The sequence below is a fragment of the Enterobacter cloacae complex sp. SHL009 genome, assembly GCF_049237205.1.
In the GTDB taxonomy this organism is placed as follows: Bacteria; Pseudomonadota; Gammaproteobacteria; order Enterobacterales; family Enterobacteriaceae; genus Enterobacter; species Enterobacter cloacae_M.
Genome location: NZ_JBMKIW010000001.1, coordinates 902,947 through 1,014,327, shown reverse-complemented (window position 1 = coordinate 1,014,327; position 111,381 = coordinate 902,947). Strand labels below are relative to the sequence as shown.

Genomic DNA, 111,381 nt, shown 5'->3' with positions numbered 1-111,381 from the left:
ACGACGACGGTTTCCCGGAAGACGAGCTGGCCGAAACCCTGTTCGGCGTACCGCACACGCCAGAAGAGGAGTACCTCAAGACGCTGCTGTGGGAAGAGCTTGGGCAGGCGCTGTCTGAACTGCCGCCGCCGCAGCGGGAGGCGTTTGAAAAGACAGAACTCCACGGCTACAGCATTAAAATGCTGGCAGAGGAGACGGGCGCCAGCGAGCAGGCGCTGTTATCCCGCAAGCACAAGGCGGTGCTGTTTCTGCGCACGCGGCTGCGGGACGTCTATGACGCGCTGACGGGCGAATAGCGGCGACAGACAAAACCTTACACTTCCGGCACTTGTAGATTCATCACTATCGTTTATGATCGGGGCGTCTTGTCACTCTGGAACGTTATGCGCAACCGTCAGCTCCTCGGAAAATGGCTTTTGATTATCACCTGTCTCGCGATGGCGCTTTGCCTCGTGCAGCGTGCGGTGATGCTCAACCATTTTTTACAGGGACTGGATCCGCAGATTTCCCTGAGTGCTGATGCCCCAACGCAAACCAGCACCGAGCAGTCCGGGCCATCGCCCTGTCAGCTAGGCGCTCACTCGCTTCTCTGCGCCCAGCCGCTGTTCTTCGACGGCGCGCTACCGGCCATTATTATCTTCTTCGCGCTGCTGCAGCTGTTTACGCAAGGGCGGGCATTGGCTCCCGCAGAACAGCCCGTTCAGGCACCGCCTCCCCGAATACACCTGAAAAACTGCGTTTTCCGTGAATGAAAATCATCGTCCTCACACGATAATTTTCACTGTTCACGGAGTAAAACATGGTTAACCTCTTCAGGGGATTCGTCTTCCTGTGGCTGTCCTGCATCGGCATTGTCCATGCGGCAGACACCGGCTGGCAGGTTTCCCCACAAAACGATCACGCCCGCATCCGCTTTCAGGCGGAGAGGGAGCAAACGCACGTTAAAGGCCTGCTCACCGTTGAGCTAAAGCCCGGCTGGAAAACCTACTGGCGATCGCCGGGTGAGGGCGGCGTCGCGCCAAAAATCAGCTGGCCGGAAGGCGTAACGGATAGCTGGTCCTGGCCGGTCCCGTCGCGCTTCGATATCTCTGGCATGACCACGCAGGGCTATCACGATAAGGTCGCTATCCCGATTACACTCGACGGGGTGAAGGGCGACACGCTCGACGGGACGCTCACGCTCTCGACGTGCAGTAACGTCTGCCTGCTGACGGACTACCCGCTGCATCTCGATTTTACCCAGCCGGTGGACGAGGGCTTCCGCAGCGAGTTCGAGCAGGCGATGCGTGCCGTGCCCGGTACGTCAGGCGTATCCGCGGATCTCTCCGCCTGGCTCGCTGGCGACAAGCTGGTGATTACCGGTACGACGGACGGGAAGTGGGATAACCCGGGGATCTACTTTGACCCGCTGGAGGATGACATTCTTCCCGGCGAGCCGGTCATCAAACACGACGGCAATACGCTTCGGGTGACGGTACCCGTGACCGACGAATGGGGAGACAAGCCCGCCTCGCTGGAGGGCAAGAGGCTGTCGTTTGTGCTGACCAGTGGCGGTCACGCGCAGCAAACCACCATGAGCGTTGGCGCGACGCCCGTAGCGCCCTCTGCGCCTGAAGGGACGGGCAAAATGGTGCTCTTTGCGCTGCTGGGCGGGCTGATCCTCAACCTGATGCCCTGCGTGCTGCCGGTCATGGGGATGAAGCTTAACAGCATCCTGCAGGCGGGATCGGACAGGCGCGCCATCAGGTTGCGCTTTCTGGCCACCAGCGCCGGGATCCTCACCTCCTTTATGCTGCTGGCGGGAATGGTGACCGCGCTGAAGCTGGCCGGGGCGTCGCTGGGGTGGGGCATTCAGTTCCAGAACCCGTGGTTTATCGGCCTGATGATCGCCGTCACCTTCCTGTTTGCGCTGAACCTGTTTGGCGTGTTTGAGATGCTGCTGCCTTCCGCCGCTACGGGACGGTTGGCTACGGCAGGTGGCGCGGGGATTGGCGGCAGCTTCTGCGAAGGGATGTTCGCCACGCTGCTGGCGACACCGTGCTCCGCGCCGTTCCTCGGTACGGCGGTCGCCTTTGCCCTTGGCGCACCGCTGCACTCCCTGTGGCTGATCTTCCTGATGCTCGGCGTGGGCATGAGCCTGCCGTGGCTGTTTGTCGCTCTGGTGCCGAAAACGGCCATGCTGCTGCCGAAACCCGGCCGCTGGATGAATACGCTAAAAGTCGTTCTGGGCCTGATGATGCTCGCCTCCAGCCTGTGGCTGGCGACATTGTTAAGCGTGCATCTGGGCGAGGCGGTCAGCCAGATTGTGATGCTGGTGCTCATCGCCGTCGCGCTCGCGCTGTTAGCCCTGAAGGGGCAAAAATCCTCACCGCTGTTCTGGCTCGTGATTATCGCGCTGTCGGCGCTCGGCGGGTATCAGGCGCGCGGGCTGCTTAACGCGCCGCCTGACGCTCCGGCGCAGAATACCGCTCAGTCCATCCCGTGGCAGCCGCTCAGCGAGGAGGCCATCCAGCAGGCGCTGGCGCAGGGGAAGCGGGTGTTTGTGGATATCTCGGCGGACTGGTGCGTGACCTGCAAAGTTAACGAGCATCGGGTGCTGAATCAGCCGGACGTCATTGCCGCGCTGCGCCAGCCGGACGTGGTGGCCCTGCGCGGAGACTGGAGCCAGCCGTCCGCGTTTATCGCGGATTTTCTGGCGAAACGAAACCGTTACGCTATTCCGTTTAACGCGGTATATGGCCCCGGCCTGTCTGACGGCGAAATCCTCTCGCCGCTGCTGGACAAGCGCACCCTCATCACCACCCTGAACAACGCAAAAGGCTAACTGTGTTATGAAAAAAATCCTTATTACGCTTCTGCTCCTGCTGGCCCCGGTTCAGGTGTTCGCTGCCCAGCCGCTGACGCCGGACCAGGAGCAGCGCGCGCAGAAGATGATCGCTGATTTCCTGTTTAACGATCCAAACTCCCCGCGCATCGGCGCGAAAAACCCAAAGCTCACCCTGGTGGTGTTTACCGACTACAACTGCCCGTACTGTAAAAAATTCGATCCGTACCTGGAGAAGATTGTCGAAAAACACCCGGACGTGGCGGTGGTCTTTAAGTTTTTACCTTTCCGCTCGGAAAGTTCGCTGACCGCCGCACGAGACGCGTTAACCCTCTGGCGTGCGCATCCTGAGCAGTTTATGAAGCTGAACCACACTCTGATGGCGAAAAAGGGGTACCACGATGACGCCAGCATTCAGGAGGCGCAAAAGCGGGCGGGCGTGAGCGTGACGACGCCAGACGAGGAGAGTTTTCTGACGATCAGGCGCAGCCTCATTGTGGCGGAAAAAATGGGGATCCAGGGCACGCCCGCCACGCTTATCGGCGAGGGGCTGCTTCCCGGCTGGGTGCCGTTTGAACAGTTCGACGAAATGGTCAGTGACGCACTGAAAAACCGCTAACCTGAAGGGGGCGGAATGCCCCCGACAAACCGGAGAGGGAAATGAAAAAATTACTGTTACTTTCGGCGCTGGCGACGTCAGGGCTGGTACAGGCGGCTGAAGCCATACCGGATGTGGTGAAGCACTTCAGCGAGCAGCAGAACATCAAAATCATCAAGAAGCTGGATGCGCCGGGCGGGGCGCCAGCCTGGCTGGGGCAGTATCAGGATATGGGCGTGACGCTCTTTCTTACGCCGGACGGCAAGCACGTGATCTCAGGTTATCTTTATGATGAAAAAGGGAAGAACCTCAGCGAGGGCTATTTCCAGAAAGAGATCTACGCCCCGATGGGCCGCGAAATGTGGAAGAACCTCAACGCGGCGCATCCCCTGAAGGAAGGGGCGGATAACGCCCCGCGTAAAGTCTTTGTTTTCGCCGATCCGTTCTGTCCGTACTGCAAGCAGTTCTGGGCCGAAGCGCAGCCGTGGGTGAAGGCGGGCGAGGTGCAGCTCAACACGCTGCTGGTGGCGTTTCTCAACCCCAACAGCGGGCGTAACGCCTCGGCGATTCTGAATGCGAAAGATCCGGTTTCGGCGTGGCGCGAATACGAGCTTTCCGGTGGGAAAAAATTACCGAAGCCAGAGGGCGAGGCTTCCCGTGAGACGGTTGAGATCCTGCAGAAGCACCAGACGCTGATGGACAGCCTGGGCGCTAACGCCACGCCGGCCATTTACTATCTGAATGCGGAAAATGAGCTGCAGCAGGTGGTCGGTATGCCGGATGCGCAGCAGCTTGAGGCGATGTTCGGGCCGAAGCCGTAAAAAAAACAGGCAGAAACGGGATGTTTCTGCCTGGTCATCAATCAGCTACCCCAGCGTCCTCGGAGGTAGTTTACGGCCTGCTGGGTCTGCGGCTGGTTCAGGTAATCTTCCCGGAACAGGATGGTGCCGTTCACGTTGGGCAGCGAATCGTTGAGATCGAGCTGCTTTTTCAGCTCCGGCACGCCGCCCTGAACCGTCCAGTCCGGTTCGTTTCTCGACGGCTCGCCCACCTTGTAGAACGCAATGCCGATATACAGGCGAGTGTGGGTCGGCTTAACGACGTCGGCCCACCATTTGGTCAGCACGTCGTAGCGCGCGGCGTCCCGGGAGAAGGGCCAGTAAATCTGCGGAGCGATGTAGTCGAGCAGGCCCTGCTGAACCCACTGACGCGTATCGGCGTAGGATTCATCGTAGGCCGCGGCGCCGCGGGTGTCCGAGCCTGCCGGGTCAAAGGAGCGGTTACGCCACACGCCCGCCGGGCTGACGCCAAACTCAACGTCGGGCTTAGTCTGTTTAATCGCGCGGGAAACCTGGACGATCAGCTGCTGCGTGTTGTGTCTTCGCCAGTCGGCCTTTGAGGCAAATCCCTGACCGTACTGCCGCCAGGTCTGCGAATCATTGAGCGCGGACCCTGGCGATTCTGCGTAAAAGTAATCATCGAACTGCACGCCGTCTACCGCGTAATTCGCCACCACTTCGGTCACCACTTTGGTTATCCAGTCGCGCACTTCCGGAATGCCGGGGTCGAGCACAAAGCGGTCACCCGAGATGCGCACCCACTCAGGGTGCTGGACATAGACGCTGGACGGGGTCTGATAGGAAGTCCGGTTCAGGGCGGCGATGGTTGACGGTTTGGTGTTGGTCGACACGCGGTACGGGTTGAACCATGCATGGACCTTCATGCCGCGCTTGTGCGCTTCATCCAGCATAAACTGCAGCGGATCGTATCCCGGATATTCGCCGATGTTGCCCGTCAGCATATCCGACCACGGCAAAATTTTTGATGACCAGAGGGCCGTGCTGTCCGGCTTCACCTGGAAAAACACCGTGTTAATACCGAGGTGCTTAAGATTGTCGAGCTTGCCGATCAGCGCCTGCTTCTGCATCGCGATGCGCTGATCGGCGCTGCGGCCGTTCACCGAGGCTACTGGCGGCCAGTCGAGACGAGAGACGGTTGCCAGCCAGATCCCGCGCATCGGCTCGTTTGCCTGCTGCGTCGGTTTACTGACGTTGGGGAGAGGGGTAACCAGTGATTTGGGTGGTTTGGAGGAGCAGCTCACAAGTAAAAGCGCGCAGGCAGCCAGCGCACCAATCCGTTTTACGTGTCGCGTCATTTGCGTATTAGCTCTTGATAATCCGACTGTTGGCCCAGGGATTAAAGGCGGGCTCCGCCTGTTCTGTGCTTACCTCATCGTTGAGGGAGTCCAGATACAGGGCTTCCACTTCCGCGCGCGCCCACGGGGTGCGGCGCAGAAATTTCAGGCTCGATTTAACGCTGGGATCTTTTCTGAAACAGTTAATTTTGATTCGGTCGCCCAGTTCGCTCCAGCCATATTTTGCCACCAGGGCATTGACCATCATCTCCAGCGTTACGCCATGCAAAGGATCTTTGGAAATATGTGCAGTCATAGGTGTCCGGATGTCTCAATGTTAGTGGGGGCAGGGTTTCCGGTGAAAGGGTACAAGAAAGCAGGGGAAGCGGCAATGCAATCCAGACTGGATATGCAATGGGGATGAGTGCAAGTGGAGTAAACCCACCTTATTTAAGCGTTAAGTGTGTTAGAGGTAAAAGTATAATATCGTCAGACGCCTGACATTGTCTGCATTGATGAAATCGTTGGTCACTTAATATCTAACCCTTCGTGAGAAATACTATGAGCAGCAGCGGAAATAAATTTACTTACCTGGTGGTTTCACCTCCACACGTCCGTCGCAGGAACGATGAAATAGAAAAAATTGAGTTAAAAAAGTATCTCAATCGGCAGGACGGAATTAAAAAACAGATCAATCATCCTTCCTACGGCGATGTTTGCGTAGCTTATAAGCCTCCTAAAACCATGTTATTACCTGCAGACACACTTGTTGCCAGAACCAAATTTTATGCGATCCCAGGTGCGCTGGAGTGTGGCTATTCACAAAGTATCAACTGGACTGCAGAAGGGATGTTAAATGCAGAAATACACAGAAAGATTAGTATATACGTACTCGCCAGATTAAAGCTGGCCGGCGCCTGTATTGGTATTAGCCATAGCCGATCTTTTAAGGTGAAGAATTTTTACCAGTGCATTGAAGCCTCAGAGAAAGCGACTATTTCCTTTATTATAGACGGTTTCTTTTGCTACCAGTCTGCAACCAACTGGTTAAACTCCAGACATGAACAAATCAAGCTATTTATTCATGCCGGGCTCGCGGATAAAGCATCCTTAAGCCTTAAGCGAAAAAAGGGTAAGAAGACTACCCCCGATTATCTGATTGAGACGACCCAGGGGAAGTGGCACGTATTTGAGAGCAAAGGCGGCGAAAGTAGCAGTCGATGGCAGAGAATCGAAGAGGGCATTGCGCAGTTAGAAAGCGTCACCAGAGTTGGCTGGAAAGGGCAAAAAAACCAGCCTATAAGCACCTTCGTCTGTACACACACGTCCATAGATTCAGGAAAAGAGATTGCGGTGAACGTTGTTGATCCTCTCCCTGGTCACTCGCGATCTATTATTCTCAATCGCGCTGTCTCTGTTCTTCTCACAAAAGCGTCATTAATCGACCTTTTTGACGTGCTGGCAGAAGATGAATCGAATGCCGTGTTTAGCATCCCGGGTATGCAGGGATGGAAATTTATCAACGCCCCACTGTATGATCACGTTCAGTTAGGTATCCCGGAAAAATACTCTGCCTTAAAAGATGTATTAAGAATAGGGGTTGGGCAGTATCTAGCGCTTAAAGAAATAATTGATGACGCGCTTATGGAAGACGATGAAATGCCCACGCCGGAAGCCGTTGAAAAACGATTATCAGACCTATCTATAAAGCCCGATGATGTGCGCAACGCCATGACGCTAATAGCCCCCTTGCTGCATAAAAAACGTGCTTATGAAGATATACTGCATCTATTCTCTGAAAAACTTAAACTGCCAGAGCTGGCGGATAAATTTTGTCAGGAAGATGAACGGTTAGAAAAAGCATTATCCGAATCAGTAAGAAAGCATCGATCTCCATGGGGCGGCCTGGTGCGTGAAGCGCCAGCACCCGGTCATGATGACCCTTGGGAGAAAAAACAAAGACAGAATAAAATGAAGCCCTGACCTGAACAGCAGTAATGGGACAGAAAGGCCGCGCTGATGCGCGGCCTTAAGCTATCAAGCGGTTATTTTGTCTGGGTAAAAAGCTCCGGCGCCCACGGACGCGGATCCACTTCCATAAACGGCGCGCGCTCGAAGCGGTCCTTCAGCGCCCACGGCACCGTGCAGTCAAAGATGGTTTTGCAGGAAATGCCGTTTCCGCGAATCGAAGTGCTGTAATCCGGCGACTGGGACGGATCCAGCTGGTGGCCGCGGATCCCCGGAATATTGGTGATGCTGACATCGCCCTGCATGCGGGTGGTCATCGCCCACAGGATGTCGTCGCTGTCGAAAATATCCACGTCTTCGTCGACAAGAATGATGTTCTTCAGCTCCGAATAGGTGGCTAAGGCAATCAGCGCCGCCTGGCCCTGACGTCCTTCGTCTGACGGCTGGCGCTTTTTCACCTGCAGGATCCCGAGGAATTTACCGCCGCCCGCGGTATGCGCATAGACGTTTTGCAGGAAGCCCGGAATCGCCTCTTCAACGGCATTGCGGATGCTGGCTTCCGTCGGTAAACCGGCCAGGGTGGTATGCTCTTCTCCCGGTCCCACCAGCGTTTGCAGGATCGCGTGGTTTCGCATGGTCACCGCTTTCACTTTGATCACGGGCAGGGACGGGTTCGCCTCGCCGCAGTAGCCCGGGAACTCCGGCATCGCGTGGCCGGTATTGGTGTGCTGATCTTCTCTTACGCGCACGCCCGGAAGCAGTTCGCCCTCGATGATGATTTCCGCCCGCGCGATCGCTTTCTCTTTTACCGCCACGCCCTGCACCAGTTCGACTGGCTGCTGGCGCAGCGCCCCGGCGACGCCCAGCTCGTTGTAGCCAAACGGCGTGGTGGGCGCCTCAAAGCACGCGCCGATATAGATGGCGGGATCGAGACCCATATTGATCGTCACCGGCAGCGGTTTTCCGGCCTCTTCCGCCTTTTTGCGGAAGACTTCGATGTGGCGACCGGCGGCAAGGAACATGGAAAGCTCGTCGCGCTCCTGGACGCAGAGGCGGTGAATGGTGACATCCGTCAGCGAGCTGTCTTCCGGATCGCTTGCCAGCACCAGCCCCAGACAGAAGAACGGGCCGGCATCAATCGGCGTGTTTGTCGGTGCCGGAAGCAGCTTGCGCAGGTCGAAGTCAGGATCGTCTGCGTAGAAAACCTGTTCCTGGCAGGGCGCCTGCGAGGCTGGAACGACAACCGGCGCAACCGGCTTTTTCACCGCCTGGCCGACGTGTTTTGCCAGCTCAGAGGGCTTGCAGCCCAGAAGGAGCGCCGCGCGCTCGCGGCTGGCGTGCATGCCCACCAGGATGCGGGAGCCCGGATAGCCCTTCACGCTGTTGAACATCATGGCCGGTCCCGTACGGGTGGGACGTTTTACCGTGCCGCCCGCGCCGATATGGCGGTAGACTCCCGCCAGCTCCGCGTTGGGATCGACCGGATAATCAGTTTCAAGATACTGCCCTTCGTGGCATTGCAGCAGGGCGATGGCGCTGCGGAGATCGTTGATCGGGTTTTCCATATTTTCCTCCCTCGGTTGAATACCTCCATTTTTATGGCAATGACCAATAGCATCAATTGCATCATTACTGCTAAATTGATAAGTAAATCCATATCAAAAAAGGAAGCGTTCCGTGCAGTTTCGTCAGATGCGCCATTTCATCGTGGTGGCCGAAGAGCTCCACATGCACCGGGCCGCTGAGCGTCTGAACATGGCGCAACCGGCCCTGAGCCAGCAGATTAAGGCGCTGGAAGAACGTTTAGGCGTAACGCTTTTTAGCCGGGCGAACCGCCGCTTAGCCCTGACGCCCGCGGGTGAAGCGTTTCTGGTGAAAGCCAGGCTCGCCATTTCCCTCACCGAGCAGGCGGTTCTGGACGCCAGGCAAACGGCAAGGGGCGAGCAGGGGATATTAAACCTGGGGTGCGTGTCGAGCGCGATGTTTGACGGCAGGCTGCACGCCGCGCTGCGCCATATGCACACGCGCTGGCCGGCCATTACCATGTCGCTGGTGACGGGAAACGTGCAGACGCTCTACGCGGCCGTGCAGAGCAACCAGCTCGATGTGGCTATTATCCGGGCGCCGCTGCCGTCGCTGCCTGACGATCTGCAAAGCCGCCCGTTCACGTCAGAGAAAACGGTGCTGGCGCTGTATCGTCAGCATCCGCTGGCGGGATCTTCCGCGCTGACTCTTTCGTCGGTGAAGGACGAAAAGTGGATCTCCCTGCGCGACCCGGAGGGAATGGGGCTGGAACAATACTTTTATGACGCCTGCAGCGGGGCGGGCTTTCAGCCGGACGTGGTACAAAACGCGACCGACGTGCCCACGGTGATAAGCCTGGTCTCGGCGGGGTTTGGGCTGGCGCTGCTGCCCGCGTCGGCAAAGGCGGTGAGCGTAGAGAACGTGGTTTACGTGGACATCCTCGACCGGCTCCGGGAAAGCGAGCTGACGCTGGTTTGCCACCGGATTATTCGCTCAGAAGTGCTTAAAAAATTCCTGATTACCCTCGATCAGACCTGACGCCCGGCGGCCTGCAGCAGCTGCTCGCGCAGCCAGGCATTCGCCGGATCCTGGCTGTTTTTCGGGTGCCAGTACATGTAGATGATAATCGGCTGGAGCGGCAGCGGCGGCGCAAAGAGATCCAGCGTGCTGGCAAACTGTTTCAGCATCCGTTCCGGCAGGGTGCACACCAGGTCGGTACCGGCGACAAGCGCAGGCGCCACGGCGTAGCTCTGCGTGGACATCGCGACGTGCCGCTGGTAGCCCAGCCCGGCCAGGGTTTGATCGACAAAGCCGGTAAATGGATCTCCCGCCGATGACACCACCAGATGAGAAAGCGCGCAGTAGCTTTCCAGATCTAACGCTCCGGTCCCGCGCGGATGGCCTTTGCGCTGGGCGGTGGCAAACGTATCGTCGAGCAGTTTGCGTCTCACCCAGCCGTCATGGGCGCCCGCGCTTACGCCGATGTAGATATCCACATCTCCGTTTTCCAGCTGCTGCGCCAGTTCGGACATCTGTGGCAGGGCGAAGCGCAGGCGAATATCGGGAGCAGCGGTACCCACCTGGTTAAGCAGCCCGGTGCCCAGCATCAGCGCCGGGTTTTCGTGCAGGGCGATAACAAAGGTCCGGGTACTGGTCTGGGCATCAAACGTAGTGGGGGCAAACAGCGCGCTGATGCCGCGCAGCACGCTCTCTATCTGCGGCTTAAGCGCTTCCGCTCGCGGCGTGGGCAGCACCCCACGTCCATGTGGGGAAGGAATAAACAGCGGTTCGCCAAACAGCGTTCGCAGACGCGCGAGACGAGCGGACAGCGCGGGCTGGCTGATGCCCAGCCGCGCGGCCGCATGGGTGATATTCCTGTCCTGAAGCAGGGCGTCCAGGGTCAGGATCAGGTCTATGTCCATGTCAGGGCTGGTCGTCATCTTATTTCGCGCTGCCGGCGTCCCGGTTGGTATAGGTCACAGGGACCCAGGCATAGCCGCCGTTTTCGCCTTTGGTGACATACCCGATACCCGGAAAAGGCAGATGGGGCGCAGCAACCAGATCTTTATTTTTCACAAAGTCAGCAAACGCATGTTCGCGCACGCTTGCGGCTTTGTTCTGATCTTCATCGTAGGTAATGGTCACGTCAGGCTGCGGGAACTGTACCGCCGCGGCATGAATGATGTCGCCGACAAAGGTGATCTTCTCGCCTTTGCTCGTCAGCGTGTAGAAGGCTGAACCCGGCGTATGGCCGGGATGAACCGTGCCGGTCAGCCCCGGGAGAATCTCCGATGTGCCGCTAAAAGGCACCACTTTACCGGCGTCAAGATAGGGTTTTAAGGTCTTCTGCGCGACGTCAAAGTAGTTCCTGCCGTAGCCGGTTTTTTTCTGATTCTCGTCGTTAAAGAAAAAGTCGACGTCCGGTTTACCAACGAAAACGCGCGCGTTACTGAACACCACCTTGCCGTCTTTCACCAGGCCGCCCGCGTGATCGGAGTGGGCGTGGGTCAGCAGGACTTCAGTAATGTCCTCGGGTTTAACCCCCTGGGTGGCGAGGCTCTCAATCAGACGTCCGCCGTTGCCGGGGCCAAAGAGCTGGCCTGAGCCCGTATCCACCAGAATTTTATGTCCGGGCATCGCAATCAGGAACGCGTTAATGGATACCTCAGGCGGGTTGGTCTGGAAATTTTCCGCGAGCAGCGCATCGATTTTTTGCGGCGTTGTCCGGCGCAGCAGCTTGTGCAGATCCTGCGCGACGGTCCCGTCCGTAAACGAGGTGACCAGAACGTCGCCGACCTGAACGCTGTATCCGCCCGCCGGTTGTTTAACGACGTGCTGGGGCGTCTCTGCCGCCGCCTGCAGCGCAGGGTAGAAAAGCAATGAACTGGAAATCAGCGTAGAAAGAGCAAGTTTTTTCACGGTAAGCATACGAGTCTCCTTTGAAAGCGCTCATCTTACTTCTTCGTAAAATTATAAGAACCTGCCCAGAAATGATAGGACCTATAAACGCAGTGGATAGCACAGCGCAGAAGCCGGGTGGCGATGCTGCCTTTCCCGGCTCGTAACACGTTATTTTTTCAGAGGTGCGTTCCAGCTGTCCGGCGTGGCTTTGGACCAGGAGCCATAAGCTGCATTTGGCAGCACAATCCAGTCGTTACCGAAGTGTTCCGCGCTGGCCTCAACCAGCTCACGCTGCTGCTCGCTCGGCTTTTTATTTTTAAACTGCACGGCGAAATCCGGCAGGCTGTCGCCAAACAGCATCACGATCTGCTGCTTTTTGAGGATGCTCTGGCGACGCTCTTCCTTGCTGACCGTGTCCAGAAGCACGCTTTCATCGGACACCTGTGGAAGTCCCAGAGCTTTTAACGTCCTGAGCGTATCGGCTTTGTTTTCCTGCATGCGGTCCGAGACATAATAGATACGGACCTTGCTCTGATTCACGTGGTCAAGAAACGCTTTCGCACCGGGAATTAAGCCGGGTTTTCCCTGTTTCTCCCAGTCGCTCCAGGTGTCCCATTTTGTATAGTCGTGACACTGCTCGGTGTCGCGCACCAGCAGAGGGGTGTTATCCAGCACAGTTTCATCGAGATCCATCACCACGGCGTATTTTTCTGGCGCTTCCAGATCTTTTAACTTTTCGTTAAAACGCTCGGTGGCAAACCGATACGTCTGCAGCTGAAGGGCCACGATCTCTGCCGATTTCTGCTGATAGCGCAGCGCCATTTCGTACGCTTTGGGTTCACACAGATCGCCCCCGGCGGCCGTCGCCGCTGCCGTTGCACTCAAAACAGGTAATGCCAGCAGTAATGCCTTAGCCATTGAATTCACGCTTTTTTCCTCAACACCCTGGTTAAAATCCCGAAAGCGTAATGAAATTCAATGACAGAAATATGAAGGCCGCGCCGTTAGACCAGCATGTAATACCAGAACAGGGCGATCTCGTCCTTTTCCGGTAAGGCGTTGTAGAGATAACGATCGTATCCGCCCAGGGTAAACCCGTAGTGACGATAAAACAGACAGGCAGAAACGTTCACATTTTGTGTTTCAAGCCGTAATCCCGGCGCGTTTACGCTGCGGGCCCAGACGTGGGCGGCGGCCATTAATTTTTGCGCGGCGCCGGTTCTGCGTTTCGTGCGATCCACGGCAATGTAATCCACCGAGATAAACTTATTCCAGCCGATCGACGCGGTAATAAATCCCGCAATTTCCCCGTCTTCCGTTTCGGCAATAAGAAATATGGCGTCCGGATTAACGCAGTGGTTTTCAAGGGTTTGGATATCGAGCTCGTAGGTTTTAATCCAGGGCACGGCGACGGCTTCGATATGCAAATCGCAGTGGATAAAGGGCTCTCGCGCAATGTGGCTAATGGTGAAAGAAAAGTCACAGCATTCAAGGCGCGTGAGGTCGGTACTGAGTCCTTTTCGAATCTGCATAGTATTCCCGATAGTGAGTTATTTCATAAAGAATAGACGAAGCGGTTAAATTCGCTGGCCTAACACACTTTTAATCCTGAACTAAGCTTGTACTTCGTTCCGCGTAAAATGTGGGTCATTCGAGGACAATGAATGGAATTCAGGACATTTCAAAAGCAGTGGGGTGCTGAGTTTATTTCCGATGACGTTGTACGTTTTCGCGTCTGGGCAGAAGGACAGAAAGAACTTACGCTACGTCTGGCCGCCGCCGACGTGCCGATGACGGCAGCTGGCGACGGCTGGTTTCAGACAGACGTACCCGGCGTCACGCACGGTGCAGAATACCAATTTGTTCTGCAGGACGGCATGACGGTGCCCGATCCCGCCTCGCGCGCGCAAAAGGGCGACGTTAACGGCCCCTCCATCGTTATCGATCCCCAACGCTATCAGCCGGTCAACCGGGACTGGGCAGGGCGGCCGTGGGAAGACACGGTTATCTACGAGCTGCACATCGGCACGTTTACCCCGGAGGGCACCTTCCGGGCCGCCATCGACAAGCTGCCGTATCTGGCAGAGCTCGGTATTACCCAGCTTGAAGTGATGCCCGTCTCTCAGTTTGGCGGTACCCGCGGCTGGGGGTATGACGGCGTGCTGCTGTACGCCCCGCACTCAGCCTACGGTACGCCGCAGGATTTCCACGCGTTTATCGACGCCGCGCACGGGCTGGGGCTTTCCGTGGTGCTGGATATCGTGCTTAACCACTTCGGCCCCGAGGGGAACTATCTGCCTCTGCTGTCGCCCGCGTTCTTTGATGCAGATCGGATGACGCCGTGGGGCAACGGCATCGCTTACGAACGCGAGCCGGTGAGGCAGTACATCACCGATGCGCCGCTCTACTGGCTGACGGAGTATCGTCTGGACGGCCTGCGCTTTGACGCCATCGACCAGATTAAAGACAGCGCTGAGACGCACATTCTGGAGGAGATTGCCGCAAAAATCCGCGAGGCGATCCCGCACCGCCACGTTCACCTGACCACGGAAGACAGCCGCAACGTGATTTTCCTGCACCCGCGCGATGAACAGGGCAACACGCCGTTGTTTACCGCCGAGTGGAATGATGACTTCCACAACGCTGTCCACGTGTTTGCCACCGGCGAGACCCACGCGTATTACCAGGATTTTGCCTTTGAGCCCGAGAAAAAGTTCGCCCGGGCGCTGGCGGAAGGCTTTGTCTACCAGGGCGAGGTGTCGCTGCAAACCGGCGAATCCCGCGGAGTGGAGTGCCAGACGCAGCCGCCTCAGTTCTTCGTCGATTTTATTCAGAACCACGATCAGACCGGGAACCGCGCCCAGGGCGAGCGGCTGATCGCCCTGGCCGGTGCCGACAAGACGCGGGTGCTGCTTGCCGCGCTGCTGCTTTCTCCCCATATCCCGCTGCTGTTTATGGGCGAGGAGTTTGGGGAAACGCATCCGTTCCTGTTCTTCACCGATTTTCACGGCGATCTGGCAAAGGCGGTGCGGGAAGGGCGCGCGAAAGAGTTTACCGGCCATGCCGGGCACGATGAAACCGTCCCGGATCCGAATGACGTGAACACCTTCATCCGTTCAAAACTCGACTGGAATAAGATTGCCACCGACGAAGGCAAAACGTGGCTTCGCTTCACGCGCCACCTGCTGACGCTGCGCCATCGCCATATCGTTCCGCTTCTGCGTCATGGCGGCGCCGTTGAGGGCAAGGTAATCAAGACCGCGCCCGGCATGGTGGCGGTGAGCTGGCATTTCCCGTCGGGGACGCTCTCTCTGGCGCTAAATATCGGTAATAAGCCCGCCGCGCTGCCCGATCTTGCGGGTGAGACGCCCTTTGCCTGGCCGGAAGTCACTGACGTTTTACCGCCGAACGGTATTGTCGTTCGCTTTGCTGATGGAGAAGCATCGTTATGATCCCTTCCGCCACGTACCGTATTCAGTTCCGTAATGGCATGACCTTCGACCGCGTTGCGGCGCTGGTGCCTTACCTGAAAGATCTCGGCATCAGCCATCTCTACGCGTCGCCCGTATTTACCGCCACAGCGGGTTCCAACCACGGCTATGACGTGACCAACCCGAATGAAATTGACCCGGCGATCGGCGGACGAGACGGTTTCGACCGCATGGCGGCAGCGCTTAAGCAGGCCGGCATGGGGCTGATTCTGGATATTGTCCCGAACCATATGTCCACCTCGCTGGAAAACGCCTGGTGGCGGGACGTGATTGAATACGGCCAGCAGAGCCGCTATTTCCGCTATTTCGATATCGACGGGTCGCGCCCGCTAACGCTGCCGTTCCTCGGCGACACCTTTGAGGCCGAGCTGGAGAAGGGCGCGATCGCCCTAAAACGTGACCCTGTCACGAACAAGGCCGCGTTGGGTTACTATGACGCCGAATATCCGCTCAACCCCGGCACGTACAGCGAGGATAAGAGCATCGCTGAACTGCATGAAGCGCAAAGCTGGCGGCTGATGTCCTGGCGGGAGGCGCCGAAGCAGCTCTCGTGGCGGCGCTTCTTCGAGATCACCGGCCTGGTCGGCGTTCGGGTTGAAGACGACGCGGTCTTCGACGATACGCACCGGCTGATCCTGGAGCTGGTTCACGCTGGCGTGGTGGACGGCCTGCGAATCGACCACGTCGACGGCCTGGCCGATCCGCTGGGCTATCTGCAGCGCCTGCGGGAGAAAACCGGGCCCGACTGCTACATCACGGTTGAAAAAATCCTCGCGAAGGGGGAACAGCTCCCCGCCGACTGGCCGGTATCCGGCACCACCGGCTACGAGTTTATCGCCTCGCTGGCGGAAGTGCTGGTTGACGACGATAACCTGTCGCGCCTGGAGACCATCCACGACGAGACGCTGGGGATAACGGTCGATCGCCAAGCGGAACTGCGCGATGCCAAAGGCCTGATGACCGATCGCAATTTTGAGGGTGAATTCACCACGCTGCTAAACCTTGCTGACGATCTGGCCCGCCGCAATGAGGTTGCGCTACCGCGCGAGGAGATCCGCCACCCGCTGCGCGAGCTGCTTATTGCCTTTCCGGTCTACCGCACCTATGGCACCCGGGAGGGATTAACCCCGCCGGACGTGGCGCTGCTTAACCGCGTGGTCGCCAGCGTGGAGACGTCTGAAGCGGCGCTGAGTCTGATTGTACACATTCTTACCGGCGACCTGCCGGAAGATTGCCGCGAGAGCGCCGCGCTTTTCAGGACCCGCTTCCAGCAGCTGACCGGGCCGCTGATGGCGAAGTCCGTTGAAGACACGCTCTTCTTTCGCCACAACCTCGAGCTTGCGCTCAACGAAGTGGGCGCCGACCCGACGCCGCGCGCGTTTTCATTATCCCGCTTCCACCAGGAGATGCGCATTCGTCTGGCCCGTCAGCCCGACGCGCTGCTGGGCACCTCCACGCACGATACCAAGCGCGGGGAGGATGCCCGCGCGCGCCTTTACACCCTGACGGAAGCCCCGGAGCGGTGGGGCGACAACCTTGCCCGCTGGCGGCAGATGAACCAGACCCAGGTGCGTTTTCTCAATGACGGTACCGCGCCGAACGCCGCCGATACGTGGATGATCTACCAGGCCCTGGCGGGCGTCTGGCCCGCCACGCTGTCTCCGGACGACGCTGAAGGGCTTGCATCACTGGAAGCGCGTTTTAACGGCTTCCTCGAGAAAGCGCTGCGCGAGGCAAAACAGCGCACCGACTGGATCGACAGCAACGAGAGCTATGAGAGCGTGGTGCTGAGCTACGCGCGGCACCTGCTTTCGCCGGACAACGCGCTGTTCCTGCATGATTTTAGCGAGGCGATGCAGCCCTTTATCCGGGCCGGGCTGATGAACAGCCTCAGCCAGACGGTGATCAAGCTGACGGCTCCCGGCGTGCCGGATATCTATCAGGGCAGCGAGGCGCTTAACTTTAGCCTTGTCGACCCGGATAACCGGCGGGAGCCGGATTTTCCGACCCTGGTGCAAAATCTCAGCGCGGCGGATGCCAGCGTGTTTGACAACCCGGCCTGCTGGCGAGACGGGCGCGTTAAGCAATTCGTTACCGCCACGCTGCTGCGGCTTCGACCACACTACGACGCGCTATTCCGCTACGGCGACTGGCTGCCGCTTAAGGTCTCCGGCGAGCGCGAGGAGAATCTGATTGTCTATGCGCGCGTTAAGGACGAGGAGGCGCTGATTGTTGCCGTGCCGCGTCTGGCTTTTGGTATCACCGATAACCATCAGCTGTGGGTCAATACCGCGGTAGCGATACCCGACGAACTGGTCGGGAAGCGCTATCGGGACCTGTTCAGCGGTGAGAGCCGCATTCTGCAAGAGACGCTGGATTTAACGTCAGTAAAGGGATGTGTACTGGTTCTGCTTACCTGCGAATAATCGTGGAGAACGAAAATGGCAAAGGATACTACGTTTGAAATTCGGGCCGGTCATGGTCAGCAGTTGGGAGCGAATTATGACGGGAAAGGGGTTAACTTCGCGCTGTTCTCCGCTCACGCCGAGCGTGTGGAGCTCTGTCTGTTTGACCCGTCCGGAAAAACGGAAATCGCCCGGCTCGAATTGCCGGAATATACTCATGAGGTTTGGCACGGCTATGTGCCGGACCTGAAGCCCGGCGCGCTGTACGGCTATCGCGTCTACGGCCCCTACGATCCGGAAAACGGTCACCGCTTTAACCCGCATAAGCTGCTTATCGATCCGTATGCCCGTGAACTGGTGGGCGATATCGACTGGAACGACGCCCATTTCGGCTATGAGCTGGGGCATGACAAGTTAGATTTGAGCTTTGATACGCGTGACAGCGCGCCGTTCACGCCGAAATGCAAGGTCATCGACCCGAACGCTTTCGACTGGCAGGACAACAACCGGCCAAACGTGCCCTGGCCGCATACCGTCGTCTATGAGAGCCACGTGAAGGGCTTTACCCAGATGAACCCGGCCATCCCGCAGGAGTTGCGCGGCACGTTTGAGGGGATGGGACACAAAGCCTCGGTCGACTACATCAAGAGTCTTGGCATCACCTCGGTGGAGCTTCTGCCGGTTCACTGGTTCCCCGACGACCAGCACCTGCTTGACCGCGGCCTGAAGAACTTCTGGGGCTATAACACGCTCGGCTTTTTTGCTCCGGCGTCGCGCTACTACGGCCCGGCGGGGATCCAGGGCTTTCGCGATATGGTACGCGCTTATCATGACGCGGGCATCGAGGTCATTCTGGACGTGGTGTACAACCACACGGCAGAAGGGAACGAGCTTGGCCCCACGCTCTCGTTTAAGGGGATTGATAACTACAGCTATTACCGCACCCTGCCGGACCAGCACCGGTACTACATCAACGACACCGGGACGGGAAATACGGTCAATACCTCGCACCCGCGCGTGCTGCAGATGGTGATGGATTCGCTGCGCTACTGGGCGGAATCGATGCATATTGACGGTTTTCGTTTCGACCTGGGGACGATACTGGGCCGCGAGCCGGAAGGGTTTGACCCGCGCGGCGGTTTCTTCGACGCCATATCGCAGGATCCGGTGTTATCGAGACTCAAGCTGATTGGTGAACCCTGGGATATCGGTCCCGGCGGGTATCAGGTCGGCGGTTTCCCGCCGGGCTGGGGTGAGTGGAACGATAAATACCGCGATACCGTACGCGAGTACTGGAAGGGCGATAACGTCTCCACCGACTTTGCAGCACGCCTGCTGGGCTCCGGGGATCTGTACGATCTGCGCGGGCGTCGTCCGTGGGCCAGCGTTAACTTCATCACCGCTCACGACGGCTTTACGCTGAATGACCTGGTGTCGTACAACGAGAAGCACAACGCCGACAACGGTGAGGACAATAACGACGGGCATAATGACAATCGCTCGTACAACTACGGCGAGGAAGGGCCAACCGAGAATCCGGATATCATCGCCACCCGGGAGCGGCAGAAGCGTAATTTCCTGACCACGCTGCTGTTTTCCCACGGCACGCCTATGCTGCTGGCGGGGGACGAGTTTGGCCGCACGCAGAAGGGCAACAACAACGGCTACTGTCAGGACAGCGAAATTTCGTGGATCGACTGGAACGGAATAACCGAAAACGACGCCGCGCTGCGCGAGTTTACCCGGCGGTTGATTGCCCTGCGCGCTCAGCAGCCGCTGCTGCGCCGTGAAAGCTGGCGCGACGGGCTGGAGATCCGCTGGTTCAATGCCGGAGGCGGCCCTCAGCAGGCCGAGCAGTGGGACGAAGGCTCAACGCTCGGCGTCTCCATCAGCAGGCCTGATCTGCGGCAGGAGGACGGTATCTGGCACGACGTGCTGATGCTGTTCAACCCGTTTGAAGGCACCGTGCCGTTCCAGATCCCGCAGTTTGGCGAAGGGGGATGGGTGCTGGAGCTGTCTACGGCAGATGGCGCTGCCGCCGGGACAGCGTTCACCGACACCGTAGAGTACGAACTGGCCGGACGCAGTATTACGCTGTTCAGACGTCCTTAGCCCTAGAGTGATGCCGCCGCGCGGGCGGCGGTGTCATACAGGGAGGAGATCGTGCGTAACAGCTGCGCGGTTTCGCCAATCGACTTCCCGGCTATGCCGCTCTCCGCGTGGATTGCGATCAGACACGCCTCCCGCACGTCCCGGTACTTCATGCACAGCGCTTTTCCTTCCTCGGTAGTCGAGAAAAAGAGCTCTTTGCCCGCTTTCTCGCTCGTCACGTACCCCGCTTTGACCAGCTTTTTCAGGGCATAGGTCACCACGTGGGTATCTTCCACGTTGAGGACGAAGCAGATATCGGCCAGCTTTTTCTTGCGGTCGCGGTGGTTCACATGATGCAGCAGCGAGACGTCAAATGCGCCCATATCGGGTTCGCCGGCTGCCGTCATGCAGCGCACCATCCATTTATTGAACGCGTTGCTGGTCATGATCAGCGCGTACTCCAGCTCTGACAGCTCCGCGCAGCGCTCGGACACCAGATGGCGGGAAGAGACGATCCGGCCATCGTTGATATCGTCGCGATCGGGTGAAGCACTTTTTTTCGAGGTCATAACGTTCCTTAGCCAGAAATGTAAACTCATCGATAAAATAAGAACATTTTATTGATAATTTGTTTACATGTTTTTGAGGTTCAGATATAGCTTTTTAGCGCAGGTTTTGCGAAGCCTGCCAACAAAACACAACATCGCTCGCCGCAAATTAAAAAAATAGCCGTCGGCGCGCAACGCTCACTTTCGATAGGGTAAACGTTATGGACGGTACTACGCTGTTGCCGCTGATCGGGATACCGATCGTGGTTATTGGTTTTGCACTGCGCTTCAACCCGCTGCTTGTGGTTGTGGTGGCGGGGCTGGCGACGGGTCTGCTGGTCGGTATGGATTTCGGGATGCTGCTGGAGACCTTTGGCGAAAAGTTCGTGAATAGCCGATCGCTGGCGACCTTCATTCTGATCCTGCCCGTGATTGGTCTGCTGGAATATTACGGTCTCAAGGAGCGCGCCCAGGCCTGGGTGGCGAAGATCGCCAGCGCCACCTCGGCGCGTATTCTGATGCTCTATTTTGTCGCCCGTGAAGGCACCGCCGCGCTGGGGCTGATGTCGCTGGGCGGCCACGCCCAGACGGTACGCCCCCTGCTGGCGCCGATGGCCGAAGGGGCGGCGCTGAACGAATACGGCGAGCTGCCGCAGCACATCCGTGACAAAATCAAAGCCCATGCCGCCGCGTGCGACAACATCGCGGTCTTCTTTGGGGAAGATATCTTTATTGCCTTTGGCGCGGTGCTGCTGATCGACGCGTTCCTGAAAGAAAACGGTATTCCGGGCATCGAACCGCTGCATATCGGCCTGTGGGCTATCCCAACCGCCATTGCGGCACTGGTTATTCATATGACGCGCCTGCTGCGCCTCGATGCCAGCATCCGTCGCGACGTGATGGCCTGGCGTGCTGAGCAGGACACGCAGGAGGCCGCGCAATGATGACGCTTATTACCATTAACCGCGTGTACTACCTGATCGGCTTCGTCGTGATGCTGCTGGTTGTGATGACCCTGCGCGATCGCGCCAATCCGAAGCGTTTTACTACTGCGCTGTTCTGGTTCTTGTTTGGCGGGATCTTCCTGTTTGGCGATCTGATGGTTCAGGAGCTGGGGAAATCGCTGGCGTACCGAATAATCGGCGGGGGCGTTATCGCTATCGCGCTGCTGGCGGGTTTTGGTCTTGTCGGGAAAGGGCACTATCAAATGTCGACCGAAGACGAACGTCTCGCATCGTCAAATCGGCTTAAAAACTGGCTATTCCTGCCGGCGCTGATGATCCCGGTGGTGACGGTTATCGGGACGCTGTTCCTGAAGGGCGTGTCGATTGGCGGCGTGTTCCTGCTCGATCAGAAACAGCTCACCCTCGCGGCGCTGTGCGTGGCCTGCGTGGCGGCGATCCTCACCGGCTGGTGGCTGACCAAAGGCACGCCGCTGCACGCCATTCGCCAGTCTCGTCGTCTTGTCGATACCATCGGCTGGGCGGTGATCCTGCCGCAAATGCTCGCCATGCTCGGCGGCGTGTTCGTGGCGGCCAACACCGGTGATTCGGTGCAGAAGGTGGTGAGCCTGTTTGTGAACCCGGATAACCGCTTTATGCTGGTGGTGATTTACTGCGTAGGGATGGCGCTGTTTACCATGATCATGGGAAATGCGTTTGCGGCCTTCCCGGTGCTGAGCGCCGGCATCGCCTTGCCGTTCCTGATTAACGTGCATCACGGCAACCCGGCGCCGCTGCTGGCGATTGGCATGTACGCGGGCTACTGCGGCACGCTGATGACGCCGATGGCCGCGAACTTCAATATCGTTCCCGCCGCGCTGCTGGAGCTGAAAGACAAATATCAGGTGATCAAGATCCAGATCCCGACCGCGTTAACCCTGCTGGTGGTGAACGTGTTCCTCATGTATTTCCTCGTGTTTCGCTAAGGAGCTGTTATGGAATTAACGCAACATCAGGCCGACGCGTTTGCCCGCATGCCTTTAACCTATTTGCGACAGGAATATCCGAACCACATCATGCACCTGCTGAATGATGATGGCGACGTACTGCCGCCGCGCGAGCTGCACCCGGTTTTCTACGGCTGTTTCGACTGGCACTCGGCGGTACACGGCTACTGGCTGCTGCTGCGCTGCCTGCGCCTCTACCCGGCGCTGCCGTGCCGGGACGCGATCGTCGCGCTTGTCGACGAGCATCTGACCGAAGAGAACGTGGCGAAGGAGCTGGCCTATTTCACCGCGCCGTTCCGCGCCTCGTTTGAGCGCCCGTATGGCTACGGCTGGCTGCTGGCGCTGGCCCAGGAGCTAAAGCAGTCGTCGCTGCCGCAGGCCGCGGTCTGGTATCAAACGCTGGAGCCTTTAACCCAGGATATTCGCGACAGGCTGGTGGATTATCTCGGCAAGCTCACCTATCCGATCCGCGTCGGGACGCACTACAACACGGCGTTTGCCCTGGCGCTGGCGCTGGATTACGCCCGCGCCGTGGAAGATAGCGCGCTCGAACAGGCGATTGTGACGGCGGCGGAGCGGTTTTATCTCGCCGACACGCGTTATCCGGCCCACTACGAGCCCGGCGGTGATGAGTATATTTCCGGGGCGCTGACGGAGGCGCTGCTGATGAGCAAGGTATCTGAAGACTTCCCGGCCTGGTTTGACGCGTTTCTGCCGGAGGTGGGCGCCGTTACGGCGCTGATGAACCCGGCGGAAGTCAGCGATCGTACCGACCCGAAAATTGCCCATCTGGACGGATTAAACCTCAGCCGCGCCTGGTGCATGAAGCATATTGCCAGAGCGCTTCCCGCTAACCATCCGGCGCAGCAGGCGCTGCGCGAGGCGGTAGCGAAACACCTGACGGCTAGCGTTGAGCATGTTGTCGGCAGCCACTACAGCGGCGGGCACTGGCTGGCGAGCTTTGCGCTGCTGGCGCTGGAGTAAACGAACGCGCCGTCTTTCTTGCCGGGTGGCGCTGCGCTTACCCGGCCTACATTGTGCAAAGCTTCCTTGTAGGCCCGTGCAAGCGTAGCGCCGTCGGGCGAATCAGGCTGATGCCCGAACCACAGGGCGCAGCCTAAATTTCTTTGATTTTTAATGCGATCAATACCTTAATCGGTTATTTTTCCGTCATTTGTCTTGAAACAGATATCTTTTTTACTATCGCAAAAGTGTACGATACGCGGCCATATATCCATGTGAAAAGAATGGTTAATATGGCTGTTATACCTTTGTTACCAAAAGAAGGAATCGCGCTCGCATTAGCAAACATGAGGATTGCAAGAGCGCATGGTATGAGTAGAAATATGGCTATCCCTACAACCTATCTTTGGTTTTATCAAAAAGTAAGAAATAAGGGGCCGTGGGATTACAAGCAAGGACACCCTGAGTTAGCAAACTTTGGGAACTTCAATTATGGTTCGGCTGGCTATGCTGCCGGGATACCATCAGAAACGTTATTGATGGGGGCAGGATGGGCGCAGGAAAGAGCTAAAACCTCCAAAAAGAAATGGAGGCACTGGTATCAAAAACCGCCATATGGGGATGATCCTCACGATCAGTTTTGGATAAGTCAAGGGATTGAATATGCAAAGAAACACGGTTATTAAACGGCTTCATTGTTTACTCACAACGATTTTATTGATCGTTGTTTGCGGGTTTCTGACATATCAATACTATTTTAATGCACCTCCTCGCGATAGCTTTGCCAGCAAACAGAAACTATCTGATACCGTCACACTGTACATAACAAAGTATGATGACGGAGGAGCTACGGTGTCGGATATTTACCGCTTCTATTTAGATAAAGACAAAAGCGGGAACATTATGAAGGCCCTTAAAGATCGATCGCCGTTCCTTGAAGCCAATACAAGCAATGTTACAGCTTCTGCTTATGGGAACACGGTAAATATAAAAATCACAGGTAAGGTTTATTCATTCACTAATTCGGATCTGTTCTATGCAGATGGTGTAGCGATCATGCCTGTAATTAACCTCATAGCAAATGGAATAAGAGATTAATTAGCATAAGGAGTTTTAGAAATGGCTGTACCAGTACACCTCTTTTTGAAAGACGATGGTGGAGCAATGATCCGTGGCGGTTCTGATGTTGCAGACCGTGAAGGAAGCATAGAGCTTAGAGATCTTATCCATAACCTGAGCATTCCAACAGATGAGGCAACAGGTAAACTTACAGGTACAAGGCAACACTCAGCTTTCAGTTTAACAAAAGCAATTGATTCATCTTCACCCTATCTATACAAAGCAGTGGCTACAGGTCAAACGCTTCAAAGTGCTGAATTAAAGTTCTATCACATCAATGATGCTGGTCAGGAAGTGGAATACTTCAATATTCTTATGGAAGGTGTGAAAGTCATTTCAATAACTCCAGTTATACATGATACAAGAGATTGTCCCGGTACTGGTCACCTGGAAAATGTATCTTTGCGATACGCAAAAATCACATGGAAAATCCTGGACGGAAATATTCAATACACTGATGCGTGGAATGAACGCCTTACAGCGTAGGCGTTATAAACGAGCAGCGCCGGAAGGCGCTGCAACAGTTTACGCTGATGCCCGAACTGCAGGGCGCAGCCGACTCACGCTAAATAACACCGATCCCGTTGAGGCTATCACGGCTATCCACAGCGCAAAATGCACGGCCCGGTCATGGTCTGATTCGGTCGTCGCCAGCAGTACGCCCACCGCGGCGGCACCGAGACACTGGCCGAATGTCCTCACAATCGACAACACGCCGGAGGCGTAGCTGGCATATTCCCGCGCCACGTTAGAGAGCATCTCCCGGTTATTGGGGCTCTGGAAGCAGCCAAACCCAATCCCGCAAACCAGGCTGCGCAGGCAGATGTTCCACGCGGAAGGATTGTCCGGCAGGGTGGCCAGCAGGACCAGCCCACCGACAAAAATCATCAGCCCGATTGTCGAGATTAGCGGCGCGGAAATCGTATCTGCCCAGCGTCCCGCATGCGGCGCGATCAGCACGATGCCAATTGGCCACGGGGTGAACAGCAGCGCGGAGACCACAGGGCTGTAGCCATACACGCTCTGAAACAGGAACGGCAGCGCGACAAAGGTGATGCCCTGACTGACAAACGAGGCCAGCGAGGTCAGCGCGGCGAGGGTGAAGCGCCCGTTGCTGAATATCACCGGGGGCAGTAACGGATGTTGCACGCGCCGGATACGCCAGGTAAAGGCGAAGGCGCTGACCAGCGCGAGAACGCCCCAGAAGACGGCCTGCCGGTTAATGTGTTGCGTCACGTGCTGAAGGCTGTCGGCCATCATGATCGCCGAACCTAACAGGACGGCGGAGAGCACGGCGCCCGGAGCGTCAAAGGAAGTGCGGTCAACGGCCGATTCCCGCGGCAAGGCCCGCCATGCCAGCAGCAGGGCGATGCTGCCCGGAATAAGGTTAATGGCGAACAGCCATTGCCAGCTCAGGGCGTCCAGTATGGTTCCGCCCAGCACGGGGGCAACTGCCGTGCTGGAGGCGATAAGCAGGGCGTGCAGCCCCATAATGCGGCCAAGCAGCCGTCCCGGAAAAACGGATCGCAGGATCGCCGGGGCGATACTCAGTGTGGCCGCGCCGCCGATGCCCTGCAGAATTCGCATCCCGGTTAACATTTCCGGCGTTGTTGCCAGCGCGCAGCCCAGCGAGGTGAGCGTAAAGGTGGCAAGCCCGGCAAGGAATACCCGGCGATAGCCCACGCGCGCCGCCAGCGCGGCGAAAATGGCCAGCGTCATCGCCGCTGACAGCAGATAACCGTTCGCGAACCAGACCGCCACGTTCGCGGGAACCTGCATCGCTCTTGCCATGGAGGGCAGCGCGATGTTGATCATGGTGCCGTCAAAGACGCCCATCAGCGTGGTGGTCATAACGGCGGCCAGGACCCGGGCGCGTTCATGCCCGGGTAAGCCTTCATCGCCGGGCAGGTTTGAAAATAGCGTCATCGTCGTTACTCCGCATAAGAATAGTGATGACGAAACTATAATCATGCGGTATACAGGGCGGAAGACGCAGCATTTGCACTTAATCATTGCATGTAACGCCATATCTGAGGAGCCACCGTGTCCGATCCTGATTTTAACCTTCTGGTTGCGCTCGACGTTTTGCTGGCCGAAGCCAGCGTGGCGGGCGCGGCGCGACGTTTGAACCTCAGTACCTCCGCCATGAGCCGCACCCTGAGCCGGTTACGGGAGGTGACCGGCGATCCGATCCTGGTACGGGCCGGTCGTCACATGGTGCTGACGCCCTGGGCCGAAGCCACGCGGGACCGTGCCAGAAGCGCCGTGCATGAGGCGAGGGCTGTGCTGCAGCCCTCCACCGACGCGCTGAAGGTGGAAAGTCTCGAGCGGCTGTTCACCATCAGAGCCAACGACGGTTTTGTGGTGGCGTTTGGGCCACTGCTGATTGCGGCGGTGGCGAGCGTTGCGCCCGGGGTGTGCATCCGCTTCTCGCCGAAACCTGAAAAAACCTCGCGCTATTTGCGTGAGGGGCTGGTCGACCTGGAGATCGGCGTGCAGAGCAATATGGGGCCGGAAATACGGCTGCAACGGCTCTTTCAGGATCGGTTTGTTGGCGCGGTGCGCAAGGGACATCCGCTGTCATTACAGCCTGACGTCAGCCTTGACGATTATGTCGCGTGGGGCCACGTGGTGGCCTCACCGGACGGATCGCTGCACGGGTTTGTCGATGAGGCGCTGGCGGAGCGCGGGATGAAGCGCAAGATCGCCAGCGTGGTGCCAGGGTTTCCGACGGCGTTATCCGTGGCGCTGGCCTCCGATCTGATTGCCATGGTGCCGGCGCTGTACCTGCTCAATCAGCCGATGAACGAGCGCGTACACGTCTTTGAACTGCCGTTTAAAACCCGGAGCATTACGGTGTCACAAATGTGGCATCCGCGCATGGAAAGGGATCCGGGGCATCGCTGGCTCAGGGAAAAGGTGCTGGAAGTGTGTCGGGCTGTGCGCTGACGCCTCAGGCCACTTTTCCCGGCACGGAGAGGATGAAGCGCGTCGATACCGCATCCGATTCCACGCAGACTTTTCCGTGGTGCGCGGTGACGATGGACTTCACGATGGCAAGCCCGATCCCGCTGCCTTCACCTTTGCGCTGCCTTGACGGATCGACGCGATAGAAACGGTCAAACAGCTTTGCCAGATGTTCCTGAGGGATCGGCGTCCCGGGATTTTCTATTATCAGTTCAACGTCATTCTCCTTTTTTCTGATGGAGACCGTCACCGCTTTTCCCGCTGGCGTATAGTGCAGGGCATTGGAGAGCAGATTATTTACTGCTCTTCTGAACATCTGCGGATCGCCCTCTATCAGGCAGGGCATCCCGTTAAATTTCAGCGTAACGTTGCGTTCTTCCGCCCAGGCTTCGAAGAAATCAAAGACTTTCATGACCTCTGCACTTAAATCAAACATCACCCGGTCAGGGACGAGCTGGTTATTATCCGCCTGCGCCAGGAAAAGCATGTCGCTGACCATCCGGGTCATCCGGTTGTACTCTTCAAGGCTGGAGTACAGAACATCTTCCAGCTCTTTCTGCGAGCGGTTCTGACTCAGTGCGATTTCAGTCTGCGTCACCAGATTGGTGATAGGCGTTCTGATCTCGTGCGCGATATCGGCAGAGAAATTGGCCTGGCGGGTAAAGACATCTTCAATCTTTTCGATCATATGGTTGAAGGAGATGACCAGCTGTTCCAGCTCAATCGGAACGCGTGTCGGCTCCAGTCGTGCATCCAGATTTTCGGAGGTGATGTTTTTAATGGCGTTGCTGACGTTACGCAGGGGCAAATGTCCCTGACGAACCGCAATGCGGATGACAAGAATAATCAGCAGGCTGATAACGGCGGCAATCGCCAGAAGGTTTTTTTTCAGCGCCTCAAGGTAGTGGAGATGAAAATTAATGGAGAGCCCGATCAGCATAATGTAGTTCTGGGGTTTGCCCTGAAGCGTCGCCGTGCCTGAGGAGGCGATAATCCGGTACGTTTCCATTTTCATGTCGGACCCGGCGTGCATGTTTTCGGCAGGGTCTTCAACCGTCCAGAGAAACACATCCTGTGCGCGACGGTGTTCGCTAAAGTTCGCCGTGTTCATTGCCGGGCGCAAAGCCGCCCCTTGCGCCGAGCTGAACAGGGTATTGCCCTGCGGATCCAGGAGCAGAACGGCCACGTTGCGGTAGCTGGCCATCGATTCTTTGATCTTGCTGATTTTCTTTTGATCGGGATCGGCCGGAGATTGCAGTATGCGGTGCATCGCGGTGCTGATTTGCTGCAGATCGCTGACATCCTGCTCGGCGAAATGCTTTTCAACGGAATGCAGCATAAACCAGGTAAAGGCGAAAAAGGCCAGTATCGTGGAGAGGCTGATGAAGAAGGTCAGCCGCAGGGCAAGTGAAAAAGGGCGCCTGGCAAGCTTAACGCGCATCCGGTACCTCCAGCATATAGCCCACGCCGCGCACCGTCTGGATCAGCTTCGGTTCAAAATCGTTATCGACTTTCGCGCGCAGCCGCTTTACCGCCACATCAATCGCGTTAGTGTCGCTGTCAAAATTCATGTCCCACACCTGGGAGGCAATCAGGGAGCGGGGAAGCACCTCACCCTGATGACGCATGAAAAACTCCAGCAGGCTGAACTCTTTGCTGGTTAACAGGATGCGGCTCCCGGCCCGGCTGACTTTTCTCGACACGAGGTCAACCGTCAGGTCAGCCACCTGAAGCTGGCTTTCCGCAATAACCGTATTTCCGCGCCTCAACAGCGTCCTTACCCGGGCAAGCAGCTCCGCAAAGGCGAAAGGCTTAATCAGATAATCATCCGCGCCCAGCTCAAGTCCTTTAACCCGGTGTTCAATCGTGCCGAGAGCCGTGAGTAACAGGATGGGCATCCCTTTACCGGCCGAGCGGAGCATACGGACAATATCCCAGCCGTTCACATCGGGCAGCATGATATCCAGAATCAGCAGATCGTATTCCGCGGTCATAGCGAGATGATAGCCGTTCAGGCCGTTATCCGCGTGGTCCACAACAAACCCCGCTTCAGTCAGCCCCTTACTCAGGTACTCACCGGTTTTCATTTCGTCTTCGACGATCAGTATTTTCATCGTGCTCCCCTGACTGGCTGCTGATGACATTCTAGTGAGCGTACCGCCGTTAACAATGACTTACGCTAAAAATGACAACATTGTCATTATCCTGTCACCCGTCAAACAGGATGCGTTCCGTAGAGTAGCCCTAAAACTACTCTGGACTTTATTTGAACCGTTATGTTCCTGTTAAAACGACTAAGCATCAGTACGGTATTTATTCTGGCAGGCTGCGTCTCGCTGGCTCCGGAGTACCAGCGGCCGGAAGCACCTGTCCCCCGGCAGTTTTCGCTCTCCCGTAACGGCCTGACGCCCGCGGCGGCTGGGTATCAGGACACCGGCTGGCGCAACTTTTTCGTCGATCCTCAGGTTGCGGGGCTGATTACGGAGGCCCTGAAGAACAATCGCGATCTAAAAATGGCCGCCCTGAAGGTCGAAGAGGCCCGGGTGCAGTTCAACGTGACGGATGCGGATCGCTACCCTCAGCTGAATGCCTCCTCGGGCATCACGTACAGCGGCGGGCTGAAAAGTGACAAACCCACCGCGCAGCAGTACGACGCGGGCCTTGCGCTTAGCTATGAACTCGATTTCTTCGGCAAGCTGAAGAACATGAGCGATGCCGACCGACAAAACTTTTTCGCCAGCGAAGAGGCCCGTCGCGCGGTGCATATCCTGCTCGTCTCTAACGTGTCGCAGAGCTATTTCAACCAGCAGCTGGCGTATAAACAGCTGCGCATCGCGCAGGATACGCTGACAAATTACCAGCAGTCTTATGCTTTCGTTGAGCAGCAGCTGGTGACGGGCAGTACGAGCGTCCTGGCGCTGGAACAGGCCCGGGGACAGATCGAAAGCACGCAGGCAGAGATTGCCAAAAGAGAGGGGGAGCTGGCGCAGGCCAATAATGCCCTGCAGCTGATCCTCGGCACGTATCGCGCGCTCCCGGGCGACGGAGGCATGAACGCCAGCGATGTCGCCCCGGTAAAACTGCCTCCTCATCTTTCCTCCGCGATACTGCTGCAGCGCCCGGATATTATGGAAGCGGAGTATCAGCTTAAAGCGGCTGATGCGAATATCGGCGCGGCGCGCGCCGCCTTTTTCCCGTCCATATCTCTCACCAGCGGGCTATCAACCGGAAGCACGGAGTTGTCCAGCCTGTTCACGTCAGGGAGCGGGATGTGGAATTTTATTCCTAAAATCGAAATTCCCATTTTTAATGCGGGCAGAAATAAGGCCAACCTGAAGCTGGCCGAAATTCGCCAGCAGCAGTCGGTAGTTAATTACGAACAAAAAATTCAGTCCGCCTTTAAACAGGTTGCCGACGCGCTCGCGCTGCGGGACAGCATTAACCAGCAGCTTGCTGCACAACAGCGGTATCTGGATTCGCTCCGCATCACGCTTCAACGTGCCAGAGGGTTATATTCCAGCGGCGCGGTCAGCTATATCGAAGTGCTTGACGCGGAGCGTTCTCTTTTCTCTACCCAGCAAAATATTCTCGACCTTATTTATGCCCGGCAGGTTAATGAAATTAATCTCTTCACCGCGCTCGGCGGCGGTTGGGTCGAATAACGTAATTTAATTAAACAGGAAAATAACCATGCGCAATTCACTTAAGGCCGTTGTATTTGGTGCGATCTCCATTGTGTTTTCTGCCAGCCTCCAGGCTGAGGTTCATCAGCACGAGATGATGAGTGCTGCCAGCGAAGGGACCTCAGAGCAGGTCATCACGGGAACCGGCATCGTGAAGGACATTGATCTCACGAATAAAAAAGTCACGATCTCCCATAAAGCGATCCCGGAAATTGGCTGGCCCGCGATGACCATGCGTTTTACCTTTATTCAGGCTGACGAGAGTATTAATGCCTTAAAAGTCGGCAGCCACGTGAATTTCTCGTTTGTTCAGCAGGGCAATCTCTCTTTACTCAAGAGCATTAAATAGCGAGACGCGGCATGGCCTCATTAAAAATAAAATATGCTGCCGTGATAGTCAGCAGCCTTATTGCGGGAGGGCTGATATCAGTGTCGGCATGGCAGGTTTTTCATTCATCTGTAAAAACGGAAAATAGCGCACCAGAAAGAAAGGTACTTTTCTGGTATGACCCCATGAAGCCAGACGTAAAATTCGATAAGCCCGGTAAATCGCCGTTTATGGATATGGATCTGGTACCGAAATATGCGGATGAAAACGACAATAAAAGCAGTGCCGGTATCCGTATTGATCCGACACAGGTTCAGAACCTGGGATTAAAAACGCAAAAGGTGACGCGCGGAACGCTGAACTATGCCCAGACCATCCCGGCCAACGTCAGCTACAACGACTATCAGTTTGTCATTGTGCAGGCGCGCGCGGAAGGCTTTGTGGAGAAAGTGTACCCGCTGACGACGGGCGATAAGGTGAAGAAAGGCACGCCGCTCGTTGATATAACCATTCCTGACTGGGTAGAGGCGCAGAGCGAGTTTCTGCTGTTATCCGGTACCGGCGGAACGCCGACGCAAATCAAAGGGGTTCTCGAACGGCTTCGGCTGGCGGGTATGCCGGATGAGGATATTCAGAGGCTGCGTGCGACCCGCACTATCCAGACCCGGTTTACCATCAGGGCGCCGATCGACGGAGCGATCACGGCCTTTGACCTGCGTACCGGCATGAATATTTCCAAAGATAAGGTGGTAGCGCAAATTCAGGGGATGGATCCGGTCTGGATCGGCGCGGCAGTGCCTGAGTCTATTGCTTATCTGCTGAAAGAGACCTCGCAGTTTGCGGTTTCGATACCGGCTTATCCGGATAAATCCTTCCCGGTTGAAAAATGGAGTCTTCTGCCGAGCGTGGATCCAACCACCCGTACGCTGCAGGTGCGCCTGCAGGTCGATAACAAGGATGAGCTGCTTAAACCGGGCATGAATGCCTACCTGAAGCTGAATACCCAAAGCCAGGAAATGCTGCTGATCCCCACCCAGGCCGTTATCGATACCGGCAAAGAACAGCGCGTTATTACGGTTGATGCGGACGGGAATTTTGTCCCGAAAAGGATCCACGTTCTGCATGAATCTCAGCAGCAGTCCGGCATTGGTAGCGGACTGGAAGAGGGGGAGTCGGTAGTGGTCAGCGGTCTGTTCCTGATTGACTCGGAGGCCAATATTACCGGCGCGCTGGAGCGCATGCGTCACGCTGATGCCGCTGACGACGCGCACTCTGGCCATTAAGGAGACGATGATGATTGAATGGATTATCCGGCGGTCGGTCGCCAACCGTTTCCTGGTAATGATGGGGGCACTGTTCCTCAGCGTCTGGGGCGCCTGGACGATTATTAACACGCCAGTCGATGCCTTGCCCGATCTCTCTGACGTTCAGGTGATTATCAAAACCAGCTATCCCGGCCAGGCCCCGCAGATTGTTGAAAACCAGGTCACCTATCCACTCACGACCACCATGCTGTCGGTTCCCGGCGCAAAGACCGTGCGCGGTTTTTCGCAGTTTGGCGATTCGTACGTGTACGTCATTTTTGAAGACGGCACCGATTTGTACTGGGCCCGTTCGCGCGTGCTGGAATATCTGAACCAGGTTCAGGGCAAGCTGCCTGCCGGCGTGAGCTCTGAAATTGGTCCAGATGCCACGGGCGTGGGCTGGATATTTGAGTATGCGCTGGTGGATCGCAGCGGAAAACACGATCTCGCTGAGTTGCGCTCATTGCAGGACTGGTTCCTGAAATTTGAATTGAAAACTATCCCGAACGTGGCCGAAGTGGCCTCCGTCGGCGGCGTGGTGAAGCAGTATCAGATCCAGGTTAATCCGTTAAAACTGGCTCAGTACGGCATTAGCCTGCCGGAGGTTAAGCAGGCCCTTGAGTCGTCTAACCAGGAGGCGGGGGGATCGTCAGTTGAAATGGCGGAAGCGGAGTATATGGTCCGCGCCAGCGGCTATCTGCAGACGATGGACGATTTCAATAACATCGTTCTGAAAACCGGCGAGAACGGGGTACCGATTTACCTTCGGAATGTCGCCCGCGTACAAACGGGTCCGGAAATGCGCCGCGGTATTGCCGAGCTAAACGGGCAGGGGGAAGTTGCGGGTGGCGTGGTCATCCTGCGTTCGGGAAAAAATGCGCGCGAAGTCATCACGGCGGTGAGAGATAAGCTTGAGACGCTGAAGGCCAGCCTGCCGGAAGGGGTTGAGATTGTGACCACCTACGATCGCAGCCAGCTCATCGATCGGGCAATCGACAACCTGAGTTCCAAACTGCTTGAAGAGTTTATCGTGGTGGCCATCGTCTGCGCCCTGTTCCTGTGGCACGTTCGATCTGCGCTTGTCGCGATTATCTCTCTGCCGCTTGGCCTGTGTATTGCCTTTATCGTCATGCATTTCCAGGGATTGAACGCCAACATTATGTCGCTGGGAGGCATTGCCATTGCCGTCGGCGCGATGGTGGATGCCGCCATCGTCATGATTGAAAACGCGCACAAACGGCTCGAAGAGTGGGATCACCAGCATCCGGAAGAGCAGATTGATAACGCCACCCGCTGGAAGGTGATCACCAATGCCTCTGTCGAGGTTGGCCCGGCGCTGTTTATCAGCCTGCTGATCATCACCTTATCCTTCATTCCCATCTTTACTCTTGAGGGGCAGGAAGGGCGGCTGTTTGGTCCGCTGGCTTTCACCAAAACGTACTCCATGGCGGGTGCGGCTGCGCTGGCCATCATCGTTATCCCCATCCTGATGGGGTTCTGGATCCGGGGTAAGATTCCCGCAGAGACCAGTAACCCGTTGAACAGGCTACTGATTAAAGCCTACCATCCGCTACTGATTAAGGTGCTCCGCTGGCCAAAAACAACCCTGCTGGTTGCGGCTTTGTCCATCTTCACGGTGATCTGGCCTCTCAGCCAGGTGGGCGGCGAATTCCTGCCGAAGATTAATGAAGGCGATCTGCTGTATATGCCGTCAACGTTGCCGGGCGTTTCTCCGGCAGAAGCGGCCGCGCTGTTACAGACCACGGACAAACTCATCAAAACCGTACCTGAAGTGGCCTCGGTGTTTGGCAAAACCGGCAAGGCCGAAACGGCAACGGATTCCGCGCCGCTCGAAATGGTGGAGACCACGATTCAGCTCAAGCCTGAGGATCAGTGGCGGCCCGGCATGACGATTGACAAGATTATTGACGAGCTCGATAAGACCGTTCGATTGCCCGGCCTGGCGAACCTCTGGGTTCCGCCCATTCGTAACCGCATCGATATGCTTTCGACCGGGATCAAAAGCCCGATTGGTATCAAGGTGTCGGGTACCGTTTTGTCGGATATCGACGCCACGGCGCAGAGTATCGAGACGGTAGCCAAAACGGTGCCGGGCGTGGTGTCTGCCCTGGCTGAACGTCTGGAGGGCGGGCGCTACATTGACGTCGATATCAACCGGGAAAAAGCCTCGCGCTATGGGATGACGGTGGGCGATGTGCAGCTCTTTGTCTCCTCGGCCATCGGCGGCGCGACGGTAGGGGAAACGGTGGAAGGCGTCGCCCGGTACCCGATTAATATCCGCTATCCTCAGGACTACCGGAACAGCCCGAGCACGTTAAAGCAGATGCCGATCCTGACGCCGATGAAACAGCAGATCACGCTGGGCGATGTGGCGGATATCAACGTGGTTTCCGGCCCCACGATGCTGAAAACGGAGAATGCCCGGCCTGCAAGCTGGATTTATATCGATGCCCGCGGCAGGGATATGGTTTCGGTGGTGAACGACATTAAGACGGCTATTAGTCAGAACGTAAAGCTGAGGCCGGGCACCAGCGTCTCATTCTCCGGGCAGTTTGAGCTGCTCGAACACGCCAACAAGAAACTGAAGCTGATGGTGCCGATGACGGTGATGATCATCTTTATTCTGCTGTATCTGGCGTTCCGTCGCGTGGATGAAGCGCTGCTGATCCTGATGACTCTGCCGTTCGCCCTGGTCGGGGGAATTTGGTTCCTTTACTGGCAGGGCTTCCATATGTCTGTGGCAACCGGCACCGGTTTTATCGCTCTGGCCGGGGTGGCAGCTGAATTTGGGGTGGTCATGCTGATGTATTTGCGTCATGCCGTTGAGGCTCAGCCAGCGTTGTCCCATCGGGACACGTTCACAGAACAGGCGCTGGATGACGCCCTTTACCATGGCGCCGTGCTGCGCGTGCGGCCAAAGGCAATGACCGTCGCGGTGATCATTGCCGGTCTGCTGCCCATTCTTTGGGGGACGGGCGCAGGGTCAGAAGTCATGAGTCGGATAGCGGCACCTATGATTGGCGGGATGATCACGGCGCCGCTGTTATCGCTATTTATTATTCCGGCGGCGTACAAGTTAATTTGGTTGCGCAGGCATAAAAAGCCATAAAAAAACCCGCCGGTAGCGGCGGGTTTTTTACGAGATGAACGCTTAGCGCGCTGTTTTAGCACGCGTCTGGCTGAGAAGCTTGCGCCAGGCACGATTATGTAGAGTAAACAGCAGCATCTTATAGAAGGGGGTGGAAAGAATACAGCTGCCGTTAATACCAGGCTTATCACCGCCAGCGTAAGGTGTAACCGCACGGCGCGCATGCTGCCTTTGCCAATCATAAACATCGTCACGCCGTTAAGGCCAGCGAACAGAAGGGCGATCAGGACAACCCAGACGAATACGTGTTCCGCTGGCTGGTCGAGTCCGGCGAGTACGCCATACCCCAGCCACAGCTGAGGAATAGCGAAACTGACAATTACCCCGAGGGTACTGATCGCCGCTGGAATACCCATGGTGTGTAGACCTACAGGTTTGCCCATTTCGTCAGCCAACACAGTTTTTAGCTGTTGCAGCTGTGTCGGGGAGGCATTGCTTATGCTGGTAGCCACCTCGTTACAGCGTTGCAGGCGGCGGGAAAAAAATTTAACCATTTGAATACTCAGCGTTTAGTTAGGCGAGAATGACTGCAACAGACCGACTACATAGCGCCCGGACTGGACGGTGTTTTGAGGATTGCGGATCGTCCTTAGACAGCAAGGTAATTAATAAAAAGAATTTATGATTCGAAGATTAAGACTCAGATAATAGCAGCGTTAACCATATTAAATTTAACATAATATACATTATGCGCACCAATATGGGTTCAGAAGAAATCTGGCATTTTATGGGCATCGTTGGGCGTTGGCCTGAATGCTAATGACCTCTGAGTGTGTCTTCTCACGTGCTGCTATCGTCACGCTGATCGTCTCAGACAGAACCAGTTCAACGGTTATTTGCGGATATGCATCCTTTATCTGTGCAATCACGGAAGGCAGAACCTCCGTGCCGATGATTTCACTGGCGGCGACGCGCACAACGCCCCGCAACCCGGTTGCGCCGGAGCTGAAACTGGCAGCCGACCGCTCAATCATCATGGCCGTAAGCACAAATCAGGTACTGATACTGGGCGCAACGGGTGGGATCGGTGGCGAAATTACCCGTAAATTGATCCGTGACGAATGGGATGTTCGGGCATTGCGCCGCAGCAGCACGTCGCGGAGCATGCCGATATTAAGGCGAAGGTGAAGTCATTTCCATGGTGGCTGGTTTCTGCAATGAGTCCGTTTAACACCACGCTGCGTGAAATGCGGGAGATGCGCTATCTCTGGGAGCAGACAATAGAGATGGATAATTCAAAACTGATCGCCTTTTTAGGTCATGAACCGCAGACCCCCCTTACCGAGGCCGTGCGTTCTACATTAGCAGGCCTGGGGTGTATTTAACATAACCTGCATTTAGAAAAGGTTGAAAGACATCTGATATACTTCAGCTTTTGAAAAACGCTGCCGTAAGCAAATGGAAATTGAATTAAATAAGAGTGTTAAAGAGAGAGTTTTCCATGCTGTCATTTTTGAAGTGACGGCCAACGTTATCATCGCGCTGTCTCTCGCCAGGCTGATGAACGTGTCGGTACTCCAGTCAGGCTCGTTGTCCGTGATATCCGCCCTTACCGCCACGGTCTGGAATTTTATTTTTAATAAGATCTTTGACTCCCTGCAGAAAAAACATCAGTTTCAGCGCACATTTCTCGTTCGCGCAATCCATGCGGTTGGTTTTGAAACGGGACTTATCATCTCCTTAATCCCTGTGGCAATGGTTATGCTGAACCTGACCGTGGCTGAGGCATTTTTTGTTGAGATTGGTCTGGTGCTGTTTTTCCTGCCCTATACGATGCTGTTTAACTGGCTTTACGACTACCTGCGCTGGACGTTCGTTGGACGAAAGCGTTCGGCGTTATAGCTAAGTGAATCAATGTAAAAAATGAAGAGGAAGAAAAATGCGAAATCTCCTGACTAAAGGAATTTGTCTTGCGTTAGCGTTGTCCGCCGCCGGGACGGCGCTGGCCGCTCAGAAAGAGAGCCATGACGACAAGCTCAACGGGATAACCATTTTCGCTCAAAAAGAGTCTCAGGGAAGCCAATGGGACAGTACAACGGGCGAAGCAAAATATATGGTCAGCTATAAAGTTACGCTTGATAACGCGTCGGGTAAAAGTATTGAGCCGGGCAAAGATAATAAAATGTGTTTCTTCCTGTTTGATAAAAACGGAAAAACATTTATGAGCACCGGCATTGAGCTTGAGATGTTGAAAAAATACAACCCGCGGGACAACAGAACAGGATTGGTCTATTTTTCCAGCTCAAACCCTGACGTTTTAAATATGCCATTTGTCCGCTTCGGCATCGGAAAAGACTGCATAAATTGATGACTGTCACATTGACACGTTCTTTCGTATGTTCGCCCCACTCTCCTTCTATACTGGTTATCTCTCCATCTCATAAAGGAAGAAACCATGTTCGATCATGTGAAATTCGGCGTCAGTGATTATGAAAAAAGTAAAACCTTCTTCCTCCATGCGCTTAAGCCGCTTGGTGTAGAACTCATTGATGAAGGCACGCCAGACTACGGTGTCGAAATGAGTTCAGGCGACGTTTCGCTTTGTCTTTTTCAGACAAATGATAAACCTGCTCCTCTGCATCTGGCGTTTGTGGCCGACACGCGCCAGCAGGTCGATGCATTTTACCATGCCGCCCTGCGCGCCGGCGGACGTGATAACGGCGGGCCGGGGTTGAGGTCATACGGTGAAAATTACTATGCCGCGTTTGTCATTTCGCCTGATGGCCATAATATCGAGGCGGTGTGCCATGCGCCGGAAAGTCTGTAGCTCAGCCCTTCTCTCAGAAGCGATTAAATGATCTGTTATGCATCTTTTTGCACGATAATGCACGAAAGAGTTTCATAACGCGGCCACAATTCCGTATGGTATCGGTAGTAAACGTGCAACTTCATGCAATAACTCTGACAGAGGTACCTATGACACAACAGCTAATTTTAATTGCCGGCCCCTATCGCAGCGGAACCGAAGGCGTTCAGGCACGTATTGATGAGAATCTGGCGCGTCTCGAAAGCGCAGCACTAGCCGTTTACCAGCGGGGTCACATCCCGGTCATTGGCGAATGGCTGGCTTTGCCGTTGGCAAAAGCCGCAGGATCGAAAGCGGTTGGTGATGAAATCAGTGAAGCGATGCTGTACCCCGTTGCTCACCGGCTAATAGCTAAATGTGATGCCATTTATCGTATTGCCGGTCCGTCTAAAGGTGCCGATATGGACATTGAGGTTGCCCGCAAATATGGCCTGAAGGTTTATACAGCACTTGAGAACATTCCTGAGGCTTAAGGCAGTCCGCCAGCCAGCCTGTGCTCACAGGCTGGCTATCAGAGAGTGACACTCTCTGAGGTCAACACGACGGATACTCCCTTTTCCGATACCGCGCGGATCCAGTCCTTATCGGTATTGTCTTCCACGACGATGGTATTCACCGATGACACATCGCCAATCACAAACGAAGACGCTGTGTTGATCTTTTCAGGAGAAGCCAGCACAACCGTCTCCGCGGCTCTGCCGGAAAATGCACGTTTGATGCACGCTTCTTCGAAATCGCCGGTTGTCAGCCCCGCCTCAGGATGGATCCCGGTCACGCCCATAAAGAACAGATCTGCATGAATATTTTCGATGCCTTCGATGGCCGCAGCGCCGACCGCAACAATGGAGTGCTTATACAAGCGACCGCCGATCAGAATCACCTCGATGGACGGATGATCCACAAGCCCCAGGGCGATGCTCGGACTGTGCGTAACCACCGTGATGCGCAGATCTGGAGGGAAAAAAGTAATCAGCTCCGAAGTAGTCGTGCCACCGTCAACGATCACCACCTGGCCTGATGAAATCAGCTGCGCGCCTTTGCGGGCGACCCGTTTTTTCGCATCCATTTTCACGGATTGCCGTTCGGCAAAGGGAGCAATAGCAGAAGATGACGGCAGCGCGCCGCCGTGAACGCGCTGCAAACGCCCTTCTGCCGCCAGCTCGCGCAAATCACGCCTGATGGTGTCTTCAGAGACATCAAAGAACATGCTGAGCGCTTTTGACTGGACCTGGCCTTCGGTGCCGAGCTTTTCGAGGATCAATTGTTTTCGCTGACTGGTGAGCATCATGAATTCCTGATATTGCATGCTTTATCTTGAAGATGCACGATAATGCTGTTTATGATAATTACTCTACGTAAGGAGAAACAAACGTGCAATCAAAACGTGCAGATGTGCGCATCATTGACAGTGAAACCCTGTCAGATAACTGGTACAACCTTAAAAAGTACACCTTCGACCTGCAGCGCCGTGACGGCGAATGGCAACGACAGCAACGAGAGGTCTACGACCGTGGCAACGGCGCGACTATTCTTCTCTACAACCGTGAGAAAAAGACGGTGATCCTGACGCGCCAGTTCCGCTTCCCTGTCTTTATCAACGGCCATGAGGACAATCTAATCGAAGCCGCTGCGGGGTTGCTGGACAACATGGATCCCGAGAGCCGCATCAAAGCAGAAGCGGAAGAAGAGACAGGATTTCAGGTTTCGAGCGTGCAGAAAATCTTTGAAGCCTATATGAGTCCAGGCTCCGTCACGGAAAAACTCTATTTTTATCTTGCCGAGTATCAGCCAAAAGACAGAACCGGCGCAGGCGGCGGGATCAAGGCTGAGGGAGAAGATATCAACGTGCTGGAAATGACGCTTGAAGAGGCATTATGCGGCATTGAAACAGGCAAGATTGTCGACGGTAAAACCATCATGCTGCTTTATCATATTGCTCTGAAAGGCATTATGTAGCCTGCGGGTTAAAATCCTGATTTGAATCTGGGTCGGTACGCTTGTGCAATACTCAAATGCAAAGCGGAAAACCTCCTAAATTTTGCAGCCTACTATATTTAGTTAACGATTTCGGGATTTGACAAAATCTTCAAAAATTCACTGAGTCATCTGCATTTTCCATTAGAAATGCCACACGTTCGCCAGGCTACCACTTGAGGTAGCCTGTCTTATCTGTTGGCTGGATTAAAATGCGACTCGCTACAGATAACGAAGCATATTATACTTGCTCCTCCACTCGAACAGGAGGCAAGCAACTCACGTGAAGGATACATATTACAACGACATAGCGATCAATACGCTAATTCAGAGTGAGCTGGACGCGTTTTTTGAGGATTTCAAAGGGATCGTCTTCGCCTACGCCATTATGAACAAGAAAGATCCTTCACAGATGCGGATAATCAATAACAGCCCCGAGTGGTTTGATATCTACCTCGACAGAAAATACCAGTTCATTGACCCTGTTATCATTCGGGCTTTGCGCTGTGTTGAAGATTTTTTCTGGGAAAGTGATGTCATCCTGTCTGATGGTTATAACCTGACGCGCATTTTCGACGAAAGCGTCCAGTATGATATCTACCAGGGGCAGACGTTCCCTCTGCATGACTATCTGAATAATCTTGTCGTCTTATCCGTCATCAGTCCTAAGCATTCTGGTATTGATATAGAAAAATATCGGCCAAAATTTCTAAGCTTCCTTGTTCAACTGCATCAGAAGACACTCAATCTCTATAGCCAGCACCAACAGAAAAAGAATGTTTTTCTGTCGCCACGTGAGAGACAAATCCTTAAATGGGTCAGCGCCGGGAAAACCTACGCAGAAATTTCTGTTATTTTGTCTATTGCTGAACGCACCGTTAAATTCCATATGGGGAATGTAATGAAAAAACTCGGTGTGAATAATGCCAGACACGCAATTAAACTTGGAACAGAACTACGATTACTGGACGACTGAGCCTCAGCCACTGGTTATAAGTGGCGTAAATGCTCCAGCATTTCGCGAAGCCAGTGACTGGATTTATCTTTTCTAATAATGTCTTCAATAATGTTGATACTGGCAGGCATAAATATATAGTAAATAACCTCTCCTTTTTCAGACAAGCCGCGTTGAATAACTTCAACTTTCCAGTTTGCATGGCGAAAAATGGCATACATACCACGACTGACTACTGCATACATTCCATGATATTTATTCTTAATGCAATAAATATTCATCGCAAGAAACAATGCCTTACTGGCGGGCACGCCCTGCAGACTTGAGGAGTCTCGTCTTTCTTTATCTAAAAATAAACGGCTAATTTCACAGCAGGGAACATCTGTCGGTAAAATAATGGTTTCGGCAAAATAATTGTGAAAAATTTCACTTATCATTGTCGGATGCGTCGAATTAATGAATCGCGCGCCGCATAACAACTCTCCCTCATACATACCCAACAAGTATGTCGTGTTTGGGTTGTCAAATTGATCCTTTTCCATATCTTCAACGCATTCAACTTTCCAGTCGAGTCGGTCCCGAAAGGTTTTTCTCCTGAGTCGGAAGAGTTCGCGGGCTAATGCTGACGGTAAATCATCGTAATCATGCAAAAAAAACTCAATAACAGAATTCATTGCTCTTATTCCTGATAATAACACCTGAAACTATTATCCCCTGTCTTTTAGGACAGCTTTCATTGTGCATGGTATTCCTTATACTTGAAAAGTACCCGGCCACTAAGTCCTCGTGAAACTCAGTGGCCAGGAGGTCAAAGACCTACGAAACACCAGGGATATATCCATTCATGATTATCTAATATTTATAGTTTCGGGTACAGAGCGTAAGAAGCACTTAGCCGATAAAATATTAAAAAACGATAATTATAAAATAATTACAATTAAAGTATTACCCCTTAAGAATTTAAGGGGTAATATTTCCTTTTTCTTATTTTTTCCCTATTATCTCTGTTCTTACTGCTGTGCTACTCTTGCAGAAGCATGCTAAACGGAGAACCAAAATGGCCGACTGGAATCCTTCTCTTTACCTGCAATACGGCGCGGAAAGAACGCGTCCTGCCGCAGAACTGCTCGCCAGAATTCCTCTGGATGAGGTCTCCACCATCGCTGATTTAGGCTGCGGGCCGGGAAACAGCACCGCGCTGTTGAAGCATCGCTGGCCTTCGGCGCACATTACCGGGGTCGACAAATCCCCTGCAATGCTCGAGGAAGCTAGAGCCGCATTGCCTGGCTGCCATTTTGTTGAGGCCGATATCCGCCAGTACAAGCCTGGCCAGCCGCTGAGCCTGATTTATGCCAACGCTTCGCTGCAGTGGGTTCCTGACCACTACGATCTCCTTCCTCATCTCGTTTCTTTGCTCACGCTTAACGGCGTATTAGCGATCCAGATGCCTGACAACTGGCTTGAACCCACTCACGTAGCGATGCGTGAAGTGGCGCTGGAGCAAGACTACCCTGACCGCGGCCGTGAACCTCTCCCGGGTGTGCATGCCTATTACGACATCTTGTCGGAGGCGGGCTGTGACGTGGATATCTGGCGGACAACCTATTTCCATAAAATGAGCTCGCACCAGGCCATTATTGACTGGGTAAGTGCCACCGGCTTGCGTCCGTGGCTGCAGGAACTGAACGAGAGCGAGCAGAAACGTTTCCTGAAACGCTACCATGAACTGCTGGAAGAGCAGTATCCGCTCCAGGAAAATGGGCAGATACTGCTCGCTTTTCCGCGGCTATTTCTCGTAGCGCAACGCCAGCCCTGACGGGTTATGACCTGGCTTCTTTCAGCAGCTGCTGAATGATCTTTTCCTGCTGCGCATAATCTCCTTCGCCAAAGGCGGTATAGCGTAGCTGGCCTTTGGCATCGAAATAGTAATGCGCTGGCCAGTACTGGTTCCCGAAAGCGTTCCAGATTTGATAGTTGTTATCCGTCACCACCCGATACGGCAGCTGCCATTTCTCCACCGCGGTTTTTACCGACGAAAGCGGCTTTTCCCAGGGATATTCCGGCGTGTGAACCCCAATCACGACCAGCCCCTGAGACTGATACTTCGTGGCCCAGTCTTTCACATGGGGAAGCGTATGCTGGCAGTTAATGCAATCCCACGTCCAGAAATCAATTAATACCACCTTCCCTCGCAGAGATTCAGACGTGACAGGGTCACCGTTTATCCACCCTGTTCCCCCGCTTAACGAAGGCAGCTGGCTGCTGGGCTCTGTCATCACGACCGGCCGGAGCTTCACCGGCGCGGCAGTGGGTTTCGCCAGCGTCAAAAGTGTTGTCTCCAGACGATCCGCAACGCCGTTTGCTCCTTTCAGAAGCGAAGTCATTCCTGTCGCGTTAAATACGACTGCCGCCAGCATCGCCACGCCAGCCCCCTGCCGCAGCCTTTCCATCAGCGCCGATTTTGCTCTTAACGGCGCAATCAGCGTGCGGCCGCCGAAAACGAGCAGGCTCAGCATCAGCGCGCATCCGCTGCCGTAGGCCGCCAGCAGCGCGCCCGTCGTAATGGCCGAATGGCCCGCGATATTAATGCTGAAAATGGCGCCCAGTATGGGACCGGCGCAGGGAGACCAGAGCAGCCCCACCGCGAGCCCGGCCAGAAAAGCCGATGCCATACCGCGCGTTTGCCCGCTTCGGGTGTTCAGGACATTTCCCGCGCTGACGGCCGGACCCGCAATACGCTGGGCGAATGACGGAAAAATTAAGGCCAGCGCGGCCGTGGCCAGAATGACTAGAGCGATCCAGCGCCCGACGATGGTTGCCTCTGCGATCCACTCGCTGGCGACGGTGACGGCCATCGCCACCAGGGTGAACATCACGATCATCCCCGCGAGCAGGGCCAGAATATGTCGTCGCTGTCCCTGAAAACCGGCGAACAGGAGCGGAATAACCGGGAGAGTACATGGGCTGAGCAGGCTTATCACCCCGCCCAGAAAAGCGATTACCAGAAACATAGACACCTCACAATACAAGTCCTGCGACGCTGCAGTGAGGCTATTTCATCGTGCGGATGTGTTCAGGATATGTGTAAAAAAGCAGGTTTTGTCTGACTCTGTATCACCCAGGCCGGGAGATACAAAGCCGTACAATTAACGGCGCGGTAGCGTAATGGAGACATCCAGTCCGCCTCCGGCCCGGTTCGTCAGGTTGAGCTTTCCTTCAAGCTGAGCGGTGAGCTGCGCGGCAATCGCCAGTCCGAGTCCTGTTCCGCCGGTATCGCGGTTGCGCGATGTTTCCACCCGGTAGAACGGCTGTAAAACCGCCTCAAGCTCGGCTTCAGGGATCCCCGGCCCGTCGTCCGTGATGTGGATAACCACCTCCCGGTCAGACGAATCATCGATGGCTATTACAGCGCGTTCGCCGAATTTGAGCGCGTTATCCAGCAGGTTAGTCATCACCCGGCGGAGCGCCTGGGGACGCGTAACGATTGGCAGCCGGGCATCGCTTGCCTGAAACTGCACGTTTTTACCGATGTCCTGATAATCGCAGGCGATGCTGTTGACCCAGGCGTTTAGCTCCAGCTTCAGCGGGGTCTCTTCCAGCGATTCTGATGACCGGGCATACGCAATCCCCTCCCGCACCAGACGCGTCATGTTATCAAGGTCGTTCAGAAACTTGTCGCGAAGTTCTGGTTCCCCTGCCATCTCGACACGGAGCTTCATGCGGGTAATCGGGGTCTGGAGATCGTGAGAAATGGAGGCCAGGATCTGCGCGCGCTCCCTGAGATAAGACTGAATGCGTGCCTGCATTGCGTTGAAGGCATGCGCTGCCCGCTGCACCTCAAGCGGACCTTTCTCCGTCATTGGCGTGCTGGCCGCCGGATCCAGCGAATCCACCGCGCGGGTAAATTGTGAAAAAGGCCGCACCACCTGCCGCACGGCAATCCAGGCGCACGCAGCCAGCAGCAGCAGCTGCAGAATCAGCACAACGGGCAACCAGCTGGCGACCGGCGGCATGCGCGGGATCAGGTCAATGGTCAGCGGCGCGCCGTCGCGCAGCGTCAGATGCGCCTGGATGTGTGAAACGGCACCAGGGACGGCGGTGAAGCTGAGCGGGTACTGTGTCGCGAGCGTCGCTTTTAAGGTTCGGATGGCGTCCTGCGAACGCCTATCCGTCGGCGCGTTGCCGGGCTCTCCCGGCCCCAGAATATAGCGATAGTTACCCCGTTCGAGGCGCGGAAGCCAGGCCGCGCGTTCGCTGGCCGGTAAGCGGTCTAAAATGGCGACGCTGGTTGCGACGTCGTTTTCCAGATTACCGAGCATCACCGTTCTGGCGCTGTGCATTCGTTCAATCATGACCAGCGTCAGGCTCAGGGCGTTGGCCAGCAGCATGCCGGACAGCACGACCAGCAGCAAACGGGCCAGCAGAGAGCGTGGCCAGAGCCTCATTCGTTAACCTCTTTGATGGTCACCGGCATCGTAAAGACGTAGCCTTCACTGCGCACGGTTTTGATATAGGCGGGCATGCGGGCATCTTCGTTGAGACGCTGGCGAACCCGGCTAACCAGCAGGTCGATTGAGCGTTCAAACAGCTCGGCGTCTCGCCCCTGCGTCAGGTTGAGCAGCTGATCGCGGGTCAGCACCCGCTGAGGATGGTCAAGGAAAACGCGCAGCAGGCGATACTCCGCCCCGCTGAGCGCGACGATCACCCCTTCCGGATCGATTAAGTGACGTGCAACGGTATCGAGCTGCCATTCACCGAACATCACCAGCCGCCCGGCTTCTGTCACCTGCAGATTGGGCGGCATCGTGCGAAAACGTCGTAAAATCGCTTTGATACGCGCCAGCAGTTCACGGGCGACAAACGGCTTCACCACGTAGTCATCCGCGCCCATCTCCAGACCCAGGATCCTGTCCGTCTCCTCATCGCGGGCCGTCAGCATCAGGATGGGCAGATCTTTATATTTCCCGACGCGTAGCTCTCGACACAGCGTAAGGCCGTCGTCGCCGGGCATCATGACATCCAGCACAACCAGGTCGATATGCTGTTTATCCAGCACGACGCGCATCTCTTTACCGTTGGCCGCGCCCGTCGCGCGATAGCCAGACTTACCGAGATAATCGACAATCAGTTCACGAATATCCCTGTCGTCATCGACGACAAGGATATGATCAATATGCTCCACCGAAATCTCCAGACCGAAGGTTAACGTACTGAAAATAGCACATTTCAGAGCTTGTCCGCGTCAACGACGGCCTTGACGAAATCCTGCGGATCTTCCTGAGGCGGATTGTGCCCCACGTTTGCCCCGAAGGTGCGGTGCTCATATTTACCGGTAAATTTACCCGCGTAGGCCTGCGGTGCCGGATGCGGCGCACCGTTGTTTCCGCCTTCGATGGTAATCGTTGGAACGGTTATATTCGGCAGCGTAGCGAGTTTTTGCTCGTAGCTGTCGTATTTGCGCTCGCCTTTTTCCAGCTCTAAACGCCAGCGATAGTTGCTGAGCGTCACGGCGACGTGATCCGGGTTATCGAGGGATTTGGCGCTGGCGTTAAAAACAGCATCGCTAAATTTCCAGTCAGGCGAGGCCTGAGACCAGATTAAGCGCGCGAAGTCATGCGTGTTTTTGGCATAGCCCTCAGCACCGCGCGCGGTGGCGAAATAGAACTGATACCACCACTGCTGCTCCGCTTTTGGCGGCAGCGGCTGTTTGCCAATCTGCTGGCTGCTGATGAGATACCCGCTCACCGACACCAGTGACTTAACGCGCTCTGGCCACAGCGCCGCAACGATATCCGCCGTACGAGCGCCCCAGTCATATCCTGCAAATACCGCCTGCTTAATATTCAGGGCATCCATCAGGTTCACAATATCTTTCGCCATGGCTGAAGGCTGGCCGTTGCGCGGCGTTTTGGCTGACAGGAAGCGCGTGGTGCCGTAGCCGCGCAGAGAAGGCACAATCACCCGATAGCCTTTTGCCGCCAGCGCGGGCGCAACGTCGGCGTAGCTGCGAATATCGTACGGCCAGCCGTGCAGTAAAATAACCGGCTGGCCGTTTTTCGGGCCGATGTCGACATAACCGACATTCAGATCGCCGGCGTTAATTTGCTGTGGATGATCAAAGGCTGCCGAGAAAGTTGTGCCGGTGACTTCAGCCTGACAGGACATCACGGTGCCAAGAGAAACGGTCAGTGCGAGAGTTGAGTATGCGAATTTGCTAAACATGTTGGTATCTCCGGTTGAGTACAATTCACGGGGATATAACAACACGGCAATGTATAGCGGATATGTGCGAAAGCGGGTTTATTGCAAGCCTGTGTATGTATCCGGGACGCAGATACAGTGTGATACAAACACAGGCGTTGTCGCCTTAAAGGGAGAGGCGATAGCGGACGTAATCGTCAGCTTGACCGTATTTGTCATAGAGTTTACGCGCCGGGTTATTCTCACGGGTGACCCAGTACAGTTTTGACCAACCTTCGCACTTGCCTTCCTCAATCAGAGCATCAATGAGCGCCTTACCGGCTCCCGCCCCGCGTTCGTCGGCATCAACAAACAGATCTTCCAGGTAGCAGACGGGGGCCGTTGACCAGGTTCCTTCATGCAGAATGCACATCGCGAAACCGATGACCTTTTGGTCCTTCTCGACCACCCGGCAGAACATCCGGGAATGCGCTGAGAGCGCCCTTTCCCATGTCGATGCGGTGACGGATTCCTCGAGGTAGCAATCATAAAAATGGGTATAGCCATCCCAAAGCGGTCGCCATTGGGAGTAATCGTCTTCGCATAGAGGTCTTACCGTGACAGCCATGTGTTCCTCACATTACAAATCGATCGCCATTTCGAAACAGCGTAAATCAGCCCCCGCCATACGCGAGTGATGATAGGTTTCGCTCAGCGTCACAAACCCCAGTTTCTGATAAAACGACTGGGCGTTAGGTGTTGCATCCAGCCTCAGGCGGGCTATCCCCCGGCTGCGGGCCTCATTTTTTAGCGCCTCGATAATCCGGGTCGCCATGCCTTTACCGGATGCAGCGGGCAAGGTGAATATCGCCTCCAGACAGTGGGTATCCAGATCCAGATAGCCGGTTGCCGCAATATCACCCTTTTCATCTTCCACCACGTAAAAAGGGTATTCAATGACCATCTGCCGATAGCGTTCTGGCATAAGATCCGGTGTCCAGCGCGCAATGACGTCGGCGCCGTAGCTGGTTTTACAGCCGTGACGAATCGCCTGATTGCGAATATTCCAGAGTATTTCGGCTTCCTGCGGGTTAGCTTTTCGTAAAGTCATACCCCCCCTTTAACGGCTTTTTAGTCGCATTTCCCGTGCCAGTCTGGCAAGACGCTGAGTACGACAATAGAGCGTAAACAGCACAAAGCCTCTGCTGTTCATAACCATCCGACAAAGTAACAGCGCGGATGATGCGATGACCAGTGGCCAAAGACCTCCGTCATGAGAAAACAGGAGATATAGCCCCTGAATAAGGGTCGCTATCAATAGAATGATGAACAATGCCATAAAGCTCAACAATCCAGACGTCTTACCTCGAGCCAGGAGTACGCTTATCACAATGAGTGCGCCTGTCATCGTCAATGATGGTACGAAAAAGCTCAATGCATGATGTAAAGGTGACAACCCCTGCAATGCGCTGAGAAAAGGCAGAAGGTTTAACGCAAACGCCACTAAAAAAAGAGGTAACAGCACCGCTACCGGATAAGGATTTTGACGCGGAAGCTCGCTGAGAGGACGCGAAAAATACCGTTCCAGCTCTGGCGTGGAATGATTAAAGAGACGGGTATCACGATGAGCAATAGCCTCCTCTATCTCTTTGCCATGCTGCAGGAGATCCTGGAAAACCCGTCCGGTTAAAAGAGACACAAAACTCATCAATATTTCGCCATTAAAGAAATGATGTCCATTTCTGGTAGGTAATAAACCCAGCGCGCCTCAACTGAATGTGATAGAGATGAAAATACCAGAACACAAACAAAAGCATAACGCTTAAATATGGAGATCCGCGGATGACCATACCGACGCTCACGACAGAACGCTTACTGCGATACATGCGCGAAGCCAGCATTGCCGCGACGGATTTCTGGTTTAATACCCTAAACAAACCCGTATTGCGCGCCCCGAAAGCCGCCGCCAACAGCCGCTCCCGGCGTATTTCAGACAGTAGCGGCATGCGGCTTATCAGAACGGAACAAAAAGCCTACGTCAGCGGCATGCTGGATTCTGAACTTTGGGAAATCACCCGCGACGAGTGGAACGCCCGTCAGGTCAGCTGATAATGCTTATCCGGCATTAGCCTTTCCGGAATGTTCTCTTCATCGTTCATCTGCAGCAGATCGCGTTCCATCATGTTGCAGATGGCGTCCAGGGGCAGATCGTTATCTTCTGTGCCGAACGGGTCTTCCAGCTCTTCCGCCAGGGTGTCCAGCGAGATAAAGGTGTAGGAAATCAGGGCCGAGACAAAGGGCGTCATGTAGTGCAGATCTACAACCAGCGCGAACGGCAGCATGATGCAGAACAGATACACCGTGCGGTGCAGAATCAGCGTGTAGGCAAACGGTACCGGCGTGGTCGCAATGCGCTCGCATCCGGAAAGGACGATGGACATATCGTTCAGACGGTTGTTCAGGCTGTGGAACAGGATGTCTGAAAGCTGGCCGTTTCGCCGCCGCACGGCCAGCCACTCCCCCATGATCAGTAAAATACGGTTCGCCGGCGAGTTGGCGCTCATCACGTGGCGTAAATCATCCGGAGCAAGATAGCGAGAGAGCTTTTCGGCGTTCAGGTCCCGGCGCAGGGTCATACGCAGGCAGTTGGCAAAAGCTATCTGCAGGCGGACAAATTCGCCAAGGTGCTTATCGTCAGGCAAGGTGTTTTTTACCTCGCGAAACAGCGAGCGTGCCGCTATCATCAGCTGCCCCCACAGCAGGCGAGCCTCAACGTAGCGTGAATAACAGGCGTTGTTTCTGAAACCGAGAAAGATAGCGATCGCCACGCCGAGAATGCTAAATGGCGCCACGGTAAATTTGATGCCCAGCGAGGTATACCACGGCAGCATCAGGATAACGGCGATAGAAAGCAGGAAGTTGAGCAGCAATCGGGTATAGATCTTAGGCAGTACCGAACCGTGCCAGACAAAAATCAGTTGTAGCCAGTGCTGTTTAGGACGAACAATCATAGTGAGTTTCAAGCAGGAAAAGAGCGTGACTATTAAACGTGATCCCCCTCACGGTTGCAAGCATGTTAACGGAACATTGAATTTTATGACCTGTTTAGCGATAACCGCACGGTGCTGCATGTGGTTTTAAAAAAAGAGCAAATAGTATGTTGTAACTAAATTAAGATGTAATTAAACCCGGCCGAAGCCGGGTGACGTCATTAGCACAGGGGTTTCACCGCTGTACGCATTCCCTTCAGGAGAATGGCGTCAAGATCCAGGGTGACCTGGTCGACAAGTCCGGAGACCTGCGTGAGATCCTGTTCCCAGTGCTCGCTCACGCTCAGCACAGATTGCACCAGCTCACGGGTGCTCAACTGCCGATCGCGGTACTGTGCCCACAGCTGCTGATAACGTTCCAGCCAGAATGCATCATCCTGTACCGGGTAGTTTTCCCCGTTACGCTCCCCGCGATAAAACGCTATCAATGCAGCCAGCGCAAACGTCAGACGCGCGGGCAGTTGTCCGCTTGCCTTCTGACCTGCCAGCAGCTGCGGCAGGATGCGGGTGCGGTATTTGGTCATGCCGTTGAGCGCGATGGAGAGCAGCTGGTGTCTGATGTAAGGGTTGCGAAAACGCCCAGTTACCGCGCTGGCGAAAGATTCCAGCTCGTCACGCGGCAGATCGAGGACAGGAATAATCTCCTGATAAATCGCTTTTTCGACGAACGCGCAGATCTCTGCATCATTCATCGCCTCGCCCACCGTATCCAGCCCGGCCTGGAATGCCACCGGCACCAGCGCGGTGTGTGCGCCGTTCAGGATAGCGACTTTGCGCTCTTTGTAGGGCCTGATGTCGTCGACAATCAGCACGTTTAACGGATACTTATCCAGACGGAGTTCCTGTGCAAGGGATGCCGGTCCCTGGATAACGAACAGATAGAAATGTTCAGCCGTATTCAGGAACCCATCGTGATAGCCCAGCTCAGCTTCCAGCGTGGCCGCTTCGTCGCGCGGGTAACCGGTCACGATACGGTCGACCAGCGTAGAGCAGAAGCTGTTGGCGTCATTTAGCCACTGAATAAAGGCCGCAGGCAGGGCCCACTCCCGCGCATTGCGCAGGACAAGTTCATGCAGCGCAGCGCCGTTGTAGTCAATCAACTCGCACGGAATGATGATCCAGCCTTTATCCGCTGCACCGTTGAAGTGGCTAAAGCGCTCAAACAGCAGCCGCGTCAGCTTCGCCGGGTAGCTTACCGCAGGGGCATCGTCGAATCTGTCCCCCGCGTGGTAGCTGATACCCGCTTCGGTGGTGTTTGAGAAAACAAAACGCATATCCGGATTGTGCGCCAGTTTCAGGAACGCATCATACTGGCCGTAGACGTCGATCTCCCGGTTAACCGAGCGGATAAGACGGCTCTCACTCACCGCTTCACCCTGCCCGTTCAGGCCGCGAATGATAGTGGTATAGAGACCATCCTGAGTGTTCAGCGACGGCGGGAAGTCGCTCTGAATAGGACGAACGATAACCACACCGGCGTTAAGATCGGTATGTTCATTTAGCAGGTCAATTTGCCAGTCGACAAACGCACGCAGGAAGTTGCCTTCACCAAACTGAATAATGCGTTCCGGGTATTGAGCACCGGGAAAATCACGACGGTTGAGCGTGTTCACAAGAGGGTTCCTTTTATGATTAGTCATACAGCCTGATAAGATTGGTACGATAACTTATCAAAACTTAACGACCAGAAACCCTGTTTTGATCAATCCACGGTGTAGTTGTACAAAATAATCATAAGAACTTATAGAACACGGAGGTGGCCGTCATGGCGCCATCCGGCATCAGGGCATAGCGCGGGATCTCCCCCACCTTTTGCCAGCCGGCGCGCTGGTAGAACGTCTCGGCGCCGCTGCCGGTGGAGGTATCGAGCACCAGAACCGAAATATCTCTGGCCCGCGCCTCCGCTTCAAGCGCTTCCATCAAGGCCATCGCGGCACCTTTCCGGCGCGCTTTCTCGTGAACCAGCAGCTTCGCCACATCGGCGCGATGCGGCTGGTTTTCCGGCTGGTCGACGATCAGCTGCACCGTTCCGATGACGCCGTCCTGCGGGTCGATACTGGCCAGCACGAGGCGCTCGTTGCGCCCTACGCTTTCAGCGATGCCGCGCCAGAACGAACGAGCCTTATCCAGACTAAAGGGAAGTATAAAGCTGACGGATGCCCCGCCGCTCACACAGTTTTCGAGGATCGCGGCCAGCGCATCAAGATGGGTGAGAATGTCGTCTCGGGTGAGGTTTTTAATTTGCAGTGAGGTATTCATTGTTTTTCCTTACGTTGAATACCGTCACTGTGCATTTAACATCTTCTTAACGCAAACGGATCGGACATACGCTTTTGTTATGTTACCGGGCGCGCTGGCGCTGCTGTTTCATGGCATACATCTTTTCATCGGCATCTTTTAACCACTGCTGCAGGTCGTTGCCGTTATGATCGAATTCACTGAGCCCCCACGAGAAATGGAGAGACCAGGGATGTAGCTTGCGGGCGTTATAGTTTTCTACCTGCTCGGCAAGATACTGCATGGCAATCCAGGCACCCTGCTCATCCGTATCCGCGAACAGCACGGCGAACTCGTCCCCGCCAAAACGCACCAGCAGATCCGCCTCACGGAAAGAGGCGCGCATCAGCTGCGCCATCGCTTTCAGCGCCTTATCCCCCTCTTCATGCCCGAAGCGATCGTTAATTTCCTTAAAGCGATCCAAATCCAGCCAGCCGAGCGTGAGCGGCTCAGCGCGACGTCGGGCAACGGAAAGCGTGAACCGCACGAGCTGATTAAAGCCCCGACGGTTGAATAACCCGGTTAATTCATCCGTGGTCGCCGCGCTGATGGCAGCAAATTCATCCTCTGCCAGCGCGCCAAGGTCCCCCAGCACGGCGAGGTCGGCGGCAGAAAACTCGCGGGGAGCGTAATCAATCAGGCACAGCGAGCCAACGCTTGCGCCGTCGCGCAGGCGCAGCGGGAAGCCCGCGTAAAACCGCACGCGAGGCTCACCGGCCACCAGCGGGTTATCCGCAAAGCGATCGTCCTGAAGCATATCCCCCACCACCAGCGGCGCTTCGGTGAGGATCGTATGCCCGCAAAATGAGATATTACGCGGAACGCTTCCGGGTGCCTGACCGTCGGCCGACTTAACGATCAGCGAATGCTCATCAATGAGATTGACCATCGCCAGCGGCACCTGGAAGAAGCGTTTTGCCAGACGCGTTAAGCGGTCAAACGCCGGGGAGCTGTCAATCTCAAGCAGACCTGATTCTCGTAGCGAGTTGAGTCTGTCTGTTTCATTTTCAGGGGTTGCAGGTGCTTTCATAATGTCTCCTGACGTAAAGCGTTACTAAAAGCGTAGCTTAAACAGAGACATTGTCAGTGTTCTGACGTCCTGTTAAGCCGCTTACTATTCACGTCAATGCCTTATGACGATTAACGCAGCTATGTTTCACTCCCGGAGGGCGCGGCAATTTGCTCGTCCGCCACCCGGGCGCTGGTACGGTTTCGACCCGCTTTTTTGGAACGATAGAGATGATCGTCCGCTTCGGCCATGAGCTTGTTGAAGACCTCGGTCAGCTGCCAGGACTCAGCCTTTCCGCTGCCGAGGCCAATGCTGACCGTCAGATAGAGCGTCTGGTGACGCCATGTAAAAGGATGACTGGCAACGGTGGATCGGATACGTTCAGCCAGTTCAAAACCATGCTGCGCGTCGCCTGAATTGACCACCACGGCGAACTCTTCCCCGCCCATGCGCGCCACCATGCCGTCTTCACCGACGACCTGCTGAACCTGTCGGGCAAACGACGCCAGCACGCGATCTCCGCACTCGTGGCCGTAGTTATCATTAATGCTCTTGAAATAATCAATATCCAGCAGCATGACGGTCAGAAAACGCGTATGCCGGTGCGTCTCTTCATGCTTTAACGCCTCATAAAGCCCGGAACGCGAGTAGACGTGCGTTAAAAAGTCATAATCCGCCCTCAGTGAAACCTGGCGGATCAGGGAATTAATCGCCGCCATGCTGACGGAAACCATCACCGGACAGATCGCCATCGTGGCGATCCCCAGCCGGGCTGAGAACATCATTGGCGTCATAAACGGCGTCGCCACGGCAATATTAATAATCGAGTTGGCGACCAGAATAATTTCAGTGGCGCCCGTGATAAACGTCAGCAGACAGGTCGCAGGCAACGAGTAACGAACCGCACACCAGATAAGCGCAGGCAGAGGAAACGAGAGGCTCCCCGCTCCGCCAATCACCACCGACGCGATCACCGAGACGATCAGCGCAATCACCGGCAGCAGCTGCTCCAGACGTAGCCTGAGCTCACGCCCGGGCATGCGTAACGTGAGCATACAGGGCACAACAAGCACGCCGGTTGAGAACTGCTCGCTAAACCAGTCGGCAAACAGCGGCCAGAAGGTATGACTGTCAATCCCGACCGACCCTACCGCCCCGAGCAAGGCGCAAAGCAGCGCGGCAATCAGACAGTAGTTAAACAGGCGTAATGCGTTAAGCGGATCGGGGGTTTTCTTCATCAGCCGCTTGTCGCGCTGAACCAGCACGGCGACGACGACGATAAAGATCATGTTTGACAGGTTGATCACCACGGAGGCCATACCCCAGTTGGTCGTCACCGCGTCGTACAACAGCATCGCGACATAACATACCGCATAGTAATGCAGGCGATTCAGGTAAACATAGCGGGCGAAAATCCCTGCCATGACGCCGTTCAGCGGCCAGAACAGCGACAGGGCCTCAACGAGCCGTAATTCCGCGCCCACAAAATAGAATAAGGTTGTAAGGATGAAGATCGTCGCTGCATTTCGCAGCGGCGTGTCAACCTGGAACGGCCTGAAAGCGGTAAGAGCAGAACGCATTAAATATCATTCCATATGAAAGCTTATGGCAATTATTGCGGTCGTCAGCATGATCGGGACTAACTTGGGATGCATCTATAACACAAATACCACGGGAGTATAACTCGTCAAATTTAGGCGTTCATCTGCAGCACCAGCCAGTGGTGGATGACGCTGACGATATAATTTTGTTGCTGCGCCGTGAGCGTTACGCCCTGTGGAATGTTATGCCATTTTGCCAGACAGCCCCGGCAACAGGTTGCGGTGGCATGCTGGGCGATAAATACCGGGTGACCGCGCATGGGCGTCTGTTTACCGTCGTTGGCGGGGTGCGCGGGCGCAAGGCGCTTTTCGACAAAATCCCCGGCGTGCCGATCAATGGTTTCGGGGCCTTTGTCCCAGCAGTACTGTCTTTCCTTATCGCCTAAGCGAAAGCGCGAGCGAAATGTCGATCGCGCCAGGCGGGAAAAGAGAGGATCCAGATCGGACATCAGTATACGGAACGTCCCAGACGCTGGGTCAGTTTCTCCAGAACCGCCACGCCGGCAAGGGAATTTCCCGTTTCATCCAGTTCCGGGCTCCAGACGGCTATCGCCATTTCATGCGGCACAATCGCCACGACCCCGCCGCCGACGCCCGATTTAGCAGGAAGCCCAACGCGCCAGGCAAACTCACCGGCGTTTTGATACATCCCGCTGGTGGCCATCAGCGCGTTAACCTGCCGGGCCTGAAGCGGAGAAACCACCTCCTGATCGAGATGCGGCGCGTGCCCCTGGTGCGCAAGGAACAGGAACGTCTGGGCCAGCTCAACGCAGCTCATTTTCAGGGCGCAGTAATGGAAGTAGTTTTGCAGCACGGTCGCCACGTCGTTGTGGAAATTACCGAAGGATTTCATCAGCCACGCGATAGCCGCGTTACGGGCGGAGTGTTCAAACTCCGAGCGTGCCACCACCGCATCATAGGCAATATCGTCAACGCCAGAGAGCTGGCGAACAATCTCCAGCATTCGCTGACGCGGTGCGCTGAGGCGGCTTTGCAGCATATCGCAGACCACCAGCGCCCCGGCATTGATAAAGGGATTTCGCGGTTTACCCTGTTCAATCTCGAGCTGAAGCAGCGAGTTAAAAGGCTGGCCGGAAGGATCTTTACCGACACGCTGCCAGATCTCTTCTTCTTCATACTGGCGCATCGCCGCAACCAGACTCAGCACTTTCGAAATGGACTGAATGGAAAAACGCTCAGTCGCATCGCCTGCCTGGTATCGCTGTCCGTCGATGGTACAGATAGCAATCCCCAGCTTATTCCCGCTCACCGAGGCAAGGGCCGGAATATAGTCGGCAACCTTCCCCTTTCCAATTAACGGACGAACCTGCGCCAGAATCTCGTCCAACATCTCATTATGGATGACCGCAGCCACACTTTGCTCCTTGCCCTCAGGCTAAAACGGGCTGCGAGTATAACAGAGGCTTATGTATTGCGTCAGGCGCTAAGACGAAAACGCGAAACGGCCTGCAATAAAAGATCGGATTGCTTTTGCAGCCGCTCAGAGGCATCCGAGGCGTCTGAGACCAGCAGGTCCGTCTGACGGGAGACCTGATTCAGCGCCTGAAGCTGGCGCGTCATCTGGTGAATACTGTCTCCCTGGCTGAGCGTGGCGGTTGAGATCTCATTAAGCAAACTGCTTAAATTCCCCACCAGACCGGTGACCTGCTGCAGATTCTCTTCCATCAGGTTAACGGCACGGGAACCGTCTTCAATGCCCCGCAGCGAACGGTTGATCAGCTCCTGAATGGTCTGCGTCGAGTGGCTGCTTTTTCTGGCCAAAAGCCCGACTTCCCTGGCGACGACGGCAAAGCCGCGCCCCTGGTTTCCGGCATGGGCCGCCTCGATGGCGGCATTCAGCGCCAGGATGTTGGTCTGAAACGCCACGCTGTCGATCATCGCCACGATCCCGCGCATCTCAGAAGATCGGTCGACGATCGCCTGCATAGACGCATTCACGGTAGACATCATTCGGTCGCCGCCCACGGCCGCCTGACGCGCCTCATCGGCCCGCGAGCTGGCGAGCCTGGCATAGCCGGTATTCCCTTCCACATGGCTTTCCAGCGCCGCAATATGCGCCGTCACATCCTCAAGCTCTTTTGCCTGGCGCGCTGACTGCTGATACAGCTTCTGGTTACCCTGCGCAAGGGAGTCAATGTTCTCCACCATCGTTGCGGTGGCATGGCTGACCTGCGTCACCAGCTGCTGCAGACCGTGCTGCATAGTCGCAATGCTGTCGCTAAGCTGACCTATCTCCCGGTTAAAGCGCATGACGTTCGGCGGGGTGCCGGAGAGATCCCCTGCCGCCAGCCGGTTAATATGCGCTATCAACCGACGTAGCGGCGTAATCACCCATCTGGACATGCCGAACCAGACGACAGCCGCGATGGCAAGCAACAGCACCGGCGCAAACAGGAACAACGTTTGCAGGCCGGTGAGCTGCGCCATTAAGCTCTGACGCCCCTGCATGGCCTGCTTCTCGCTTGCCTGCTGATAGCGCGCATAGTTGTCGTTAAAATCAGACTGAAACGCCTGAGCCGGTACGGCAAAAAACGCGTCGATGGTGTTGGTCTTAATCAAACCTTCAGCCTGCTCGTTGATCGCGCCGTAAAAAAGCTGATAGCTGTTCACCAGGGCGTCGTCTTTCGGCGGATTCAGCGCCAGCCAGGCCTTCCACGCCTGCTGAGAAACCGCCAGCGCCTTTTGCGCATCATCCATCAGGCTGTGCCAGCTTCCGTCGGAGCCGGTCTCTTTATCCTGCATAAACCAGACGCCGGACCGGTTGAGCAGGTCGCTTGCCGCCAGCAGGGAAACACGGGCCAGATCCAGCTTGCTCTGCTGCTGCCAGGCGAGAAGGTTTTGCTGCTCGTTGCGCTGGGCGTCGTTCAGGGAAGCGTTAAGCAGGAATGAGGAGGAGAGCTGCAGCGCGGAGAAAAGGCCAATAATGCAAAAGATACCCGTCAGCAGGCCAAAGTGACGAGGGGTGAGACGCTGCGCAATACGGCGAAAAATTTGCGTTATGTTCATAATTATCTTCATTAACAAGGCGTTAGACGCGTGCGAGTCTACGAAATGAAAATGACAGAACCATTGCAGATAAATGACAACGGCCCTCCTGATGAGGGCCGAAATCACAGGCGGGCGATAAATTACACGCGATCCTTCCAGACCGTCTGAACGTTGCAGAACTCGTGCAGCCCAAAGTGGGAAAGCTCGCGGCCAAAGCCGCTTTTCTTCACGCCGCCGAAGGCCACGCGCGCGTCGCTGGCGCTAAAGCCGTTGATAAACACCCCGCCGCACTCCAGTTCGCGGGAGAATTTATCCGCCAGCGCTGCGTCAGCGGTGAAGACGGTAGCGGACAGGCCAAAGTCGCTGTCGTTGGCAAGCGTCAGGGCGTGCTCCGCGTCTTTTGCTACCGTAACGGTCGCGACCGGACCAAACAGTTCCTGGCGGAACGCCGTCATCGACGGGGTGACGTTGGTCAGCACGGTTGGCGCGTAGTAATTGCCCTCTCCGCTGATTTTCTCTCCGCCCAGCAGCAGCGTTGCCCCTTCGGCCAGGGTGGCCTGCACCTGCTGATGCAGCTCATCGCGCAGGTCAAAACGCGCCATCGGGCCCAGGTAGTTCTCTTCTTCTTCCGGCGCGCCCATCTTTAACGCGGCGACGGCGTCAACGAAGCGGCGAGTAAAGGTGTCTGCAATCCCCGCTTCCACAATGAAGCGTTTGGCCGCCGCGCATACCTGTCCGGTATTCTGATAGCGACCCGCCACCGCCGCCTTCACGGCAAGATCCAGGTCGGCATCGTTGAGAACGATAAACGGGTCGGAACCGCCCAGCTCAAGAACGCATTTTTTCAGCGCGGCTCCTGCCTGCGCGCCAATGGCCGCACCGGCACGCACGCTGCCGGTGACGGTCACCGCCGCAATACGGCGATCGTTAATCGCCTGGCTTACGCCGTCATTGGTGGCGTTCACCCAGCCGAATACGCCTTCAGGGAAACCGGCATCCGCAAAGATCTGCCCAATAAGATCCGCAGAGCCGAGCACGTTTGGCGCATGCTTAAGCAGATAGCTGTTACCTGCCAGCAGGATCGGCACCGCGCCGCGCAGCACCTGCCAGAGCGGGAAGTTCCAGGGCATTACCGCGAGAATCGGCCCCAGCGGACGGTATTCAATAACAGCGTTGTGGTTTTCCACCAGCGTGGGTTCCGCACGCAGCATCGCCGGGCCATGCTCGGCATACCAGTCGCACAGACCGGCGGATTTTGCCACTTCCGCCCGCGCCTGCAGGATGGGTTTCCCCATTTCACGGGAGATGGTCTGCGCCATCTCTTCCGCGCGTTTTCGCAGCGCGGCGCCGAGATCCCGCAGCTTCTGCGCCCGATGGGACACGCTTTCGCGTCGCCACTGGCGATACCCCGCGTCTGACTGATAAATCGCGCGTTCAACCTCTTCCGACGTCGCCCAGGCGAAGGCACCGAGGGTTTCCCCCGTTGCAGGGTTAACGGACAGGGCATGTGTAGCAGATGAATATTTCATGATGTTCTCCACGCATTTCGGTTGATTGATTGTGGCTCACTCTGCTATTTCTTAAAAATGAATAATACTAACCACCTTATTCACGAAACGAGAATGCTATGGACTTAACCCAGCTTGAAATGTTTAACGCCGTCGCGCTGACGGGCAGCATCACCCAGGCGGCGCAGAAGGTGCATCGCGTGCCGTCTAACCTGACCACCCGCATCCGCCAGCTGGAAGCCGATCTTGGCGTTGAGCTGTTTATTCGTGAGAACCAGCGTTTGCGCTTATCCCCCGCCGGGCATAACTTCCTGCGCTACAGCAGGCAGATCCTCGCCCTGGTGGATGAAGCGCGCATGGTCGTCGCGGGAGATGAGCCGCAGGGGTTATTTGCCCTCGGCGCGCTGGAAAGCACCGCCGCGGTGCGCATTCCCGAAACGCTGGCGCAGTTTAACCAGCGCTATCCGCGCATCCAGTTTGCCCTTTCTACCGGGCCTTCCGGGACGATGATTGATGGCGTACTGGAGGGAACCCTCAGCGCCGCCTTTGTCGACGGGCCGCTGTCGCACCCGGAGCTGGAGGGCATGCCGGTCTACCGGGAAGAGATGATGCTGGTCACGCCTGCCGGTCACGCGGAGGTCGCCCGCGCCACGCAGGTCAGCGGCAGCGACGTTTACGCCTTTCGCGCAAACTGCTCGTACCGTCGACATCTGGAAAGCTGGTTTCATGCGGACAGAGCCACGCCCGGCCGCATTCATGAAATGGAGTCCTATCACGGCATGCTCGCCTGCGTCATTGCGGGCGCGGGTATCGCGCTGATGCCGCGCTCGATGCTGGAGAGTATGCCGGGACATCATCAGGTTGAAGCCTGGCCGCTGGCGGAAAACTGGCGCTGGCTCACTACCTGGCTGGTGTGGCGGCGCGGGGCGATGACCCGCCAGCTGGAAGCCTTTATAGCGCTGCTAAACGAACGTCTTCAACCAGCGCCTTCTCCATAAACAGGCTGAGCGGATCGTCAGCGTACGGGGCAAACGCCGGACGCAAATCGTACCCGCACTGCTCGTACAGGCGAACCGCGGCGCGCTGTTTGATGCCCGTCTCCAGCCTTACCGTGTGGCAATGACGGCTCAGGGCCTCATCTTCCAGGGCGGCCAGCAGCGTTTCACCCAGATGCTGCCCGCGATGGGCCGGATCGATATAAACCCGCTTCATCTCCCCCGTTCCGTCGCCGTTGAGCACGATGGCGCCGCAGCCCACGGCGTGCAGCTGCTGGTCACGAATGACCATCAGGATCAGCGAGGCTTCAGGCAGCGCGGACAGGTCGAGAAGATGATTGCTTTCGGCGGGATAGAGCTCGCTCTGGTAGCGGTCAAGCGCCGCGATCAGGTTGAGAATGTCCGGATGACGTGCAGATTCAGAGGTAATGGAATACATGGCAGGCTCCTTGCTGTTTTTATATCAACATAGCTCAGGCCTGCCGGGGTGGTTCATAGTATTAACTTATAGCGCGTCTCTCAGCTAGCGCAGGAAGATCCGCCCTTTCAGATACAGCGTAGCCTGGCCGCCAATCAGCACGCGGTCGCCCTTCAGCTCGCAGCGCAGATCCCCGCCACGGTATGACACCTGGCGGGCATTGAGTGACGTTTTGCCCAGCTTTTCGCTCCAGTATGGGATCAGCATGCTGTGGGCGGATCCGGTGACCGGATCTTCCGGCACCCCTTCGCCCGGACAGAAGAAGCGGCTGACGAAGTCATACTCTTCTCCCGGCGCCGTCACGCAGACCATTTTATCCAGCGGAAGCATGGCCCCAATATCCGGGGTTAACGCCTCAACCTGCTGCTGGCTCTCCAGCACCACCATGTAATCGCGTCCGACGCGCACCTCTTTTGCCGCCGTGATGCCCAGCGCGCTAAACAGCAGCGCAGGTGGGTTCTCGACAACCTCCGTCGACCACGCGGGGAAGTTCAGCGTCAGCCAGTCGCCGCTGCGTTTGACGGTCAGCTCGCCGACAAAGCGCGTGGTGAAGATGATTTCGGTATGCGGGTAATCAAGGTATTCGAAAATGACGTGCGATGCGGCAAGCGTAGCGTGACCGCAGAGGTTAATTTCATCCAGCGTGGTAAACCAGCGCAGCTCAAACCCACCGTCGGCGCGCACGAAAAAGGCGGTCTCAGACTGGTTATGCTGCTGTGCCATTTTGAGCAGCGTCTCGTCCGGCAGCCACTCTTCCAGAGGACATACCGCTGCGGCGTTGCCGCCAAAGGTTTTGTCGCTGAAGGCATCCACCAGATAAAAATCAATTTCCTGCATTGTCTCTTCCTCTCTTGTTATGGGGTTTTAGCGCAGAAAAACTGTGCCTTTCAGATAAAGCGTGGCCTGCCCGCTCATCAGCACGCGCGAACCTTTCAGCTCGCAGCGTACGTCGCCGCCGCGCGCTGAAACCTGACGGGCAAACATCGTGGTTTTGCCCAGCTTTTCGCTCCAGTAAGGGATCAGCATGGTGTGCGCGGAGCCGGTGACCGGATCTTCCGGGACGGAAACGCCCGGTGAGAAAAATCGGCTGACAAAATCATATTCCCCCTCACCGCGCGCCGTAACGCTCACCTTATGCTCGCCTGGCGTCATCGCCGAGAAGCGTGGCGCAAGCGCTTCAACCTGCTGGCGATTCTCCAGAACGATCAGCCAGGCGCGCCCTTTACGGGCTTCAACGTAGCGGCTGATACCCAGCGCCGAGAGCATCTCCGGCGGGGGTGTCTCTTCATGGGTTGGGCATGCCGGGAAGTCCAGCGTCATCCACTCCCCCTCCCGGCTGACCGTCAGGCGGCCAGAGGCGGTATCAAAGTGGATCCGAGAATCCGGGTAATCCAGCTCGGTAAACAGCACGTGCGCGGCCGCAAGCGTAGCGTGGCCGCAGAGATTGACTTCGGTAAGCGTGGTAAACCAGCGTAGCTCAATGCCCCCTTTACTGCAGACGAAAAAAGCCGTCTCCGACTGATTATGCTGCTGCGCCATTTTCAGCAAGGTCTCATCGGGTAACCATTCCTTGAGCGGGCAAACGGCGGCCGGATTGCCGCCAAATGAGGTATCGCTGAACGCATCTACCAGATAAAAATCAATCTCCTGCATTGTCTTACCGCCTGTTTTTATTGTGTTGTTCTTTTATATTCAATGAAAACTGCGTTCCCGGCTACCGCTTTCATAAGGTAAATATTGAGATCTGCATCACATAATGGTTGAGTTTTCGCCGTTCAACGTTTTAAGATCGTCTCCTCTTCTTTTCAGCAACGAATCTCCGACATCCCTATGACAACGAACACAGTTTCCCGCAGGGTTGCGTGGCTAAGCGTGGTCACGCTGGCCATTGCCGCGTTTATTTTTAACACCACAGAATTTGTTCCGGTTGGGCTGTTGTCTGACATCGCTGAAAGTTTCCAGATGGAAACGGCGCAGGTGGGCATTATGTTGACCATCTATGCCTGGGTAGTGGCGCTGATGTCCTTGCCATTTATGCTTTTGACCAGCCAGATGGAGCGGCGCAGGCTGCTGATCGGTCTGTTTGTGCTGTTCATCGCCAGCCATGTCCTGTCGTTTATGGCATGGAATTTTACGGTGCTGGTCATCAGCCGCATCGGCATTGCCTTTGCCCATGCGGTGTTCTGGTCGATCACCGCGTCGCTGGCTATTCGTCTCGCTCCGGCAGGGAAACGCGCCCAGGCGCTGAGCCTGATTGCCACCGGTACCGCACTGGCGATGGTGCTGGGTCTGCCGATTGGCCGCATCGTGGGGCAATACTTTGGCTGGCGTACCACCTTCTTCGCCATCGGCATGGGCGCGCTGGTAACGCTGGTATGCCTGATTAAGCTGCTCCCCGCGCTCCCGAGCGAACATTCCGGCTCGCTGAAAAGCCTGCCGCTGCTGATGCGTCGCCCGGCGCTGCTGGGTATCTACCTGCTTACCGTTATTGTGGTGACGGCCCATTACACGGCGTACAGCTACATTGAACCCTTTGTTCAGGTGGTGGCGGGCTTTAGCGCCAGCTTTGCCACCGTCCTGCTGTTGATCCTCGGCGGAGCGGGCATTATTGGCAGCGTGCTGTTCGGTAAGCTGGGTAACCGGCATGCGTCGACGCTGGTGAGCTGCGCTATCGGTCTGCTGCTGGCCTGCCTGCTGCTGCTGATGCCTGCCGCAGGCAGTGAAAGCCATCTGGCGATCCTCAGCCTGTTCTGGGGCGTGGCGATCATGATTATTGGTCTGGGCATGCAGGTGAAGGTCCTGGCCCTGGCACCGGATGCAACGGACGTCGCCATGTCGCTGTTCTCAGGGATTTTCAATCTGGGGATTGGCGCGGGCGCGCTGGTGGGAAATCAGGTAATACTGCACGTATCAATGTCGGCGATTGGCTATCTTGGCGCCATTCCGGCTCTGGTGGCGCTGATCTGGTCGGTGCTCATCTTCCGTAAATGGCCGGTGGCGCTGGAGGATCAGGGTCAGCACGGGTGAGCCTTCTTGCCGGGTGGCGGCTTCGCCTTACCCGGCAATCACATCAATGATAGGTCTTAATAATTTCCAGCACGCCGTTAATAATAAACTGCACGCCCATACAGACCAGTAAGAAGCCCATTAGCCGGGAAATCGCCTCGATACCGCCCTTGCCTACCCAGCGCATAATGGCGCCAGAACTGCGCAGCGACACCCACACGATAACCCCGATAATCGCAAAAATCAGCGGTGGCGCAACCGTCAGCACCCAGTCCGGGAAGGTTGCGCTGTCACGCACCGTTGAGGCGGAGCTGATGATCATCGCGATGGTGCCTGGCCCCGCCGTGCTCGGCATGGCAATCGGCACAAAGGCGATATTCGCACTCGGTTCGGTTTCCAGCTCTTCCGATTTGCTGGCCGCTTCCGGCGACTCATGCGCTTTTTGCGCCGGGAACAGCATGCGGAAACCGATAAAGGCCACAATCAGCCCCCCGGCGATACGCAGGCCAGGGATGGAAATCCCGAAGGTGTTCATCACCACCTGTCCGGCATAGTAAGCCACCATCATGATGGCAAACACATACACCGAGGCCATCATCGACTGATGGTTGCGCTCGGCGCTGTTCATATTCCCTGCCAGCCCGAGGAACAGCGCCACCGTCGTTAACGGGTTAGCCAACGGCAGCAAGACCACCAGCCCAAGGCTGATTGCTTTTATTAAATCCAACATAGTGCGTTGTCGTCCTTATCCATATTTAACACAGCAATTATAGGGTGAAAGTGTGACATTGAGCCATGGGCGCAACGCAACGATTATTTCCGTCCTGGAAAGATAACTCACAGTTATCTATATGATTTGAAAGACCTCAAAAAAAGTTCATGAAACGTTTTAGCAATTCGTGGCATCGGCTGACTCATTCAGTTGACTTATACTTGCCTGAGCAATAATATCTGCCGTGACTAACTACTTGCCAGGGCAACCATTGTGAAAAGCACCAGTGATATCTTTAACGACGTTGTTCCGCTGGGTCGTCTTATTCATATGGTAAATCAGAAAAAAGATCGCCTGCTCAATGACTATCTGTCACCGCTGGATATCACCGCAACACAGTTCAAAGTGCTGTGTTCCATTCGCTGCGAAGTGTGTATTACACCGGTTGAGCTGAAAAAGGTGCTCTCTGTCGATCTGGGCGCGTTAACCCGCATGCTCGATCGTCTCGTCTGCAAAGGATGGATAGAACGAAGCCCTAACCCGAATGACAAACGCGGCGTACTGGTGAAGCTAACCAGCGATGGCGCGGCCATGTGCGAGCAATGTCATCAATTAGTAGGACAAACACTGCATCAGGAACTAACAAAAAACTTAACGGCAGATGAAGTGGCAACCCTTGAGCTTTTGCTGAAGAAAATACTGCCGTAAACAGAAAAAGAGGTATGACGATGTCCAGACGCAATACTGACGCTATCACCATTCATAGCATTTTGGACTGGATCGAAGATAACCTGGAATCGCCGCTCTCCCTTGAAAAAGTGTCAGAGCGCTCAGGTTACTCCAAATGGCACCTGCAACGGATGTTCAAAAAAGAGACCGGTCATTCATTAGGTCAATACATTCGCAGCCGCAAGCTGACGGAAATTGCCCAGAAACTGAAAGAAAGCAATGAGCCGATCCTTTATCTGGCGGAGCGTTACGGATTTGAATCGCAACAAACCCTGACGCGTACCTTCAAGAACTATTTTGACGTGCCGCCTCATAAGTACCGAATCACCAGCGTGCCGGGCGAATCCCGATACCTGTATCCGTTAAAACACTGTAGTTAATCATCGCCTGTAAAGACGTAACCGAGGAAATCATGAAAGTTACCGCCTCCGCCGCCCTCGCCTTGCTGGTGCTGTTCTCCAGCCAGACCTTCGCGGAGCAAACCCCTCGTGCAACGCAGCAAAATAATCCTGATACGATAATTTTGCCGTCCGCACATGACCAGTCGCCTTATGATTTCAATCATATGGGTGCTGGTAGCGACAAATCCGACGAATTAGGCGTGCCTTATTATAATCAGCACGGCCTCTGATTCGTTTTTGCCCCGCAGACGCGGGGCTTTTTTTATGCCTTTCTTACCCGCGTCGCCCGACGAACCCGCAGACCAAACACGTTGATATACAGCCCGGCCATGATCAGCACGGCGCCAAACAGCTGCAGCGCGCTTAGCGTTTCACCCAGCAAAATCGCTGCGCTGGCCAGTCCCACCACCGGCACCAGCAGGGATAACGGTGCAACACGCCAGGTTTCATAGCGCCCCAGCAGCGATCCCCAGATCCCGTAGCCCACAATGGTGGCGACAAAGGCCAGATAGACAAGAGAAAGGATTGTGGTCAGATCGATTTCGACCAGACTGTTCAGCATCACATCCGGACCATCCAGAATAAACGACGCCGCCAGAAACGGGATTATCGGGATCAGCGCGCTCCAGACCACCAGAGACATCACCGCCGGACGCGCCTCGTGCTGCATAATCAGCTTGTTGAAGATATTCCCGCAGGCCCAGCTCAGCCCCGCCGCCAGCGTCAGCATAAAGCCGAGCAGTGCCACATGCTGACCATTCAGGCTGGCTTCAATGAGCACCAGAACGCCAAACACCGCCAGCGTAATGCCCGCCAGCTGTTTGCCCTGCAGACGTTCACCAAATACGAAGGCGCCGAGAATAATGGTAAAGAACGCCTGCGCCTGTAAGACCAGCGAGGCCAGACCGGCCGGCATACCGAACTTGATGGCGCAGAAGAGAAACGCGAACTGGCCGAAGCTGATGGTCAGACCGTAGCCCAGCAGCAGATTAAAGGGGATCTTTGGACGCGCCACAAAGAAGATGGCCGGGAATGCGACCAGCAGAAAACGCAAACCGGCCAGCATCAGCGGCGGCATGTTGTGTAACCCCAGCTTGATGACCACAAAATTCAGCCCCCATACTACGACCACCAGCAACGCCAGCAGTCCGTCTTTACGCGTCATACCCTGCCCCTGAATTATTAATTATTTGTTAACAGTTCAAGGTAACAGAAAAAAGCGGGCGGCGAGAAGATCATTAATTCTGGCAGGCAGCTGAAGCACTTAGGGATAAATCAGGTGCTATACAAGCCCCTTATGTCGTGATACTCCTTTTAGGACACAACATAAAAAGCATAAGCAACTGTCGGGCAGGAATATGAAACCATCTCTCAGGCGCTCAACCGCAGCGCTGCTGGCATCGTCATTGTTATTAACCATTGGTCGGGGGGCAACGCTGCCGTTTATGACCATTTATCTCACGCGCGTCTACAGCATGAGCGTTGAGAATATTGGTTATGCCCTGACGATTGCGCTGACCATCGGCGTGGTGTTCAGCCTGGGATTTGGCATTCTTGCCGATAAGTTTGATAAAAAGCGCTACATGCTGATCGCGATCGTGGCCTTCATCGCCGGATTTGTCGCGATCCCGCTGGTCGATAACGTCACGCTGGTGGTACTGTTCTTTGCGCTGATCAACTGCGCCTATTCCGTCTTTTCGACGGTGCTGAAGGCCTGGTTCTCCGACGTGCTCACCACGAGCCAGAAAGCGCGCGTCTTCTCGCTTAACTACAGCTTCCTGAACATTGGCTGGACGATCGGGCCGCCGATTGGCACCCTGCTGGTGATGTACAGCCTGCAGCTGCCGTTCTGGCTGGCGGCCTTCTGCGCCGCGCTGCCGCTCGGATTCATCCATTTCTTCGTGCAGAAAAGCGTTGCGCTGGATACCGCAGAGGAGAAGATGCCCTGGCAGCCGTCGGTGCTGCTTAAAGACCGCGCGCTGTTCTGGTATACGCTCTCTGGCCTGCTCGCGTCATACGTGGGCGGATCGTTCGCCAGCTGCATTTCGCAGTATGTTCTGGCCGCCCATGCCGATAGCGATTTTGCGCAGAAGGTCGTTGCCGTGGTACTGCCCGTCAATGCCGCCGTGGTGGTGACGCTGCAGTACGCGCTGGGCCGCAAGATCTCTGCCAGCAATATTCGCCCGCTGATGACCCTCGCCACCCTGTTTTTTATCGTGGGGCTGGGGGGATTTATGGTCTCTGGAGAAAACCTGGTTTACTGGGGCATCGCTGCCGCCATATTTACCCTGGGTGAGATTATCTATGCACCGGGCGAATATATGCTGATCGACAACATTGCCCCGCCGGGAATGAAGGCAAGCTATTTCTCCGCTCAGGCGCTGGGCTGGCTCGGCGCGGCGGCAAACCCGATGATCACCGGTATTATTCTGACCAACCTGCCGCACTGGTCGTTATTTGTCATCATGATGGTCGCCATCGTCATTGCGTGGCTGATGATTTTGCGTGGGATGAGCGTGAAGGCGTGGTGCGAGTCACCGAAGGTGGCGTAGCGCTTCCAGGCCGGGTGAGGCGTAGCCGCCACCCGGCAATAAAGCATCAGTGGTGCAGCATTTCTTCTACCACCTGCTCTTTGTACATCTCATTCGGATAATAGGTCGGCCAGTTATCCATCTCTTTCAGCAGCGCCTCGTGGGAGGTGTTGCCCATGAAAATGTGGAAATGGGAAGAGGCCTTCGGCGCGATGGTGTGGTCGCTGAACTGAACAAACTTCGGCGCCTTGCTGCCGGCGTCCTTACATTCAAACAGATAGCGAACGCCTTTTTTGCCCGATGCGTAGGTCAGTATTTTGTAGCCGCTGTAATCATACTGACAGCGGCTGACCGCTTTGCCTTTATGAAATTCCATCACGTTATTTTCGATGCCGATGGCATCCACGTCCGTTGCATATCCCTTACGGTAGTACGCTTTCACCTCGTCATAGGTTTTGCTTTTGTCCTTCTGCGCTTTCTGTTTAAACACCGGATCCAGCGAGCCGTCCAGCAGGAACGGATAGACCGACTGCCAGGTCCCGTCCCAGTCTGACAGCGCTCTGTCCTTGACGTCCTTATCCTCAAACACGCCGTTTGCCGCCCGCTGTTCCGCTTCGGTCATCTGATGGCCGTGCGAGTGAGCAAACAGCTGGCCGCTGACCAGCAGCGCCCCCAGAGTCATGGCAAATTTTCCAATATGTGCAGCCAAAGTAACGCCCTCATTCCGTTTTATAAGAATGAGAATGTTATAATATAACATTTCAAATCGCAACCAGGCCGCGCACGCCCTCCAGCTCCATGTTTTCGCCTCGCCCGCGCTGGATAATGGTGCCGCGGGACATCAGCAAATAGCTGTCGGCCAGTTCGGCGGCAAAGTCGTAAAACTGCTCCACCAGCAGGATCGCCATATCGCCTCGGCTTGCAAGGGTGCGGATCACCTGGCCGATCTCTTTGATCACCGACGGCTGTATGCCTTCGGTCGGTTCGTCCAGAATCAGCAGCTGCGGACGGCTCGCCAGGGCGCGGCCAATCGCCAGCTGCTGCTGCTGTCCACCGGAGAGATCGCCCCCGCGGCGATGCTTCATCTCTTTAAGCACCGGGAACAGCTGCCAGATCTCATCCGGGACCTGCTTCGCCTCGCGGGCGGAAAATCGCGACATCCCCAGCAGAAGGTTCTCCTCCACGGTCAGGCGCGGGAAAATCTCGCGGCCCTGCGGGACGTACGCCACGCCAGACTGCACCCGCTGGTGCGGCCTGCTGTGGGTGATCTTTTTACCCTGCCAGATGACCTCCCCGGTTTTCGCCGGGATCAGCCCCATCAGACACTTCAGCAGCGTGGTTTTCCCGACGCCGTTGCGCCCCAGCAGGCAGGTGACTTCTCCGGTGACGGCCTCAAAACTCACGCCGCGCAGGATATGGCTGCCGCCGTAATACTGATTCAGTTCGTTAACCTGTAACATCATCGCTCCTTAGCGCCCCAGATAGACCTCAATCACCTGCTCGTTGGCCTGCACCTCGCGAAGCGAACCTTCCGCCAGCACGCGTCCCTGATGCAGCACCGTGACGTGGTCGGCGATAGTCTCAACAAAGCCCATATCGTGCTCCACCACCATCAGGGAATGCTTACCCGCCAGCGTTTTGAACAGCTCGGCGGTGTATTCGGTTTCCGCGTCGGTCATCCCGGCGGCCGGTTCATCCAGCAGCAGCAGGTGCGGGTCCTGAACCAGCAGCATACCGATCTCCAGAAACTGTTTTTGCCCGTGCGAAAGCAGCCCGGCGCGGCGGTCGCGCTCGCTGCTAAGGCGCAGCAAAACCAGCATCTCATCGATGCGGTCGCGCTGTTCACCGTTGAGTTTTGCCCGCAGGCTCGCCCAGACGGATTTATCGGTTTTCATGGCGATCTCCAGGTTTTCCCACACCGTCAGCGCTTCAAAAACGGTGGGCTTCTGGAATTTACGCCCGATGCCCTGGCGTGCAATGGCCGCAGGCTCCAGCGCGGTCAGGTCGATGGACTGATCGTAAATCGCCCTGCCGCTCTTTGGCCGCGTTTTGCCGGTGATGACGTCCATCAGCGTGGTTTTACCAGCGCCGTTAGGGCCAATCACGCAGCGCAGCTCGCCCACGCCGATATTCAGCGAGAGATCGGTCAGGGCCTGAAATCCATCAAAATTGACGTTAATGGCCTCAAGCTGCAGCACCGGGTCGGTCTGTTCACGGTAACGATCGCCCGGCAACTGGCGGGTAAATAACCCTTCGGCTGGCTGCATTATTTCTCTCCCTTTCGAAACAGACCGTAGACGCCGCGCGGTAAAAACAGCGTGACGGCGATGAAAATCAGCCCCAGGAACAGCTGCCAGTATTCCGGCATCGCGACGGTGAAGAAACTCTTGGCGCCGTTTACCAGCGCCGCGCCAATCACCGGCCCGACCAGCGTGCCGCGCCCGCCCAGCGCCACCCAGATCGCGGCTTCAATCGAGTTGGTCGGCGACATTTCGCCAGGGTTGATAATGCCCACCTGCGGGACATACAGCGCCCCCGCCAGGCCGCACAGCACGGCAGAAAGCGTCCATACCAGCAGCTTGAACCCGCGCGGATCGTAGCCGCAAAACGTCAGGCGGTTTTCGGCGTCGCGAACGGCGGTCAGGATGCGCCCAAACTTGCTCTTCGCCAGGGCAAATCCGGTGCCCAACGCCAGAATCAGCAACAGCACGGTCGCCAGAAACAGCGCGATACGGGTGGTCGTTTCCGTCACCGAAAACCCAAGCAGCGTGGTGAAGCCGGTAAAGCCGTTATTGCCGCCAAAACCGGTTTCGTTGCGAAAGAACAGCAGCATCCCGGCATAGGTCAACGCCTGGGTCATAATCGAGAAATAGACCCCTTTGATCTTTGAGCGGAAGGCGAACCAGCCGAACACCAGCGCCAGCAGGCCCGGTACCATCACAATCAGCACCAGCGCCCAGGCAAAATGCTGGGTTCCCCACCAGAACCACGGCAGTTCGCTCCAGGAGAGAAACGACATAAACGCGGGAAGACCTTCACCCGCAGCCTGGCGCATCAGGTACATGCCCATCGCGTAGCCGCCCAGGGCGAAGAAGATACCGTGCCCAAGAGAGAGCATCCCGGCGTAGCCCCACACCAGATCCAGCGCCACCGCAACGATGGCATAGCAGAGGATCTTGCCAATCAGCGTCAGCATCCAGGTCGACAGCGCCAGCGGATGCGTCGCAGGCAGTAAGGCGAAAAACGGTAATATCAGCAGACACACCACCAGCAGGCTGCCTGCAAGTTGCGTTGTGCGCGGCGCTTTGCGCGCCAGCGTTAAGGTCAGCGGCTGGCTCATCAGTCAATCACCCTCCCTTTCAGCGCAAACAGCCCCTGAGGGCGTTTCTGAATAAACAGCACGATCGCCACCAGAATCACGATCTTGCCCAGGACCGCCCCCATCTGCGGTTCAAGAATTTTATTGAAAATACCCAGACCAAACGCCGCGGCCACGCTGCCTGCCAGCTGCCCTACGCCACCGAGAACGACCACGAGGAAGGAATCAATAATGTAGCCCTGGCCCAGCTCCGGCCCGACGTTACCGAGCTGCGATAGCGCCACGCCGCCTAACCCGGCAATCCCTGATCCAAGCCCAAACGCCAGCATATCGACGCGACCTGTCGGTACCCCGCAGCAGGCGGCCATGCTGCGGTTCTGCGTCACCGCGCGCACGTTCAGCCCCAGACGGGTTTTATTCAGAATGAGCCAGGTAAAGAACAGCACCAGCAGCACGAAGCCCAGCACCACGATGCGGTTCCACGGCAGCGTCAGGTTGGCAAAAACCTGCACCCCGCCGGACAGCCATGCCGGGTTGGCCACCTCCAGGTTCTGGGCGCCAAACGTCATGCGCACCAGCTGGATGAGCATCAGACTGATCCCCCACGTTGCCAGCAGCGTTTCCAGCGGGCGACCGTACAAATGGCGGATCACGGTGCGCTCCAGCACCATTCCGATGCCCGCCGTCAGGCAGAACGCGACCGGAAGCGCGATAACGGGATAGAGCGCCAGCCACTGTGGCGCAAGCCCGGCCATCGCCTGCTGCACCATCCAGGTGGCATACGCCCCCAGCATCAGCATCTCGCCGTGCGCCATATTGATGACGCCCAGCAGGCCGTAGGTGATAGCAAGCCCCAGCGCCGCCAGCAGCAGCACCGACCCCAGGGAGAGCCCCATAAACGCCTGGCCCAGCAGCTCGCCCCACATCAGTCGATGCTGGATCTGGCTAAGACTCTCCTGTGCGGCGGCGCGCACCCCGGCATCCGGCTCTGTCTGTGCCTGGGTAAACGGGGTAAGTCTGGACTCAACGTCCGGATCGTCGGACTGCCCTAATAATTCGACGGCCTTGCGGCGCACCTCTGCCTGCGGGCTGGAGAGCTGGAGATTCGCCACCGCCAGTAATAGCGCCTGACGTGCCACCGCGTCCGTTTCATCGTTTACCCGCTTTTCCAGAAAAGCGAGCATTCCGGGCTGGGCATCCCGCTGAAGCTGACGAGCTGCCGCCCGCCTTTCGGTGACACTGTCACTCACAAGCTGATGCGTAGCGATGGCCGTGGCGGCCAGCACGCGCAGCCGGTTGGTCAAACGAACGGCTTTGGCTGCCCCTTCGATCGACTTAGCGTCACCGAGCGACACCATTTGACCGCTGCGCTGCGCAAAGGCGTGCTTTTGACTGTCGGTATAGAGATTTTCTTTTTGCAGTGCCTGCAGCAGCGGCAGCCTCGCGGCGTCCGGTGCTTCGGCCCACTGCGTCAGCAACTCCGCCTGCTGGCTGCGGCTGGCGGCAACAAAACGATCGGCATCCGATGCCTGCGCCATCCCTGGCAGCAGTCCGGAAAGCCATACAAGAGCGATGAACATGCGCATGGCGTTCATGACGTTTCTCCCTGGTGATGGCTTAGTTGCTGGCGGTTTTCATCGGCTGGTCGGGCTTTTTATCGTTTCCGGCGATGAACGGGCTCCACGGCTGAGCGCGCACCGGCTGTTCCGTCTGCCACACCACGTTGAACTGACCGTTGCCTTCGATTTCGCCGATCATGACCGGCTTATGCAGATGGTGGTTGGTGGCATCCATGGTGAGCGTGAAGCCTGACGGCGCCTTAAAGGACTGGCCGGCCATCGCCGCACGCACTTTATCCACGTCGGTAGTACCCGCTTTTTCCACCGCCTGCGCCCACATATGGATCCCCACGTAGGTGGCTTCCATCGGGTCGTTGGTCACCACGGTATCGGCATTCGGCAGCTTGTGCGCTTTGGCATAGGCTTTGTAATCCGCCACGAAGGCCTGGTTGGTCGGGTTATCCACGGATTCAAAGTAGTTCCACGCCGCGAGGTTGCCGACCAGCGGTTTGGTGTCGATCCCGCGCAGCTCTTCTTCTCCCACGGAGAACGCCACCACCGGCACGTCGGTCGCCTTCAGACCCTGGTTAGCCAGCTCTTTGTAGAACGGAACGTTGGAATCGCCGTTGATGGTCGACACCACGGCGGTTTTACCGCCCGCAGAGAATTTCTTGATGTTGGCGACGATGGTCTGGTAGTCGCTGTGACCGAACGGGGTATAAACCTCCTCGATGTCCTTATCCTCCACCCCTTTCGAATGCAGGAAAGCGCGCAGGATCTTGTTGGTGGTGCGAGGATAAACATAGTCCGTACCCAGCAGGAAGAAGCGCTTCGCCGCGCCGCCGTCTTCGCTCATCAGGTATTCCACCGCGGGGATGGCCTGCTGGTTCGGCGCCGCGCCGGTATAGAAGACGTTTGGCGACATCTCTTCGCCTTCATACTGCACCGGATAGAACAGCAGACCGTTCAGCTCCTCGAAGACCGGTAGCACGGATTTGCGCGATACCGACGTCCAGCAGCCAAATACCACCGCCACTTTATCCTGACTTAACAGCTGGCGCGCCTTCTCGGCAAACAGCGGCCAGTTTGAGGCGGGATCCACCACCACCGGCTCCAGTTTTTTACCCAGCACGCCGCCTTTCGCGTTGATCTCGTCGATGGTCATCAGCGCGACGTCTTTCAGCGGCGTTTCGGAGATGGCCATGGTGCCGGAAAGAGAATGCATGATCCCCACTTTGATGGTATCGGCCGCCTGCACGCCAAAACTCATTCCCATCGCCACGACGGACGCAGATAACGCAAAGGCTTTTAATAAGGTACGACGCTGCATATTTTCACTCCTGAAAAAGAACGCTGTGCGAAAACGTCCGTTACGGCGTGGACGCGGAAAAAAATGTGTCAGCGAAGCAGGAGCAAAAAGGATGCCAGAATGAAGGAAGCGCTATTTCAGGAGGGGGAACGCAGGATGTAAAGAGAACGACTCAGAATGGCACAGCGCTGCACTTTTATAATGCAGCGCTGTGGAAGAGGCTTTACCAGACTTCGCTGGCGATCTGCGTGACCAGACGGACTTTGTCCCACTGCTGGGATTCACTCAGGCTGTTGCCCTCTTCGGTAGAGGCAAAGCCGCACTGCGGGCTGAGGCATATTTGCTCTTTTGCCACGTATTTCGCCGCCTCTTCCAGACGGGCTTTAATCCCCTCCGGGTTCTCCAGCTCACCGTTTTTCGTGGTGATAAGGCCGAGCACCACCTGCTGCTTGCCCGGGCGAATGAAGCGCAATGGCGCGAAATCACCGCTGCGGTCGTTATCGTATTCAAGGAAGAACGCGTCAACGTTGACCGTCCCGAACAGCACTTCCGCCACGGGCTCATAGCCGCCTTCGGAAATCCAGGTTGAACGGAAGTTACCGCGGCATACGTGCAGGCCGATGGTCAGATCTTCCGGCTTGCCTTCCAGCGCCTTGTTCAGGACGCGGGCATAGATGCGTGCCAGCTCATTGGCATCATCGCCGCGCTCGCGGATCTGACGGCGCTGGTCGTCCGAACACAGATAGGCCCAGACGGTGTCGTCCAGCTGCAGGTAACGGCAGCCCGCGTCGTAAAATGTGCGGATGGCGTCGCGCCAGGTGGTCGCCAGATCGTCGAAATAGTCATTTAGATCCGGGTACACCGTCGCATCGATGTCTTTGCGCCCGCCGCGGAAATGGAGCACGCTTGGGCTGGGAATGGTCATCTTCGGCTGAGCATCGCCGCTGATGCTTTTCAGGTAGCGGAAATCTTCAAGCATCGGATGGACGCCAAAGCCCAGCTTGCCGGTCACGCGCACGCCGTGGGCTTTGGTTTGTACCCCGTTGAACTGAATGCCCTGCTGCGAATCGTAACGCTCAACGCCCTGCAGACCGTCGAAGAAGTCGAAGTGCCACCAGGCACGACGAAATTCACCGTCGGTGACCACATGCAGGCCGCACGCACACTGCTGCTCAACGACGTGGCGGATGGCATCATCCTCTACCGCGCGAAGCTGTCCGGCGTCAATTTCGCCGCTGGCGAACTTCAGGCGAGCCTGTTTGATGGCATCCGGGCGTAAGAAACTGCCGACTACATCGGCGCGGTACGGGGCATGGTGTCGTTGCATGAAAATCTCCTCAGTCTGCCGGCGATAATTGCCAGCAGTGATAATTCATCATTTGAAGCTTTAGACTTCTGGATGTCTAAATGTCCAAAAACAATGTCATACCTCACTGGTGCCGGCAAACGAGAAAATTTCACGGGTGTTGAAAAAAATTCATCTTCACAGCGTGACGGCGGTTTCACTGCTGGCAAAGGCGAACTTTTCATCCTCCCATCCGGTGATCCCCCCGAGCATGATTTTGACCGGCAGCCCGAGGCGCGCCAGCTTGAGCGCGGCTCTGTCCGCGCCGTTACAGTGCGGCCCTGCGCAGTAAACAACGAACAGCGTACCTTCAGGCCATTCGGCCATGCGCTCAGCGGTCATCTGGTTCCGCGGCATATGCAGAGCGCCCGGCACGTGACGGCGGGCAAACTGCTCCGGGCTCCCCACCACGTGCAACAGCACGAAGTCCTGCTCATTATTGGCGATGGCATGATGCACATCCGCGCAGTCGGTTTCAACGCTCAGGCGGCGCAGAAAATGGGTAACGGCTTCCTGCGGCTCGGCAGCCGGAAATTCAGTAACATAGCTCATGATCCTTCCTCATCTTTGGCGTTTGTGTTAACACTACTCTATCCACAAATTCAGCCCGTGAATGCGTTCGCTTATGCCAGAAAACAGCAAAAAGATGACAAACTTAAGACAAATTGCCCGCCCGCAGGTGGTGGTGCTGGCATATGACGGTCTGTGTACCTTTGAGTTTGGCGTGGCGGTGGAGATCTTCGGCCTGCCGCGTCCCGAGCTGGGCGATGAATGGTATCGTTTTGCCGTGGCGAGCGTGGACAGCGGTGAACTTCGGGCAACAGGCGGGATCCGCATCGTTACCGATGGTGATTTAAGCCTGCTTGCGTCTGCGGACCTGATTGTGGTTCCCGGCTGGCGGGGGATAGATTCACCGGTTCCGGATGCGCTCTGCGAGGCACTACGCCAGGCCAGCGCGCGAGGATGCCAGCTGTTCTCCATCTGCTCGGGAGTGTTTGTGCTGGCCGCAACGGGGCTATTGAACGGCCGCAAAGCCACGACGCACTGGCGCTACATTGACGCGCTGAAAGTCCGCTACCCTGACATCGACGTGGTTGAGGATGTACTCTACCAGGACGAAGGCGATATTCTGACGTCCGCTGGCAGCGCGGCGGGAATCGATCTCTGTCTGCACGTTGTGCGGCGGGATTATGGCATGGAAACAGCAAACAGCGTGGCGCGTCGGCTGGTCATTCCCCCTCACCGGGATGGTTCACAGCCACAGCAGCTGACCCGCCCGGTGGCGCAGCTGCGGGAAAGCCAGCGTCTCGGCCAGCTGTTTGATTTTCTGCACACGCATCTTATCGAGGCGCACAGCGTCGACTCCCTCGCGCGTCGGGTCGGAATGAGCCAGCGCACCTTCCTTCGTCGCTTCGAAGCGGCAACGGGGACGACGCCCGCACGCTGGTTAATCAATGAGCGCCTGCTGAGAGCAAAAGATTATCTGGAAAGCAGCCGGTTAAGCATCGACAGCATCGCTGAACAGACCGGGTTTGGTCAGGCGTCGACACTGCGTCATCATTTTCGCCAGCAGTTCGCGCTTTCCCCGGCTCAGTATCGCAAACAATTTTCACGTCCGGGTTACTGCACGCTGAGGCGTCAGTTTAAGGGTTACACTGGCACACGGAGCACCTGATGGTCACCACACACGTTTTTATCGCGGTTAGTCTTGATGGTTACATCGCCCGACAGAATGACGATATCGACTGGCTGGTGCAGCGCGACGATCCGGCGGAAGATCATGGCTATGAGGCGTTCATCGCGGACAAAGACTGCATCGTGATGGGACGAGGGAGTTATGAGAAGGTACTGACCTTTGACGCATGGCCTTACGATCGTCCCGTGCTGGTGCTCTCGCGACGACTGGCCGATACGCCCGTGCCGGAGGCGCTGAGGGGCAAAGTGCAGTTTTCATCCCGGACGCCAAAGGAGGTGCTGGACGATCTCGCTGCGCAGGACGTACATCGCGTCTATCTTGATGGCGGACAGGTGATACAGTCGTTCCTGCGCGAAGGACTGGTAGCCGATATGGTGATCACGACCGTACCTGTACTGCTCGGGGAGGGAAAACCACTGTTCGGAACGTTGTCCCGGGATATTGATTTGACACTGGTATCAAGCCGCAGCTTCCCTTCGGGCCTGGTGCAGTCGCATTATCGCCTGACGCCATAACCCTATCGCGACGGTCTGCGCAAAAAAAAAACCGCCAAAAAATGGCGGTAAATGCTTGCATGGATAGATTTGTGTTTTGGTCTCTACGTCCCGACACTCCATGGCCGGGCAGCGGATCTCATATAACCTAACACCTGTTGTCTTAACGAACGCTAAACAACCTTATTAACCAGTATGGGTATTGATCTGCAAATAACGCATAAGGCCCTGCTCAGCGCTCTGTTTTGCATCGTCATTAATGGCTTCCAGATAAAAGGAGCGAGCGACACCATAAGGTGCTTTTTCAGAGGGATACACCGCAAACTGGAATGTTTTTCCTCTCGCCTGATGAGTGCAGTCTAATTCCCAACGCTGATCGTTCACTTTTTTGCTGGCGCAGGCAACTCTACCATAATCGCTGGTCAAATAAGAACCCACGCGAATTTCTGCAGATTGAATATATTCTGGTTCGTCATTACCTGCATAACGAACCCCTGCAGCGGCTCCAACAGCCACTGCCAGAAGCGCAAGCGCTATTATTTTTTTCATTTATAAATGACCTGTTCCTTAGCCTAAGATTACTATTATATAAGATTAATCCGTAATGCATACCTCCAATTGTGGACCAGAAATGGTAGTTTACAAAGATTCAGATGTTTTTAGGAACTGTCCTAACCGCTATTTCGAACGAACATTATTTGACATTTTCTTTGCGCTAATTTTAATTTTTGAATAATAACCCTAAGAAATAATCGACATGATTATTCCGCATTGTTTTTCAGCGGTGAAACCATGATAAAAAAAGGGTTATCTTTCGTCATGCTTATTTGTGCGCTGTTTTCAGGCCAGCTTATGGCCGGACACAAAGGACACGAATATTTATGGGTCAAGAATGTAGGGCATCAGCTTCGTCATGAAGCCGACAGCGATGAGTTGCGAAGCGCTGCAGAAGAGTCGGCGGAGGGTTTGCGCGAACACCACCTGTGGCAGAAGTCGCGCAAACCGGACACGCACGTTCGGTAATTAGCTGCCCTTGCGTTTTGGCAGGGTTTTCATCAGATCGTCCGGACTGACGGACGCCACAATACTGCCGGGCTGCGGCATTTTGAAGATGTGGTTTTTCATCTTGCCAATCACATGCATTTCGCAAGGACGGCAGTCGAACTTGAGAGTCAGAACTTCATCGCCGTTTACCAGCTGCATGGGGGTTGCCTTCCAGCTCTTAATATTCCCTTTTGCCTGCTTAGGACACAGGTTAAACGCAAAGCGCAGGCAGTGCTTGGTGATCATCACCGGCACATCGCCCTTCTCTTCATGCGCTTCATAGGCTGCGTCGATCAGCTGCACGCCGTGGCGATGATAGAATTCACGCGCTTTATGGTTGTAGACGTTGGCGAGGAAGGATAAATGGGTGTCCGGGTAGACTGGCGCAGGGACGGCTTCCGCTTTACGGCTTCCGCGCGGATACTGTGCCAGGCGCGCGGCATCCAGCATCTCTGCCGTTTCACGACGGAACTGGTTAAGCAGGCTGTTTGGCACAAACAGCGCGTCCGGCAGATTCACGTCGATAGCGCGCGCGTGGTAAATCGTCTGGCCCAGCTTCGCCACCCCATCCTTCAGGCTGTTGAGCGCTTTTTCCGCGTTGTTTGCCACCTCGAAAAGGCCATCGAGCGTATGCGTCACGCTGATGCCGTCTTCACAAGTCATGGTCAGAATCAGCTGCTCTTCCCAGCCGCCCAGCTCAATATCCACGGCGATACGACGTTCGCTGGAGGTTTTCAGCAGCGCCTGCTGCCAGTTATGATCGAGGTTACGGTTAAGGGCCGCGTTCGGCCGCGCCTTGTAGAGATCGGCGGGCATTTCATTCGGCCAGACGCGGTAGCGGTTCTCGCCGGTTTTCTCGACCGTATTGGCACGGAAGCCCACGACCTCACGCTTAATCATCACGTTAAGGCCATCGCCGTTCGCCAGCGGTTCCGTCACTTCGACATCAAGGTGATCCTTCGCCACTTTCAGCACTTCGCCCACCGGTAAACCGATAAACTTCGGTGAGTCGAACGCGCCGATATCCCCTTTACGGGCATTCACAAAATAGTCCGTGCTGCCACGGTGGAACGTTTTGTCCGTCGACGGAATAAAGAAATGCTCGGTGCGGCCGGCCGACGCGCGCGCCAGGTCGCCGCGATCTTCGATAATGGCGTCCAGCATCTGGCGATAGTGCGCGGTGATGTTTTTCACGTAGCTCATATCTTTGTAGCGCCCTTCAATCTTAAAGGAACGCACGCCCGCGTCGATCAGCGCGCCCAGGTTGGCCGTCTGATCGTTATCCTTCATGGAGAGCAGGTGTTTTTCGAACGCCACGACGCGGCCCTGATCGTCTTTCAGGGTATACGGCAGACGGCAGGCCTGAGAACAGTCGCCGCGGTTGGCGCTGCGGCCCGTCTGCGCGTGGGAAATATTGCACTGACCGGAGTAAGCGACGCACAGCGCACCGTGGATAAAGAATTCAATCGTCGCGTCTGTCGCCTGGTGAATATCGCGGATCTGATTCAGGTTCAGCTCTCGCGCCAGAACGATCTGCGAAAAGCCGACGTCGGAGAGAAACTTTGCCTTCTCGACCGTGCGGATATCGCACTGGGTACTGGCATGCAGTTCAATGGGCGGAATATCCAGCTCCAGAACGCCCATGTCCTGAACGATCAGGGCATCTACCCCGACCTGGTAGAGATCGGTAATCAGACGTTGCGCAGGCTCAAGCTCATCATCATGCAGAATGGTGTTCAGGGTCACGAACACTTTCGCCCCGAAACGGTGGGCGAACGGCACCAGTTCAGCAATATCGCTCAGGCTGTTGCTGGCGTTATGGCGGGCACCGAAGCCAGGGCCACCAATGTAGACAGCGTCAGCGCCGTGAAGGATCGCTTCACGGGCAATGGCGGCGTCGCGGGCCGGGCTTAAAAGTTCAAGATGATGGGATTGCAGGCGCATACTTCGTCGTTATCCGTTATGGTCAAAATGGCGGCTATTGTAGTCAGAAGTATGCGTCAGCGAAACAGTTTTGCGCAGGGTCAGCGGGGATAATGAATCAGGGAGTGAAAATGCACCGTCCGGTCGCTGCTGTTGCGGTAGGCGTGCGGTTTATCGCCGGCGAAACGGACACCCGAATCGGCAGAAATCGTCTGCCACGTGCCGTCAAGCTTCATCTCCAGCTCGCCGCTGACCACCACCACATGTTCAATCACCCCGGCCTCATGCGGCGTGGATTCACTGAGCGCGCCGGGTGCCAGGGTAATGGAGAAATAATCAAACCCGAGCGTCTCGTCCCACGGAAAGAGCGGTTTGACCACCATCGCCTGCTGCTGCGGGTCAAACACCGCCTGCCGGTCCGCCTCTGGCGTGATGAACGCGGAAAACGGCACGTTCAGCCCGGTGGCTATTTTCCACAGCGTCGACACCGTCGGGCTGGATTCATTGCGCTCGATTTGCCCCAGCATCGCTTTTGACACGCCGGTCTCGTCCGCGAGCTTCGACAAACTCCAGCCGCGCGCCTGGCGCAGCGTTTTCAGCGTTGTTGCAAGGTGTAGTGTGATGTCCATGGTCCCTCCTGATGGCGATCAGCATACCACTTGTACGCTATAGCGCACAGTGTTACCTTATATCGGACGTTATAACGCACAACGGAGTTTTTATGCGCCCTTCCTCTCACCTTGTTCCAGTCGCACTGGCTGGATTTGTCGCCGTGCTGGTCGGTTACGCCAGCTCGGCCGCCATCATCTGGCAGGCCGCCGCGGCGGCTGGTGCCAGTGCACAGCAGATCGCAGGCTGGATGACCGCGCTGGGGATTGGAATGGGCGTCAGCACGCTGGCGCTTTCCTGGTGGTACAAAGCGCCGGTGCTGACCGCCTGGTCAACGCCCGGCGCGGCGCTGCTCGCCACCAGCCTGCACGGCGTGACGCTGCCGGAAACGATCGGCGTGTTCATCTTTGCTAATGCGCTCATTTTACTTTGCGGCATCACCGGGCTCTTCGCCCGTCTGATGTGGCTGATCCCCCATTCGCTTGCCGCCGCCATGCTGGCAGGCGTGTTGCTGCAGTTTGGCCTGCACGCGTTTGCGCACCTGGAGGGTCACTTTCTGCTGTGCGGCAGCATGATTGCGGCGTGGCTGTTGGCAAAAGCGCTGGCGCCGCGCTATGCCATCGTGGTCACGCTGCTGGTCGGCGGTATCGTGGCATGGGCGGGAGGTGACGTTGTCACCGATAAGCTCGCGTTCTCCCTAGTGATGCCCGAGTTTATTGCGCCCACGTTCACCTTCACCAGCCTGGTGAGTATTGGCGTGCCCTTCTTCCTGGTCACCATGGCATCGCAAAACGCACCGGGGTTCGCTACGATGAAGGCCTCCGGTTACCCGCTGGCGGTCTCGCCGCTCATCATCGTTACGGGAGCGCTGGCGCTGCTGTTTTCCCCTTTTGGCGTCTTTTCTATCTGTATCGCAGCCATTACTGCCGCCATTTGTCAAAGCCCCGATGCGCACCCGGATCCCGCAAAACGCTGGCTGGCGGCCATCGCAGCCGGAGGATTTTATCTGCTGGCGGGGATTTTCGGCGGCTCGATTACCGGGCTGATGGCCGCTCTGCCGCTCAGCTGGATCCAGACGCTCGCCGGTCTGGCGCTGCTGGGCACCATCAGCGGGAGTTTATATCAGGCACTGAGCCACGAGGCGGAGCGCGACGCGGCCATCGTCACGTTCCTGATGACCGCGAGCGGCGTCACGATCCTGGGCATCGGTTCGGCATTCTGGGGGCTGGTGCTGGGCGGCGTGTGCTATGCCCTGTTTTCACGCGCTCGCCGCGCGTAGCTGCGAAGGCGTCATGCCCGTCGCGCTGCGAAAGCGGTTGCTGAAGTGGCTGGCGGAGTTAAACCCGCAGGCAAGGGCGATGTCCGTTAGCGGCGTCGCCGTGTTCTGCACCAGCGCCTTCGCTTTTTCCATTCTTCTCTGCATCACGTACTGATGCGGCGCCAGCCCCGTCGACTGGCGGAACATGCGGGCAAAATGGTATTCGCTGAGGGCGGCCTGCGCCGCCAGTTCAGCCAGCGTCAGGGGTTGCCCGAGGTTCTCTTCAATAAAGGCCAGCACGTTGCGCAGCACGAATGGCGATAGCCCGCCGGTGACGACCGGCAGCTTCCACTGAACGTTAGAGTAGTTTTGCAGCAGATGGGTCAGGAGCAGCGTAGAGGCCGTGCTCAGGGTGAGCTGGTTGGCGTGCTGCTGCCAGTCGCAGCCGAGTAAAAACTGGCGATACAGCGCGGTGATCTTCGGATCGCTACCAAAAATGCGCTCGTCCAGCGTCAGCGAAAGCGGGCGCTTGTCCCAGATCTTTTCCCCCACGTCGCGCAGGTGTTCATCGGTGCAGTACAGATGCACAAACGACAGGTCATCACGGATATCCCACGTCGATTCGCTCTCTTTTGGCATCAAACAGAAGCGGTCCGGCCCCCCACCGTTCTTCCAGCCGCCCGGCGTTTTTTGATAGCTTTCGTAGCCATCCGCTACGTACAGGCTCAGGGTATGGTGGTTACTTTTTACCGTTATCGTATCTTGCTTGTTGTACCACGCTGCCAGCTGAATGCCCGAATTCAGCGAGACGGTTTCCCGCAGGACCGCATTCTGTTGGCAAAGCGTTTCAAAGGTATCGTAAGCGTGAGACATGACCGTAAGCGCGTGATTGACTGGAATATCAGTCTAAGAAGAGTTGTCTCTCGTTGCCAGCCCCCGGGAAAGAAAAAAGCGCAAGATTTTGCAAGTCGACCGCAAGCCGGTGAAAGCCCCTGACCGATCTCGGCGCCATACTGCGGGCTTCCGTGGTTTGAGAAGAGAAAAAGTATGAACGCATTATTATACGGACTGGTGGTGGTCATCTGGGGAACCACCTGGATTGCGATTTTCCTGCAGCAGGGTCCCGTAGCGGCGCCCGTCTCGATTTTCTGGCGTTTCGCCGTCGCCAGCCTCACGATGATGGTGGTGTTAATCGCCCTGCGCCGTCTGCGCAAGCTGGCGCTGCGGGATCACCTTTTTTGTATCCTCCAGGGATGCTGCGTTTTCTGCTTTAACTTCTGGTGTTTTTACGCCGCAGCCTCGCACATCAACACCGGGCTGGAATCGGTGATCTTCTCCATGGCCGTGCTCTATAACGCCATTAACAGCTTTATTTTCTTCGGGCAGCGCCCGCCCGCGCGTTTCTGGACGGCGGCGGCGCTGGGCCTGACTGGGATCGTCACCCTCTTCTGGGACGATCTGCTGGCCAGCGGCTGGAGCGCGTCGCTCCTGACCGGGATTGGTCTCTCCGCGCTCGGCACCTACGGCTTCTCGCTGGGCAATATGATCAGCATGCGTCACCAGCGCAGAGGACTTGAAACCATGACCACCAACGCCTGGGCGATGCTCTACGGCACGCTGGTGATGGGCTGCATTGCCCTGTTCAGAGGCGACAGCTTCGCGCCAGAGTGGACCGTCAGCTACGTTGGCGCGCTGCTCTATCTGGCTGTATTTGGTTCGGTGATTGCGTTTGGCGCCTATTTCACGCTGGTGGGACGCATCGGTCCGGGCAAAGCGGCCTACAGTACGCTGCTCTTCCCGCTGGTGGCGCTGACCATCTCCACGGTGTATGAAGGCTACGTCTGGCATATCAACGGTATCGTGGGATTAGTGCTGATTCTGGGGGGAAATATGGTGATGTTTACCAAACCAGAAACCTGGTTCAGACGCTTACGAATGGCGTAAATAAAAAGGCCTGCATTACGCAGGCCGTTTTATTTTATTTCGCGGTCTTTTTCACATCAAACATGGTGGCGTCCGTCGCCATGTCATCAACTACCTGCTTCAGCGTCGCAAAGGTCATCGGCGTACTTTCGTTGTTCAGATCTTTACCTTCGCCTTTACGCACCACCTTCATGACCGGTTTGTTGGTGGCCGCATCGATCAGTTCTCCTTCAAAGAAGAGATGCGTATCCATGGTGCGATGCCCGGTTGCCATCTGCGTACCCGCTACTACCAGCGCGACCGGCACCACTTCATAGAACTGCAGACCCTCTTTCTGCGAACTCACCCCGGTAATTGCACCGCGGAAAATCAGGCTGTGTTTACCCGGCGTGGTCACAATTGGCTTACGGGTACCAATAGCGGTTTTCATTTTGTTATTGGTGTAATTCAACAGCTCATCAAGCGTTTTTTGACCAATTTGTGTGGTCGGTTTAGGCGCAGGATAATAAGTAATCGGCGTCCAGAGAATACTGTCGTAATTAGCTTCGTTATAAGAAGGATCAACCCAACGCAGCGTTGGTTTACCCGTCGCAGACGTCGTCTGCTGCAAGCCGGAATAGTCTTTTAAAAAGCCAGAATATTGTTCGGGAGCCGCAACTTTTGAAGAACAGCCCGCCAACGCCAACAGACCAGTAAGCACTGCAACTTTAAAAAAAGTTTGAGTACGCATGATAGTTTTCCATGTTATCTGCAAGTATGCATTTGAAGTTATAGCAAAAGACCGATGGGTTTGTTGTGACAAAAAATGATGCGGAGAGCACAAATTGCGAAAAGACTGCCCGGAGGCGTGCCGGGCAGTGAAAAATTACTGATTTATATCCAGTTGCCAGAACAGATGTTTGCCAAACGGGTCAATTTCATAGCCCGTCACCTCCTTGCGCACCGGTTCGAAAATGGTTGAATGCGCAATCATCACCGCCGGCATTTGATCATGCATCATTTGCTGAGCCTCTTTATACAGCGCCACGCGTTTATCGCGATCGGTGGTTGATTTTGCTTCCGCAATAATTTTATCGAAGGGCTTGTAGCACCATTTCGCCGAATTTGAGCCACCGTTTGCCGAGGTACAGGTAAATAGCGGACCAAAGAAGTTGTCGGGATCGCCCGTTGCGGTCGTCCAGCCCATCAGCGCGGCCTGGTGTTCCCCGCCCTTCACGCGCTTAAGGTATTCGCCCCACTCGTAGGTGACGATTTTGGTCTGTACGCCGATTTTCGCCCAGTCGGCCTGAATCATCTCCGCCATGCGTTTCGCATTCGGATTGTACGGACGCTGCACCGGCATCGCCCACAGGTCGACGCTCACGCCGTTGGCAAAACCGGCCTCTTTCAGCAGCGCTTTCGCCTTTTCAGGATCGTAATCGTAATCCTTAAGCTCGCTGTCTGCGCTCCAGACGCCCGGCGGCAGCAGGTTCTTCGCCGCAGTACCGGTGCCGTGGAAAACCGCATCAATAATGGCCGGCTTATTGATGGCTATCGCCAGCGCCTGACGGACTTTTACGTTATCCAGCGGAGGCTTTTGGGTATTGAACGCCAGAAAGCCGGTATTCAGTCCGGCTTTGCTCATCAGGTTGATGTCCTTGTTCGCCTTCATGCGCGGCAGGTCCGCCGGGTTCGGGAACGGCATCACCTGACACTCGTTCTTCTCGATTTTGGCAAACCGCACGGAGGCATCCGGGGTGATGCTAAACACCAGCCGATCCAGCTTCGATTTCCCCTGCCAGTAGTCGGCAAACGCCGTAAACAGGATCCGCGAATCCTTCTGATACTGCGCCAGCTTAAACGGCCCGGTGCCTATAGGCTCCATATCCACCTTTTCCGGCGTGCCCGCTTTGAGCATCGCGTCGGCATACTCCGCGGACAGGATCGAGGCAAAATACCATGCCAGATCGGCGACAAACGGCGCTTCCGGGTGCGCCAGGGTAAAGCGCACGGTGTGGTCATCGACTTTATAAATGGCGGTAATCAGGCTGCCGAACTCCAGGCTTTCGAAGTTGGAGTAGCTGCCGTTAGAGACGTTGTGATAGGGATGATTCACGTCTTTTTGCCGCATAAACGAGAAGATCACGTCGTCGGCGTTAAAGTCGCGGGTCGGCGTGAAGGATTTATTGCTCTGGAATTTAACGCCCTTACGCAGATGGAAGGTGTAAACCTTGCCGTCCTCGCTCACCTCCCAGCGCTCCGCCAGGCTTGGCACCAGCTCCGTGGTGCCGGGTTTGAAATCAACCAGCCTGTTATAGACCGGTACGGCGCTGGCGTCCACGCTGGTTCCCGAGGTGTATAGCTGAGGATTAAAATTTTCCGGCGATCCCTCGGAGCAATACACCAGCGTTTTCGCGGCGACGGTGGAACTGACCGTGAGTGCAGCAAGCGCCAGCGTTATAGTTGTGAGTTTGCTTTTCATCATTTATTCCTGTCTTTTTAATTCGACGGCTAATTAATTCTTTTGCCATTTCATAAATAACATTAAAGTGATGTGGCAAACACCCGAAAAATAAATAAGGAACAAATCACTATGGGCTCGCCGCTTTCCAGACAATTAACGCACCGTTTTTTCCGCTATCTCGCCATCACCAGCCAGAGCGATCCCAAAGTCAAAACCCTGCCCTCAACGCCGGGCCAGCACGACATGGCGCGGGAGCTGGCGCAGGAGCTGGCACAGCTGGGATTAGACGATATTGTGATTGATGAATTCGCCACGGTAACGGCGGTAAAAAAAGGCAACGTGCCCGGCGCGCCGCGCATCGGCTTTATAACCCATATTGATACCGTGGACGTGGGATTATCACCGGATATTCATCCACAAATATTAACCTTTACCGGTGAAGATCTCTGTCTGAATAAAGAGAAAGACATCTGGCTGCGGGTTAAAGAGCACCCTGAAATTCTGGCGTATCCGAATGAGGAAATTATTTTCAGCGACGGAACCAGCGTATTGGGCGCGGATAATAAATCGGCGGTTACGGTGGTCATGACGGTGCTGGAAAACCTGACGGCGGAACATCTGCACGGGGATATCGTCGTGGCGTTTGTGCCTGACGAAGAGATCGGCCTGAACGGGGCAAAAGCGCTGGACCTTAAGCGCTTTGACGTCGACTTCGCCTGGACCATCGACTGCTGCGAGCTGGGAGAAATTGTCTACGAGAACTTTAATGCGGCGGCGGCTGAAATCCGCTTTACCGGCGTAACGGCGCACCCGATGTCCGCCAAAGGCGTGCTGGTGAACCCCCTGCTGATGGCGACTGACTACATCAACCATTTTGACCGCCAGCAAACGCCAGAGTGCACCGAGGGGCGTGAGGGCTATATCTGGTTTAACGGCATTCAGGCCGGGCAAAACGAGGCCATTCTTAAGGCCAATATCCGCGACTTTGACAAGGACAGCTTTGCCGCCCGCAAGCAGCAGATTGCCGACGTAGCCGCGCTGGTTGCCGCCCGGTATCCAACGGCCAGGGTGGACTATCGCATTGAAGATACCTACAGCAATATCAGCAATGCGATTGGTGAAGACCGGCGCGCTATCGATCTGATGTTCGAAGCGATGGAATCGCTCGGCATCACGCCGAAGCCGACGCCCATGCGCGGCGGCACCGACGGCGCGGCGCTCTCGGCAAAAGGGCTGCTCACGCCGAACTTCTTCACCGGCGCGCATAACTTCCACTCGAAGTTTGAATTCCTGCCGCTGTCGTCGTTCGAAGCGTCTTACAACACGGCCCTGCAGATCTGCCTGCTGGCCGCCCGTTAAGCGGGCTTGCGCGCCAGCATCGTGGCAAAGCGCAGCTTGATGCGGTTGCCGTTTTCGTCGGTGCGGTGCAGTTCGCCAACGTCTTCGTTGTATTTGAGCAACTCCCAGCCTTCGTAGTAGTTGCTCAGCTCACCGCTTTTGAACGCAAACGGGAAGCCAACAGTGCACGGGTAATCTGCCGTGTCCATCGCGGCAACAATCAGGTTGTAGCCGCCGGGCTTGGTGCAGCGCTGCATGTTGGCGATAAGTCCCGGGATGGTTTTTGACTCCAGGAACATCAGCACCACGGTGGAGAGAATGAAATCGTACTCGTCGTCAAAACTCAGGTTGTTGAGATCTTTAATCGCCGTGTGGAGGTTATCGATCCCTTCTTCCGCCTTAATGCGCTCGATATTATCGATGCTCATCGGGTTCTTATCCCATGCGGTGACATCGTGGCCGTTAGCTGCAAGATAAAGGCTGTTGCGGCCGTTGCCGCAGCCCAGATCCAGCGTTTTACCGGGTTTCACAATCTCCGCGCTGTACAGCACTTCTGAATGGGTACGGGTTAAGCCATATTTCTCTGTGAAGTAATTCTCATCGACAGTCATTGTTTTCCTGCGTTCTCATAAAGTGAAAGTGCATCCTGGATGCTATTTTAAGGCGTTTACCGTCTGGTTGCCAGCCGCTCGAAAATCGAAAAATTTGCTACGTTTAGTGAAGACGCTTATCAGAGAAATAAAGATGAACAAATATCGCCTCAGCGACGAAACCCGCATCTGGCAATGGAAAAACGGCGACACTACCCGCTCCGTCACGCTGCGGCAGATTATCGCCACGGCGGACTTTAACGACGTGACTGTCGGGACGAGAGGCGGCTGGATTGACGATGAACGCGCCCTCGCGCAGGACGGCGACTGTTGGATCTACGACGAAAACAGCGTGGTGTTCGCCGGAGCGACCGTGTCCGGCAACGCGCGTCTTACCCTGCCGTGCGTCGTGAGCCATGATGCCCGTATCGGTGACAGCTGCTGGCTGGACGGCGCAGAGGTCAGCCACGGGGCGCGAATAAGTGACAACGTCACCATTCAGCAATCCTGCGTAAGGGGCGAGTGCCATCTCTACGGCGACGCCCGCATTTTGCACAATAGCGTTATCATTGCCGCCAAAGGGCTGACGCCGGACCATGACCAGATCCTGCAAATCTACGATAAGGCGACCGTCAGCCAGTCGCGCATTGTGCACCAGGCGCAAATCTACGGCGAGGCGATGGTGAATTTTGCCTTTGTCGAGCACCGCGCCGAAGTCTTCGACAACGCGATCCTCGAGGGAAACGAACTCAACAACGTGTGGGTGTGCGACTGCGCAAAGGTCTATGGTAACGCCCGCATGATTGCCGGCTTTGATGAAGATGCCATCCCAACGGTGCGCTACAGCTCGCAGATTGCGGAGAATGCCGTGGTCGAGGGAAACTGCGTCATCAAGCACCACGTTCTGATTGGCGGTCAGGCCTGGCTGCGCGGCGGGCCGATCATGCTGGACGAGAAGGTGGTGATCCAGGGACGCGCGCGGATAAGCGGCGATGTGCTCATCGAGCACCGGGTTGAAATCACCGATGATGCGGTCATCGAAGCCTTTACCGGGGAGAGCATTCACCTGCGCGGCGAAAAAGTGATTAACGGCGACCAGCGCATCACCCGCACCCCGCTGCTGGGGGCGTTATAGGGCGTAGATCTTCCCGTAGATGTTCACATCGTCAAAGCGACCGTTCAGGTATTCCGCTTCCCGCAGGCACCCTTCCAGCGTAAAACCGTTGCGTACGGCAACGCCGTTGCTGTGCTGATTCGCCACCCGACATTTGATCACAAAACGGCGGATCTCCCCGCGTTCAACGTAGTAGCGCATAAACGCCTGCAGGGACCGGGAGAGGATCCCCTGCCCCTGATGGCCTTCATCCAGCCAGTAGCCGATATAGCCGGTTTTGTTGGTCGGTTCAATCGTGTTGAACGACAGTACGCCAACCAGCGCATCATCCTTAAAGATCAAAAACATTTTGGCGTAGCCGCGCTGGTGCAGCATCTGGTTACTCTGCACGTTGCGGCGGGTATCGTCCTCGCTGCCCACGTGCTGCGCCCAGTCAAAGGCGGTTTGCAAAAAGGTTTTGTTTTTGACGACGAGATTATGCAGATCGGCGGCGTAGCGCTCTTCGACGGCGCGAAGCTCGAGAGCGTCTGATACCGGGATAATTTCGGATTTTGCTGCGGTCATTGCCCCTCACCCTAACCCTCTCCCGGAGGGAGAGGGAATCGATCGTTAACGCATTATCCGGTCGTCAACGTAGTTACGTTTATCCGGCGCCGGTGGGAAATACTGGTACAGCCAGGTTTCACTGATGGCGTCTCCCTGGCAGCGCAGGAACAGACGCATATCCACAGGCTCCGTCGAATCCGAGGTTGGGTACCAGTCAAACAGGATGCGATAGCCGTCAAACGGCTCAACGTAGAGGATCTCAACCTGCTTCGCTTCTCCGCTGGAGAGCGTAATCACCGGCTCGATGCCTTTTGGCGCAGCGGCCTTCAGGTCGCCACCGACGAAGTCGATAGCAAAGCGACGGGCCCACACTTTCGGGTAATTTTCCCCCGGTGCCCAGCCTTCCGGGAAGCCGCCCATGCCGGTACGGGTGGCGAAGACGTTGGCCAGCGGAGAGCGCACCGGCGGCATGGCGCTCCAGTACAGACGATATTTAAAGTCCAGCTCGTCGCCCGCTTTCACCGCTTTTTCCGGCTGCCAGAAGCAGACCACGTTATCCAGCGTTTCGCCGGTGGTCGGGATCTCCATCAGGCCAACCGCGCCTTTACCCCAGTCGTTACGCGGTTCAACCCACAGGCTCGGACGTTTGTTATACCAGCCCATCACGTCCTGATAGTGCGAGAAATCGCGGTCGAGCTGCAGCAGGCCGAACCCTTTCGGGTTCTTGTCCATATAGGCATTAAACTGCAGCTTCTGCGGGTTGTTCAGCGGACGACAGATCCACTCCCCGTTGCCGCGCCACATCGCCAGGCGGTCGGAGTCATGAATTTGCGGGTGAATGGTGTCACACATGCGGCGTTCGTTATTGCCACAGCTGAACATACTGGTCATCGGCGCAATGCCGAGCTGCTTGATGTCCTTCCGCGCGTAGAGGTGGTTTTCCACCTCCATGATCACCTGGCTCTTCTCGCAGTGGATCACGAATTTATAGGCGCCGGTGATGCTCGGGCTGTCGAGCAGCGTATAAACGGTAAAGGTCGTATCGCCTGGCTTGACGGTTTCAAACCAGAAGGAGGTAAAGTCCGGGAACTCTTCCGGCGTGTCGGTAAAGGTGTCTACCGCCAGACCGCGCGCGGAAAGGCCGTACTGGTAGGTGTCATCCACCGCGCGGAAATAGCTCGCGCCCAGGAAAGAGACGATATCGCGACGCGCCAGCTCAGGTGCCTTAAAGGCGCGGAAGCCCGCAAAGCCGAGATCGCTTTGCCCTTCCAGCTGTTTGGTATCCACACCCGTTTCGCCGTAGCTGAACAGCTCCGGACGGAAGTGGATCTCGCGCGCCATAGAGGTCGACTGGTCCAGCGAGAACATCCGCACGCGGCGGCGGAACCCCATCCCCATATGGAAGAACTGCACGTCCAGCTGACGCCCTTCAATGTTGTTCCACAGTGACTGTTTTTCATCGTAGCGGATGGCGTTGTACGCCTGCGGCGTCATGGTGGCCAGCGTCTCCGGCAGCGGGCGCGGCGCGCCACCCCACGGGGTTTTTGCCAGGTCATGCGCCATGGATTGCAGTACGGAGAAGTCGAAACGACGGCTCTGGCCGTCAGCAATGTCAGAGTCGGCAGCGTATGCCGCTTTGGAAAACAGGGAAGCAAGGCCAGATGTGCCGCTCAGGGCTGCCACTGCCAGCGAGCCTTTTAGAAAACGTCTGCGATTCATGCCTGGAAAAACGTCCTTATGGTCGTGTGAATGTGTTTCGCGCTCGGCGAAATGACGGCAAGAAAGAACGCACAGCCTAAACAAAAATGGTTAAGAATCCAATTGTTGGCCGGTGATTATATGAACAAAGTGTGAAATATTTTCTGTCGACCAGAACGGCCCGAAAGTGGTGTAAAAAACAGTAGATACACAAAATCATTCATGCTGGATCAAGGCGGCAAGTCTGAGAATCCCAAGGAGCTTACTTAAGTAAGTGACTGGGGTGAACAGACGTAGCCAACGCAGAGGCAGCTTGAAGGATGAAGTGTATTAAAAATGCCCCGTCAGGACATCAGCTGACGGGGCTAATGAGGCGGTTATTTTACGCTGACATCGATACCCGGGAAGTACTTATCAGCGAGTTTAGCGATCGTGCCGTCGGCACGTACTTTATCGATCGCGGCATCAAGCTGCTTTTTGGTGGCCTCGTCACCCTTACGCAACCCAAAACCGATCCCACTGCCAAGGATAGTGTCGTCAGACACCGGTTTGCCGATGAAGCCAAACCCTTTCCCCTGCGGCTTGCTGAGGAAACCTGCCTGCCCGGCCGCGGACATGACCAGCGAGGCGTCGATACGGCCATTCAGCAGATCGCCCCAGGCCATATTCTGATCTTTATAAGACACCACGGTGACACCCTGCTTTTCCCAGTGCTCTTTGGCATAGGTTTCCTGAATGGATCCCTGCAGCACGCCGATGGTTTTGCCCTTCAGCCCCTCAGGCGTTGCCTCAACCGCCATACCTGCCTTGCCGACCAGCTGCGACGGAATACGGTAGATCGGCTGGGTAAAATCAATGCTCTTGCGGCGCTGCTCGGTGATGTTCATCGCCGAGTTGATGGCGTCAAATTTCTTCGCCACCAGGCCCGGGATCAGCGCATCAAAGGAGGTTTCCACCCAGCTGCACTTCAGCGCTGCCGCTTCGCAGATGGCATTCCCCAGTTCAACGTCAAACCCTTCCAGTTCGCCCGCCGCATTGCGGCTCTCAAACGGCGGATATTCCGCTTCCAGCCCGTAACGCAGCTCGGTAGCCGCGAAGGAAGAAAAAGTACACAGCAATCCCATGCCGACAACTAACGCGCGTAATTTCATCTACAACTCCTCAGAGCCTATCTTAGCGTGGTTTAACCCGACACAGGGCCTGGGCACCTGCCCGTAACGTCGCCTCATCTTTCGCAAAAGAGAGACGAATCAATTTATTATCCGTACCGTCCGCATAAAACGCCGACAGCGGAATGGTGGCAACGCCGTACTCAACGATCAGCCGTTTCACCAGCTCACTGTCGCGCTCGTCGCTGAACTGGCTGTAGTCCGCCAGCATGAAGAACGATCCGGCGCTCGGCAGCAGCGTAAACGGCGAATCGGCCAGCAGACTGTGCAGCAGATCGCGCTTGCGCTGGTAAAACGCCGACAGCGACAGCCAGGTTTGCGGGTCGACCATATGCTCAGCAAACGCGTGCTGCATTGGCGTATCGGCAGAAAACATTAAAAATTGATGCACTTTACAAATCTCGTCCATCAGTACCGCCGGTGCAACACAGTAACCCACGCGCCACCCGGTGACGTGATAGGTTTTTCCGAAAGAGGAAATAATCACGCTGCGCTCTGCCAGCTGCGGGTGCGTGGCCATCCCGTGGTGTGGCTCGCCGTCAAAAACGACGTGTTCGTACACTTCGTCAGACAAAATAATGATGTCGGTATTGCGCGTCAGCGCCGCCAGCTGCTGCAGGTCACTGGCGGAGAAGACCTGACCGCTCGGATTGTGCGGCGTATTAATGATGATCATGCGCGTGCGCGGCGTGATCGCGGCGCGAACCTCATCCCAGTTGACGGCAAAATCCGGCACGGTGAGCTTGATGGCAATCGGGGTTGCCCCCTGAAGACGGACAATCGGCGCGTAGCTGTCAAAGGACGGCTCAAAGTAGATCACCTCATCGCCCGGGTGCACCAGCCCGCTAATCGCCGAATAGAGCCCTTCGCTGGCGCTGGCAGTCACCAGCACCTCGCTGGCCGGGTCGTACTGCGTGCCGTAGAGCGTGGCAATTTTATCGGCAATACGTTCTTTGAGCGGCTGTAGACCGGTCATCGACGCGTACTGGTTATGCCCCGCCTCCATTGCGCGGGTGACGCCCGCAATCAGCTTCGGGTCGCAGGAAAAATTCGGTGCGCCCTGAGAAAGGTTAATCGCGTTATGCTGCGCCGAGAGCTGGCCGATAACGGTAAAAATGGTGGTTCCCACATCCGGCAGTTTGGAGCGCGTTTGCACAGGCGTTCGTAAAGTCATCCTCTTTCCCTTCTCATGGACATTGCATAACTATTCAAACAACATCTGTGCTGTCGGGACAATCGAATTGTTGTCATAATAGCCATGAGAAAAATGCATAGCTGAGGTGATTTTTATGTCACGCCGTTCGCTCCCCCTTAATGCCATCGACGCATTTTTAGTCACTGCGCGTCACCTCAATCTTACCCATGCCGCCGCCGAACTGTGTCTGACGCAGGGGGCTGTGAGCCGCAAGATTGCCTCCCTTGAGGCGTGGTTTGGCTTTCCGCTTTTTGAGCGCCACGCGCGCGGGCTGCGCCTCTCACCGCAGGGTAGCGCCCTGCTTCCGGAGCTGCAGTCCGCTTTCGAGCAGCTGCTGTCTGTGGCCGACCAGGCCCGCAGCCAGCACACGGTGATCCGGCTGAAGGCCCCCACCTGCGCCATGCGCTGGCTGGTGCCGCGCCTGCTGGAGGTGGAGCGCGAGCATCCTGATCTGCAGATCGCGCTGACCACCACCACCGATCACAACGTCAATTTCAAAACCGAATCTTACGACGCGGCCATCGTGTTCGGCACGCACATGAGCGCAGGCGATCTGCTGTTCGAAGAGGCGCTCACCCCGGTGATAAGCCCGGTGCGGGCGGGTGCTGCGCTGGGTTCGTTAACATTCCTTCACCCCACAAGGGATAAGACGGACTGGTCGCTGTGGCTGACGAAACAGGAAGGCCCGGGCTTTGCCATGCACAAAAATCAACACTTCGACACGATGGATCTCGCCATTACGGCCGCTATTCAGGGGCTGGGCGTCGCCATCGCCGACGAAACGCTGGTGGCAGAAGATATTCACGCTGGAAGGCTGGTACGGCCCTATGAGACAAGCATAAAAACTGGCGCAAGCTACCGGCTGGTGCTGCGCGAAACGCCAGACGAGGAAAATGGTCTCGCGGCGTTTCGCCCCTGTTTGCTTAATCGAGGCTGACGTGGTGCTTCATTACCCGCTTGAAGAGGCTCATGCGGGCGCGCATAAAGCGGTTTTCAAGCCTGAACGCTGCATGTTTATTCACGCCAATGCGTAACAGAACGTCCCGACCTTTGCGGCACGCGGGCCAGTGCGTCGGCCCGGGCAGGATGTCGCGAGGACCCGCGTCACGCGCAAAGCTCACCCAGTAATCCGCCACGTGGGCAGCAAACTGCAGATCTCGCTCATTGACGTACTGACGTGAAGGCTCCACCTGACCGAGCGTATCGAAGACGTAGGGAACTTCGTTGCCGTGCCAGGCACCGTTGATGTACGTGGCATGTTCCGCCTCTGCGACATAGTCAAACCAGTAGCGCCAGCACAATCCGCCGACGCGCTGCTGGGCCTGCATCACCACGTAGCCCATGGTGGTAAACGCCATGTCGCGGCACACCTGCCTGCCCAGCTCTTCATCGCCTTTCACGCCCGGATAGAGCAATTTAATCAGCCCGAGCCCGAAGCGGCGTTCGCGCCGAAGCTTCTGAATTTGTCCGGCGAGATCGATGCCAAACACCGCCATCACGCTGGCCTCATCGCTGTTGGAGCCAATCATTACCGGCACCGGATGCTGACGGGCGGCGAAAAAGACGTCCAGCATGGCTTCCGGCAGAACACAGTCTCCAGCGATAGGCGCCGGGGCGACGTTCAGCGGCGCGTTGAGCGGCCAAAAGGCCTCGGGTGGGATCGCGCGCAGCTGTTCGGCGGTCGCATTTTCCAGTCCAAAATGGGCGGCCAGCGCTTCCCCTTTTTGCAGCGCCTGCTCGCGCGGCGTGTCAGGCAAGGTGTATCCGCTTTGCACAATCGCCTTATGGAACAATCCTGCGGCCAGCGGAGAGGCCAGCAGCGAGAGCACGCTGCGCGCGCCAGCGGATTCGCCAAACAGGGTCACATTGGCGGGATCGCCGCCAAACCCGGCGATGTTATCCCGTACCCATTCGAGCGCGGCGATCTGATCCAGCAGGGCAAAATTATGCACCACGCGCCCTTCCTCGCCTTCCAGCGCGGGATGGGCGAAAAAGCCGAGATGGCCGAGACGGTAGTTGATCGTGACCACAACCACGCCGCGCGAGGCCAGCGCTTTGCCGTTATAAGGCGGCAGGCCTCCGGCACCAATCGTAAACCCGCCTCCGTGCAGCCAGACCATAACCGGCAGCGGCTCGGCGCGCTCTGCGGGAGACCAGACGTTAAGGTAGAGGCAATCTTCGGAAAACTGCCCCGGATCGCCGCCGCCTAGCTCCTGGCAGTACTCGCTGTTTTGCCAGCTTGAGGGCGAGAAGGCCGTGGCCTCGCGCAGGCCATCCCAGCGTTCAGGCGGCCGGGGCGAGCGCCAGCGCCACTCCCCAACGGGCGGCGCGGCATAGGGAATACCGCACCAGAGGTGGACGTTTTCATCGGTTAAACCAGACAGTGCGCCCTGGCGCGTTTCAACCACAGGGGCGGAAGGATTTTGCATAACGACCTTAATTTTTCCATCACACCCCAGCAGAGTAACGATTTCAGAGCAAACCGCAACGCTGTTTGCTGCGCGTTTCAGCCTCCTGGTAGAGCGTAAACTCGTCATACACCGGGCATCCCAGCGCATCTTCAAACGCATCGCGGCTGGCGTTACCGTGGCTGCGGGCCTGGGTTTCGTTCCCGAGGTTGGACTGGAAAATCCCCGCGGCGCTGACCGGGAGGAAATCTTCGTAGGTGATGGGCTGGGCAACCACCCATCCGCGCTCGATCAGCGGCTGCGGATCGTCTCCGGGACGAAACGCATGCCGATGCGCTTCCCCGGCTGGCGTCAGGCGGTAGCGGAAATAAGCCAGCTCCTGACGGCGCATGAGCATTTCGCTATCCGGGAAGGCGTTAAAAATCTCCCGCAGATGCAGCTGATGGGTCAGGTTATCTTTACCGGTACCGGCCTGGGCGAGGAGGCTATCGTACAGTTCACGGCCTTTCGGGGTCAGCGCCACGCCGCGCTGTTCAATCTCACCGAAGCGCGCGGTGTGGGTGCCTTTATCTTCACCGGCAAACAGCACCGGCTCTTCCAGCGCCTTGAAGCTGGTTTGACGCAATAAGACGGGCACCTCGCGACGCGGCGGCCCTTCGATCAGAATTTTTGGTTCGATACCGTACTTCGGCATCAGCTCCTGCACCCGGTCAATGTCCAGCGTGCGAGGCGTGAGATGGTTAATATGGCAGCCCGGGAAGCAGACCACGTCGGCAATCAGACGGTGCTCGTTGTGCAGCGCCAGATAGGTCTCCCGATCGACCGTCGCGTGACGGTGCCAGCGGAAAGTTTCTAACGCTTCCTGCACAAACTCATGGGCCTGTGCGTCAGAAAACTCCCCTTCCGACTCGTGCAGGTCGATCAGTTCCAGGCAGCGCGGGGTGAAGATGTTGCGGTGAGACAGGATCTCCGCGGCACGCTCGCGCAGCGCGACGTTTTCAATCAGCTCAAGACGCAGCAGCGAGGTAAAGATACGAAACGGATTCCGGCACAGCGCCGCATCCTCTATCGGACGAAACGCCGTTGAGTGGACGGGCACCCCCGCCTGAGAGAGATCGTAATAGCTGACCGGGTACATGCCCATAATGGCAAACATACGGCGCAGGGTTGAAAGTTCCTGTGCCGTGCCGACGCGGATCGCCCCGTGACGCTCCACGTTCAGGCGCGCAAGCTCATCGGCGTTAGCCAGTTGTTCATGTAATAGTGGATTATTTTCCAGAACCGCCAGGTTTACGTCCGCAACCAGTTCAAGCAAGGTGCCGTACTGCGGAACTTCCTGCTGGTACATCGCCGACATAGCCTGCGAAAAGTGTTCCCGAATGTCATCAGCAGTGATGGTGTTCGCCATGATGTCATGCCTCCAGTGAATATTACCTGGAGTGTAGAGAAACCCGTTCCTTCCGGGGGGAAGAATTTCTGAATTGTGATCTTAAGACGACAGTGGTCAAACCGTGTGCTACTGGTCCCTGAAGAGCGCCGAACGGAACCGCCCTTTAAACCTGAACGCTTTTATCCAGGATTTTCCTTATAATTATTTAGGGCTCCGCTTTCTAGCTATAAAGGAGTATTTTTTGGGTCTCTCCTGAATGCAAACTAACCAATTCGAGTAAGACATTATTTTTATCCTCACCTTTCAAATTTTTAGCTCGAAGTTGGGATTAATCTGAATGGCTGTTTACAAGTCCTTCCTGTCTATCCATATTTCTCTTTTAAGCGAAGCGTAAATATACAAATATTTAAAAATAACGCAACCGCAAATAGCAAAACGCATTTGACGGATGCCGCAGAGCGACTAGAGTTATTACTCGAACGACGAGTGATACGGAATATTTTCGTATCGTACTGGCATAACCAATATATGACTATGAGGTTTATATGGCAGAGCATCGTGGTGGTTCCGGTAATTTCGCTGAAGACCGTGAAAAAGCATCAGAAGCTGGACGTAAAGGTGGCCAGCATAGCGGTGGGAACTTTAAAAACGATCCGCAACGCGCTTCTGAAGCGGGTAAGAAAGGGGGACAGAACAGTCACGGCGGAGGCCGTAAATCTGATAACTCCTGATCTTATTTAATACTCTTTTAATAAAACCAGAGAGCATGCTGCGGGCTGAAAAGCTCGCAGTACCCTTTCTTTATTTTACCGGAGCGTAATTATTATGAATATGAAAAGCGTCGAGGATGTCTTTATTCATCTTCTGTCGGATACTTACAGCGCAGAAAAGCAGCTTACCCGAGCGTTAAGCAAGCTTGCCCGCGCCGCCTCCAGCGAGAAGCTGAGCGCAGCTTTTACCGCCCACCTGGAAGAGACGCAGGGTCAGATTGAACGTATTGACCAAATCGTTGAGCAGGAAGACGGTATTAAGATCAAACGCATGAAGTGCGTGGCGATGGAAGGCTTAATTGAAGAAGCCAACGAAGTCATCGAAAGTACGGAAAAAAATGAAGTACGTGATGCCGCACTTATTGCCGCCGCGCAAAAAGTCGAACATTACGAAATTGCCAGCTACGGTACCCTTGCCACATTAGCAGAGCAACTGGGCTATAAAAAAGCCGTTAAGCTTCTTGCCGAAACGCTGGAAGAAGAAAAAGAGACCGACCTTAAACTCACCAACCTGGCCGTAGGAAATATTAACCAAAAAGCGCAGAAATGACGCAATAATACAGGTTAAATAAAATGAGCATCAGTCCCAGGACAATTAAATGGTGCCATTTAGCGGCAGCCATAATATGGTTCATTCTCGCCATCCCCTCCGTAATATGGTGGAAGAATAGCGTGCTATGGGTCATTATCATCAGTATTTACGCCAATATTGTCGGCCATTTATCTGGCTACAGTGCCGCGCGTGCCGATCAGGCTGCTGAAAGTGAGACCAAATAAGCGAACCCCTAATGAGGATACAATGATGAATCACGTAGAACACTACCATGACTGGCTACGCGATGCCCATGCGATGGAAAAGCAAGCCGAATCTATGCTGGAATCCATGGCCAGCCGTATCGATAATTATCCTGATGTTCGCGCCAGAATTGAGCAGCATATTAATGAGACAAAACGGCAAATTACATTGCTGGAAGAAATCCTCGACCGTAATGATATTTCTCGTTCGGTTTTAAAAGATTCGATGAGCAAAATGGCGGCGCTCGGGCAGTCCATTGGCGGCATGTTCCCGTCGGATGAGATCGTAAAGGGCTCGATCAGCGGCTATGTTTTCGAACAGTTTGAAATAGCCTGTTATACCTCCCTGCTCGCGGCGGCTAAGAAAGCAGGCGACGTCACCTCGGTGCCGGCCATCGAGACGATTCTGGCGGAAGAGCGCGAAATGGCCGACTGGCTGATCCGCCATATTCCGCAGACCACGGAACAGTTCCTGTTGCGTTCAGACGCATCGGGCGTCGAAGCGAAAAAATAATCCGGGAGAATCGCCATGTTCCGACACGTCAAACAGCTGCAATACACGGTTCGCGTTGCCGAACCGAACCCTGGCCTCGCCAACCTTTTACTGGAACAGTTCGGTGGGCCGCAGGGTGAACTGGCTGCCGCCTGCCGGTACTTTACACAAGGATTGAGCGATGACGATCCGGGCCGTAAAGATATGCTGATGGATATCGCGACCGAGGAGCTAAGCCACCTCGAAATCATCGGTACTCTGGTCGGCATGCTTAATAAAGGTGCCAAAGGCGCGCTGGCGGAAGGGGTGGAAAACGAGGCCGAGCTGTATCGCTCCATGACCGAAAACGGCAATGACAGCCACATCACCTCCCTGCTGTACGGTGGCGGCACCCCGCTCACTAACTCGGCGGGCGTGCCCTGGACGGCGGCCTACGTCGATACCATCGGCGAGCCAACGGCGGACCTGCGCTCAAACTTGGCAGCAGAGGCCAGAGCGAAAATCATCTATGAACGGCTGATCAACGTGACCGACGATCCCGGCGTAAAGGATGCCCTGGCGTTTCTGATGACGCGCGAGGCGGCGCATCAGCTCTCCTTTGAGAAGGCGCTGCAGTCCATCCGTAATAATTTCCCACCGGGAAAATTGCCGCCAATCGAGGAATTCACCAACAAGTACTACAATATGTCTGAAGGTGGAGAGGTTCGCGGAAGCTGGAACAGCGATAAACATTTCGATTACGTTGAGTCCCCCCAGCCTGCGGTTGACGGCGGCGATGGCAGCGCAAGCGTCACGCTCACGACCGAACAGGCAACCCTGGTCAAGGCGATGTCTGCCCGCACGAAGTCCGATCCACATTCTGACCCGCTGACCGGTGCCGAGCTGGGTGCCGGTAAGACTAAACCGTAATCGGTTTTGCCGGGCAGCCATAAACTGCCCGGCAATTCTCGTGCCCCATCGTTTCAGAGGTACGGACCATGTTCGAACTCGACGCGTTCCATCTGGCCAGAATTCAGTTCGCTTTTACCGTCTCGTTTCATATCCTTTTTCCTGCGATCACCATCGGCCTCGCCAGCTATCTGGTGGTGCTGGAGGGCATGTGGCTGCGCACCAAAAACGATGTCTGGCGATCGTTGTACCATTTCTGGCTCAAGATATTTGCCGTTAACTTCGGGATGGGTGTCGTTTCCGGCCTGGTCATGGCGTACCAGTTTGGCACCAACTGGAGCGGGTTCTCACAGTTCGCGGGCAGTATTACCGGCCCCCTTCTGACCTATGAAGTGTTAACCGCCTTCTTCCTTGAAGCCGGTTTCCTTGGCGTCATGATGTTCGGCTGGAATAAGGTCGGCCCGGGCCTGCACTTCTTTTCTACCTGCATGGTGGCGCTCGGCACGCTGATGTCGACCTTCTGGATCCTCGCGTCCAACAGCTGGATGCATACGCCGCAGGGCTTCACTATCGAAAACGGACAGGTTATTCCGCAGGACTGGCTGGCGATCGTCTTTAATCCCTCCTTCCCTTACCGCCTGATTCATATGGCTATCGCCGCGTTTCTGAGCAGCGCGCTGTTTGTCGGCGCGTCGGGCGCATGGCACCTGCTGCGCGGTAACAATACCCCCGCCGTCCGCACCATGTTTTCCATGGCGATGTGGATGGCGCTGCTGGTCGCCCCCATCCAGGCGGTCGTGGGCGATATGCACGGCCTGAACACGCTTGAGCATCAGCCGGCCAAAATTGCCGCCATTGAGGGACACTGGGAAAACCCGCCCGGCGAGGCCACTCCGCTTCTGCTGTTTGGCCTGCCGGATATGGACGAGGAGCGCACTAAATACGGTCTTGAGATCCCCGCGCTCGGCAGCCTTATTCTGACGCACAGCCTGGACAAGCAGGTCCCGGCGCTGAAGGATTTCCCGAAAGAAGATCGGCCAAACTCGACCATCGTTTTCTGGTCGTTCCGCGTCATGGTCGGGATGGGGCTGCTGATGATTACCCTCGGGCTGATTAGCGTCTGGCTGCGCTATCGCCATCGGCTATACCACTCTCGCCCGTTCCACTGGTTTGCCCTCTGTATGGGGCCTGCCGGGCTGCTGGCGCTGCTCGCCGGCTGGGTCACCACCGAGGTGGGCCGCCAGCCGTGGGTGGTCTACGGCTATCTGCGCACCATCGACGCGGTATCGCTGCACAGCACCCTGCAGATGAGCATCAGCCTGCTGGCGTTCTTCGTCGTCTACTCGTCGGTGTTTGGGGTGGGCTATGTTTACCTCATCCGGCTGATTAAAAAAGGACCACAGCCTGTCGATACGCTGACGTCAAACACCTCGGGCACACCCGCCCGTCCGCTGTCTGCCGCTGAGTCTGTTCCTGAAGAGGAGAGTACCTGATGGGCGTCGATATCTCAGTTATCTGGTTTGCCATCATCGTCTTTGCCACGCTGATGTACATCATCATGGATGGCTTTGATCTGGGCATCGGCCTGCTGTTTAACTTTGTGGGCGATGCGAAGGAGCGCGATGTGATGGTCAACAGCGTGGCGCCGGTCTGGGACGGCAATGAGACCTGGCTGGTACTCGGCGGCGCAGGGTTATTCGGCGCTTTTCCGCTGGCCTATGCGGTGATTATTGATGCGCTGACGATCCCCCTCACCGCGATGCTGATCGGTCTCATCTTTCGCGGCGTCGCCTTTGAGTTCCGCTTCAAAGCCACGCCGTCGCACCGCAAATTCTGGGATTACTCCTTTGCCGGCGGCTCCCTGCTCGCGACCTTCAGCCAGGGCGTGGTGGTGGGCGCCGTGATTAACGGCTTCGACGTTGAGGGGAGGCGTTTCGCTGGCTCCGCACTTGACTGGCTCACCCCCTTCAATCTCTTCTGCGGTATCGGTCTCGTTGTGGCCTACACGCTGCTGGGCACCACCTGGCTCATTATGAAAAGTGAAGGCGCGCTGCAGGCCCGCATGCGCGAGCTGACCCGCCACGTGCTGCTGGCGCTGATCGTGGTTATTGCGGTAGTGAGCATCTGGACGCCGCTCGGCTGGCAGTACGTGGCCGAGCGCTGGTTTACCTTGCCCAACTTCTTCTTGTTCCTGCCGGTTCCTCTGCTGGTAGGGCTTTTCAGCGTGCTGATCTGGCGCCTGACCCGCAACCCGGCCAGCCACTCCCGCCCCTTCCTGCTGACGCTGGGGCTTATTTTCCTCGGGTTTAGCGGGCTCGGCATCAGCCTCTGGCCGAACATTATTCCGCCGCGCATCACCCTGTGGGAAGCCGCGGCCCCGCCTGCCAGCCAGCTGTTTATGCTGGTAGGCACGCTGCTGATTATTCCGGTGATCCTGGTGTACACCGCCTGGAGCTACTACGTCTTCCGGGGCAAAGTGTCGGATACTGAAGGCTATCACTGAGGAACGCTATGACCGACTGGCATACACGAGCCATTATTTATCAGATTGATACCGCGCTATTTTATGATTTGAACGGCGATGGCTGCGGGGACATCGCCGGGATCGCGGCCAAGCTGCGCTATATTCGCCGCATGGGGGCGACGGTCATCTGGCACCCCGTTTTACCTCACGCCCTTTCTCGATGAAGGCTACGACGTCAGCGACCACCTCCAGGTGGATCCCCGCTTCGGAAAGCTGGCCGATATCATCGCTTTTATCGAACAGGCCCGCGAGCTGGGCATGCAGGTCATTATCGAGCTGCTGATCCAGCACACGTCGGACGCGCATCCCTGGTTCCAGCAGGCCCGCCGTAACCCGGCGTCACCCTATCGTGATTACTACCTCTGGTCGGATAACGACGAGGACGATACGCCCCCCATGTGCAGATCGTTAACCGGCTGGTTGAGGTAGTCCCTGCGATCCGGCGCGTTGAGATCGTCGGTCATCTGGCCTTCCCACGCCTTTTTCACCATCAGCCGGTCGAGAAAACCGGGGAAGAAAAATTGCCCGACAATTGACTGGATGGTGCTGCTGCCGACCCACAGCTCGCGAACCGGTTTTTGCGCCACCCTGAAGATGGCGCTGGCGGCCACCTCAGGCTCAAAGACAGGCGGCACCGGGCGCATCGCCCAGGCAAACTTGTTCCTCGCCCATTCGAACTGCGGGGTATTGAGCCCGGGCATCTGCACCATCGAAAGCTGAACCCGGCTGTTCTCATGCATCAGCTCGGTACGCACCGCGTCGGTGAACCCGCGGATCGCCGCTTTTGCCCCGCAGTAGGCTGACTGCAGCGGAATGGAACGGTAGGCCAGCGCGGACCCCACCTGGATTATTACGCCCCTGTCGCGCGGAACCATAAGTTCGAGCGCGGCGCGAGTGCCGTTCACGTAGCCGAGGTACGTCACCTCAGTCACGCGGCGAAACTCGTCCGGCGTGAGGGTTCGGAACGGTGCCAGAACGGCCCCCATCGCGTTGTTCACCCAGACATCAATCGAGCCGAGGCGATACTCAATTTCGTTAGCGGCATCCACCACCGCCTGGCTGTCGGCGACGTCCGCCTGCACGGCGTGGGCATTAACGCCAAAGCGCCGTAATTCCTCCTGGGTAGAGTGCAGGCTGGCTTCATCGCGGGCGATGAGCCCCACGTCGTAACCCGCCTTTGCAAAGTGCAGCGCCGTGGCTTTTCCCACGCCCGCTGTCCCGCCGGTAATCACTATGACAGCCATAGAACCTCCACGTGAGTTTATTCGTTATTCCCGTCCGACAACGTTGTCACCACTTCAGCCAGCGAGTAATGCACCGCTTTTTCGACCACGTCCTGACAATCACCGGAGAAAAACACGGTGCGGGTCTTCGTCTCGCCGCGTATGTTCCACGCAAAGCAGACCGTCCCCGCCGCCGTGCCGTCGTCGCCCCCTTCCGGGCCCGCGTAGCCGCTGATGGCGATGCTGATATCCGCCTGGGCGATGTCGCGGATACTGGCGGCCATCTCGGTTACCGTCTGCTCGCTCACGGCAGTAAACCGCGCCAGCGTCTCAGGGCGCACGCCGAGGATCCGCGCTTTGGCTTCATCGCTGAACACGACCAGGCCGACATCATAAAATTCGGCGGTGTTTTCCTCTGCGCAAAGCGCCACCGAGAGCTTTCCGCCCGTGCAGGATTCCGCGGTGGTTAAGCGAAGCCCGAGATCGGTTAATTTGCTCGCCAGCTTTTTCGTCAGTTCACCCACGGTATTATTGCTGTCGTGAAAAAGATTGCTCATCTTGCCGCCTCTTATTTCTCGAAAGGAATGATTGAAATATGGCCATTGCGCTCAAGTATGGCATATTTAGTGTCGCTTATTTCCGTAATGCCATTATTTTGACGCGCGGACACCAGAATATCATCACAGGACACGTCAACTTTTTTTCAGTTTATCGGCTAACGGCACGCCGTTCTCAACAAGAATAACATTAGTGCCACCCAGAATATTCTCAACCGGCGAGAAATATTCCTTCATCAGCCCGAAAATAATATCCGCCACCACCAGCGTGGTAATGGTAATCATCGCGCCGGTCACGGAAAAATCTTGTCCGAGAAGCGCCTGCTGCGTGGCTTCACTAATTATCAAGAGCAGAATGAGATCGAAGCTGGTCATCTGCAGCAGCGCGCGACGCCCGGCCACTTTAAATACCACCACCAGAAACAGATAAATAGCCAGATGTTAATTTCCGGCTCGCTGTTGACGCGGAAGACGGTGTTCCATTTACCGGCTATGGAAGGTGTCGTGAACAATAACACGGAGAAGCGGTCGGTTTTTTTCAGGTTGTTATAGACAAAAAAGAGGGTCTTTCAGCGGCTGAACATAGCGTCCGGCTGCGGCCAGACGCTGCCGGGCTCATACGCATCGCTGCTCTCGCAGGCCATGCTGAGGACATACTTCCCCTCCGTTTGCACCGGAAACGCGAGCGCCATCCGCGTCTCTGTCTCCCGTCGCCCAAAGCGTTCATAGTTTATGGTCAATGATTTAGCGGAATTCGTTTTGACCGTGTCGCTGACCATTCCGCTGGAAAAAAAACCGGCAATCGCTGCGACGATAATACCCAGCATAACAATAAAACCCACCTGACGAAACGCGTATTCAAACGTCAGCAAACGGTAACTCTCATCTATCCCGGGTAACTTTTCATTTTCACGCTTCATGGCCATCGTCACCGTTTCGCTTATTATCCGATAATTTTGATTTCTAACGCGAATGTTTTTAGGACTTATCACATTTGCCACATAAAGGAATAGCAACAATACTTAATAAGTCAAGAGACGCAAAATGAAGGATATCGGATGAAATTATCACTTATTTCCGCTTTATTGATATTTCTGGTACCGGCCGCATGGGCAGATAATAACGGGGGTTTACAAAAAGGCGAAGCGCCACCGCCTCCACACGCGCTTGATAGCGGATATCGCGGAACCGATGACGCGCGTATTATGACCATCAGGCAGGCAAAAGAATTGCATGATGGCGCGACAATTTCATTACGCGGTAATCTTATTGACGGTAGCGGCGATAAGTTTATATTTCAGGATAAAACCGGAAAAATCGACGTTATTATTCCCCAGGCAGTCTTCGACGGCAGAACGGTAAAACCCGACCAGATGATCAGTATCAACGGTTCGCTTGATAAAAAATCATCTCCTGCCGTCGTCCGTGTTGATCGTTTGCAGAAATAATTCAGCGAAGCGTTAACGCTGCAGTTATCCATCAAATCTCACCCCTTGGCTTAAGGAGTCAGCTATGAGTGATACTAAACAACGTACGAACGCTTACCCGCAGCCCCCGTTCCCGGAACAGCCGCAAACGCCGCCGGGACTGGCATCCGAAATGCAGCCTGTACCCGACCACGGGGAAACAAGCTACAAAGGACATGGCCGCCTGGCCGGCAAAAAAGCGCTGATTACCGGCGGAGACTCCGGGATTGGTCGCGCGGTCGCTATCGCCTATGCTCGTGAAGGCGCTGACGTTGCCATTAACTACCTTCCCGAAGAGGAAAAAGACGCCGCTGAGGTCATCGACCTGATTGAAGCCGAAGGCCGCAAGGCTATCGCGCTGCCGGGGGACGTCCGGGACGAAACCTTCTGTCAGAATCTGGTCGAAGAAGCCGTGTCGAAACTGGGCGGGCTGGACATTCTGGTCAACAACGCCGGCCGTCAGCAGTTCCGTGAATCGCTTGAAGAACTGACCACGGAAGATTTTGACGCAACGTTTAAAACCAACGTTTACGCTCCGTTCTGGATCACCAAGGCGGCGCTGCGCCACCTGAAAGCGTCGTCCGTTATCATTAATACCTCGTCCGTTCAGGCGGTGAAGCCTAGCCCCGTGCTGCTGGACTACGCCCAGACGAAAGCCTGTCTGGCGGTGTTTACCAAATCCTTAGCCAAACAACTGGGTCCGAAAGGTATTCGCGTCAACGCGGTTGCCCCTGGCCCTTACTGGACGGTACTGCAGTCCAGCGGCGGGCAGCCGATGGAAAAAGTGAAGGAGTTCGGCGGCGACACCCCGCTGGGACGTCCGGGCCAGCCCGTCGAGATTGCCCCGCTGTACGTCACGCTGGCCTCGGATGAATGTTCATTTACGTCCGGCCAGGTGTGGTGTTCCGATGGCGGTGACGGCGTGATCTAAACCGTTAAACGATACCCCTCCGCTATGAGCAATAAATGAACAAGGATGTTCGCTTTTATTCCCCCGCCAAAAAACATGTTGTAACTCAAACAGATCAAATGTTAAAAATATTTTGCTATCAGGTTATCAAAATTAAACAACTTAACTTGTCACCCGCATCGCTCTGTTTTTAACATCGCCTATGGAAAAAAATGGTCTGTTCAGTCAGCGCATACGCTTGCGCCATTTGCATACATTTGTGGCCGTCGCTCAACAGGGAACGCTGGGGCGTGCGGCTGAAACTCTCAACCTGAGCCAGCCTGCGCTCTCAAAAACCCTCAACGAGCTGGAACAGCTGACCGGTGCCCGTCTTTTTGACCGCGGCCGGCTGGGGGCGCAGCTTACCATCGTGGGCGAACAGTTCCTCACGCACGCCGTGAAAGTGCTGGATGCGCTCAATACCGCAGGCCAGTCCCTGCACAGAAAAGAAGAGCAAACCAGTGAGGTGGTGCGCGTGGGTGCTTTGCCTACCGCGGCGCTGGGCATCCTTCCACCCGTTATCGGCCAGTTCCACAAGCAGCAGCGGCATACCACGATTCAGGTCGCTACCATGAATAACACTATGCTGCTCGCGGGGCTGAAATCGGGCGAACTGGATCTCGGAATCGGTCGCATGTCCGACCCTGAGCTGATGGGCGGCCTCAACTATGAACTGCTGTTCCTGGAGTCCCTGAAGCTGGTGGTTCGTCCCGATCACCCCCTGCTGCAGGACACAGTCACATTAAGCCGCGTTATGGAGTGGCCGGTAGTGGTCTGCCCAAAAGGGACAGTTCCCCGCCAGACCGCAGAAACCTTGCTGCAAATGCAGGGGTGTACGCTGCCCTCAGGATGTATCGAAACGCTGTCGGCCTCGCTTTCGCGCCAGCTTACGCTGGATTATGACTACGTCTGGTTCGTCCCATCCGGCGCGGTGAAAGATGATTTACGTCAGGGAACGCTGATTGCCCTGCCGATTACCTCCCCCGGCCCCGGTGAACCTATCGGCATTTTGACCCGCGTAGACACGCCGCTTTCAACGGGCGCGCAGACGCTGCTGAGCGCTATCCGTAAATCAATGCCGGTCTGACACCTTTCTCTTCTCATCCTAACCCTCTCCCCAGCGGGGCGAGGGCATTGTCCTGCGCCCTAATCAATTAATGCGAAATCATTCATTAACAATTGCGCAAAACATTTTAACAGTTTTATCATAGCGACGAATTCACCAAATGGTTCGTAAATAATTTTACAACCCCGAATTCACCCGTATTAATCATTCTTCCCTCCGCATTTATTACCCAACTGGTACATACCCAGCACGACGGGGGGATCTTAAGGAGACAGAAATGGCATTTGGCAGCGCGCCACGTGGGATACCGCGTATCCTGCAGTGGCTTCTTGCCGGACTGATGTTGCTCATCGGTCTGGCGGTCGGCGGGCTGGGCTTTAAGCTCGTCACCGTAGGCGGAAGTGGATACTTCCTGATAATGGGCGTGGTGATGGTGATTGCCGCGATCCTGATTTTCCTAAATCGCAGCAGCGGGATCGCGCTTTACGGCATCGCCTTTATTGCCTCGCTGTTCTGGGCGGTAGGCGATGCCGGCTGGGATTTCTGGCCGCTCTTCTCTCGCCTGTTTACCTTTGCCGTACTGGCCTTCCTCTGCGCCATCGTCTGGCCTTTCCTGCGCGCGGCAAACCACAGCACCGCGAACAAGGCTCCCGCTTTTGGCGTCGCGGCCTTGCTCGCGGTGGCGATGCTGGTCAGCCTGGGCTGGATGTTTAAGCCGCAGACCCTCGTGGCAGCGAACGAGCCCGTTCCGGTGAAACCCGTCGCCCCCGGCGAGCAGCAAAAAAACTGGGAGCACTGGGGCAATACCACCCACGGCGACCGTTTCGCCGCGCTGGACCAGATTAACAAGCACAACGTCAGCGACCTGAAGGTCGCCTGGGTTGCGCACACCGGCGATATTCCGCAGAGCAACGGCTCCGGCGCGGAAGATCAGAACACGCCATTGCAGATTGGCGACACGCTATACGTCTGTACCCCATACAGCAAAGTTCTGGCGCTGGACGTGGATTCCGGCAAAGAAAAATGGCGCTACGATTCCAAAGCCACGGCGCCTAACTGGCAGCGCTGCCGCGGTCTGGGCTATTTTGAAGATC

General features: G+C 56.1%; 112 protein-coding genes and 5 pseudogenes (2 of these 117 cut by a window edge). 57 read left to right on the top strand and 60 right to left on the bottom strand.

Annotated elements, in window-relative coordinates:
• The 5 genes from ACOTZC_RS05005 to dsbG all read left to right on the top strand — a co-directional run.
• Window positions 1-296: the 3' portion of an RNA polymerase sigma factor gene (locus tag ACOTZC_RS05005; protein WP_080337270.1), read on the top strand. 265 nt of this gene lie to the left of the window's left edge; only the last 296 of its 561 coding nucleotides appear in the window; its start codon lies beyond the left edge, outside the window; the stop codon is at window positions 294-296.
• An 87-nt stretch (window positions 297-383) separates the two neighbouring features.
• Window positions 384-752: a hypothetical protein gene (locus ACOTZC_RS05000; protein WP_039266435.1), complete on the top strand. Its 369-nt coding sequence runs from the start codon at window positions 384-386 to the stop codon at window positions 750-752.
• A 47-nt stretch (window positions 753-799) separates the two neighbouring features.
• Complete coding sequence (locus ACOTZC_RS04995; RefSeq protein ID WP_045619909.1) at window positions 800-2,824, top strand: protein-disulfide reductase DsbD family protein; 2,025 nt, start codon at window positions 800-802, stop codon at window positions 2,822-2,824.
• Between the two features lie 7 nt (window positions 2,825-2,831).
• On the top strand, window positions 2,832-3,443 hold the full coding sequence (locus tag ACOTZC_RS04990) for a DsbA family protein (protein WP_045399863.1): 612 nt from the start codon (window positions 2,832-2,834) through the stop codon (window positions 3,441-3,443).
• A gap of 41 nt (window positions 3,444-3,484) precedes the next feature.
• Entirely contained in the window at window positions 3,485-4,243 is a 759-nt protein-coding gene (gene dsbG / locus ACOTZC_RS04985; RefSeq protein ID WP_045399860.1) for a thiol:disulfide interchange protein DsbG, read from the top strand.
• Between the two features lie 41 nt (window positions 4,244-4,284).
• Here dsbG and ACOTZC_RS04980 read toward each other — a convergent pair whose 3' ends face one another.
• Both ACOTZC_RS04980 and ACOTZC_RS04975 read right to left on the bottom strand, forming a co-directional pair.
• The gene (locus ACOTZC_RS04980) at window positions 4,285-5,577 is read right to left on the bottom strand and encodes a glycoside hydrolase family 10 protein (RefSeq protein WP_045399857.1); all 1,293 of its coding nucleotides are present in this window, start codon (window positions 5,575-5,577) and stop codon (window positions 4,285-4,287) included.
• Between the two features lie 7 nt (window positions 5,578-5,584).
• The gene (locus ACOTZC_RS04975; RefSeq protein WP_045399853.1) at window positions 5,585-5,872 is read right to left on the bottom strand and encodes a VF530 family DNA-binding protein; all 288 of its coding nucleotides are present in this window, start codon (window positions 5,870-5,872) and stop codon (window positions 5,585-5,587) included.
• Window positions 5,873-6,117: 245 nt separating this feature from the next.
• On the opposite strand from ACOTZC_RS04975, the gene ACOTZC_RS04970 reads away from it, so the two are divergent.
• Window positions 6,118-7,539 carry a hypothetical protein gene (locus ACOTZC_RS04970; RefSeq protein ID WP_421635630.1) on the top strand — a complete coding sequence of 474 codons (1,422 nt, stop codon included), beginning with the start codon at window positions 6,118-6,120 and terminating at the stop codon, window positions 7,537-7,539.
• 62 nt (window positions 7,540-7,601) lie between these two features.
• On the opposite strand, the gene ACOTZC_RS04965 is transcribed toward ACOTZC_RS04970, so the two are convergent.
• Window positions 7,602-9,089, bottom strand: coding sequence for a UbiD family decarboxylase (locus ACOTZC_RS04965; protein ID WP_421635629.1), 1,488 nt, complete (start codon window positions 9,087-9,089; stop codon window positions 7,602-7,604).
• Between the two features lie 112 nt (window positions 9,090-9,201).
• Here ACOTZC_RS04965 and ACOTZC_RS04960 point away from each other — a divergent pair, with 112 nt between their 5' ends.
• Window positions 9,202-10,086 carry a LysR substrate-binding domain-containing protein gene (locus ACOTZC_RS04960; RefSeq protein ID WP_421635628.1) on the top strand — a complete coding sequence of 295 codons (885 nt, stop codon included), beginning with the start codon at window positions 9,202-9,204 and terminating at the stop codon, window positions 10,084-10,086.
• Here ACOTZC_RS04960 and ACOTZC_RS04955 read toward each other — a convergent pair.
• The 4 genes from ACOTZC_RS04955 to ACOTZC_RS04940 all read right to left on the bottom strand — a co-directional run bounded on the left by ACOTZC_RS04955 (window position 10,077) and on the right by ACOTZC_RS04940 (window position 13,481).
• Window positions 10,077-10,988 carry a LysR family transcriptional regulator gene (locus tag ACOTZC_RS04955; protein ID WP_045399841.1) on the bottom strand — a complete coding sequence of 304 codons (912 nt, stop codon included), beginning with the start codon at window positions 10,986-10,988 and terminating at the stop codon, window positions 10,077-10,079. The two genes, ACOTZC_RS04960 and ACOTZC_RS04955, sit on opposite strands and share 10 nt — an antisense overlap.
• A gap of 1 nt (window position 10,989) precedes the next feature.
• On the bottom strand, window positions 10,990-11,976 hold the full coding sequence (locus ACOTZC_RS04950) for an MBL fold metallo-hydrolase (protein WP_045399838.1): 987 nt from the start codon (window positions 11,974-11,976) through the stop codon (window positions 10,990-10,992).
• A gap of 141 nt (window positions 11,977-12,117) precedes the next feature.
• The gene (locus tag ACOTZC_RS04945; protein WP_196238684.1) at window positions 12,118-12,867 is read right to left on the bottom strand and encodes a 5'-nucleotidase, lipoprotein e(P4) family; all 750 of its coding nucleotides are present in this window, start codon (window positions 12,865-12,867) and stop codon (window positions 12,118-12,120) included.
• Window positions 12,868-12,953: 86 nt separating this feature from the next.
• The gene (locus ACOTZC_RS04940) at window positions 12,954-13,481 is read right to left on the bottom strand and encodes a GNAT family N-acetyltransferase (RefSeq protein ID WP_045356188.1); all 528 of its coding nucleotides are present in this window, start codon (window positions 13,479-13,481) and stop codon (window positions 12,954-12,956) included.
• 132 nt (window positions 13,482-13,613) lie between these two features.
• Between ACOTZC_RS04940 and treZ the strand changes: the two genes are divergently transcribed.
• The 3 genes from treZ to glgX are packed head-to-tail and all read left to right on the top strand — an operon-like array spanning window position 13,614 to window position 19,957.
• Window positions 13,614-15,401: a malto-oligosyltrehalose trehalohydrolase gene (gene treZ / locus ACOTZC_RS04935; RefSeq protein WP_421635627.1), complete on the top strand. Its 1,788-nt coding sequence runs from the start codon at window positions 13,614-13,616 to the stop codon at window positions 15,399-15,401.
• Entirely contained in the window at window positions 15,398-17,866 is a 2,469-nt protein-coding gene (gene treY, locus ACOTZC_RS04930; protein WP_421635626.1) for a malto-oligosyltrehalose synthase, read from the top strand. Before treZ ends, treY begins: the two co-directional genes overlap by 4 nt.
• 15 nt (window positions 17,867-17,881) lie before the next feature.
• Complete coding sequence (gene glgX, locus ACOTZC_RS04925; protein ID WP_248169619.1) at window positions 17,882-19,957, top strand: glycogen debranching protein GlgX; 2,076 nt, start codon at window positions 17,882-17,884, stop codon at window positions 19,955-19,957.
• 2 nt (window positions 19,958-19,959) lie between these two features.
• Here glgX and ACOTZC_RS04920 read toward each other — a convergent pair whose 3' ends face one another.
• A complete protein-coding gene (locus ACOTZC_RS04920) occupies window positions 19,960-20,505 on the bottom strand; it encodes a winged helix DNA-binding protein (RefSeq protein WP_023311843.1) in 546 nt (181 codons plus the stop codon).
• 200 nt (window positions 20,506-20,705) lie between these two features.
• On the opposite strand from ACOTZC_RS04920, the gene ACOTZC_RS04915 reads away from it, so the two are divergent.
• From ACOTZC_RS04915 to ACOTZC_RS04890, 6 genes are all read left to right on the top strand, one after another.
• A complete protein-coding gene (locus ACOTZC_RS04915) occupies window positions 20,706-21,428 on the top strand; it encodes a DUF969 domain-containing protein (protein ID WP_045399817.1) in 723 nt (240 codons plus the stop codon).
• A complete protein-coding gene (locus tag ACOTZC_RS04910; RefSeq protein ID WP_045399814.1) occupies window positions 21,425-22,411 on the top strand; it encodes a DUF979 domain-containing protein in 987 nt (328 codons plus the stop codon). The genes ACOTZC_RS04915 and ACOTZC_RS04910 overlap by 4 nt, the downstream gene beginning before the upstream one ends.
• 9 nt (window positions 22,412-22,420) lie before the next feature.
• Window positions 22,421-23,416 (top strand): DUF2891 domain-containing protein, encoded by a 996-nt coding sequence (locus ACOTZC_RS04905; protein ID WP_045399812.1) that lies wholly within the window; start codon window positions 22,421-22,423, stop codon window positions 23,414-23,416.
• Between the two features lie 263 nt (window positions 23,417-23,679).
• The gene (locus tag ACOTZC_RS04900) at window positions 23,680-24,081 is read left to right on the top strand and encodes a polymorphic toxin type 44 domain-containing protein (protein WP_226855163.1); all 402 of its coding nucleotides are present in this window, start codon (window positions 23,680-23,682) and stop codon (window positions 24,079-24,081) included.
• Window positions 24,059-24,493 carry a hypothetical protein gene (locus tag ACOTZC_RS04895; RefSeq protein WP_047174359.1) on the top strand — a complete coding sequence of 145 codons (435 nt, stop codon included), beginning with the start codon at window positions 24,059-24,061 and terminating at the stop codon, window positions 24,491-24,493. Before ACOTZC_RS04900 ends, ACOTZC_RS04895 begins: the two co-directional genes overlap by 23 nt.
• A 21-nt stretch (window positions 24,494-24,514) precedes the next feature.
• Entirely contained in the window at window positions 24,515-25,000 is a 486-nt protein-coding gene (locus ACOTZC_RS04890) for an Hcp family type VI secretion system effector (RefSeq protein WP_421635625.1), read from the top strand.
• Between the two features lie 39 nt (window positions 25,001-25,039).
• Here ACOTZC_RS04890 and ACOTZC_RS04885 read toward each other — a convergent pair whose 3' ends face one another.
• The gene (locus ACOTZC_RS04885; RefSeq protein ID WP_248162343.1) at window positions 25,040-26,440 is read right to left on the bottom strand and encodes an MFS transporter; all 1,401 of its coding nucleotides are present in this window, start codon (window positions 26,438-26,440) and stop codon (window positions 25,040-25,042) included.
• 117 nt (window positions 26,441-26,557) lie between these two features.
• Here ACOTZC_RS04885 and ACOTZC_RS04880 point away from each other — a divergent pair, with 117 nt between their 5' ends.
• Window positions 26,558-27,463: a LysR family transcriptional regulator gene (locus ACOTZC_RS04880; protein WP_252040338.1), complete on the top strand. Its 906-nt coding sequence runs from the start codon at window positions 26,558-26,560 to the stop codon at window positions 27,461-27,463.
• Window positions 27,464-27,467: 4 nt separating this feature from the next.
• On the opposite strand, the gene ACOTZC_RS04875 is transcribed toward ACOTZC_RS04880, so the two are convergent.
• Both ACOTZC_RS04875 and ACOTZC_RS04870 read right to left on the bottom strand, forming a co-directional pair.
• Complete coding sequence (locus ACOTZC_RS04875; RefSeq protein ID WP_421635624.1) at window positions 27,468-28,922, bottom strand: Cu(+)/Ag(+) sensor histidine kinase; 1,455 nt, start codon at window positions 28,920-28,922, stop codon at window positions 27,468-27,470.
• Window positions 28,912-29,595, bottom strand: a complete 684-nt coding sequence (locus tag ACOTZC_RS04870) for a copper/silver response regulator transcription factor (RefSeq protein WP_252040340.1) — start codon at window positions 29,593-29,595, stop codon at window positions 28,912-28,914. The genes ACOTZC_RS04875 and ACOTZC_RS04870 overlap by 11 nt, the downstream gene beginning before the upstream one ends.
• Before the next feature lie 162 nt (window positions 29,596-29,757).
• Between ACOTZC_RS04870 and ACOTZC_RS04865 the strand changes: the two genes are divergently transcribed.
• Genes ACOTZC_RS04865 through silA form a run of 4 tightly spaced genes read left to right on the top strand, consistent with a single transcriptional unit; the run spans window position 29,758 to window position 35,926 of the window.
• Window positions 29,758-31,143, top strand: a complete 1,386-nt coding sequence (locus ACOTZC_RS04865; RefSeq protein ID WP_421635623.1) for an efflux transporter outer membrane subunit — start codon at window positions 29,758-29,760, stop codon at window positions 31,141-31,143.
• Between the two features lie 28 nt (window positions 31,144-31,171).
• Complete coding sequence (gene cusF / locus ACOTZC_RS04860; protein ID WP_213751212.1) at window positions 31,172-31,513, top strand: cation efflux system protein CusF; 342 nt, start codon at window positions 31,172-31,174, stop codon at window positions 31,511-31,513.
• A gap of 11 nt (window positions 31,514-31,524) precedes the next feature.
• Entirely contained in the window at window positions 31,525-32,775 is a 1,251-nt protein-coding gene (locus ACOTZC_RS04855; RefSeq protein WP_213751211.1) for an efflux RND transporter periplasmic adaptor subunit, read from the top strand.
• A gap of 10 nt (window positions 32,776-32,785) precedes the next feature.
• Window positions 32,786-35,926 carry a Cu(+)/Ag(+) efflux RND transporter permease subunit SilA gene (gene silA, locus ACOTZC_RS04850; protein ID WP_421635680.1) on the top strand — a complete coding sequence of 1,047 codons (3,141 nt, stop codon included), beginning with the start codon at window positions 32,786-32,788 and terminating at the stop codon, window positions 35,924-35,926.
• Between the two features lie 764 nt (window positions 35,927-36,690).
• Here silA and ACOTZC_RS04845 read toward each other — a convergent pair.
• Window positions 36,691-36,939 carry a LysR substrate-binding domain-containing protein gene (locus ACOTZC_RS04845; RefSeq protein WP_233426928.1) on the bottom strand — a complete coding sequence of 83 codons (249 nt, stop codon included), beginning with the start codon at window positions 36,937-36,939 and terminating at the stop codon, window positions 36,691-36,693.
• Between ACOTZC_RS04845 and ACOTZC_RS04840 the strand changes: the two genes are divergently transcribed.
• The 6 genes from ACOTZC_RS04840 (at window position 36,857) to ACOTZC_RS04815 (ending at window position 39,244) form a co-directional block, all read left to right on the top strand.
• Window positions 36,857-37,093 carry an NmrA family NAD(P)-binding protein gene (locus ACOTZC_RS04840; protein WP_335264138.1) on the top strand — a complete coding sequence of 79 codons (237 nt, stop codon included), beginning with the start codon at window positions 36,857-36,859 and terminating at the stop codon, window positions 37,091-37,093. The two genes, ACOTZC_RS04845 and ACOTZC_RS04840, sit on opposite strands and share 83 nt — an antisense overlap.
• On the top strand, window positions 37,090-37,290 hold the full coding sequence (locus ACOTZC_RS04835) for a hypothetical protein (RefSeq protein WP_417323536.1): 201 nt from the start codon (window positions 37,090-37,092) through the stop codon (window positions 37,288-37,290). The genes ACOTZC_RS04840 and ACOTZC_RS04835 overlap by 4 nt, the downstream gene beginning before the upstream one ends.
• A gap of 73 nt (window positions 37,291-37,363) precedes the next feature.
• Window positions 37,364-37,807, top strand: coding sequence for a PACE efflux transporter (locus ACOTZC_RS04830; RefSeq protein WP_248162339.1), 444 nt, complete (start codon window positions 37,364-37,366; stop codon window positions 37,805-37,807).
• A gap of 37 nt (window positions 37,808-37,844) precedes the next feature.
• Window positions 37,845-38,273, top strand: coding sequence for a DUF4354 family protein (locus tag ACOTZC_RS04825; protein WP_163353820.1), 429 nt, complete (start codon window positions 37,845-37,847; stop codon window positions 38,271-38,273).
• Between the two features lie 87 nt (window positions 38,274-38,360).
• Window positions 38,361-38,732, top strand: coding sequence for a VOC family protein (locus tag ACOTZC_RS04820; RefSeq protein WP_023311812.1), 372 nt, complete (start codon window positions 38,361-38,363; stop codon window positions 38,730-38,732).
• Between the two features lie 149 nt (window positions 38,733-38,881).
• Window positions 38,882-39,244 carry a DUF4406 domain-containing protein gene (locus ACOTZC_RS04815; RefSeq protein ID WP_045354998.1) on the top strand — a complete coding sequence of 121 codons (363 nt, stop codon included), beginning with the start codon at window positions 38,882-38,884 and terminating at the stop codon, window positions 39,242-39,244.
• Between the two features lie 38 nt (window positions 39,245-39,282).
• Here ACOTZC_RS04815 and ACOTZC_RS04810 read toward each other — a convergent pair whose 3' ends face one another.
• Window positions 39,283-40,056, bottom strand: a complete 774-nt coding sequence (locus ACOTZC_RS04810; RefSeq protein WP_047174344.1) for a DeoR/GlpR family DNA-binding transcription regulator — start codon at window positions 40,054-40,056, stop codon at window positions 39,283-39,285.
• Between the two features lie 86 nt (window positions 40,057-40,142).
• Between ACOTZC_RS04810 and ACOTZC_RS04805 the strand changes: the two genes are divergently transcribed.
• Both ACOTZC_RS04805 and ACOTZC_RS04800 read left to right on the top strand, forming a co-directional pair.
• Window positions 40,143-40,727, top strand: coding sequence for an NUDIX domain-containing protein (locus tag ACOTZC_RS04805; protein ID WP_421635622.1), 585 nt, complete (start codon window positions 40,143-40,145; stop codon window positions 40,725-40,727).
• A 301-nt stretch (window positions 40,728-41,028) separates the two neighbouring features.
• A complete protein-coding gene (locus ACOTZC_RS04800; RefSeq protein WP_421635621.1) occupies window positions 41,029-41,721 on the top strand; it encodes a helix-turn-helix transcriptional regulator in 693 nt (230 codons plus the stop codon).
• Between the two features lie 14 nt (window positions 41,722-41,735).
• Here the strand turns inward: ACOTZC_RS04800 and ACOTZC_RS04795 are convergent, their stop codons facing one another.
• Complete coding sequence (locus tag ACOTZC_RS04795; RefSeq protein WP_047064252.1) at window positions 41,736-42,374, bottom strand: acyl-homoserine-lactone synthase; 639 nt, start codon at window positions 42,372-42,374, stop codon at window positions 41,736-41,738.
• Between the two features lie 383 nt (window positions 42,375-42,757).
• Between ACOTZC_RS04795 and tam the strand changes: the two genes are divergently transcribed.
• A complete protein-coding gene (tam, locus tag ACOTZC_RS04790) occupies window positions 42,758-43,516 on the top strand; it encodes a trans-aconitate 2-methyltransferase (protein WP_045399320.1) in 759 nt (252 codons plus the stop codon).
• 4 nt (window positions 43,517-43,520) lie between these two features.
• Here the strand turns inward: tam and ACOTZC_RS04785 are convergent, their stop codons facing one another.
• The 7 genes from ACOTZC_RS04785 to ACOTZC_RS04755 all read right to left on the bottom strand — a co-directional run bounded on the left by ACOTZC_RS04785 (window position 43,521) and on the right by ACOTZC_RS04755 (window position 49,588).
• The gene (locus ACOTZC_RS04785) at window positions 43,521-44,711 is read right to left on the bottom strand and encodes a cytochrome c biogenesis protein/redoxin (protein ID WP_421635620.1); all 1,191 of its coding nucleotides are present in this window, start codon (window positions 44,709-44,711) and stop codon (window positions 43,521-43,523) included.
• A 135-nt stretch (window positions 44,712-44,846) separates the two neighbouring features.
• On the bottom strand, window positions 44,847-46,145 hold the full coding sequence (locus tag ACOTZC_RS04780) for an ATP-binding protein (protein WP_421635619.1): 1,299 nt from the start codon (window positions 46,143-46,145) through the stop codon (window positions 44,847-44,849).
• Entirely contained in the window at window positions 46,142-46,882 is a 741-nt protein-coding gene (locus ACOTZC_RS04775) for a response regulator (RefSeq protein WP_047174339.1), read from the bottom strand. The genes ACOTZC_RS04780 and ACOTZC_RS04775 overlap by 4 nt, the downstream gene beginning before the upstream one ends.
• A 44-nt stretch (window positions 46,883-46,926) precedes the next feature.
• A complete protein-coding gene (locus ACOTZC_RS04770; RefSeq protein ID WP_421635618.1) occupies window positions 46,927-47,922 on the bottom strand; it encodes an alpha/beta fold hydrolase in 996 nt (331 codons plus the stop codon).
• Between the two features lie 145 nt (window positions 47,923-48,067).
• Complete coding sequence (locus tag ACOTZC_RS04765; RefSeq protein WP_213751204.1) at window positions 48,068-48,508, bottom strand: GNAT family N-acetyltransferase; 441 nt, start codon at window positions 48,506-48,508, stop codon at window positions 48,068-48,070.
• Between the two features lie 12 nt (window positions 48,509-48,520).
• The gene (locus ACOTZC_RS04760; RefSeq protein WP_045399303.1) at window positions 48,521-48,991 is read right to left on the bottom strand and encodes a GNAT family N-acetyltransferase; all 471 of its coding nucleotides are present in this window, start codon (window positions 48,989-48,991) and stop codon (window positions 48,521-48,523) included.
• A 9-nt stretch (window positions 48,992-49,000) separates the two neighbouring features.
• Complete coding sequence (locus ACOTZC_RS04755; protein WP_239632522.1) at window positions 49,001-49,588, bottom strand: hypothetical protein; 588 nt, start codon at window positions 49,586-49,588, stop codon at window positions 49,001-49,003.
• A 173-nt stretch (window positions 49,589-49,761) separates the two neighbouring features.
• Here ACOTZC_RS04755 and ACOTZC_RS04750 point away from each other — a divergent pair.
• Window positions 49,762-49,989 (top strand): annotated as a pseudogene (locus tag ACOTZC_RS04750) (GNAT family N-acetyltransferase); the annotation flags it as partial.
• Here ACOTZC_RS04750 and ACOTZC_RS04745 read toward each other — a convergent pair.
• From ACOTZC_RS04745 to sad, 9 genes are all read right to left on the bottom strand, one after another.
• The gene (locus ACOTZC_RS04745) at window positions 49,977-50,891 is read right to left on the bottom strand and encodes a bestrophin family protein (RefSeq protein ID WP_213751200.1); all 915 of its coding nucleotides are present in this window, start codon (window positions 50,889-50,891) and stop codon (window positions 49,977-49,979) included. The pseudogene ACOTZC_RS04750 and the gene ACOTZC_RS04745 sit on opposite strands and share 13 nt — an antisense overlap.
• A gap of 200 nt (window positions 50,892-51,091) precedes the next feature.
• Complete coding sequence (locus ACOTZC_RS04740; protein WP_421635617.1) at window positions 51,092-52,543, bottom strand: tagaturonate reductase; 1,452 nt, start codon at window positions 52,541-52,543, stop codon at window positions 51,092-51,094.
• A 118-nt stretch (window positions 52,544-52,661) separates the two neighbouring features.
• A complete protein-coding gene (locus ACOTZC_RS04735) occupies window positions 52,662-53,189 on the bottom strand; it encodes a GNAT family N-acetyltransferase (protein ID WP_045399290.1) in 528 nt (175 codons plus the stop codon).
• An 82-nt stretch (window positions 53,190-53,271) separates the two neighbouring features.
• Window positions 53,272-54,237 carry a sensor domain-containing diguanylate cyclase gene (locus tag ACOTZC_RS04730; RefSeq protein ID WP_023311795.1) on the bottom strand — a complete coding sequence of 322 codons (966 nt, stop codon included), beginning with the start codon at window positions 54,235-54,237 and terminating at the stop codon, window positions 53,272-53,274.
• Between the two features lie 119 nt (window positions 54,238-54,356).
• Complete coding sequence (locus ACOTZC_RS04725; protein ID WP_163353813.1) at window positions 54,357-55,796, bottom strand: sensor domain-containing diguanylate cyclase; 1,440 nt, start codon at window positions 55,794-55,796, stop codon at window positions 54,357-54,359.
• Window positions 55,797-55,909: 113 nt separating this feature from the next.
• Window positions 55,910-56,266 (bottom strand): DUF4186 domain-containing protein, encoded by a 357-nt coding sequence (locus tag ACOTZC_RS04720; protein ID WP_045399285.1) that lies wholly within the window; start codon window positions 56,264-56,266, stop codon window positions 55,910-55,912.
• Window positions 56,266-57,192, bottom strand: coding sequence for a glutaminase B (gene glsB / locus ACOTZC_RS04715; RefSeq protein WP_023311792.1), 927 nt, complete (start codon window positions 57,190-57,192; stop codon window positions 56,266-56,268). The genes ACOTZC_RS04720 and glsB overlap by 1 nt, the downstream gene beginning before the upstream one ends.
• A gap of 62 nt (window positions 57,193-57,254) precedes the next feature.
• A complete protein-coding gene (locus ACOTZC_RS04710; protein WP_045399282.1) occupies window positions 57,255-58,844 on the bottom strand; it encodes a methyl-accepting chemotaxis protein in 1,590 nt (529 codons plus the stop codon).
• A gap of 122 nt (window positions 58,845-58,966) precedes the next feature.
• The gene (sad, locus tag ACOTZC_RS04705; RefSeq protein WP_239632520.1) at window positions 58,967-60,355 is read right to left on the bottom strand and encodes a succinate-semialdehyde dehydrogenase; all 1,389 of its coding nucleotides are present in this window, start codon (window positions 60,353-60,355) and stop codon (window positions 58,967-58,969) included.
• Between the two features lie 98 nt (window positions 60,356-60,453).
• On the opposite strand from sad, the gene ptrR reads away from it, so the two are divergent.
• Window positions 60,454-61,332 (top strand): putrescine utilization regulator PtrR, encoded by an 879-nt coding sequence (ptrR, locus tag ACOTZC_RS04700; protein WP_033145537.1) that lies wholly within the window; start codon window positions 60,454-60,456, stop codon window positions 61,330-61,332.
• Here ptrR and ACOTZC_RS04695 read toward each other — a convergent pair.
• The 3 genes from ACOTZC_RS04695 to ACOTZC_RS04685 form a co-directional block, all read right to left on the bottom strand.
• Entirely contained in the window at window positions 61,286-61,768 is a 483-nt protein-coding gene (locus tag ACOTZC_RS04695; RefSeq protein WP_029741250.1) for a GNAT family N-acetyltransferase, read from the bottom strand. The genes ptrR and ACOTZC_RS04695 overlap by 47 nt on opposite strands.
• Window positions 61,769-61,852: 84 nt before the next feature.
• A complete protein-coding gene (locus ACOTZC_RS04690) occupies window positions 61,853-62,644 on the bottom strand; it encodes a PhzF family phenazine biosynthesis protein (RefSeq protein ID WP_421635616.1) in 792 nt (263 codons plus the stop codon).
• A gap of 27 nt (window positions 62,645-62,671) precedes the next feature.
• On the bottom strand, window positions 62,672-63,460 hold the full coding sequence (locus ACOTZC_RS04685; RefSeq protein WP_163353811.1) for a PhzF family phenazine biosynthesis protein: 789 nt from the start codon (window positions 63,458-63,460) through the stop codon (window positions 62,672-62,674).
• A gap of 177 nt (window positions 63,461-63,637) precedes the next feature.
• Between ACOTZC_RS04685 and ACOTZC_RS04680 the strand changes: the two genes are divergently transcribed.
• Window positions 63,638-64,834: a sugar transporter gene (locus tag ACOTZC_RS04680; protein WP_421635615.1), complete on the top strand. Its 1,197-nt coding sequence runs from the start codon at window positions 63,638-63,640 to the stop codon at window positions 64,832-64,834.
• Window positions 64,835-64,877: 43 nt separating this feature from the next.
• On the opposite strand, the gene ACOTZC_RS04675 is transcribed toward ACOTZC_RS04680, so the two are convergent.
• Window positions 64,878-65,543, bottom strand: a complete 666-nt coding sequence (locus ACOTZC_RS04675; protein ID WP_126303299.1) for a MarC family NAAT transporter — start codon at window positions 65,541-65,543, stop codon at window positions 64,878-64,880.
• A gap of 255 nt (window positions 65,544-65,798) precedes the next feature.
• Between ACOTZC_RS04675 and marR the strand changes: the two genes are divergently transcribed.
• The 3 genes from marR to marB are packed head-to-tail and all read left to right on the top strand — an operon-like array spanning window position 65,799 to window position 66,885.
• Window positions 65,799-66,233, top strand: a complete 435-nt coding sequence (gene marR / locus ACOTZC_RS04670) for a multiple antibiotic resistance transcriptional regulator MarR (RefSeq protein ID WP_008502236.1) — start codon at window positions 65,799-65,801, stop codon at window positions 66,231-66,233.
• Window positions 66,234-66,253: 20 nt separating this feature from the next.
• Window positions 66,254-66,634 (top strand): MDR efflux pump AcrAB transcriptional activator MarA, encoded by a 381-nt coding sequence (marA, locus tag ACOTZC_RS04665; RefSeq protein WP_008502237.1) that lies wholly within the window; start codon window positions 66,254-66,256, stop codon window positions 66,632-66,634.
• A gap of 32 nt (window positions 66,635-66,666) precedes the next feature.
• On the top strand, window positions 66,667-66,885 hold the full coding sequence (gene marB / locus ACOTZC_RS04660) for a multiple antibiotic resistance protein MarB (RefSeq protein WP_023311774.1): 219 nt from the start codon (window positions 66,667-66,669) through the stop codon (window positions 66,883-66,885).
• A gap of 32 nt (window positions 66,886-66,917) precedes the next feature.
• On the opposite strand, the gene eamA is transcribed toward marB, so the two are convergent.
• Window positions 66,918-67,820: an O-acetylserine/cysteine exporter gene (gene eamA, locus ACOTZC_RS04655; RefSeq protein WP_163353809.1), complete on the bottom strand. Its 903-nt coding sequence runs from the start codon at window positions 67,818-67,820 to the stop codon at window positions 66,918-66,920.
• Window positions 67,821-68,013: 193 nt separating this feature from the next.
• Between eamA and ydeE the strand changes: the two genes are divergently transcribed.
• The gene (gene ydeE / locus ACOTZC_RS04650; protein WP_045354945.1) at window positions 68,014-69,207 is read left to right on the top strand and encodes an efflux MFS transporter YdeE; all 1,194 of its coding nucleotides are present in this window, start codon (window positions 68,014-68,016) and stop codon (window positions 69,205-69,207) included.
• A 46-nt stretch (window positions 69,208-69,253) separates the two neighbouring features.
• Here the strand turns inward: ydeE and zinT are convergent, their stop codons facing one another.
• From zinT to ACOTZC_RS04610, 8 genes are all read right to left on the bottom strand, one after another.
• Entirely contained in the window at window positions 69,254-69,895 is a 642-nt protein-coding gene (gene zinT, locus ACOTZC_RS04645) for a metal-binding protein ZinT (protein ID WP_045399385.1), read from the bottom strand.
• A gap of 52 nt (window positions 69,896-69,947) precedes the next feature.
• Entirely contained in the window at window positions 69,948-70,646 is a 699-nt protein-coding gene (urtE, locus tag ACOTZC_RS04640) for an urea ABC transporter ATP-binding subunit UrtE (RefSeq protein ID WP_421635679.1), read from the bottom strand.
• 9 nt (window positions 70,647-70,655) lie between these two features.
• Window positions 70,656-71,453: an urea ABC transporter ATP-binding protein UrtD gene (urtD, locus tag ACOTZC_RS04635; protein ID WP_023311769.1), complete on the bottom strand. Its 798-nt coding sequence runs from the start codon at window positions 71,451-71,453 to the stop codon at window positions 70,656-70,658.
• A complete protein-coding gene (gene urtC, locus ACOTZC_RS04630; protein WP_045354943.1) occupies window positions 71,453-72,526 on the bottom strand; it encodes an urea ABC transporter permease subunit UrtC in 1,074 nt (357 codons plus the stop codon). The genes urtD and urtC overlap by 1 nt, the downstream gene beginning before the upstream one ends.
• A complete protein-coding gene (gene urtB, locus ACOTZC_RS04625; protein ID WP_047741844.1) occupies window positions 72,526-74,100 on the bottom strand; it encodes an urea ABC transporter permease subunit UrtB in 1,575 nt (524 codons plus the stop codon). The genes urtC and urtB overlap by 1 nt, the downstream gene beginning before the upstream one ends.
• 22 nt (window positions 74,101-74,122) lie before the next feature.
• Window positions 74,123-75,394 carry an urea ABC transporter substrate-binding protein gene (urtA, locus tag ACOTZC_RS04620; RefSeq protein WP_014883816.1) on the bottom strand — a complete coding sequence of 424 codons (1,272 nt, stop codon included), beginning with the start codon at window positions 75,392-75,394 and terminating at the stop codon, window positions 74,123-74,125.
• 202 nt (window positions 75,395-75,596) lie between these two features.
• Complete coding sequence (locus ACOTZC_RS04615) at window positions 75,597-76,700, bottom strand: cobalamin-independent methionine synthase II family protein (RefSeq protein ID WP_045399251.1); 1,104 nt, start codon at window positions 76,698-76,700, stop codon at window positions 75,597-75,599.
• Window positions 76,701-76,856: 156 nt separating this feature from the next.
• Window positions 76,857-77,270 (bottom strand): rhodanese-like domain-containing protein, encoded by a 414-nt coding sequence (locus ACOTZC_RS04610; protein ID WP_045399249.1) that lies wholly within the window; start codon window positions 77,268-77,270, stop codon window positions 76,857-76,859.
• Window positions 77,271-77,343: 73 nt separating this feature from the next.
• Here ACOTZC_RS04610 and ftrA point away from each other — a divergent pair, with 73 nt between their 5' ends.
• A complete protein-coding gene (gene ftrA, locus ACOTZC_RS04605) occupies window positions 77,344-78,393 on the top strand; it encodes a transcriptional regulator FtrA (protein ID WP_045399246.1) in 1,050 nt (349 codons plus the stop codon).
• Window positions 78,393-78,929 (top strand): dihydrofolate reductase family protein, encoded by a 537-nt coding sequence (locus ACOTZC_RS04600; RefSeq protein WP_421635614.1) that lies wholly within the window; start codon window positions 78,393-78,395, stop codon window positions 78,927-78,929. The genes ftrA and ACOTZC_RS04600 overlap by 1 nt, the downstream gene beginning before the upstream one ends.
• 165 nt (window positions 78,930-79,094) lie before the next feature.
• Here ACOTZC_RS04600 and ACOTZC_RS04595 read toward each other — a convergent pair whose 3' ends face one another.
• On the bottom strand, window positions 79,095-79,457 hold the full coding sequence (locus ACOTZC_RS04595) for a hypothetical protein (RefSeq protein WP_045354937.1): 363 nt from the start codon (window positions 79,455-79,457) through the stop codon (window positions 79,095-79,097).
• 243 nt (window positions 79,458-79,700) lie between these two features.
• Here ACOTZC_RS04595 and ACOTZC_RS04590 point away from each other — a divergent pair, with 243 nt between their 5' ends.
• Window positions 79,701-79,931, top strand: a complete 231-nt coding sequence (locus ACOTZC_RS04590) for a DUF2554 family protein (RefSeq protein ID WP_023311760.1) — start codon at window positions 79,701-79,703, stop codon at window positions 79,929-79,931.
• On the opposite strand, the gene ACOTZC_RS04585 is transcribed toward ACOTZC_RS04590, so the two are convergent.
• Complete coding sequence (locus tag ACOTZC_RS04585) at window positions 79,932-81,896, bottom strand: peptidase U32 family protein (RefSeq protein ID WP_248162312.1); 1,965 nt, start codon at window positions 81,894-81,896, stop codon at window positions 79,932-79,934. It abuts the gene before it with no gap.
• An 80-nt stretch (window positions 81,897-81,976) separates the two neighbouring features.
• Entirely contained in the window at window positions 81,977-82,504 is a 528-nt protein-coding gene (locus ACOTZC_RS04580) for a helix-turn-helix domain-containing protein (RefSeq protein ID WP_023311758.1), read from the bottom strand.
• Between the two features lie 92 nt (window positions 82,505-82,596).
• On the opposite strand from ACOTZC_RS04580, the gene ACOTZC_RS04575 reads away from it, so the two are divergent.
• Complete coding sequence (locus tag ACOTZC_RS04575; protein ID WP_248162308.1) at window positions 82,597-83,763, top strand: benzoate/H(+) symporter BenE family transporter; 1,167 nt, start codon at window positions 82,597-82,599, stop codon at window positions 83,761-83,763.
• Here ACOTZC_RS04575 and ACOTZC_RS04570 read toward each other — a convergent pair.
• Window positions 83,743-84,615, bottom strand: a complete 873-nt coding sequence (locus ACOTZC_RS04570; protein ID WP_045399230.1) for a helix-turn-helix transcriptional regulator — start codon at window positions 84,613-84,615, stop codon at window positions 83,743-83,745. The genes ACOTZC_RS04575 and ACOTZC_RS04570 overlap by 21 nt on opposite strands.
• A 174-nt stretch (window positions 84,616-84,789) precedes the next feature.
• On the opposite strand from ACOTZC_RS04570, the gene ACOTZC_RS04565 reads away from it, so the two are divergent.
• Window positions 84,790-85,686 carry a DMT family transporter gene (locus tag ACOTZC_RS04565; protein ID WP_045354932.1) on the top strand — a complete coding sequence of 299 codons (897 nt, stop codon included), beginning with the start codon at window positions 84,790-84,792 and terminating at the stop codon, window positions 85,684-85,686.
• A gap of 34 nt (window positions 85,687-85,720) precedes the next feature.
• Here the strand turns inward: ACOTZC_RS04565 and ACOTZC_RS04560 are convergent, their stop codons facing one another.
• Window positions 85,721-86,395 (bottom strand): DUF3313 domain-containing protein, encoded by a 675-nt coding sequence (locus ACOTZC_RS04560; RefSeq protein ID WP_023311690.1) that lies wholly within the window; start codon window positions 86,393-86,395, stop codon window positions 85,721-85,723.
• Window positions 86,396-86,530: 135 nt separating this feature from the next.
• Complete coding sequence (locus ACOTZC_RS04555; protein WP_421635678.1) at window positions 86,531-88,126, bottom strand: ABC transporter substrate-binding protein; 1,596 nt, start codon at window positions 88,124-88,126, stop codon at window positions 86,531-86,533.
• Between the two features lie 111 nt (window positions 88,127-88,237).
• Between ACOTZC_RS04555 and pepT the strand changes: the two genes are divergently transcribed.
• Complete coding sequence (gene pepT / locus ACOTZC_RS04550) at window positions 88,238-89,467, top strand: peptidase T (protein WP_248162304.1); 1,230 nt, start codon at window positions 88,238-88,240, stop codon at window positions 89,465-89,467.
• On the opposite strand, the gene tehB is transcribed toward pepT, so the two are convergent.
• Complete coding sequence (tehB, locus tag ACOTZC_RS04545) at window positions 89,464-90,057, bottom strand: tellurite resistance methyltransferase TehB (protein WP_248162303.1); 594 nt, start codon at window positions 90,055-90,057, stop codon at window positions 89,464-89,466. The genes pepT and tehB overlap by 4 nt on opposite strands.
• Before the next feature lie 133 nt (window positions 90,058-90,190).
• On the opposite strand from tehB, the gene ydcK reads away from it, so the two are divergent.
• A complete protein-coding gene (ydcK, locus tag ACOTZC_RS04540) occupies window positions 90,191-91,171 on the top strand; it encodes a YdcK family protein (RefSeq protein ID WP_421635613.1) in 981 nt (326 codons plus the stop codon).
• On the opposite strand, the gene rimL is transcribed toward ydcK, so the two are convergent.
• The 4 genes from rimL to ACOTZC_RS04520 form a co-directional block, all read right to left on the bottom strand.
• Window positions 91,166-91,714 (bottom strand): 50S ribosomal protein L7/L12-serine acetyltransferase, encoded by a 549-nt coding sequence (rimL, locus tag ACOTZC_RS04535; RefSeq protein WP_023311685.1) that lies wholly within the window; start codon window positions 91,712-91,714, stop codon window positions 91,166-91,168. The genes ydcK and rimL overlap by 6 nt on opposite strands.
• Window positions 91,715-91,759: 45 nt before the next feature.
• On the bottom strand, window positions 91,760-93,415 hold the full coding sequence (locus ACOTZC_RS04530) for a glucan biosynthesis protein D (protein ID WP_023311684.1): 1,656 nt from the start codon (window positions 93,413-93,415) through the stop codon (window positions 91,760-91,762).
• Between the two features lie 356 nt (window positions 93,416-93,771).
• Entirely contained in the window at window positions 93,772-94,545 is a 774-nt protein-coding gene (locus tag ACOTZC_RS04525) for a transporter substrate-binding domain-containing protein (protein WP_248162301.1), read from the bottom strand.
• A gap of 22 nt (window positions 94,546-94,567) precedes the next feature.
• Window positions 94,568-95,737 carry a pyridoxal phosphate-dependent aminotransferase gene (locus tag ACOTZC_RS04520; protein ID WP_045399212.1) on the bottom strand — a complete coding sequence of 390 codons (1,170 nt, stop codon included), beginning with the start codon at window positions 95,735-95,737 and terminating at the stop codon, window positions 94,568-94,570.
• Between the two features lie 115 nt (window positions 95,738-95,852).
• On the opposite strand from ACOTZC_RS04520, the gene ACOTZC_RS04515 reads away from it, so the two are divergent.
• Window positions 95,853-96,695: a LysR family transcriptional regulator gene (locus tag ACOTZC_RS04515; protein ID WP_421635612.1), complete on the top strand. Its 843-nt coding sequence runs from the start codon at window positions 95,853-95,855 to the stop codon at window positions 96,693-96,695.
• Here the strand turns inward: ACOTZC_RS04515 and ACOTZC_RS04510 are convergent.
• A complete protein-coding gene (locus tag ACOTZC_RS04510) occupies window positions 96,682-98,187 on the bottom strand; it encodes a carboxylesterase/lipase family protein (RefSeq protein ID WP_126303283.1) in 1,506 nt (501 codons plus the stop codon). The genes ACOTZC_RS04515 and ACOTZC_RS04510 overlap by 14 nt on opposite strands.
• A 43-nt stretch (window positions 98,188-98,230) precedes the next feature.
• On the bottom strand, window positions 98,231-99,574 hold the full coding sequence (hglS, locus tag ACOTZC_RS04505; protein ID WP_252040354.1) for a 2-oxoadipate dioxygenase/decarboxylase HglS: 1,344 nt from the start codon (window positions 99,572-99,574) through the stop codon (window positions 98,231-98,233).
• 527 nt (window positions 99,575-100,101) lie between these two features.
• On the opposite strand from hglS, the gene ACOTZC_RS04500 reads away from it, so the two are divergent.
• The 8 genes and pseudogenes from ACOTZC_RS04500 to ACOTZC_RS04465 all read left to right on the top strand — a co-directional run.
• A complete protein-coding gene (locus tag ACOTZC_RS04500) occupies window positions 100,102-100,287 on the top strand; it encodes a general stress protein (protein ID WP_004150795.1) in 186 nt (61 codons plus the stop codon).
• Between the two features lie 94 nt (window positions 100,288-100,381).
• Complete coding sequence (locus ACOTZC_RS04495; RefSeq protein WP_045399201.1) at window positions 100,382-100,876, top strand: ferritin-like domain-containing protein; 495 nt, start codon at window positions 100,382-100,384, stop codon at window positions 100,874-100,876.
• Between the two features lie 23 nt (window positions 100,877-100,899).
• Window positions 100,900-101,103, top strand: coding sequence for a hypothetical protein (locus tag ACOTZC_RS04490; RefSeq protein WP_163353799.1), 204 nt, complete (start codon window positions 100,900-100,902; stop codon window positions 101,101-101,103).
• 25 nt (window positions 101,104-101,128) lie between these two features.
• Entirely contained in the window at window positions 101,129-101,635 is a 507-nt protein-coding gene (locus tag ACOTZC_RS04485) for a ferritin-like domain-containing protein (RefSeq protein WP_163354099.1), read from the top strand.
• A 15-nt stretch (window positions 101,636-101,650) separates the two neighbouring features.
• Entirely contained in the window at window positions 101,651-102,523 is an 873-nt protein-coding gene (locus ACOTZC_RS04480; protein ID WP_421635611.1) for a manganese catalase family protein, read from the top strand.
• Window positions 102,524-102,591: 68 nt separating this feature from the next.
• Window positions 102,592-103,995, top strand: coding sequence for a cytochrome ubiquinol oxidase subunit I (locus ACOTZC_RS04475; protein WP_163353798.1), 1,404 nt, complete (start codon window positions 102,592-102,594; stop codon window positions 103,993-103,995).
• Window positions 103,995-105,005, top strand: coding sequence for a cytochrome d ubiquinol oxidase subunit II (gene cydB / locus ACOTZC_RS04470; RefSeq protein WP_045399185.1), 1,011 nt, complete (start codon window positions 103,995-103,997; stop codon window positions 105,003-105,005). Before ACOTZC_RS04475 ends, cydB begins: the two co-directional genes overlap by 1 nt.
• Window positions 105,006-105,013: 8 nt before the next feature.
• Window positions 105,014-105,425 (top strand): annotated as a pseudogene (locus ACOTZC_RS04465) (alpha-amylase family glycosyl hydrolase); the annotation flags it as partial.
• On the opposite strand, the pseudogene ACOTZC_RS04460 reads toward ACOTZC_RS04465, so the two are convergent.
• The 4 genes and pseudogenes from ACOTZC_RS04460 to ACOTZC_RS04445 all read right to left on the bottom strand — a co-directional run.
• Window positions 105,425-106,270 (bottom strand): annotated as a pseudogene (locus ACOTZC_RS04460) (SDR family oxidoreductase); the annotation flags it as partial. The pseudogenes ACOTZC_RS04465 and ACOTZC_RS04460 sit on opposite strands and share 1 nt — an antisense overlap.
• A gap of 17 nt (window positions 106,271-106,287) precedes the next feature.
• Window positions 106,288-106,806: a 2-oxo-tetronate isomerase gene (locus tag ACOTZC_RS04455; RefSeq protein ID WP_163353797.1), complete on the bottom strand. Its 519-nt coding sequence runs from the start codon at window positions 106,804-106,806 to the stop codon at window positions 106,288-106,290.
• 11 nt (window positions 106,807-106,817) lie between these two features.
• A pseudogene (locus ACOTZC_RS04450) lies at window positions 106,818-107,244 on the bottom strand (DUF421 domain-containing protein).
• Window positions 107,178-107,726, bottom strand: a pseudogene (locus ACOTZC_RS04445) (hypothetical protein). The pseudogenes ACOTZC_RS04450 and ACOTZC_RS04445 overlap by 67 nt, the downstream one beginning before the upstream one ends.
• A 138-nt stretch (window positions 107,727-107,864) precedes the next feature.
• On the opposite strand from ACOTZC_RS04445, the gene ACOTZC_RS04440 reads away from it, so the two are divergent.
• The 4 genes from ACOTZC_RS04440 to ACOTZC_RS04425 all read left to right on the top strand — a co-directional run.
• The gene (locus tag ACOTZC_RS04440) at window positions 107,865-108,254 is read left to right on the top strand and encodes a YdeI family stress tolerance OB fold protein (RefSeq protein ID WP_045399178.1); all 390 of its coding nucleotides are present in this window, start codon (window positions 107,865-107,867) and stop codon (window positions 108,252-108,254) included.
• Window positions 108,255-108,318: 64 nt separating this feature from the next.
• The gene (locus ACOTZC_RS04435; protein WP_023311668.1) at window positions 108,319-109,203 is read left to right on the top strand and encodes an SDR family oxidoreductase; all 885 of its coding nucleotides are present in this window, start codon (window positions 108,319-108,321) and stop codon (window positions 109,201-109,203) included.
• 181 nt (window positions 109,204-109,384) lie between these two features.
• Window positions 109,385-110,308, top strand: a complete 924-nt coding sequence (locus ACOTZC_RS04430) for a LysR substrate-binding domain-containing protein (RefSeq protein WP_023311667.1) — start codon at window positions 109,385-109,387, stop codon at window positions 110,306-110,308.
• Window positions 110,309-110,564: 256 nt separating this feature from the next.
• Window positions 110,565-111,381, top strand: partial view of a glucose/quinate/shikimate family membrane-bound PQQ-dependent dehydrogenase gene (locus tag ACOTZC_RS04425; protein ID WP_421635610.1) — the start only. Its footprint extends 1,565 nt past the window's final position; the window shows 817 of its 2,382 coding nt (coding positions 1-817); it begins with the start codon at window positions 110,565-110,567; its stop codon lies off the right edge, out of view.

Bases quoted from the DNA above. Each gene is read 5' to 3' on its own strand.
- ACOTZC_RS05000 (WP_039266435.1), top strand. From the start codon at position 384: ATGCGCAACCGTCAGCTCCTCGGAAAATGGCTTTTGATTATCACCTGT.
- ACOTZC_RS04995 (WP_045619909.1), top strand. From the start codon at position 800: ATGGTTAACCTCTTCAGGGGATTCGTCTTCCTGTGGCTGTCCTGCATC.
- ACOTZC_RS04990 (WP_045399863.1), top strand. From the start codon at position 2,832: ATGAAAAAAATCCTTATTACGCTTCTGCTCCTGCTGGCCCCGGTTCAG.
- dsbG (WP_045399860.1), top strand. From the start codon at position 3,485: ATGAAAAAATTACTGTTACTTTCGGCGCTGGCGACGTCAGGGCTGGTA.
- ACOTZC_RS04980 (WP_045399857.1), bottom strand. From the start codon at position 5,577: ATGACGCGACACGTAAAACGGATTGGTGCGCTGGCTGCCTGCGCGCTT.
- ACOTZC_RS04975 (WP_045399853.1), bottom strand. From the start codon at position 5,872: ATGACTGCACATATTTCCAAAGATCCTTTGCATGGCGTAACGCTGGAG.
- ACOTZC_RS04970 (WP_421635630.1), top strand. From the start codon at position 6,118: ATGAGCAGCAGCGGAAATAAATTTACTTACCTGGTGGTTTCACCTCCA.
- ACOTZC_RS04965 (WP_421635629.1), bottom strand. From the start codon at position 9,089: ATGGAAAACCCGATCAACGATCTCCGCAGCGCCATCGCCCTGCTGCAA.
- ACOTZC_RS04955 (WP_045399841.1), bottom strand. From the start codon at position 10,988: ATGACGACCAGCCCTGACATGGACATAGACCTGATCCTGACCCTGGAC.
- ACOTZC_RS04950 (WP_045399838.1), bottom strand. From the start codon at position 11,976: ATGCTTACCGTGAAAAAACTTGCTCTTTCTACGCTGATTTCCAGTTCA.
- ACOTZC_RS04945 (WP_196238684.1), bottom strand. From the start codon at position 12,867: ATGGCTAAGGCATTACTGCTGGCATTACCTGTTTTGAGTGCAACGGCA.
- ACOTZC_RS04940 (WP_045356188.1), bottom strand. From the start codon at position 13,481: ATGCAGATTCGAAAAGGACTCAGTACCGACCTCACGCGCCTTGAATGC.
- treZ (WP_421635627.1), top strand. From the start codon at position 13,614: ATGGAATTCAGGACATTTCAAAAGCAGTGGGGTGCTGAGTTTATTTCC.
- treY (WP_421635626.1), top strand. From the start codon at position 15,398: ATGATCCCTTCCGCCACGTACCGTATTCAGTTCCGTAATGGCATGACC.
- glgX (WP_248169619.1), top strand. From the start codon at position 17,882: ATGGCAAAGGATACTACGTTTGAAATTCGGGCCGGTCATGGTCAGCAG.
- ACOTZC_RS04920 (WP_023311843.1), bottom strand. From the start codon at position 20,505: ATGACCTCGAAAAAAAGTGCTTCACCCGATCGCGACGATATCAACGAT.
- ACOTZC_RS04915 (WP_045399817.1), top strand. From the start codon at position 20,706: ATGGACGGTACTACGCTGTTGCCGCTGATCGGGATACCGATCGTGGTT.
- ACOTZC_RS04910 (WP_045399814.1), top strand. From the start codon at position 21,425: ATGATGACGCTTATTACCATTAACCGCGTGTACTACCTGATCGGCTTC.
- ACOTZC_RS04905 (WP_045399812.1), top strand. From the start codon at position 22,421: ATGGAATTAACGCAACATCAGGCCGACGCGTTTGCCCGCATGCCTTTA.
- ACOTZC_RS04900 (WP_226855163.1), top strand. From the start codon at position 23,680: ATGGTTAATATGGCTGTTATACCTTTGTTACCAAAAGAAGGAATCGCG.
- ACOTZC_RS04895 (WP_047174359.1), top strand. From the start codon at position 24,059: ATGCAAAGAAACACGGTTATTAAACGGCTTCATTGTTTACTCACAACG.
- ACOTZC_RS04890 (WP_421635625.1), top strand. From the start codon at position 24,515: ATGGCTGTACCAGTACACCTCTTTTTGAAAGACGATGGTGGAGCAATG.
- ACOTZC_RS04885 (WP_248162343.1), bottom strand. From the start codon at position 26,440: ATGACGCTATTTTCAAACCTGCCCGGCGATGAAGGCTTACCCGGGCAT.
- ACOTZC_RS04875 (WP_421635624.1), bottom strand. From the start codon at position 28,922: ATGCGCGTTAAGCTTGCCAGGCGCCCTTTTTCACTTGCCCTGCGGCTG.
- ACOTZC_RS04870 (WP_252040340.1), bottom strand. From the start codon at position 29,595: ATGAAAATACTGATCGTCGAAGACGAAATGAAAACCGGTGAGTACCTG.
- ACOTZC_RS04865 (WP_421635623.1), top strand. From the start codon at position 29,758: ATGTTCCTGTTAAAACGACTAAGCATCAGTACGGTATTTATTCTGGCA.
- cusF (WP_213751212.1), top strand. From the start codon at position 31,172: ATGCGCAATTCACTTAAGGCCGTTGTATTTGGTGCGATCTCCATTGTG.
- ACOTZC_RS04855 (WP_213751211.1), top strand. From the start codon at position 31,525: ATGGCCTCATTAAAAATAAAATATGCTGCCGTGATAGTCAGCAGCCTT.
- silA (WP_421635680.1), top strand. From the start codon at position 32,786: ATGATTGAATGGATTATCCGGCGGTCGGTCGCCAACCGTTTCCTGGTA.
- ACOTZC_RS04840 (WP_335264138.1), top strand. From the start codon at position 36,857: ATGATTTCACTGGCGGCGACGCGCACAACGCCCCGCAACCCGGTTGCG.
- ACOTZC_RS04845 (WP_233426928.1), bottom strand. From the start codon at position 36,939: ATGATTGAGCGGTCGGCTGCCAGTTTCAGCTCCGGCGCAACCGGGTTG.
- ACOTZC_RS04830 (WP_248162339.1), top strand. From the start codon at position 37,364: ATGGAAATTGAATTAAATAAGAGTGTTAAAGAGAGAGTTTTCCATGCT.
- ACOTZC_RS04825 (WP_163353820.1), top strand. From the start codon at position 37,845: ATGCGAAATCTCCTGACTAAAGGAATTTGTCTTGCGTTAGCGTTGTCC.
- ACOTZC_RS04820 (WP_023311812.1), top strand. From the start codon at position 38,361: ATGTTCGATCATGTGAAATTCGGCGTCAGTGATTATGAAAAAAGTAAA.
- ACOTZC_RS04815 (WP_045354998.1), top strand. From the start codon at position 38,882: ATGACACAACAGCTAATTTTAATTGCCGGCCCCTATCGCAGCGGAACC.
- ACOTZC_RS04810 (WP_047174344.1), bottom strand. From the start codon at position 40,056: ATGCTCACCAGTCAGCGAAAACAATTGATCCTCGAAAAGCTCGGCACC.
- ACOTZC_RS04795 (WP_047064252.1), bottom strand. From the start codon at position 42,374: ATGAATTCTGTTATTGAGTTTTTTTTGCATGATTACGATGATTTACCG.
- tam (WP_045399320.1), top strand. From the start codon at position 42,758: ATGGCCGACTGGAATCCTTCTCTTTACCTGCAATACGGCGCGGAAAGA.
- ACOTZC_RS04785 (WP_421635620.1), bottom strand. From the start codon at position 44,711: ATGTTTCTGGTAATCGCTTTTCTGGGCGGGGTGATAAGCCTGCTCAGC.
- ACOTZC_RS04780 (WP_421635619.1), bottom strand. From the start codon at position 46,145: ATGAGGCTCTGGCCACGCTCTCTGCTGGCCCGTTTGCTGCTGGTCGTG.
- ACOTZC_RS04770 (WP_421635618.1), bottom strand. From the start codon at position 47,922: ATGTTTAGCAAATTCGCATACTCAACTCTCGCACTGACCGTTTCTCTT.
- ACOTZC_RS04765 (WP_213751204.1), bottom strand. From the start codon at position 48,508: ATGGCTGTCACGGTAAGACCTCTATGCGAAGACGATTACTCCCAATGG.
- ACOTZC_RS04760 (WP_045399303.1), bottom strand. From the start codon at position 48,991: ATGACTTTACGAAAAGCTAACCCGCAGGAAGCCGAAATACTCTGGAAT.
- ACOTZC_RS04755 (WP_239632522.1), bottom strand. From the start codon at position 49,588: ATGAGTTTTGTGTCTCTTTTAACCGGACGGGTTTTCCAGGATCTCCTG.
- ACOTZC_RS04745 (WP_213751200.1), bottom strand. From the start codon at position 50,891: ATGATTGTTCGTCCTAAACAGCACTGGCTACAACTGATTTTTGTCTGG.
- ACOTZC_RS04735 (WP_045399290.1), bottom strand. From the start codon at position 53,189: ATGAATACCTCACTGCAAATTAAAAACCTCACCCGAGACGACATTCTC.
- ACOTZC_RS04730 (WP_023311795.1), bottom strand. From the start codon at position 54,237: ATGAAAGCACCTGCAACCCCTGAAAATGAAACAGACAGACTCAACTCG.
- ACOTZC_RS04725 (WP_163353813.1), bottom strand. From the start codon at position 55,796: ATGCGTTCTGCTCTTACCGCTTTCAGGCCGTTCCAGGTTGACACGCCG.
- ACOTZC_RS04720 (WP_045399285.1), bottom strand. From the start codon at position 56,266: ATGTCCGATCTGGATCCTCTCTTTTCCCGCCTGGCGCGATCGACATTT.
- ACOTZC_RS04710 (WP_045399282.1), bottom strand. From the start codon at position 58,844: ATGAACATAACGCAAATTTTTCGCCGTATTGCGCAGCGTCTCACCCCT.
- sad (WP_239632520.1), bottom strand. From the start codon at position 60,355: ATGAAATATTCATCTGCTACACATGCCCTGTCCGTTAACCCTGCAACG.
- ptrR (WP_033145537.1), top strand. From the start codon at position 60,454: ATGGACTTAACCCAGCTTGAAATGTTTAACGCCGTCGCGCTGACGGGC.
- ACOTZC_RS04695 (WP_029741250.1), bottom strand. From the start codon at position 61,768: ATGTATTCCATTACCTCTGAATCTGCACGTCATCCGGACATTCTCAAC.
- ACOTZC_RS04690 (WP_421635616.1), bottom strand. From the start codon at position 62,644: ATGCAGGAAATTGATTTTTATCTGGTGGATGCCTTCAGCGACAAAACC.
- ACOTZC_RS04685 (WP_163353811.1), bottom strand. From the start codon at position 63,460: ATGCAGGAGATTGATTTTTATCTGGTAGATGCGTTCAGCGATACCTCA.
- ACOTZC_RS04680 (WP_421635615.1), top strand. From the start codon at position 63,638: ATGACAACGAACACAGTTTCCCGCAGGGTTGCGTGGCTAAGCGTGGTC.
- ACOTZC_RS04675 (WP_126303299.1), bottom strand. From the start codon at position 65,543: ATGTTGGATTTAATAAAAGCAATCAGCCTTGGGCTGGTGGTCTTGCTG.
- marA (WP_008502237.1), top strand. From the start codon at position 66,254: ATGTCCAGACGCAATACTGACGCTATCACCATTCATAGCATTTTGGAC.
- marB (WP_023311774.1), top strand. From the start codon at position 66,667: ATGAAAGTTACCGCCTCCGCCGCCCTCGCCTTGCTGGTGCTGTTCTCC.
- eamA (WP_163353809.1), bottom strand. From the start codon at position 67,820: ATGACGCGTAAAGACGGACTGCTGGCGTTGCTGGTGGTCGTAGTATGG.
- ydeE (WP_045354945.1), top strand. From the start codon at position 68,014: ATGAAACCATCTCTCAGGCGCTCAACCGCAGCGCTGCTGGCATCGTCA.
- urtE (WP_421635679.1), bottom strand. From the start codon at position 70,646: ATGTTACAGGTTAACGAACTGAATCAGTATTACGGCGGCAGCCATATC.
- urtD (WP_023311769.1), bottom strand. From the start codon at position 71,453: ATGCAGCCAGCCGAAGGGTTATTTACCCGCCAGTTGCCGGGCGATCGT.
- urtC (WP_045354943.1), bottom strand. From the start codon at position 72,526: ATGAGCCAGCCGCTGACCTTAACGCTGGCGCGCAAAGCGCCGCGCACA.
- urtB (WP_047741844.1), bottom strand. From the start codon at position 74,100: ATGAACGCCATGCGCATGTTCATCGCTCTTGTATGGCTTTCCGGACTG.
- urtA (WP_014883816.1), bottom strand. From the start codon at position 75,394: ATGCAGCGTCGTACCTTATTAAAAGCCTTTGCGTTATCTGCGTCCGTC.
- ACOTZC_RS04615 (WP_045399251.1), bottom strand. From the start codon at position 76,700: ATGCAACGACACCATGCCCCGTACCGCGCCGATGTAGTCGGCAGTTTC.
- ACOTZC_RS04610 (WP_045399249.1), bottom strand. From the start codon at position 77,270: ATGAGCTATGTTACTGAATTTCCGGCTGCCGAGCCGCAGGAAGCCGTT.
- ftrA (WP_045399246.1), top strand. From the start codon at position 77,344: ATGCCAGAAAACAGCAAAAAGATGACAAACTTAAGACAAATTGCCCGC.
- ACOTZC_RS04600 (WP_421635614.1), top strand. From the start codon at position 78,393: ATGGTCACCACACACGTTTTTATCGCGGTTAGTCTTGATGGTTACATC.
- ACOTZC_RS04595 (WP_045354937.1), bottom strand. From the start codon at position 79,457: ATGAAAAAAATAATAGCGCTTGCGCTTCTGGCAGTGGCTGTTGGAGCC.
- ACOTZC_RS04590 (WP_023311760.1), top strand. From the start codon at position 79,701: ATGATAAAAAAAGGGTTATCTTTCGTCATGCTTATTTGTGCGCTGTTT.
- ACOTZC_RS04585 (WP_248162312.1), bottom strand. From the start codon at position 81,896: ATGCGCCTGCAATCCCATCATCTTGAACTTTTAAGCCCGGCCCGCGAC.
- ACOTZC_RS04580 (WP_023311758.1), bottom strand. From the start codon at position 82,504: ATGGACATCACACTACACCTTGCAACAACGCTGAAAACGCTGCGCCAG.
- ACOTZC_RS04575 (WP_248162308.1), top strand. From the start codon at position 82,597: ATGCGCCCTTCCTCTCACCTTGTTCCAGTCGCACTGGCTGGATTTGTC.
- ACOTZC_RS04570 (WP_045399230.1), bottom strand. From the start codon at position 84,615: ATGTCTCACGCTTACGATACCTTTGAAACGCTTTGCCAACAGAATGCG.
- ACOTZC_RS04565 (WP_045354932.1), top strand. From the start codon at position 84,790: ATGAACGCATTATTATACGGACTGGTGGTGGTCATCTGGGGAACCACC.
- ACOTZC_RS04560 (WP_023311690.1), bottom strand. From the start codon at position 86,395: ATGCGTACTCAAACTTTTTTTAAAGTTGCAGTGCTTACTGGTCTGTTG.
- ACOTZC_RS04555 (WP_421635678.1), bottom strand. From the start codon at position 88,126: ATGAAAAGCAAACTCACAACTATAACGCTGGCGCTTGCTGCACTCACG.
- pepT (WP_248162304.1), top strand. From the start codon at position 88,238: ATGGGCTCGCCGCTTTCCAGACAATTAACGCACCGTTTTTTCCGCTAT.
- tehB (WP_248162303.1), bottom strand. From the start codon at position 90,057: ATGACTGTCGATGAGAATTACTTCACAGAGAAATATGGCTTAACCCGT.
- ydcK (WP_421635613.1), top strand. From the start codon at position 90,191: ATGAACAAATATCGCCTCAGCGACGAAACCCGCATCTGGCAATGGAAA.
- rimL (WP_023311685.1), bottom strand. From the start codon at position 91,714: ATGACCGCAGCAAAATCCGAAATTATCCCGGTATCAGACGCTCTCGAG.
- ACOTZC_RS04530 (WP_023311684.1), bottom strand. From the start codon at position 93,415: ATGAATCGCAGACGTTTTCTAAAAGGCTCGCTGGCAGTGGCAGCCCTG.
- ACOTZC_RS04525 (WP_248162301.1), bottom strand. From the start codon at position 94,545: ATGAAATTACGCGCGTTAGTTGTCGGCATGGGATTGCTGTGTACTTTT.
- ACOTZC_RS04520 (WP_045399212.1), bottom strand. From the start codon at position 95,737: ATGACTTTACGAACGCCTGTGCAAACGCGCTCCAAACTGCCGGATGTG.
- ACOTZC_RS04515 (WP_421635612.1), top strand. From the start codon at position 95,853: ATGTCACGCCGTTCGCTCCCCCTTAATGCCATCGACGCATTTTTAGTC.
- ACOTZC_RS04510 (WP_126303283.1), bottom strand. From the start codon at position 98,187: ATGCAAAATCCTTCCGCCCCTGTGGTTGAAACGCGCCAGGGCGCACTG.
- hglS (WP_252040354.1), bottom strand. From the start codon at position 99,574: ATGGCGAACACCATCACTGCTGATGACATTCGGGAACACTTTTCGCAG.
- ACOTZC_RS04500 (WP_004150795.1), top strand. From the start codon at position 100,102: ATGGCAGAGCATCGTGGTGGTTCCGGTAATTTCGCTGAAGACCGTGAA.
- ACOTZC_RS04495 (WP_045399201.1), top strand. From the start codon at position 100,382: ATGAATATGAAAAGCGTCGAGGATGTCTTTATTCATCTTCTGTCGGAT.
- ACOTZC_RS04490 (WP_163353799.1), top strand. From the start codon at position 100,900: ATGAGCATCAGTCCCAGGACAATTAAATGGTGCCATTTAGCGGCAGCC.
- ACOTZC_RS04485 (WP_163354099.1), top strand. From the start codon at position 101,129: ATGAATCACGTAGAACACTACCATGACTGGCTACGCGATGCCCATGCG.
- ACOTZC_RS04480 (WP_421635611.1), top strand. From the start codon at position 101,651: ATGTTCCGACACGTCAAACAGCTGCAATACACGGTTCGCGTTGCCGAA.
- ACOTZC_RS04475 (WP_163353798.1), top strand. From the start codon at position 102,592: ATGTTCGAACTCGACGCGTTCCATCTGGCCAGAATTCAGTTCGCTTTT.
- cydB (WP_045399185.1), top strand. From the start codon at position 103,995: ATGGGCGTCGATATCTCAGTTATCTGGTTTGCCATCATCGTCTTTGCC.
- ACOTZC_RS04455 (WP_163353797.1), bottom strand. From the start codon at position 106,806: ATGAGCAATCTTTTTCACGACAGCAATAATACCGTGGGTGAACTGACG.
- ACOTZC_RS04440 (WP_045399178.1), top strand. From the start codon at position 107,865: ATGAAATTATCACTTATTTCCGCTTTATTGATATTTCTGGTACCGGCC.
- ACOTZC_RS04435 (WP_023311668.1), top strand. From the start codon at position 108,319: ATGAGTGATACTAAACAACGTACGAACGCTTACCCGCAGCCCCCGTTC.
- ACOTZC_RS04430 (WP_023311667.1), top strand. From the start codon at position 109,385: ATGGAAAAAAATGGTCTGTTCAGTCAGCGCATACGCTTGCGCCATTTG.